The following is a 113,189-nucleotide window of genomic DNA, read 5'->3' on the forward strand; positions in this document are numbered from 1 at the left end:
ATCAGGAAGATACCCGCCTGCTGCACTTCGGCGATGAAGGCGACTTCGTCACCGTTCTTGACCGTCACCGACAGGGTCAGCACCACTTCGTGGAAGTCGCCTTCCAGGGCCTTTTGCTTGGTGTTCAGGTCAAGCCCAACGCTCGGCTCCCAGGTCTGACGGAAGATCTGCGGGCTTTTCGGGGCTTCGAACGACAAGTCACGCACGTAGATGCGCTGCATCGAGAACTGAGGGCTGTTGTCTTCTGCAGCAGCGCCGGTGGTCTGTTGGTCAGTCATGGCAGATCCTTATCCTAATGTTTGGGAATGCAGTGCAAAAATCAGTCGGCAAGCAGTGCGTCGAGCTTACCGGCGCGCTCCAGGGCATGCAGTTCATCGCAGCCACCGACGTGGGTGCTGCCGATCCAGATTTGCGGCACGGAGGTGCGACCGGCCTTCTGGGTCATTTCAGCGCGAACCTGCGGCTTGCCATCGACCTTGATTTCCTCGAATGCCACACCCTTGCTTTCGAGCAGGTACTTGGCACGCATGCAGTAGGGGCAGTAGTCGCTGGAATAGACGATGACAGGTTTCATATCACTTCACCAAAGGCAGGTTGTCGGCTTTCCAGCTGGAAACGCCACCGCTGAGCTTGGCAGCGTTGTAACCAGCCTTGAGCAGGTCGCGGCACACGGTGCCGGCATGCTGACCCATCGCGTCCACCACGATCAGGGTCTTGTCCTTGTGCTTTTCAAGCTCGGTCATGCGGGTGGCCAGCTTGTCCTGGGGGATGCTGAGCGCACCGACGATGTGACCGGCAGCATATTCCTTGGCCGGGCGAATATCGATTACCAGGCCTTTGTCGGCGTTGACCAGGGCGGTGAGTTGCCCATTGCTCAGGCTCTGCCCGCCACGGCGGATTTCGTTGACCAGCAATGCCGCCAGCAGAACGACGAAGATCGCCACCAGGAGGTAGTGGTTTGTCGCGAATTGAATCAGGTTAGCAACCATCTGGGGTGTTCCACGCGATTGAAAATGCCGGCCAGTATACACACCAGCCCGGTGCCACCAAAGCCTGACCGGGCCGCGAAGCAAGTGCCGTTACACAATGCCGTGAGGGTGCGCCGGTCGGGCTTGAGGACGATTATTCGCCCACACCGGCGCATTTGCCCTAAAATGCGTGTCTTTATCATCTTTGAACAACCGTGAGTTTGATTGATGACGAGCACGCCCAAACCCCTGGTCCTGATCATCCTGGACGGCTTCGGTTACAGCGAAAGCCCTGAGTACAACGCCATCCACGCCGCCAACACGCCGGTGTACGACCGCTTGCAGGCTACCCAGCCGCACGGCCTGATTTCCGGTTCGGGCATGGATGTCGGCCTGCCGGATGGCCAGATGGGCAACTCCGAGGTCGGCCACATGAACCTGGGCGCCGGGCGCGTTGTTTACCAGGACTTCACCCGCGTCACCAAGGCCATCCGTGACGGCGAGTTCTTCACCAACCCGGTGCTCACCGGTGCGGTCGATGCGGCGGCGGGCGCTGGCAAGGCCGTGCACATTCTCGGCCTGCTGTCCGACGGTGGCGTTCACAGCCACCAGGACCACCTCGTTGCCATGGCTGAGCTGGCTGCGCAGCGTGGGGCCGAAAAAATCTACCTGCACGCCTTCCTCGATGGCCGCGACACCCCGCCGCGCAGCGCCCAGTCCTCCATCGAACTGCTCGATGCCACGTTCGCCCGGTTGGGCAAAGGCCGCATCGCCAGTCTCATCGGCCGCTATTTTGCCATGGACCGCGACAACCGCTGGGACCGGGTGAGCGCCGCTTACAACCTGATCGTAGACAGTGACGCGCAATACACCGCCGACACTGCCCTGGCCGGTCTCGAAGCAGCCTACGCCCGCGATGAGAGTGATGAGTTCGTCAAGGCCACGCGCATCGGCGAGCCCGTCAAGGTCGAAGACGGCGATGCAGTGATTTTCATGAACTTCCGCGCCGACCGCGCCCGCGAGCTGTCGCGCGTGTTCGTCGAGCCGGACTTCAACGAATTCCCGCGCGCGCGTCTGCCGAAAGTGGCGGCGTTCATCGGCCTGACCCAGTATTCGGCCAAGATCCCGGCGCCGGCCGCCTTCGCGCCGGCCAGCCTGCACAACGTGCTGGGCGAATACCTGGCGAACAATGGCAAGACCCAGCTGCGCATCGCCGAGACCGAAAAGTACGCACATGTCACCTTCTTCTTCTCGGGCGGGCGCGAAGAACCATTCGAAGGCGAAGAGCGCATCCTCATTCCATCGCCCAAGGTCGCTACTTATGACCTGCAGCCGGAAATGAGCGCGCCCGAAGTCACCGACCGCATCGTCGAAGCCATCGAGCAGCAGCGTCATGACGTGATCGTGGTGAACTACGCGAACGGCGACATGGTTGGCCATACCGGTGTGTTCGATGCCGCAGTCAAGGCCGTCGAGGCCCTGGATGGCTGCATGGGCCGCATCGTCGCGGCGCTGGACAAGGTCGGTGGCGAAGCACTGATCACGGCTGACCATGGCAACGTCGAGCAAATGGAAGACGAATCCACCGGCCAGGCGCACACCGCACACACCACCGAGCCGGTGCCGTTCATCTATGTAGGCAAGCGCAACCTCAAGGTCCGCGAAGGCGGAGTGCTGGCAGACGTGGCACCGACCATGCTCAAGCTGCTGGGGCTGGAGAAGCCTGCCGAGATGACAGGCACGTCCATCCTGATCGACGCCTGACAGTCATGCCACACGCCACAAGAAGCACGGGCCAGTTCGCGGCCCTTTCCTGTGGCGTGTAGCGTGCAGCCTGCCGCTCATTCATACTAGGCCAGTCTCCATCCCCGGTATGCCAAACCCATGCTTCGCGCCCTGATCCTTCTCGCCTTGTCTTGCCTGCTCACCCCGGCGTTCGCCGACGAGCGCGCACAGACCCAGCAGCAACTGGACGCCACCCGCCAGGACATCGCCGAGCTCAAGAAAACCTTGGGCAAGCTCCAGGAAGAAAAGGCCGGCGTGCAGAAAGACCTGAAGGCCACCGAAACCGACATCGGCAACCTGGAGAAGCAGGTGGAGGCCCTGCAGCAGCAACTAAAAAAGACCGAGGGCGAGCTGGAGCGCCTTGATACCGAGAAAAAAAAACTCCAGAGCGCCCGCGTTGAACAACAGCGGCTGATTGCCATCCAGGCCCGTTCGGCCTATCAGAACGGCCGTGAGGAATACCTCAAGCTGCTGCTCAACCAGCAGAACCCCGAAAAATTCGCGCGAACGCTCACCTACTACGATTACCTCAGCAAGGCGCGCCTGGAGCAACTGCGCGCCTTCAATGACACCCTGCGCCAATTGGCCGGTGTCGAACGTGACATCGGCAGCCAGCAAGCGCAGTTGCTGGCCCAGCGCGCCGACCTCGACACCCGCCGCCAGGCATTGGAAGTCGAACGGGGTAAGCGCCGCGAGGTGCTGGCCAAGCTCAACGGCGATGTGAAGGACCGCGACCAGAAGCTGCGCGCCCGCGAGCAGGACCAGGCCGATCTTTCCAAGGTACTCAAGACCATCGAGGAAACCCTGGCCCGCCAGGCGCGTGAAGCCGAGCAGGCACGCCAACGCGCACTGCTGGCTCAGCAGGAGGCGGAAAAACGCCGCCAGCAAGAGGCACTCGCCGCCGCAGCCCGTGACAAGGCGCCCGAGCCAGCCGAGCCACCGCGCAAGGCCCGTGCGACCCTCGGGCCCATGGTTTCGAGCGACGGTGCCAGTTATGGCGGCGCATTTTCTGCTTCCCGTGGAAAACTTCCATGGCCCGTCAATGGTCGATTGCTGGCACGCTTCGGGGATGCCCGTGGCGGTGATTCACGCGCCAAGTGGGACGGGGTGATGATCAGTGCCAACCCCGGTACTCAGGTGCGGGCTGTCCATGGAGGCCGTGTGGTGTTCGCCGACTGGTTGCGTGGCGCCGGTCTTCTGGTCATTCTCGACCACGGCAATGGTTACCTGAGCCTGTATGGCCACAACCAGAGCCTGCTCAAGAGCGCCGGTGACGTCGTCAAGGCGGGCGAAGCCATTTCGACAGTCGGCGATAGCGGTGGCCAGGAGGCTGCCGGTCTGTATTTCGCCATCCGCCAGCAGGGCCGGCCTTCCGACCCCTCCCAGTGGTGCCGCGGCTAGTCAAACTTATGTGGCGCAGCGTGTGCTGTGCCCATGCTCCGAAGGGAGCGTCTACAGGATCAGGAGTTCGTTCGACATGCTGCACTCGCCCCGTCTTACCCAGCTGGCCCTGTCCATCGCCCTGGCGGTCGGCGCACCCCTGGCCATTGCTGCAGAGCCTGCCAAGGCGGCTGCCGTGCCCGTCACCGAGGTCACTGCCAAAGCGCCGCTGCCGCTTGAAGAGCTGCGCACCTTCGCCGAGGTCATGGACCGTATCAAGGCAGCTTACGTCGAGCCTGTCGATGACAAGACCCTGCTGGAAAACGCCATCAAAGGCATGCTCAGCAACCTCGATCCTCACTCGGCCTACCTGGGCCCTGAAGACTTTCAAGAGCTTCAGGAAAGTACCAGCGGTGAGTTTGGCGGCCTGGGCATCGAAGTCGGCCAGGAAGACGGTTTCATCAAGGTGGTCTCGCCCATTGATGACACCCCAGCGTCCAAGGCCGGCGTGCAGGCGGGCGACTTGATCGTGAAGATCAACGGCGCACCGACCCGCGGCCAGACCATGACCGAGGCCGTGGACAAGATGCGCGGCAAAGTGGGCGACAAGATCACCCTGACGTTGGTGCGCGATGGGGGTACGCCGTTCGATGTGACCCTTGCTCGTGCAGTCATTCAGGTTAAAAGCGTCAAGAGCCAACTGCTCGAGAACGATTACGGCTATATCCGCATCACCCAGTTCCAGGTCAAGACCGGCGACGAAGTGGGCAAGGCCTTGGCCAAGCTGCGCAAGGACAACGGCAAGAAGCTGCGTGGCGTGATCCTGGACCTGCGCAACAACCCGGGGGGCGTGTTGCAGTCGGCGGTGGAAGTGGCTGACCACTTCTTGACCAAGGGCCTGATCGTGTACACCAAAGGGCGGATCGCCAATTCCGAGCTGCGCTTCTCGGCTGACCCTGCCGATGCCAGCGAAGGTGTGCCACTGGTGGTGCTGATCAACGGCGGCAGCGCCTCGGCCTCGGAAATCGTCGCGGGCGCCTTGCAAGACCAGAAGCGCGGCGTGCTGATGGGCACCGACAGTTTTGGCAAGGGCTCGGTCCAGACCGTGCTGCCCCTGGCCAACGACCGTGCCCTGAAGCTGACCACTGCCCTGTACTTCACCCCCAACGGTCGCTCCATCCAGGCCCAGGGTATCGTGCCGGACATCGAGGTCCGCCAGGCCAAGCTTACGGCCGAAGCGGACAACGACAACTTCAAGGAAGCCGACCTGCAGGGGCACCTGGGCAACGGCAATGGGGGCGCCGACCGTCCCACCGGCAGCAGCAAGCGCAAGGAGCGGCCGCAGGACAACGACTTCCAGCTGAGCCAGGCCCTGAGCCTGCTCAAGGGCCTGAACATCACCAAAGGCAGCTGAGCCACCCATGCGTTATTTGCTGTATCTGCTGATCGGGCTGATGGCGGGCGTGGCGCACGCGGCGCCCACCAGCCAGGCCTACATGAGCATCATCATCGATGACCTCGGCCAAAGCCCCGAACGCGACAGTCGAACCTTGGCGCTGCCGGGGCCGGTGACCATGGCCATCATGCCCGACACCCCGCATGCCACCGATTTCGCCCGCCAGGCGCATAAGGCGGGTAAAACCGTCATCCTGCACATGCCCATGGACCCGGCCACCGGGCCCTATGCCTGGCACCCCGGCGTGCCGCAAGACGAGCTTGCCAGGCGTCTTGATGCGGCCCTGGCCAAGGTGCCTTATGCCGCTGGCGTGAACAACCACATGGGCAGCCGCATGACGGCACAACGCGACGCCATGACCTGGTTGATGGGTGAGCTACAGCGCCGCGACCTGTTCTTCGTCGACAGCCGCACCAGCGCTGCGACCGTGGCCGCGGCACAAGCCCAGGCACAGGGCACGGCGAATGTCTCCAGGGATGTATTTCTGGATGATGACCGCACGCCGGAGGCAATTACGCACCAACTGCACCAAGGCATCGCCCTGGCACGCAAGCAGGGCTCGGCAGTGCTGATTGGCCACCCGTATCCACAGACCCTCGAAGTGCTGGAGCGCGAGCTGCCAAACCTCACGCGACAGGGTGTGAAGCTGATCAACCTACAGCAGATGATTGCCGAACGAAGCAACCTGGCCATGCCCGCCCATGGCAAGCAAGGCCGCTACAGCAACCGTTGAGCGGGCATCGCGCAGGGTGCCCGCGAAGTAGGTTGCCCACGTGCCCTCATGCCAGTGCAGGTACGTCGGTGAGTCTAGACCCTGCCACCTGGCAGCGAGCAGAGCACCGGCTACAGCAGCATCGTTACCCGAATGGAATGATGCCCTCCACATCGCCCTTACGTAGCTGGCCACGGTAGATGGAGAGCACTTGCTGTTTCTTTGCGGCCCGCAACACAGCTTGATGCCCAAGCCTGCGCTGCTCCCACAATTTCAGATGCCCACGAGAAAAGTCCTGATCTGCCGTGTCCACGGCAGGATAATGAAAGTGAGCCTCCCAGATAGGCCTGCCTGATACCCGTTTGATCTCGTAGGTATCCAAATAGTCATTTGTTCCCAACGGCACTCTGCGATCTGCTCGGCTAACGGTAATCTCACCCAGTTCGTAAAGGAATTTGAGCGCGTTCATGGCAGGGGTTTTACAGGTCAAATAATAGGTCTTGAGCAGCTTCTGACGATGGTCGTCAAGCTCAGTGATTGCATGCTCGATTCGCCCTCTCAACGCACTTTCAGCATCAGTTCGAGGCAACAACGCCAGGTTGGCTTTGAGGTCTTTGACGTGTTCGTCGACAATCGTGGCCAATCCCAATGGCTCATTCTTGGCGAAGAATTTCCTTGCCATCGCAACCGTGGCATCAACGTTATTGATCAGCTTTTGCGCTTGTCGACGCAACTCGCTTACCTTGATGGCAGAGCTTGGCGGCTGTTCAGCAGTGCCTGGCGGTTCGACCTCTTGCCACTGGCTATCCTGCCGGCGGAAGGTTCTCAACACCTTCGCATGACTGTCCACTTGCTGCAGTACAGGGAGACCTGCGTCGTCGACGGTCTCGACACCGACTACGTTACGTCCCTGCTTGGTTCTGACCATTCGACGCACACCGCCGCGTGGAGCATAGACGGGCGTGCGTGGTGCAAAGGCCTCGGTCTGCTCGACCTCACGAATATTGGCCTGCATTTCCTCGCTGGCCAACAGCTTCAACCGGCGTAGCTCGTCGAGGTACTGTTGGAGCTTGTCGAGTCGGATAGCTTCAGGCTGGGAGCTGGCTAGATTTGCGCCTTGCCAATGGTCTCCTCGTACGCATCAATCACGTCATTGAGCACAGCGACTCGCTCCTCGACAGACAAGCTGCTGCCAGCCAAGTCACCGTGGGCGCTGCCCGCACTCTTGAGTGCCTTTCCAACCAGCATTTCGTTGTACTCGTTGATCTGCTCTTCGGAGGCACCCCGAAGACGATCAATTGACAATTCGCCGAGGTCTTCAAGCAGTCGAAACTCAAGATCAACGGCGTTCAATTGGCGCTGTTGAATAATTCTGGTCAGTTCAAGATGCTCGTTTTCGATCTTGCCATCAGCATCCTGGAACACAATGTCATTGTCAGCTCGGGTGCTCTCAAGTAGAGGATCAAGTTTTGCGGCCAAGGCCAGCATATCTTTGGCCCACTGCGTCACGCGCTCGAGCGAGGCAGTCAATCGCTTGTAGCGTTGCTGCTCCTCCTCAGTGGTAGGTAGGACTAAGATTTCATCAAGCTGTGCGTCTATGGACTCTTCATTGATCATGACCGCCAGCAAGTTGTAATACGTCTCGCAGGTCGCCAGTAGGCCACGTCGGATGGTACTGCGCTGATAAGTTACCGTGGTCGAGACGAGCTCACTGGAAGGTCTTACCGAGCCGCCCGACATGAGCAGAGCGTCGTGCTCGCTGTCGTGTTTTATGAGCGCGTCGAGGTCTTTGCACACATACTGGCGCTGCCCCCCTTCTGACTTGGCGCAGTAAACTGATCATTTCCAGTTGCTGTGTATCAGGCGTTTCGACTCGCTCAAGTTCCTCAAGTTTTTCGGTGGTCTTATCTACTTTAGAAGCATGTCGTTCATAGGCTGCGGCCAATGCTTCGCGCGCACGCGTCAAACGCTCACCTCTTCACGCATGCTCTCTTCGCGGCGCATGTTCTCTTCGCGTATGAGCTGAAGACGACTCTTGGGCATCCCGCCTCGCAAGCGTTGGCCCGAGTGGATACGCCATGCCCCGCCCACACGCTTCAACCATGGGCCAGGCTTGCCCTGCGCATCGATGATGCGCACGCCTTCGGCATCGACCGATACAGCAAAGGTGCCCATCAGCATCTTTGCGTAGCGTTGCCCATCGACCGTGTATAAACCTGCGGCCTCCCCGCTGGAAGCCGGCGAGTGCTGTTCCAGATCGATCTGCACGCGCAAACCCAAGACCTTGCTGCGCATTTCGGCCGGCAAGGCATTGAACCCTTCCCCACCTGAGAAGGAGAAATCCATGATCGCCTGCGCCTTGGTGACTGGCCCAGGAAGGTAGACTTTGCCTTGCCTTGCCTTGCCTTGCCTCGGCACATCGGCATCGGCTAGCACTGGGAGGGTCGACCCGGGAGCCATCGTTGAAGGGCGTATGGCATCAGGCAGTTCTACCGGCTTGGGGGCCATTTTCGGCCCGAGCACGTGCCCCAGCGCCATCACCAGGTTGAGCACGATGTCCACCACGGCAGCCGAGCGCTCGAACGCCGTACCCTCACGGATGGCTCTTTCGTCAGCTGCCGCGGCATTGAGCGCTTGGACCATCCAGGCTACAGCACCGATGGGGCCACTCACCAATATGGAAGCTACGTCGAACAGCAACCAGGCACCTTGAGTGAGAACCGCCCACTGGCTTTCTGCGTTGGCGACCGAGCTGCGTTCGGCCAGATCGACCAGCAAATCGCGGTTGGCTCTGTACAACTGAAGGTCGACATCATTTAGCCAGGGTTTGGCCCAGAACTGAGCAGGCGCAACACGCCCGGGCAAGATCGAGGTATCGATAATCGAGTGCCCCAGATGGGGCTCGCTGAATCCGCCGTGGTCGTAAACCGGGCGAGCTTCAGGCGTTAGCCAGTCAAGAATGCTGGCCTGCAGCTCAACGTTGTTGCGCACCTCATCCATCAAGGCGTCTGTGCTTGTGAACTCCAGCACGGCCCTACTACCTTAAAGGGGCCTGTACAGCACAACTGTTCCAGGCGTCTGATTGACCAGAACATACATGCCATGTACCTGATCGTATTGCTCACTGTCCGGTGCACGTCGCAATGCGAACGGCATCAGTGTGCTGGCCGGTTGCATTGCGTCCACCCTGCCGCCGCAATAATCGGAAATAGCCTGAAGACCGATTTCGCTTAACTGTCCCCTCAATTTTGCCTGCAAGGCGCTGTGCAGTAATGCGCTTCGCCATTCTCCTGCGAAGCGTCTGACCCGCTCAGGCTGACGCTGCGCGTCGTCGAGATGGGTGACCACATATGCCGGGTAAGTGGCGCCGATATCCAATCGCCAGACAAGCTGCTTGGGGTAGTCGACCGTCAACCAATCCATGATCAGCTGATCTTCACGGTGGCTGATGGCGGTGCGCAAAAGGTTCTCCTCCAAGCTCATGCCGATGCCATACCATCCCTTGCTCGTCCACAAGGGCGGGATACTCCTGCTGTAGGGCCTGCGCAAATTCATCCAGCGTGTCGAACGTCCACACCACGCCGGACGGCTTGCACCACAGCACTGCCTCACCCTCGTCCCACTGTCCCTGTACGATGAGATCTGGCAGGAAACGGCTAACGCTGCTGTTCTGATAGGGACGTACCATCTCCACCATGAACACAGTCGGCCGCTCACTGGGGCTGCCCAAGAGTCCACGCAGACAAGCCTGCTACCGAGCGCTCAAGCCGTGAAGCGACAGGTTGTGCAGCAGCGCCGTTATCATGACCAGCTGCAGCCAGCGATCGCGGCTGACGCCCATACTGCCGACAGCACGCCAGTACTTGACCTGTGCCGCGTTGAAATAGTCGTCCAGTAAAAGCAGCAGGTCTTCGAAGGCAGGTTGCAGAGCCACGAGATCGATTTGATCGCCCTCGGCAGTCTCGAACGGGTCGGGGATGGCAAAGAAGTGTTTGCCGCTGAGCAGCAGATACTGATTGATGTTGGCCACTGGCGTGAAGTCCAGCACCCGGTTGTGCAGCTTGGCCTTGAGTATCTCGTCTACGAGTGGAAGGGTCGTTGGTGCCCATCGGGGTTCGCCCTGACCAGGCTCAGCTGGTTGGCATCCTTGAGCGTGGGCGATGAACGGCAATCAGGGGGTAGTGCTCGATCAGCAAGCCCATGATTTGCAGGCTGGCTACCTGCCGTAAGGTAGGCCGACCAGAAAACTGCGCGTTGACCTGGGCTTTGAAGTCGTATGAAGCGGCTCGAGCGGTGGGCATGGTGGGCCTCCTTGAATCGGGAGACCCACCGTAGCCACGCACGTGTGGTCATTGGCCGTACATATTGCTAGGCCAGGTCGTGCGTCAGCTGTAGACCCGCCCCAACACCTGGCGGTGGCTCTCGAACTGATCCAGCACATCGCGCACGATTTGTTCAGGCGCAAAGCCCATCAGGTCATACTCTTGGCTACCGTCGTGCAAATACACTTCGGCGCGGTAGAAGCGTTGCCGTACCTCGGGCTCACCCTCGGCCGGGGCTTCTGTCGGTGCAGCCATGTAACCATCGAGGCTGACTTCATAGACGAAGGGGTTGCCTTCTTCCATCATCACTCGCAGGCCCATCATGTTGCGCGACTGGCCGACCCGGGTCTCGACGTCGAAGCCCTGGGTTTGCAACTGGGCCGCTGCATCCTTCAGCGCAGGGCTTACCTGCTTGTCCATGAAGCGCTGCACCACCGCCTGGGTCGGTTGCAGTTCGAGTTGAGTCAGGCGCTCACTGAAGCCTCGACGGCCACGTGCGGCCAGTTCGGCCCGCTCCTGCTCCATGGCCACGTCCTGCCGCATGGCCTTGTACAAGCCGAACATGAACAGCACCAGCACCACCGAGAACGGCAGGCCTGCCAGCACCACCATGGTCTGCATGGCTTCGAAGTTGCCGGCGAATAACAAGCCGATGGTGACCAGCGTGATGATCACCGACCAGAACACCACCATCCAGTGCGGGGCGTCCTCGTCGACCTTGCCACCTTTGCACGACAGGTTGGCCATCATGACTGCGCCGGAGTCCGCTGGGGTCAGGAACAGCACAAAGCCAACAAACACGGCCACACCGATCACGATCTTAGCTGCCGGGAAGTATTCCAGCAGTTGGTAGATCGACATGGACGGCTGCTCGAGGGCGGTCTTGCCCAGTTCCACGGCGCCATGGTTGATCACCAGGTCCAGGGCGGTATTGCCGAAGATCGACAGCCACGCCAGGGTGAAGCCCAGCGGGATCAACAGCACACCGCTGACCAACTGGCGCACGGTACGGCCCTTGGAGATCCGGGCAATGAACATGCCTACGAACGGGCCCCAGGAAATCCACCAGGCCCAATAGAACACCGTCCACAGGCCCAACCAGCGTTCGGACTTGCCCGCCTCACCCTCATACACATACAGGTCAAAGGTTTTCAGCACGATGCCGTTGAGGTAGTCGCCCACGTTCTGCACGAAGCCGTTGAGCAGGTGCAGGGTTTCGCCGCCCAGCAGGACAAAGATCAGCAGGCCACTGAACAGCGCGATGTTCAGGTTGGACAGGCGGCGGATGCCGTTTTCCACGCCCGAGACCGCTGCCACTGTGGCAACACCAGCCATTACCAGAATCACCACCAGCAGGTTGGTCTTGCTGTGGTCCATGCCGAACAGGTATTCAAGCCCCGACGCGACCTGCATCGAGCCGATCCCAAGGTTGGTGACCAGGCCCAGCAGGGTCACGAACATGCCGAAGATATCCACAGCGTTGCCGGCAGCGCCCTTGACCCAGCGCTCGCCCACCAGTGGATAAAGTGCCGAGCGCAGTGCCAGCGGCTGGTTGTGACGGTAGGCGAAATAACCCACGGCCAGGCCCACCAGGGCGTAGATCGCCCAGCCGTGCAGGCCCCAGTGCAGGAACGTGAGCTGCAGGCCCTGACGCGCCGCTTCCAGGCTGGCCGGCGTGCCTTCGGGCGGATTGAAGTAGTGATCCAGCGGCTCGGATGCGCCGAAGTACAACAGCGAGATACCGATGCCCGACGAGAACAGCATGCCGGCCCAGGCGCCATAGCTGAAGTCAGGCTGGTCTTCCTTGCCGCCCAGCTTGAGCTTGCCGTAGTCGGAAAACGCCAGGTAGATGACGAACAGCAAGTAGCCGCAGATCACCAGCATGTAGTACCAGCCGAAACTGCGCGTCAGCCACTGCTGGGCGACGCCCAATACGCGGCCGGCAGTTTCAGGAACAGCGATAAGCAAGGCAGTCAGAACGAGGATCATCAGCGCCGAGGTGTAGAACACCACGCGGTTGACCCGTACCCTCTCGGCGGGGGGTTTGGTTAGTGAGGCAGAACTCATTGCAAGAAGGCTCCGGGCAGAACGGCAGTGGAGGCTAATCGGTCTTCCTGAGCATTTGGTGGAATACCCCCACTGCATCAGGTGTTATAAAAGCACCCTGGAAATCGCGGTTTCGAACCGATCCGCTGCAACACATACGCCGTTACCACCGCTTCAAAACGCTGCGCACGGTTGAAAGTGCGCGCATTGGTCACAGGGATATCGCCCGATCCTGAGGCATGTCGCAGGTCTTCCACGCTGCGACGGCGTCTGCGTCCTTTATCGATCGCCCCCGTTACAAGCCTTGCCGGCCCTGGGTTTGCGCGATTTCCTAAGGTTTCAATCGATGCCGCTGGAGCCGTCACATGGGCTGTCAATGGCACAAATTGTCGCAGAGCTTATTCTTTATTGATTGAACGTTCAATCAAAACAAAATAGACTGGTCTTCGCCGAGTCAGACGCTGGTCGTCTGCTCGCAGACCTGAGGAGAAAGCAAGATGCCCAAGGTCGGTATGCAACCCATCCGCCGTCAGCAGTTGATCGAAGCCACGTTACAAGCGGTCGATCAGGTCGGTCTGGGGGACGCCAGCATTGCGCTCATTGCCCGTTTGGCCGGCGTGTCGAACGGCATCATCAGTCACTACTTTCGGGACAAGAACGGCCTGATCGCAGCGACGATGGGCTACATCATGAGCATGCTCAACGAAGGCGTGCGAGCACGCCGCCAGGCGTTGACGGACGATGCGCCGCGCGCCCACCTGAAAGTGATAATCGAGGGCAACTTCGATGCCAGCCAGGTGAATGGCCCGGCGATGAAAACCTGGTTGGCCTTTTGGGCCTCCAGCATGCACCAGCCCGATCTGCACAGGTTGCAACGGATCAATGACCACCGTTTGTACTCTAACCTGTGTTGCCAGTTTCGCCGCGTGCTGCCGCTTTACCATGCACGCAAGGCAGCCCGCGGGCTGGCGGCTCTGATCGACGGCCTGTGGCTGCGTGGAGCCTTGTCGGGGGATGCCTTCGACACCGACCAGGCGATACGGATCGCTTACGAATACATGGATCTACAACTGGCCAAGCAGCACACACTGGGCACTGACCCTGCTGCTGAAAAACGGCACACGGCCTCTGCCAGCACGGCAGGAGCGTGACGCCCGGCCTACTCACACATTGCACTTGCGAGGACACTATGGCCCGTTTCGGAACGCAAAAACTCTACATCGATGGCGGTTACGTCGACGCTGGTACCGATGCCACCTTCGAAGCCATCAACCCGGCTACCGGCGAAGTGCTTGCCCACGTGCAACGCGCCACCGAGGCTGACGTCGAGAAGGCTGTCGAAAGCGCCGAGCGCGGCCAGAAAGTGTGGGCGGCCATGACTGCCATGCAGCGCTCGCGCATCCTGCGCCGCGCCGTGGACATCCTGCGCGAACGCAACGACGAGCTGGCCTTGCTGGAAACCCTGGACACCGGCAAGTCCTACTCCGAAACCCGCTACGTCGACATTGTCACCGGCGCTGACGTGCTGGAATATTACGCAGGCCTGGTACCCGCCATCGAAGGCGAGCAGATTCCGCTGCGCGAATCGTCCTTCGTCTACACCCGTCGCGAACCGCTGGGCGTGACTGCCGGTATCGGCGCCTGGAACTACCCGATCCAGATCGCCCTGTGGAAATCCGCACCGGCCCTGGCTGCCGGCAACGCGATGATCTTCAAGCCGTCGGAAGTCACCTCGCTGACCACCCTCAAGCTGGCCGAGATCTACACCGAAGCCGGCCTGCCGGACGGCGTGTTCAACGTACTGACCGGCAGCGGCCGCGAAGTGGGCAGCTGGCTGACCGAGCACCCGCGCATCGAGAAGATCTCCTTCACCGGCGGCACCACCACCGGCAAGAAGGTCATGGCCAGCGCCTCGAGCTCCTCGCTCAAGGAAGTAACCATGGAGCTGGGCGGCAAGTCGCCGCTGATCATCTGCGCCGACGCCGACCTGGACAAGGCCGCCGACATCGCCATGATGGCCAACTTCTACAGCTCGGGCCAGGTGTGCACCAACGGTACCCGCGTGTTCATCCCAGCCGAGCACAAGGCCGCCTTCGAAGCCAAGATTCTCGAGCGCGTAGCGCGTATCCGTGCCGGCAACCCCGAAGATGAAAACACCAACTTCGGCCCGCTGGTCAGCTTCCAGCACATGGAAAGCGTGCTGGGCTACATCGCCAAGGGCAAGGAAGAAGGTGCCCGCGTACTGTGTGGCGGCGAGCGCCTGACCGAAGGCGACTTCGGCAAGGGTGCCTTCGTGGCCCCGACCGTGTTCACCGACTGCCGCGACGACATGACCATCGTCAAGGAAGAGATCTTCGGCCCGGTCATGAGCATCCTCAGCTACGAGACCGAGGAAGAAGTGATCCGCCGCGCCAACGACACCGAATACGGCCTGGCTGCCGGTGTGTGCACCAACGACCTGAACCGTGCCCACCGCATCATCCACCAGCTCGAAGCGGGCATTTGCTGGATCAACGCCTGGGGCGAGTCGGCAGCCGAAATGCCGGTGGGCGGCTACAAGCAATCGGGCGTTGGCCGCGAGAACGGCATCAGCTCGCTGGCCCAATACACCCGCATCAAGTCGGTACAGGTCGAGCTGGGCGACTACGCCTCGGTCTTCTGACCGGCCGTAGCACGCCAGCCCATGCTGCAGGACAGCGCTGGTCGTTGACCGACCGGCCCTTGCAGCACTCATCCATTTGCGCGTCAGGCCAGGCTGCACCAGGTGCAGCACCAGACGCGCAACTGCTTCCGGAGGAAGCTTCCCCATGGAATACGATTACATCATCGTTGGTGCCGGCTCTGCCGGTAACACCCTGGCTACTCGCCTTACCGAAGACGCAGGCACCACCGTGCTGCTGCTCGAAGCCGGCGGCCCTGACTATCGCTTCGACTTCCGTACCCAGATGCCAGCTGCCCTGGCCTTCCCGCTGCAAGGCCGCCGCTACAACTGGGCCTACGAGACCGACCCGGAGCCGCACATGAACGGCCGCCGCATGGAATGTGGCCGTGGCAAGGGCCTGGGTGGCTCCTCACTGATCAACGGCATGTGCTACATCCGCGGCAACGCCCTGGACTTCGATGGCTGGGCTGAGCTGCCAGGCCTGGAAGACTGGACCTACCTGGACTGCCTGCCGTACTTCCGCAAGGCCGAAACCCGCGACATCGGCCCTAACGACTACCACGGTGGTGACGGCCCGTTGAGCGTGGCCACGCCCAAGGCTGGCAACAACCCGCTGTTCAACGCCATGGTCGAGGCTGGCGTACAGGCCGGCTACCCACGCACCGAAGACCTCAACGGCTACCAGCAGGAAGGCTTCGGCCCGATGGACCGTTCGGTGACCAAGAATGGCCGCCGCTCCAGCACTGCCCGCGGTTACCTGGACCAGGCCAAGAAACGCCCCAACCTGACCATCGTGACCCACGCCCTGAGCGACCGCGTACTGTTCGACGGTAAGCGCGCCATCGGTGTGAGCTACCTGGTGGGCGACAGCGAAGAGCGCGTCGAAGCACGTGCCCGCAAGGAAGTGATCGTCAGCTCCGGCGCCATCGCCACGCCGCAACTGCTGCAGCGCTCCGGCGTGGGCCCGCGCGCCCTGCTCGAAAGCCTGGACATCCCGGTCGTTCACGACCTGCCAGGCGTTGGCGAAAACCTGCAGGATCACCTGGAACTGTACCTTCAGTACGCGTGCACCCAGCCCGTCTCGCTGTACCCGTCGCTGCTGTGGTGGAACCAGCCGGCCATCGGCGCCGAGTGGCTGTTCAACGGTACCGGCATCGGGGCCAGCAACCAGTTCGAGGCCGGCGGTTTCATTCGCTCGCGCCCTGAATTCAAATGGCCGAACATCCAGTACCACTTCCTGCCGGTGGCCATCAACTACAACGGCTCCAAGGGCGTCAAGGAACATGGCTTCCAGGCGCACATGGGCTCGATGCGCTCGCCTAGCCGCGGCCGCGTCCAGGTCAAGTCCAAGGACCCACGCCAGCACCCAAGCATCCTGTTCAACTACATGGCCACCGAGCAGGATTGGGAAGAATTCCGTGACGGTATTCGCCTGACCCGCGAAATCATGGCCCAGCCAGCGCTGGACCCGTACCGTGGTCGCGAAATCAGCCCAGGTGCGCACGTGCAAACCGATGAAGAGCTGGACAAATTCATCCGTGAGCACGCCGAAACCGCCTACCACCCATCGTGCTCGTGCAAGATGGGCACCGACGACATGGCGGTGGTCGATGGCGAAGGCCGCGTGCATGGCATGCAGGGCCTGCGTGTAGTGGATGCGTCGATCATGCCGATCATCATCACCGGCAACCTCAACGCCACCACCATCATGATTGCCGAGAAAATCTCGGACAAGATCCGTGGTCGCAAGCCGTTGCCGCGCAGCACCGCCAAGTACTACGTGGCCAACGACGCGCCGGTCAAAGGCAAGCCCATGCGTGAAGTGAAGCAGGGCTGATCACCAAAGGGGCTGCCTGGCAGCCCCTTTTTTTCGGGTCAGCGAACGACTATTCCGCGCGCTGCCATATAGGCCTTGGCCTCAGGCACCGTGTACTCCCCAAAATGGAAAATGCTGGCAGCCAACACGGCACTGGCATGCCCTTGCAAGATGCCATCGGCCAGGTGCTGAAGGTTACCCACCCCGCCCGAGGCGATCACCGGGATGCTCAACGCATCGCTGATGGCACGGGTCACGCCCAGGTCGAACCCATTCTTCATGCCATCCTGGTCCATGCTGGTCAGCAGGATTTCGCCCGCACCCAGGTCTTGCATCTTCTTCGCCCACTCCACCGCGTCCAGGCCGGTCGGCTTGCGCCCGCCATGGGTGAAGATTTCCCAGCGCGGGGTTTCGCCCGGGCCTGATACCTGCTTGGCATCGATGGCCACGACGATGCACTGGGAACCGAAGCGGTCTGCGGCCTCGCCCACGAAGTCCGGGTTGAACACGGCGGCAGTGTTGATCGATACCTTGTCGGCACCGGCATTGAGCAGGTTGCGGATGTCCTGCACGGTGCGCACCCCACCCCCCACGGTCAGCGGGATGAACACCTGGCTGGCCATGCGCTCGACGGTGTGCAGGGTGGTATCGCGACCATCGACGCTGGCCGTGATGTCGAGGAAGGTGATCTCGTCCGCACCCTGCTCGTTGTAGCGCCGGGCAATCTCCACCGGATCGCCGGCATCGCGGATGTTCTCGAATTTGACGCCCTTGACCACACGGCCGTTGTCCACGTCCAGGCAAGGGATGATGCGTTTAGCTAAAGCCATGAGAGGGCTCCTGGGAAGCAACTGCAAGCGGCAAGCGTGGGGCAACACAGGAGACGCCACAGGCGCCCCCTTGTCGCGCTCGCTTAGCGCTGGCCAATGCTCGGGTAGTTGTCACAGAAGGCCTGGGCCTCGGCTACGTCGAGGGTGCCCTCGTAGATGGCGCGGCCGGTGATGGCGCCAATGATGCCAGGCGCCTTGGCTTCGAGCAGCGCCTTGATGTCGCCCAGGTTGTGGATGCCACCCGAAGCGATCACCGGAATCGACGTGGCTTCTGCCAGGGCCTTGGTGAACGGTACGTTGCAGCCCTGCATCATGCCGTCCTTGGCGATGTCGGTGTAGACGATCGCCGAGACGCCATCGGCCTCGAAGCGCCTGGCCAGGTCGATGACCTGCACGGTGCTCACTTCGGCCCAGCCATCGGTGGCGACGAAGCCGTCCTTGGCGTCCAGGCCGACGATGACCTTGCCAGGGAAGACCTTGCAGGCCTCGGCCACGAATTCAGGCTGCTTCACCGCCTTGGTGCCGATGATGACATAGCTGACGCCAGCCTTGACGTAGTGCTCGATGGTTTCCAGCGAGCGGATGCCGCCACCGATCTGGATCGGCAGGGTCGGGTAGCGCTTGGCGATGGCGGTGACCACTTCACCGTTGACCGGCTGGCCTTCGAAGGCACCGTTGAGGTCGACCAGGTGCAGGCGACGGCAGCCGCCCTCAACCCACTTGGCGGCCATGCTCACCGGGTCATCGGAAAATACCGTGGAATCTTCCATGCGGCCCTGGCGCAGACGCACGCAGGCACCGTCCTTCAGATCGATAGCGGGGATAATCAGCATCTTGGGAACCTGTCCGTTCTTGGGGTTTCAGGGCTTCTCGAGCGCCCACAGATCGCTTTCGATGCTCTCGAACCGCTCCTTGAGGTGCAGCTGAACATCGGCGATCGCCCTGTTGTAGTAATGGGGTGCAATGTGATGGGTGAACAGTTCGAGCACCTCGGCGACTTCGAATGACCCCAGTTCCAGCTCGAAACGGTCTTCGAGAAAGCGCTTGAGCGTATCGAGCGCTTCACGCTCCTGCTCGGGGGCCAGCGTGAGGATCGGCGCCTTGGTCTTCGAACGGCTCATTTACCAGCGCCCGTCCCAGGCCACGAAGTTCTGCAGCAGTTGCAGGCCATGGGTATGGCTTTTCTCCGGGTGGAACTGGACCGCGAAACGCGAACCATCGGCCAGCGCCGCGGCGAAATCGACGCCGTAATGGCCACGGCCAACCACTTGGGTGGGCTTGCCGGCGGCAATGTAGTAGCTGTGCACGAAATAGAAACGCGCCCGGTCGCTGATGTCGTGCCACAGAGGGTGGTCGACGCTCTGGCTGACTTCGTTCCACCCCATGTGCGGCACTTTCAGATGCTCGCCGTCTTCTTGCAGGTCTTTGCCGAACAAGCGCACCTGGCCCGGGAACAGGCCAATGCAGTCGACGCCGTCGTTTTCTTCACTGTGCTCAAGCAGCGCCTGCATGCCTACGCAGATGCCCAGGAATGGGCGATCCTGGCTCACTTCACGCACCAGGCTGTCAAAGCCCAGGCGGCGAATCTCGGCCATGCAGTCGCGAATGGCACCAACGCCTGGGAACACCACCCGGTCCGCTTCGCGGATCACCGCTGCATCACTGGTGACCAGTACCTTGCCGGCGCCGACGTGCTCAAGCGCCTTGGCCACCGAGTGCAGGTTGCCCATGCCATAGTCGATTACCGCTACCGTCTGCATTTACAGGCACCCTTTGGTAGACGGCATCTGCCCGGCCATGCGCTCGTCGAGGGTAACAGCCATGCGCAGTGCGCGGCCGAAGGCCTTGAACACGGTCTCGATCTGGTGGTGGGTGTTGTGCCCCCGCAGGTTGTCGATGTGCAACGTGACCAGGGCGTGGTTGACGAAGCCCTGGAAGAATTCCTGGAACAGGTCGACGTCGAAACCGCCGACGCTGGCACGGGTGTAAGGCACATGCATCTGCAGGCCGGGGCGGCCGGAGAAGTCGATGACCACGCGCGACAATGCTTCGTCCAGCGGCACATAGGCGTGGCCGTAGCGGAAGATGCCTTTCTTGTCGCCGATGGCCTGGGCGAACGCCATGCCCAGGGTGATACCGACGTCCTCGACGGTATGGTGATCGTCGATATGCAGGTCGCCCTTGCACTCGATATCCAGATCGATCAGCCCATGGCGGGCGATCTGGTCCAGCATGTGTTCAAGGAAAGGCACGCCGATATCGAATCGGGCCTTGCCACTGCCATCGAGGTTGATCGAGCACTTGACCTGGGTTTCCAGGGTATTGCGCTCGACGGAAGCCTTACGTTCGACCATCACCAGCTCCGCAAAATCATTAGGCGAAAAGGGCTGCATTATAGGCGCAGATGGCCGCTGCTTGGAACGCGCAAGACATATGGCAAGCCCAGTGATGACGGGGTCGGATACCGCTACAGGTCTATACAACCGGGAGGAAATGACCGCTTTTGCGATAACTCTAGGGCCGCCACTGAACGCGGCCCTGTTGCACTTGCCGACAGCATCGATGCCACGGGGCCCGGCGCGAATGCCCCATGACAACGCTTCGACCGGCCTAGGTCAGTGGAACAATACGGCGGTCTTCTGCAAGGTCACCCAGACGCCCCAGGCCAACGGCACCACCACCACGGCCCAGGCCAACAGCACCAGCGGCAGGCTGCCAGGTGCGGCCTTCCATTCGAGGGATCGCGCGCCGTCAGCGCCCTTGTCGTGGCTCAACGCCCGTTCGGCGGCCAGTTGCGCATCGGTCATGAAGTGCTTGTCGGCCACCGGGCGGATCAGCATGTTGCAGATGAAGCCCAGCACCAGCAGGCCAGCGAGGATGTACAGGGTCATGTCGTACGCTGCCGCACGCTCGACGCCAGCCGCCAACTGATACTCGCGCAGGTAGGTGATCAAGACAGGCCCCAGCACCCCGGCGGCGGCCCAGGCTGTCAACAGGCGCCCATGGATGGCGCCGACCATTTGCGTACCGAACAGGTCGGCCAAGTAGGCCGGTACCGTGGAGAAGCCACCGCCATACATCGACAGGATGATGCAGAACGCCGCCACGAACAGCGCCACGTTGCCCAAGTGGCCCATGTTCGGGATCAGGCTGTACAGGCCAACGCCCAAGGCAAAGAAGGCGAAGTAGGTATTCTTGCGCCCGATATAGTCGGAGAACGACGCCCAGAAGAACCGCCCGCCGATGTTGAAAAGGCTCAACAAGCCGGTAAAGCCCGCCGCAATGGCGGCAATCTGCGCCAATTGCGCGGCATTGAGCTGGCTGAAAGTGAGTTCATTGCCCAGCAGCTTGCCAGCGAACACTTCCTGCAACAGCGGTGAGGCCATGCCAAGAATGCCGATACCGGCCGACACGTTCAGGCACAACACCAGCCAGACCAAAACGAACTGCGGGGTTTTCCAGGCTACGCTGACGTGCACGTGGCGATCGGTGACCATGCCGTTGCCCGCCTTCTTGGCCGGTGCATTCCAGCCTTCGGGCTTCCAGCCGGTGGGCGGGATGCGATACGCCAGGGCCCCGGCTGTCATGAACACGAAGTAGATCGCGGCCATGACCACGAAGCTCTGCCATACGCCCACCTCGTGCGCGTTGCCAAAATGGCCCATCAGCGCCGTGGCCAACGGTGCACCCACCATGGCTCCGCCGCCGAAGCCCATGATAGCCATGCCGGTGGCCATGCCGCGCTTGTCCGGGAACCACTTGATCAGGGTGGAAACGGGCGAAATGTACCCCAGGCCCAAGCCAATGCCGCCGATCACACCGGAACCCAGCCACATCAGCCACAGCTGATGGGTCTTCACCCCGATGGCGGAAATCAGCATGCCGCCACACCAGCACAGCGCCGAGACCAACCCGGCCTTGCGCGGGCCGGCGTGCTCCAGCCAACCGCCCAGCACGGCGGCCGAACAGCCGAGGAAGACGAAGAATAGGGTGTAGATCCAGCTGAGCATCGAAATGGGCCAGTCGCACTCGGCGCTGAACAACCGGGCAATGAAGCTCATGTCTGGCGCGCATGCCACCGGCGCCGTAATGCCCAAGGCTTGCGACAACGGCAGCCAGAACACCGAGAAGCCATAGGCCATGCCGATGCACAGGTGAATGGCCAGAGCAGCCGGGGGCACCAGCCAGCGGTTGAAGCCCGGCCGGGCGATGATGCGTTCCTTGGAGAGGAAGCCTGGCGCACTGGCCAGGGCATCCGCCGTCACGGTACGGCTCATGGAGATGATCCTTTTTATAAGTTGTGGAGGCAGACAAAGCGGCGCAAGGGTGCAGTATCCGATCACATGAAAGCAATCTGATATCGCCCATTTTAGTTCGGCTGAAACGGTCAGGCGCTGTAGCCGATCTTTCTGAACTGCCATGATCACCGCTGTCGAAAGCCGTAGCATCTGCTTGGCATGTAGGAAATGGCCGGTATATCCAGGCGAATAAACAGGGACGGCCGCTGCGGCGCTATACTCTCGCGCTTGAATTCACATTCCGATAGTTAAGGACTCGCCCATGAAAGCGTTCGGCAAAATCCTGGGCCTAGGGCTTCTCGGGTTGTTGCTGATCATCGTGGCGCTGGGCTTTGCCCTGACCCACCTGTTCGATCCCAACGACTACAAAGACGAGATTCGCCAGTTGGCGCGCGACAAGGCTCATGTGGAGCTGACCCTCAACGGCGACATTGGCTGGAGCCTGTTCCCATGGCTGGGGCTGGAGCTGCATGACGCCAGCATCGCCACCTTGAATGCGCCCAAGTCGCCCTTTGCCGACTTGCAGATGCTGGGCCTGTCGGTGCGGGTACTGCCGCTGCTGCGCCGCGAGGTGCAGATGAGCGATGTGCGCGTCGAAGGGCTGAACCTGATCCTGACCCGTGACGAACAGGGGCATGGCAACTGGGAGGACTTCGGCAAGCCATTGCCCGCGTCGGCCGAAGGCAAGACCCCTGCGCCAGGGGATACGCAGGGCACCGAAAACAGCGATCAGCGCTCCGGCACCGCCAGCGCAGACCGACCGGTCAAGCTCGATATCGACAGCTTGACCGTGAACAATGCACGCGTGCAGTACACCGACGCACGCAGCGGCGTCAGCTACAACGCCGAAAGCATTCAGCTCAGCACTGGCGCGGTGCACGAAGGCGCCAGTATTCCACTCAAGGCCAGCGCATTCATCAGCGCCAGCCAGCCCAACATCAAGGCGCGCACCGAACTGGCCGGCGAGCTGCGCCTGGACCGTGCGCTCAAGCGCTACAGCTTCGAAGACATGCGCCTGTCGGGTGAAACCTCCGGCGAGCCTACCGGCGGCAAGACCGTGACCTTCGCCGCCCAGGGCCAGTTGCTGCTCGACCAGGCCGCCAACGTGGCGTCATGGAACGGCCTGAAACTGTCGGCCAACCAGCTGCGCGCCCTGGGCGAACTCAACCTGCGTGAGCTGGACAAGACGCCGCAGCTAAGTGGTGGCCTGTCCATTGCGCAGTTCGACCTGCGCACGTTCCTGGACGGTATCGGCCATCCGCTGCCTGCTACCCAGGACCCGGCCGCCTTCGGCAAACTCGAACTGGTCACGCGCCTGCAGGGCACGCCTGCCAGCATCGCCCTGGAAGATTTGTCGGTGAAACTGGACAGCAGCACCTTCACCGGGCGCGTGGCGATCGAAGATTTCGCCAGGCAAGCCCTGCGCCTGCAACTTAAGGGCGACAGCTTCGATACCGACCGGTACCTGCCGGCCAAAAGCGAAGAGGCCAAGGGCGCCACTGCTGCGCGCAAGGCCCAGGTACAGCAGCAAGAAGCCAGTGCCGTGGCCGGTGCAGGCAGCACACCGCTGCCCGACGCCCCCACCCAGGGCGCCTGGAGCACCGACAAACTGCTGCCGGTGGACCGTCTGCGCGTCCTCGACCTGCAGGCAGACCTGAGCTTCGGTTCGCTGACGCTGGACAAGCTGCCCATCGGCAACGCCCGCCTGACAGCCAATGGCCAGGGTGGGCTACTGACCCTGCAAACCTTGCGCGGTGACCTGTACAACGGCACCTTCGAGGCCAAGGGCACGGTCGATGTGCGCCCCGCCGTGCCACAACTGGGGGTCAATACCCGCATCCAGCGAGTACCGGTCGAGCACTTCATCAAGACCGACGACAAAGACAAGACGCCGCCGGTCAAGGGCCTGCTGACCCTGTCCAGCGACCTGACCGCCACCGGTAACAGCCAGAAAGCGCTGGTGGACACGCTCAACGGCACGGCCAACTTCACCATCAATGACGGTGTGCTGGTCAATGCCAACCTCGAACAGCAACTGTGCCAGGCCATCGCCACGCTCAACCGCAAGTCGCTCAGCGGCGAGCCGCGCGGCAAGGACACCCCGTTCCAGGAGCTGCGTGGCAGCGTGGTGATTCGCAATGGCGTGGCCAGCAACCCTGACCTTAAGGTGCGAATCCCAGGCCTGACCGTCAACGGCCATGGTGACGTGGACCTGCGGGTATTGGGCATGGACTACAACGTGGGTGTGATCGTCGAGGGCGACCAGCGGGCCATGCCCGACCCGGCCTGCCAGGTCAACGAGCGCTATGTGGGTGTGGAAGTACCGCTGCGCTGCCGTGGCCCGTTGGAGCTGGGCGCCAAGGCTTGCCGTCTGGACAAGGACGGCATGGGCAAGGTCGCTGCCAAACTCGCAGGCAATCGCCTCAAAGACAAGATCGACGAAAAGCTCGATGAAAAACTCGGAGACAAAGTGAGCCCGGAACTCAAAGACGCGCTCAAGGGGCTGTTCAAGCGATGACACCCGAGCAGTTTTCCAGCGCTGTGCTGGAGTGGTACGACGCACACGGTCGGCACGATCTGCCCTGGCAACAGGGCATCAACCCGTATCGTGTATGGGTGTCTGAGATCATGCTGCAACAGACCCAGGTCAGCACGGTGCTGAACTATTTCGACCGCTTCATGCACGCGCTACCGACCGTGCAGGCGCTGGCCGAGGCGCCCGAGGACGAGGTGCTGCATTTGTGGACGGGCCTGGGCTACTACACCCGCGCCCGCAACCTGCAGAAGGCTGCAAGAATCGTGGTCGAGCAGCATGGCGGGGTGTTCCCGCGCAGCGTCGAGCAGCTTACCGAGCTGCCGGGTATCGGCCGCTCCACAGCCGGCGCCATCGCCAGCATCAGTATGGGCATTCGTGCGCCGATCCTGGATGGTAACGTCAAGCGGGTGCTGGCCCGGTTCACCGCCCAGGCCGGTTACCCCGGTGAGCCGAAGGTGGCCAACCAACTGTGGGCCACCGCCGAGCGCTTCACGCCCAAGCTTCGTGCCAACCACTACACCCAGGCAATGATGGACCTGGGCGCGACGCTGTGCACCCGCAGCAAACCCACCTGCCTGCTCTGCCCGGTACGGCGCGGCTGCGAGGCGCACCTGCATGGCGAAGAAACCCGCTACCCCGAGCCCAAACCGCGCAAGGCGCTACCGCAGCGGCGCACGCTGATGCCGCTGCTGGCCAACGACGACGGCGCCATCCTGCTGTACCGTCGCCCGTCCAGTGGCCTGTGGGGCGGGCTGTGGAGCTTGCCGGAGCTCGACGACATCGGCCAGCTCGACGACCTGGCCGACCAGCACGGCCTGCGCCTGGGCCGCAGCCGCGCCCTGGACAACCTGACCCACACCTTCAGCCACTTCCAGCTGGCCATCGAGCCTTGGCTGGTGCACGTCGACCCGGTCGAAGGGCACATGGTCGAGGCCGACTGGCTCTGGTATAACCTGGCCACCCCACCGCGCCTGGGCCTGGCCGCCCCGGTGAAGAAGCTGCTCAAACGCGCAGCCGACGAACTGATTGCAGGAGATGCCTGATGACCCGCACCGTGATGTGCCGCAAGTACAACGAAGAACTGCCCGGCCTGGACCGCCCACCCTATCCGGGGGCCAAGGGCCAGGACATCTTCGATCACATCTCGCAGAAGGCCTGGACCGACTGGCAGAAGCACCAGACCATGCTGATCAACGAAAAGCGCCTGAACATGATGAATGGCGAGGACCGCAAATTCCTCCAGGCCGAGATGGACAAGTTTTTCGCCGGCGAAGAATACGCCCAGGCAGAAGGCTACGTACCGCCCTCGCAGTGACCTCGGGGAACGTAAGCGACGGAATTAATTTAATATTTTTTTCAAAAAGTCGTTGACGAGCAGTCTGAAAGTCTATTTAATTCACCTCGTCGCCCAGATAGCTCAGTCGGTAGAGCAGAGGATTGAAAATCCTCGTGTCGGCGGTTCGACTCCGTCTCTGGGCACCACCTTCAGCTTCTGGTGGTTGCAAAGTTACCCGAAGCGACACAAGAAACCCGCCCAGTGCGGGTTTTTTGTTGCCTGTCGAAAAGTGCTGGTGGACCGCCCTTCGTCATGGGTAGCCTTCGAGCAGCAGCACTCATCCCGGCCAAGTTGACCAACATCAAAAAGCCAGCCCCCTGTCGTCCTTAGCATTCAAGGTGAACATTCGAACCACCTTGCAAGGACCTCCATGAGCGAAGACGCCCCTCTCCAGACTTCCCCACCCCTCGAGAACGCTACCCCCAAGGCCAAGCCGCGCACTCGCCGCCCCCGCCCGCGCAAACCCGAACCTGCCATTACCGCGATCAGCCAGGCGCCCGCCGCATTGGAAGTCGCCACCGCCCCCAAGGGCAGCAGCGAAGACAGCACATCGGCGCGCTTGCCATTAGGCTACCCCTACCCGCAGCGCTTGCGTCGACAGGAGTACGAAAGGGCCAAGCACGCCCTGCAGATCGAGTTGCTCAAGGTGCAAAGCTGGGTGAAAGAAACCGGCCAGCGGGTGGTGATTCTGTTCGAGGGGCGGGACGCTGCAGGCAAGGGCGGGACCATCAAGCGGTTCATGGAGCACCTGAACCCCCGGGGCGCTCGCATCGTTGCGCTGGAAAAGCCGTCGGAGCAGGAGAAAGGCCAGTGGTACTTCCAGCGCTATGTGCAGCACCTGCCTACGGCGGGAGAAATGGTGTTCTTCGACCGCTCCTGGTACAACCGCGCCGGCGTCGAGAAGGTGATGGATTTCTGCTCGCCCCTTCAGTACCTGGAGTTCATGCGCCAGGCGCCGGACCTTGAGCGGATGCTGTGCAACAGCGGCATCCTGCTGTTCAAGTACTGGTTTTCGGTGAACCGCGAGGAACAACTGCGCCGTTTCATCTCGCGCCGTGACGACCCCCTCAAGCACTGGAAACTGTCGCCCATCGACATCAAGTCCCTGGACAAGTGGGACGACTACACCGCCGCCAAGGAGGCCATGTTCTTCCATACCGACACCGCCGACGCGCCGTGGACGGTGATCAAGTCCGATGACAAGAAGCGTGCGCGCATCAACTGCATCCGCCACTTCCTGCATTCGCTGGACTACCCGGACAAGGACTTGAGCGTGGCCTACGCGCCGGACCCCTTGCTGGTCGGCCGGGCATCGCGCGGGTTCGAGGAGGACGACGCGATCGCCAGTTGACGGCCACCGGTGCGTGCATGGCACTTGGGTTTCGCGGGCAACTGCGCTTCAATACGCGCACTTTCAAGCCCCACCCAAGGATTGCCCATGGCCACCTCTACCAAGCAACAAAAACGCGCCAAGCGCGCCGCCACCAAGGCCAAGCAGAACCGCATGGTACGCAGCGGCCAGGCCGTGAAGGCCAGCGCAGGCGATAGCGCCAGCGTCGAGCAGGTGTTCGACAAGGCCATGGCGTCGGCCAGTTACGACCCTTTGTTCAAGAAGATGAAAGAAGCGCAGGAAGGCGGCCTGGTGCCAATGATCTCGGTATTCCTGGTGGACCCGCTGCTGGCCTTGGTGCTCAAGGGCCACAAGGAAGAACACGCGACCGACTATATCGTGATGGTATTCAACGCCTACCGTGCATGGCTCGATGGCGCGGACGAAGACACGACCATGGCGTGGCTGGAAAGCGATGAGTTCCAACAGGCTTACCTGGCTGCGTCCGAGCTGGTGGCCAAGCAGCAGCAACAGCAGAAGCAGTTTGGTTGATTGCTGTCAGGGGCGGTTCGTTGCAGGGCGAACCGGTTTGGCAGGTGGCTGGGGGCTGAAGCTTTTTTGAAAGACTTCCCCGGCACACAGCTGGAAATTATCCCATCTGTGGGCCTTGCCGGGGCGCCTGATCGGCCGTGATGGGCTGCTCAGCAGCCCGAGATTTCAGCTTCTGAGCTGATATCGTTGGGGCCGCCTTGCGGCCCATCGCGGCACAAGGGCCGCTCCCACAAGAGCGGGTTATCCTGCAGGTGCAGTTGAGCCTGCAGGTGCAGTGATCCTGCGAGGCAGAACGGCAAGCTGGTGAGCTGCCGGTGATCTCGATGCTGCAGAGTCAGCAGCGGTTTGCATTGCCGACCTACCGCTGAGTCAAAAGCCTTGAAAGGTTGTGGCGCTCTGCTTGAAGGAAGTGCCATGCATGGCGATGGCAGTTGCATGGGAAATGCCGCGTATGCCGATGGCTACTGCCTGAAGCAGATGACCTTGCTGACGCCATCTCGTGGGAGCGGCCTTGTGCCGCGATGGGCTGCGCAGCAGCCCCAGGTTTTCAGCTTCTGAGCAGATATGTCGCGGCCGGCCCGGCCCCCGGCAAGGACCGCTACATGGCATTGTGCAAGCTTGCAGATTTCGCGTAGAGCCGCTGCTTGCACCAGAGGGCAAGCGAGCGGTCGCCGCTGCCTTACTTGACCACTGCCGCCTGGCCACCAGCTTCGCGCTTGCGGTGCACCAGCAGCCCCGCAGCCACCACGGCGATGCTCAGCAGTGCCGTCGCGATGATCTCGATGCGGTGGTCCTCACGCAGTGCCATTACCCCCAGTACCGCCACGATAAAGGCAATGGTCGCCCAGGTCAGCCCTGGGAACAGCCACATCTTGAACGCGATCTGCTCACCGCTGGCCTCGCGCTTGGCACGCATGCGCAGTTGCGAAACGGCAATCACCAGGTACACCAGCAACGCGATGGCGCCAGAGCTTGCCAGCAGGAACTCGAAGACTTGGGCCGGCGCGAGGAAGTTGGCGAAGACGCACAGGAACGCCGCCGCAGTGGACAGCAACACCGCCACGTAAGGCGTAGCCGCCTTGGTGGTGCGCTGGGCCATCGCCGGGGCATCGCCACGCTTGCTCAGCGAGAACAGCATGCGCGAGGAGGTGTACAGCGCCGAGTTCAGGCAGCTGGTCACGGCGATCAGTACCACGATATCGACGATCAGCTTGGCATTGGGCACACCGATGCGGCTGAGTACGGTCTGGTACGAGCCGACTTCGGCCAGCGCCGGGTCATTCCATGGCACCAACGCCACGACCAGGAAGATCGACACCAGGTAGAACAGGCAGATCCGCCAGATCACCGAGTTGGTGGCGCGGCTGATCTGCTTGCCCGGGTCCTTGGACTCGGCAGCGGCGATGGTGACGATCTCGGTGCCCATGAACGAGAACATGGTCGTCAGCATGGCAGCCAGCACGGCGCCAAGGCCGTTGGGCATGAAGCCCTGGGTGTCGAACAGGTGGCTGGCACCGCTGACCTGGCTGCTGGGCATCAGGCCGAACATGGCCACGCAACCGACCACGATGAACGCGATGATGGCCAGCACCTTGAGCAGGGCGAACCAGAACTCGAACTCACCGTAATTCTTCACGCTGAACAGGTTGGTCACGGTCAGCGCCAAGGTGATCAGCAGGGAGAACGCCCACAGGTCCACGGCCGGGAACCAGGCATGCAGGATGGCTGCAGCGGCGTTGGCTTCCAGCGGAATGACCAACACCCAGAACCACCAGTACAACCAACCGATCGTGAACCCTGCCCAGCGCCCGATGGCGCGGTCGGCGTAGGTGGAGAACGAACCGGTGTCGGGTGAGGCCACTGCCATTTCACCGAGCATACGCATGACCAGCACCACCAGCGTACCGGCAGCTGCATAGGCCAGCAGCACCGCCGGGCCCGCCGCTGCAATGGCGTGGCCGGAACCGACGAACAGGCCTGCGCCGATGACGCCAGCGATGGACAGCATGGTCACATGCCGTTGTTTAAGCCCCTGAGCGAGGTCATTGGAATTGTTGCCGCTCATAAAACTACCTTTGCAAGGAGTAGATCACGTCGGTTGCAGATGCGCGGCTCGCGTCTGGAGCATGCACAGAGGCAACCCTTGATTGGAGACTGGCAATAACCGCGCCATGTGCTACGCGCGCTCGACCAGACCACTCTCAAGACCAACAACGGCGGGGGCTAGGGCAAAAAACGCCACCGCGTGGCCGATTAGCCATGAAAAGCGCTCATTACCGAAATACTCACTTACAAATGCACCAAAGGTGCCCCTCGGTAACACCTGCGCACCATCACAATGCAAACAGGGCGCAACCCTTCGGTACAACCCTAGGCCAAGGCGGCGGTCAAAAAGGCTGCACCAGGGTGGCTGGACAGGCTGCCCGGACAGTCAGGTTTCACGGGCACATGGTCCGAAAGCGCTTCCCTGGAACCGTCAAAACTGGCACCATCGCGCCTTTTTTCATCATGGCTCTGGTGCCGGGCAACCTCCCTTGTGGACATCTGCGCGACGTTGCGCTGCAACGATGCGACAAACTGCCCCACCAATGCCCAGAGTGCCCGGCGACCCTGTTGGCCGTCATAATGCCGCTATGCTAGCTTGGCGCACGCCAGGAAGGCCGCCAACAGCTGGGAACGCACCCGAACACATGAGGACCGCACATGGCTCAGGCCACGCCCGCGCTGGAAATCCGCAACCTGCATAAACGCTATGGCGAGCAGGAAATTCTCAAGGGCATTTCGCTGACCGCACGCGACGGTGACGTGATCTCCATCCTGGGGTCGTCCGGCTCCGGCAAGTCCACCCTGCTGCGCTGCATCAACCTGCTGGAAAACCCGCACCAGGGCGAAATCCTCGTGGCCGGGGAAGCCCTCAAGCTCAAGGCGGCGAAGAACGGCGACCTGATGGCTGCCGACAACCGCCAGATCAACCGCCTGCGCAGCGAAATCGGCTTCGTCTTCCAGAACTTCAACCTGTGGCCGCACATGTCGATCCTCGACAACATCATCGAGGCCCCACGCCGCGTACTTGGCCAAAGCAAGGCCGAGGCCGTCGAGGCAGCCGAAGCGCTGCTCAACAAGGTGGGGATCTACGACAAGCGCCACAGCTACCCCGCCCAGCTTTCCGGTGGCCAGCAGCAGCGCGCCGCCATTGCCCGTACCCTGGCCATGAAGCCCAAGGTCATCCTGTTCGACGAGCCCACCTCGGCCCTCGATCCGGAAATGGTCCAGGAAGTGCTTAACGTTATCCGCGCATTGGCCGACGAAGGCCGTACCATGCTGCTGGTGACGCACGAGATGAACTTTGCCCGCCAGGTGTCCAGTGAAGTGGTCTTCCTGCACCAGGGCCTGGTCGAAGAGCAGGGATCGCCGCAGCAGGTCTTCGAGAACCCGACCTCGGCGCGTTGCAAGCAATTCATGTCCAGCCACCGCTAACGGAGCAATACATGCACACCTACAAGAAGTTTCTCCTGGCAGCCGCTGCCACCCTAGTGATGTCGGCCAATGCCATGGCCGCGGAAAAACTGCGCATGGGTATCGAAGCCGCCTACCCACCGTTCAACAACAAGGACGCCAGCGGCAACGTCGTCGGTTTCGACAAGGACATCGGTGATGCCCTGTGCGCCAAGATGAAGGTCGAGTGCTCGGTCGTCACCTCCGACTGGGACGGCATCATCCCGGCCTTGAACGCCAAGAAGTTCGACTTCCTGATCTCGTCGCTGTCGATCACCGACGAGCGCAAGCAGGCGGTGGACTTCACCGACCCGTACTACTCCAACAAGCTGCAGTTCATCGCGCCGAAGAACGTCGACTTCAAGACTGACAAGGACTCGCTCAAGGGCAAGGTCATCGGCACCCAGCGCGCCACCCTGGCCGGCACCTACCTGGAAGACAACTACAGCGGTGTGGACATCAAGCTGTACGACACCCAGGAAAACGCCTACCTGGACCTGGTCTCCGGCCGTATCGACGGCATCCTGGCCGACAAGTACGTGCAATACGAGTGGCTCAAGAGCAAGGATGGCATGAACTACGAGTTCAAGGGCGAGCCGGTGATGGACAGCGACAAGATCGGCATCGCCGTGCGCAAGGGTGACACCAAGCTGCGCGACGACCTGAACAAGGCCCTGGCCGAAATCAAGGCCGACGGTACGTACAAGAAGATCAACGACAAGTACTTCCCGTTCAGCATCGAATGATCCGCCCCGATTGGCGCGCCCCGGTGGCGCGCCACTCCCTAGAATGACCTGCCCATGAATATCGACTTGCACGGATTCGGTCCGGCCATGATGGCCGGCACCCTGATGACCGTAAAACTGGCGCTGTGCGCCTTGCTGTTAGGGCTGGTGCTGGGCCTGCTCGGCGCCCTGGCCAAGACTTCCCCGATCAAGCCGTTGCAGTGGCTTGGCGGTTTCTACTCGACCCTGGTACGGGGCATTCCCGAACTGCTGTGGGTGCTGCTGATCTACTTCGGCACCGTGGGCCTGATGAACGCCCTGGGTGAAGCCCTGCACATGCCCGGCCTTGAGCTCAGCGCCTTTGCCGCTGGCGTCATTGCCCTTGGCCTGTGTTTTGGCGCCTACGCCACCGAAGTGTTCCGGGGCGCCATCTTGGCCATCCCCAAAGGCCACCGCGAAGCCGGGCTGGCGCTGGGCATGTCCAAGGGCCGCATCCTGTCGCGGATCATCCTGCCGCAGATGTGGCGCATCGCCCTGCCTGGCCTTGGCAACCTGTTCATGATCCTGATGAAGGACACCGCGCTGGTGTCGGTGATCGGCCTGGAAGAAATCATGCGCCACGCCCAGATCGGCGTGACCGTGACCAAGGAGCCGTTCACCTTCTACATGGTGGCGGCCTGCATCTACCTCAGCCTGACCGTCATCGCCATGACCGGCATGCATTTCCTGGAACAACGCGCCGCTCGCGGCTTCGCGAGGGCCGAACAATGAACTGGGAAGTGATCATCAAGTGGCTGCCACGCCTGGCCCAGGGCGCTACCCTGACCCTGGAGCTGGTGGCCATCGCGGTCGTGGCCGGCCTGATCCTGGCCATTCCGCTGGGCATCGCCCGTTCATCGCGGCACTGGTACGTGCGCGCCGTGCCGTTCAGCTACATCTTCTTCTTCCGCGGCACCCCGCTGCTGGTGCAGTTGTTTCTGGTGTACTACGGCCTGGCCCAGTTCGACGCCGTGCGCGCCAGCGCGCTGTGGCCGTACCTGCGCGACCCGTTCTGGTGCACCGTGCTGACCATGACCCTGCACACCGCCGCCTACATCGCCGAAATCCTGCGCGGCGCCTTGCAGTCCATTCCCAAAGGCGAGATCGAGGCTGCGCGGGCGCTGGGCATGTCCCGGGCCAAGACACTGATCTACATCATGCTGCCCCGGGCTGCCCGCATCGGCCTACCGGCCTACAGCAACGAAGTGATCCTGATGCTCAAGGCCAGCGCACTGGCCAGTACGGTTACCCTGCTGGAACTGACCGGCATGGCGCGGACCATCATTGCCCGCACGTACTTGCCGGTGGAGATCTTCTTCGCCGCTGGCCTGTTCTACCTGCTGATCTCGTTCATGCTGGTGCAGGGCTTCAAGCTGCTGGAGCGCTGGTTGCGCGTGGACGCCTGCCAGGGGCGCTGATCCTTTACCGGCCGCAGCCGGCTGGCCCGTGTTTGCCTAGCATGTGGATGCAAGGGTGAAAGCGGGTTCAGCCGACAGCACGGCCTGAACACCTTCTATCGACAGCGCTCCCAATGCCTACCTCCCTCCACAGCCACCTTCTGCTCGAACGCTTTCAGGCGCTTGATCGGTTTTTGATCGAGCATCAGGCGCTGTGGAAACCCAGGCCGTTCACCCGCCTGCACCTGGATTGGGAAGGCACCTACCCGGATCTGGCGCGACATCTGCGCCAAAGCACCCTGGCCGATGCCGAGGGTGACGTCGACCCACACGCACTGCCCGCACCTTATCCACAGCTGGCTGATGCCGCCCAGATGCTCAGCGCTCTGGGTAACCTGCCAGCCATTGCGCTCCCCGCTGCCGCGCACCGGCTTGACGTCAATGTGCCCGGCCGCAAATGGCAGCAGATCGAAGCCTTCGCCAGTCACCTCGCCTTCCGAGCACCCTCGCGTCACTGGCTGGACTGGTGTTCGGGCAAAGGCCATTTGGGCCGGCGTTTGCTGCAACCCGGCCAGCGGCTGACCTGCCTGGAGTACGACCCCGAGCTGGTGGCTGCCGGCCAGGCCCTCAGTGCCCATCACCACTTGCCCGTGCAACACCTCCACCAGGACGTGATGGCCCCTGGCAGCGCCGAGCATCTGGATGCCGACACCAGCGTGGTCGCCCTGCACGCTTGCGGCGACCTGCATGTTCAGCTGCTGCGCCTGGCCAGCCAGCAAAACTACCCACAACTGGCCGTGGCCCCGTGCTGCTACAACCGCATTGCCACCGCCCAGTACCAAGCGTTATCCACAGCTGCCCGTGCCTCGGCCTTGCAGCTGTCGCTGGATGACCTTGGCCTGCCCTTGAGCGAAACCGTCACCGCCGGCGCCCGCGTTCGCCGCCAGCGCGACACGTCCATGGCCCGCCGCCTGGGCTTCGACCTGCTGCAACGCCAGCAGCGCCAGACCGACCAATACCTACCCACGCCATCGCTGCCGGTGGCCTGGCTGGCCAAGCCCTTCGAGCAGTATTGCCGTGACCTGGCGGCGCTCAAGCAATTGGAGCTGCACGGGGATATCGACTGGGCGGCCTTGGAGTCGGCGGGGTGGGAGCGATTGGCGCAGGTCCGTAACCTCGAACGTCTGCGCAACCTGTTCCGACGCCCGCTCGAACTCTGGCTGGCATTGGATCGTGCCCTTTTTCTGACCGAACAGGGCTATGACGTGCATTTGGGCGTGTTTTGCGACTATGCCCTTACCCCACGCAACCTGATGATCCTTGCCGAGCGCGACAGATAGCCGCAGAACAACCTGTGGATAAGTCTGTGAACAAGCTTGGGGTTACCTGTTGGTGTACGCGGCCATCCAGATGGATTTGCTTATTCCAAAATCACGTTCAAGACCAGCAAAAACAGGCATTTGCGCAAATTCGGCTGGTTGAGGCCTGAGTTATGCCATTGGCACAAGTATTCGATGCCGCTTGTGCATAAGCAATTTTCCGGGGGCGATTTTTTGTTGATTTCAGAGAGGTTTGATGCGTAGGGGGTGGGGTTGCCATGCCGGAATTGGGAATGGCTTCAGTGCATGCCATCGCCTTGAAATTTTGAAGTCTGTTTTCTGCGAGCCGTTATCGAAGAACTGGGCGGGTGCCTGAAAACGGGTTGCCTATCCGCTTGGCACCCTGCCCTACCGTCATCCCTGCAGCCGAGGTTCGGGTGGGCCTTCGCTAGTGGCGCTTGCCTTTGGCGATTTCGATGTCGTTCAGCAAGGCGTTGGCCATGTCGCAGAGGTAATCCGCAGCACCGAGCAGCTTATGGTCATCCTCCATGTCCCCCTCACGCACCAGGTGCCTGATGTAACCCATCAGGATCGAGACGTGCTCGTACGCAGCATCCACCGGGATGCCGGGTTGAACGCGAAGGAGGTTTACGGGTGGGGTGCCGGCTTGGAGGAAGGTTTCTACGCCTGCGGTGGTGACAGCGCTCTCAACGGGTGGGTCAGGAACAATCGTTTTCATATGAACCCCCTATGTTCAAAGGAGTTGCCACATTCATGCTTCTCACGGGACAAAGGCGGCAACCGTGCACAGGGTGAGAAACCGAGTGAACATAGGAAGCCCGGCCAGACCGAAGTCTGCCCGTGCACGGTCGCCATTGAGCAGCCGCTAGGTTCAAAGTCGGGTTCTCACACCCGGTCGCCAGAGCGACGGGGCAAAGGTATCCGTGAGGTATTTCCCAGACAACGGCGATACTTCGGCAGAGCGCGTAGGATACGTCCGATGACTAAACTTACAGAAGTCTCCAGCTGGAGAGTCCAGACATTTCCTACAAAACCAAGGCTCGCAAGCTACAACACTCCAGCCCAACTCATCCACATGTGGGAGCGGCCTCGCGCCGCGATGGGCCGCAGAGCGGCCCCAAAACTCCCACCCCAAACCACATATCCCCCCCTACACACACACCGCAACATCCCACCCCTAATCCCCGCCCCCACAACCGTGTATCATGCGCCCCCCAAATCATTAAAAAGTGACGTCGCGCGCTGCCTGCCAGCCCTGCGGCCATCTGGCGTTGCGCCAGATTCGACAACGGACCTGACTCTCGTGACCCAAGCCAAGCCCCTCGCCCTGCTCGCTTTCGCCCTGGCCCTCACCGCCTGCGCCAGCGCCCCCTCGCACCCCGCCCCCGGCAACCTCGGCTGGAACCACCCCGGCATGCAGCTGGGCGGCGACCGAGGCCTGCCCCTGCGCGCCGACAACACCTGCCGCAAGCGCGGCTGCGACAACGACAAGCTGTTCTTCAACCCCGGCAAGACCGAGCCAAGCGTCACCACCATCCACCGCGGCTGGTAAGAAAATTCCCCTTTTGGGTCGGTGACTTAGGTCATTTTCAAACAATCGCAAGGAAGTGGTTTACACACGCCAAACGATCGTTATAATGACGCCCCATTGCCGGTATAGCTCAGCTGGTAGAGCAACTGACTTGTAATCAGTAGGTCCCGGGTTCGATTCCTGGTGCCGGCACCATATAGATCAATGACTTAGGCTCGCCTCACGGTGGGCCTTTTTCGTTTATGGGCTTTGAGCCACCCATTTTTCCCCGTTCATTCCCCGTTTCCGCTTACCTCTATTCCTTGGCTGCTCACTGCCCGCGCACCGGGCCATCGTGACATTCCGTTAGCAAAAGCTCTCCAGCCGGACGGCGCACTCACAGTCCCCGCCGGTCCGGGAGTCACGCCAGGTTCACAACCCAGGCTCGGCATTGACCTGTGCAGGAGCGTCTATGGCACCTCAGTCGCGAGCGCTTGGCTAAAGTTAGAGAAGAGGCCGTCCGGGCCGTCAGGAAGCCTTCCTGGTATTCGACGACCTCAATTCGCTGTCTACGACGGAGGAGCACATGGTCTCTGCCGAGAATGATCGCTTCATGCGTATAGCTGAAGTCGTGCGAGTTACCGCGCTCAGCCGAAACACCATTTACAAGCGAATGAGGGAAGGGACATTTCCGAAGCAGGTGAAGCTCGGGCCAAACTCAGTCGCCTGGTTGCAGTCCGATATTTCCGCCTGGATGACCTCGGTGATGCCAGACAAACCAGAGGCTTCGTGAAGCTCACACCCTTCATCTGAAACAGAATGGGCCTGGCGCCAGGACGTTAACATGGTGTAGCCGCCGCGGCACACAGACCGGCTATGCGCTCGCTGCACGAACGTAACGGGTCGCGGCGGCTCACCTCAAGCTTTTCATTGCCTCTGCCCGTCTGGCATCTATGTATTCGGCAAGGTCCCCAATATGCACACCACGCGCTGCCTTCTGGCTTTTCTCGATGGAAATTAGTGGTAGCCGGATCTCGCCGCGCGCGATCTTGCCCTTCAATTTCTCAACAGAGAGATGTGGGAAGTAGTCTGAACAGACCCGCTCTATGGGGATCACCACCATCCCGTCATATTGAGCGAGGAGCAGAAAGGTAGTTTTCAACGAACCTCCCCAGCTCTATTTCTTTCCCGTCACGAGCCGGAGAGCGTCCTCAAACGCCCTCCGAGACGCTTCAGCTGCTAGTCGCTCATGATCTCTGACAGCCTTCTTAGATAAGGCTGCCGGCGCCTTCTGGATGGCGTTAGCTGCAATGTAGGCATCGGCCCAGGCATCCAGTTCGTACCGGTCAAACCCAACGCCTTGGGCGCCAATCGGGAACTCTGCGACAAACGGCCTGACCGTTTTGTTGAACTCTTCTCTACACATACCCAAATAACCAGGCGCATCACGGTGCCTGAGGATTTTCGGCAGTATCTGATCGCGTCTCATGATCGGTGTGCTCGGCCGCCTGTGGTCTAGCTCAGGCTAACAGCCCCACCTCGGATGAATTCACCTAAGTGACAATCGGCTTTGGAGCACGAGGTAAAATCTGACTCTGGGTGGCAGGTAACCCTTCGCCGGCAGGTCCCCATAGATGGGTTACAACGTCGATGGGAGGGGGGTTGTGTAGCCATTGTTTAAGTGATCCGGAGGGGGTCGTGTATAGCCGGGAACCACTCCCCCGAAACGGTGGGGTGGCGTTTCAACACCCAATGACCGTAGCTGATCGCCGGAGGGTGTTGCGATGACAGCAACGCCTTGCCAGATGCCGGAAAGTTTACCGGTATCTACAGCCCCATCTGCCTGATGATCCTGCGCGGTTCCATCCCATCGCGAAGCGCCCGGCTGGCGTCCATGGTCATCTGATCGAGCGCCTTGCTCTCGAATGCCTCGGCCATGGCAGCGGCCTTCCTGACGATCAGTAGCGCCAGCTCTGGCGGGAACTGGACCGGCTCCGGTTGGGGTAGGTAGTCGCAGTCGATAACGGACATATCGCGGCTCTCGATGTGATGGTGCTCAACGTGGCGAGCTGGGCACCAGATTATCTGATAACTACCCAGCATCCGGGTAGTTTGTACCAGACCCGCTCGGCCACCTATTCCGGCCTGATGTCAGGGTGCCGCTCTACCACCTTGTCGGCCAACTCTGTCGGGCAGCAGATTTGATAGTCGAGGCGATCGAAATTGGTAGCTTCGCCGAGGCTGTCCGGCCGGCTCAGTAGGGCTATCGGACGCTCGCAGCCACCAGCTCTGCGATTCCCTGTCGCACGGCATTGATGTTGTCATCCATGGTCGACAATGCGCCATTGACGTTTCCCACCACGGCATCAGATCCCCGCTCGCCAACCCACTTGGCCAACTCCTCCACTGAGGCCCTCAGCGCGTCCTGGTTGTGACTGAGACGCTCGAGTACCTCGGCGACTGTGCGCAATTCTTTCATCCATGGCTCTCCACTGGGTTGTCGAGGAACCATGGTTGATCGGCAACGGCTGGCAAATGCACAGGGCATGTCCGTCTCGGAGATACCTTTGCCGCAAGGGCGTGGTGATCTCCACCATCCCTCAGCAGTGGTGGTGACTATGACCCCTTGCGCAGAGGGTGGATCGCTTTGGACACCCCCTTTGCAGGCCTGGTATGTCAAGTTCTGAACCGCCCGATTTCTCTTGACGAGCACACTTGGAAATTCTTGACGGCCTCCTCTCTCACAAGTCAATCGGATAAAGCGCCAGCCCTTTCACAGCAAGGCTTACAGCCGATCCTGCTCAAGCGCCAGCGGCTAAATCCGTCAAGGCCCTGTCAAGTATTCTGTCAAGGCCTGTCAAGAATTTCGCCGCCCCCGGCCATTCTGGACGAGTAGACGCCGGTCGATGGTGGCCAGCCTCCCGCGCATCAGGTAAATCACCGCTCCCGCGCCATTCCACCTGCTGGTGCTGGCGCTGATCCGTCCAGAGCCTGTCCAGAATTCGGGCTTCGGCATTAGACGAGACTGCCCGCGCCAGCCCATCACGCATAGGACCAGGCCAAGCCTGGCCAGTGATCCAGCGAACCGGGCTACCGACCATCGTCTATTGCCGTCTCGTGTCGGTCTAGTTCCCCCTGGCGATTCTGGACGAGCGTCTGGCCGGAGCAAGCCGCCACCAGATCGGCAGCCAGCCATCATGCGCCATGGCGCCATCGCCACCACGGGACACCAGCGCCGATCCGTCCAAAGCTGTCCAGAATCCGTCTTAGGTCTGTCAGGGGAATGAGACGACCAGAGGCCTCGACTTTGACGGCTTACAGCATAGGCCTGGCCTCAGACGCCCACCCGTTGCTAGTTCCGTCTCATGCCTGTCTCACATTCCGTCAAAGCGTGGTCAAAGTGGCAGCCGCTCGGCACCGGATTGATTCCTACACAGCGTGTCGCTTCCTACACGGTGGAACCTGAGAAAACCTGAGATTAGATCGGCCGGCGCTTGGTGTGGGATTCGTGGTTTTGATGTGGTCGCTCATGGTGGGCGCGGCGGTGCGGTTGCCACTGACAAGGCCGCAATACCGTGGAAACCCCACTGGAAACCCAGCCCTGGAAACCATAACTTTTGATAACAGGCAAGCCGCCCAGGTTCGCACGGAAAGTTCGCGCATAGGGGGTTGCGAACCTGTGTACGAACTGGCCCGGTACGCACGCCAGAATGCGTACCAGCGGTGCGTACCTGGCCGCGCACCACTACACGATCACGCACTGCGCTTGCGTGAAGATCGTGCGTGAAGCAGTGCGCGAACCATCCATGAGTCGGCCTGCTCCATCTCAGCCCGCATCCCGTGACACCCTCATCCTCAACCTTTCACCCTATCAGCCGTTAAATACTCACTGCGGCATTCAAAACAATGGGGACGTTTATGAAACGAGTCGAGCGGGATTTTATTACCTTGTTCAACTGTCTTTGGTACCGCGATTTCCCGGTTACTGAAGCAAACGATCTGGCGGGTCGCGCCGATTGGACCATCCACCTCGGATTGGTGGTGCGTCAGTGCTCTACGCTCCTTGGCGCGAGGGCACTGTTTGAGCAAGGTGGGCGCACCGACGCCGTACTGCGCTACCCCGAGGGTGACACGCTTTCGTTCGTCGAGTGGGAATGGAAGCGCGCGCATACTGACATCAATGAAATTTCCAAGCTGCTAGAGCGTGCCAGCCAGGCAGTGTTCCAGACCTTCATTGGCTACAGCAGGGTTGAAGACGTAGCGCTCACACTGGAGCGAATTCACTCGCAATGGCAGGACGCAGACAGGCCACTGATGGTTTTCCTCATCACTTACGAACTATCTGGTCGGAGCCGTCATTTCATGGAGCTGCATACCTACATGTTTGCCAAAGGGAAATACAAAAAGGTTCGTGCTCAACCGGCACTACCGTGGAAGGTGAATAGGGCTAAAGCCAACAAAGCTACTGATGATGCATGACCACTAGCCGCTTACCGCGAATGCCAGCTCAGCGACCTCGCTGACGTTGCCATCAGAGCATCCCGGCGCCGGCGCTTGAACTCCGCCCTGTTCGCAAATATTAGTGCCTGGCCTGGGTTGGCCAACCCGTCAGCCTGTTAAGAAATGTTGGTGTGCCGCCCTGGCGCCAGGCCAGTCCGGTTACCAAGCCTGGTTACCATCGCTGGTTGCCAGCTCCGCTCAGGTGGCATGGCTGCGTGCAGATCCCGAGGAAAGGTAGGTCGACTTGGCGGCTGTACCACCAAAAACACCCGCCCCGTAATAGACTCGGGACACTTTCAAGCTTGAAATGAAAACGTCCTGACCCCGGTACAAAAATAGTCCTGACCCTGGTACGGGCTCGGTTTACCTGAATGGTGGCGTAGCCGTGGCTTTGGCGCGGCACGGAATGGCATTCCTGTGGCACAACAATGGACTGAAAGTGCGAAGCTCATCTCGTCGGCATCAGCAATGTCCAATCCGCGCTAATTCCGTGGCACAAGAACGCCATTTCATCGCCACTTCATAGCGTCATGTTCAGCACTAGCGACCTGTCAAAACCTGTCATGAAATGCACCTCGACGACTTGACCGCGTGTTGACAAATGTTGATATCGGAGCGGGCGTTAGCGGGCCGGCCTGTTAGCAAAAGTTAGTATTTGCCCTGGTTGATCGGCCAAGTACCCTGTTAACAATCGTCAAGGTTCGACCGCCTGGCGAGAGAGGTGGTTGTGATGCTGCCGGGCAGGAGCGATACGATATCAGGCAGCAGTGTCGCGAATGCGCAGCACAGTAGTTGTCGAGCATTTCGCATGCCTGGCAGTGGCTCGGATACCTAGCCCGGCGCCGAGAAGCTCCTTCACGCGCTTGTGAAGCTCCTCGTCCACAGGCCGGCCTTGGTATTTGCCTTCGGCTTTTGCCTTCTGAATCCCCTGAGCCTGGCGCTCGCGGCGCTGCTCGTAATCCTTCCGGGCGATAGCGGCCATCATTTCGACCAGCATCGAGTTGATCGCGGACAGCATGCGGTCGGTGAACTCATCGCCCTTCGTGTCGCGCATACCCTGGTGGCTGGTGGGCAGGTCCAACGCCACGATGCGCAGGCCCTGGGCGTCGATCGCACTCTTGAGCTTCGCCCAGTCGTCGGCCGGCAGACGGGACAGGCGATCAATAGATTCGACAAGCAGCACATCACCCTTCCGAGCATCCTTTAGCAGGCGCAGCAGTTCAGGCCGATCTGCGGCGGCACCGCTAGCGTTCTCCAGGTACTCGCAGGCGATGACCTTGTTGTGGTCGCTGGCGAACTTTTCCAAGGAGACCCGGGCGCGGCCGGCGTCTTGCTCGTCAGTGGATGCTCGAAGGTAGGCACGGATGAACATGATGCAACCTGTATCAGTTAGGGTGTTGTCCTAACACTGTTGCACTTTGGATGTTACTTATCAAGTAAAAAGGGCTGATTAGGTCAAATTAGACCGTATCAGCCCAGGCATACCTTGCGTAGCATACGAGCTAGAAGCTAAATTGCCATCACTCCTCGCCATACATGAATTTAGCCGTGGAGCATTCCCAGGGAGGGGTTCCGCACTGCGATCTACCTCGCCCTGAGTTCGAACGATCTGCGAGGATTAGTAAGTGACAAAGAGATATCTCCGATTTTATGACCTGCGAGTCAAAGCTGCTGCCCGATATCACGTAAACGGCAAGCCTATTTCAAATACCGTTACAGCCTTTACGTTGCTGACAATTTTGCGCCAAGCGAAAGCTTTATTTGACGCGAGCAAGCTGACCCATCGCGAAATCCCCGACAGCGTCAAGTATTACTTGGCTGACATTGAAATAGACGAAAATGCACAAAAGGCTACATTGCTGATAAATAAGAGCGACCCAACCGAGCCCGATCAAACCATATCTAATCCGGTTTCAGGTGAACGCCAAGAGCTCTTAAAGCCGGATGGATTTGGCAATGATTACTCTGCTCATCTCTGCGTGAGCTTAGTCGCGCATCAACCAAACCTTTATTCCATGGTATATGAATCGCCTCGTGGAGGGATACCAGGAACCCAAATTCACAGTTTTCTAAATCACCTGCTACGAGAGTGTCGAAGTGGAAATAAGGCAGAATATAAGGTACCCCATCCTGCCGGTGTAATGGAAGGCGGCGCTCCTCTAATGGTCAACGCGCTGCATAGCATAGAGTTAAACGGAAAAATTTCTGATGAGTTCTTGAATGATCTTGCAAACGGAACACTCGGACGTATCGAACTGGCTAATTATGAAAACCATGGACAGGTCTGGGACAATGGTGCAGGATTGAGCGAGGAGAAAAAAATAATCGTGTTGCGCCCGCAAATCGAAAATCTTCCACCCCAAGGTGTGATTGATGCTCTCAAACAGGCCTTTAACCGGGGCAACCAATTTGACTACAACGAAGCAGTCATACGGTTCAGAGACCCTTCGGATGAGGCGCACACAGTCAAGGTGAACACAGACGACTTCACGCTCACTGATAACGAGCGGTATGTAAAAAAGGCCTCAATCGATACCCCTGATACAAACTCGAATGGCTACGGAGAGATCGACGATGACATCAAAAGATCGCTTTACAACGCCTTATAAAGTTTTTCTCGGGCAACTATGCAGGCCATTTGCCTATTTAGCGATACGTCACGAACACAAAAAAATTATGGACTGGTTTTTCCCGGGAATTTTGGTTGGACTAAGCGCAATAATACTACTGACCTGGGGAGAAAAAATCAATCTTTATGGAAGCTCAGGAGTTTTATCAAAAATACTAAGTTTTATTCAGAACCTTCCTGGCTTTTATATTGCAGCACTGGCTGCGATCGCTACATTCGGCCGTTCTGATATCGACAGCATAATCCCGGCTCCCACACCACTGATAACAGAATTTCGCGGCGGGGAGGAACAGGAAGTCGCTTTAACTAGGAGGCGATTCCTAAGCATGATGTTCGCATTTTTAACTGCCGAATGCGTGATAATAATACTTGGATCAATCGGGCTACTAACACTAGCTGGAGATCTAGACAAATCATCAATACCCTACGCCTCAACTATTGGAGCAGCAGCATTTCTCCTAATCATGCTATTCTTCTTCCAGATGATACTTACAACCTTCTGGGGCCTATACTATCTAGGAGATAAAATCCATAAAGTTGATTGAATACTTGGGACCGCCCCTAAACATTTCACGGGGCGACCCAATAATTCTACAACTACGGAGAAGATCAAGCTGCATTGTTACTAGAGATACAGATAAGCGGTGTACCGCCCTACCCCGGCAAATCACTGAAATGTTTTCTCAATTTTCCGTTCGGCCCCCACAGGTTGCCAACGGAGCGCGCGCAACGAGCCCTGTAGTGTTCCTCGTATCGCCTGATTTTGAGCGCTATATCTGCGCCGATCGGACCTTCGTGATTAATTACGGCCAGTGTTTGCCCGATCATCGTTCCGACCAGCTCAAAGCGGACCCTGATCTCGTGCATGGGCGCATTCGCATCATCGACCCAGGCACCGAACACGGTTTTAAGGGTAGAGGTCCGTTTCGATATCGGAGACTATCCTTGTGGCCCGCAAAACTGCCCCGCCTACCGGTACCCCCTGTCGCACGGCAAATCCCAGAAAGCGCGAGTACAAGCTCTTCGATGGGGGCGGTCTTGACCTGCTTGTGCAACCCAACGGCCGCAAAGGCGGGCGGCTCAGGTACGTGAAACCGATGGCCGAGAAGGCCTGACTGCCCTAAGCAGTTATCCAGTGATCCGTCTGTTTCACTGGGAAGAGACGGGCGCTCTTGACAGTGCTGCAGCCCTTATCGCATTCGGTTTTGCGGCAACTTTACTCCTGACATAGGCGTGACAGACGCCAATGGCTCCAGCAGCAGCGCTGTAGGGGATGGCTCCGCAGACCAAGGGATGGAGTGCACCTGACTAACAGTCGGGCATGCCCTGGTCATCGCATTGCTGCATTTCATCCGACTCAGGATCTCGCAGCACTGGTCTCGTCAGCCAATGCAGCCTCTACCCGCCCACCTTCAACGGCTTCAACAGGCCAGATTATGAGATGCCCTCGTTCCAGGACGTCAGGAGCCGCCAGCCCCAGGCTAGAGGACATCCCCCACAATTCGCAGGGGCCATCCCTGATAACACTCAGCATTCTGGGCAGGATACGGGGGGTCGAGGATTAGCAAACGGAGGTGAAGCGTATGCAACTAGGGTCGATGCGAGCTCATCCCCTGCTGTGGGGAACAAGCGTTGGGTTATCGGATCTTAGACATTGTGTACTGGTGTGTACAATCCTCTGGATCGTTGTGTAGTATACACACATCCGCGGCAAGCTTTGAGGAGGTACCCGTGCACAGCCGAGACATCATCAAGCGGCTAAAGGATGACGGTTGGGTCAGAGTTAAAGGGACTGATGGGAGCCACCAGCAGTTCAAGCATCCAACCAAGAAGGGACGGGTTACGGTTCCTCATCCGAGTAAAGATGTGGCAATCGGGACGCTTCGAAACATCTGGAAGCAAGCCGGTCTCTGACCGGCTTTACACGTGCTGGTAGATCGTAAGCTTGCTGTTAGCAATAGTGAAATCGAATCGCCGAACTTTTTCGGAGGGATGTTTAAAATGAAATACCCAGTTGTTTTGCACAAAGATGAAGATTCCGATTACGGAGTGACAGTTCCAGACGTACCGGGCTGCTTCTCTGCTGGCGAAACGATCGATGAAGCATTGAGCGAAGTCCAACTTGCGTTAGAGATGCACTTTGAAGGTTTGGTAGAAGATGGAGAGCCTCTGCCGCAACCTCAAAACATCGAACTTCATAGGAAGGACCCGGCTTATGCCGATGGCATCTGGGCTTTCGTAGAATTCGACGTCACCCCCTACTATGGGAAGTCGGTTCGCTTTAACGCGTCTTTACCAGAAGGTCTCCTCAAACGCATAGATGATCGCGTGAAAGAAGACAGCTCTTATGCGTCCAGATCAGGATTTTTAGCCGCGGCGGCGCTGCACGAGCTGGCGAAAAACTTAAACGAAGGCATAGACGCTTTAAAAACCAGAAAGACAGTATGACTTGAAAACATTAAGGGCGCCCTACGGGCGCCCTAATAATGACTAGGTATACGAGCAAGAAACGCAACTGAAGCACTGAACCAACTTTGCGAGACTTGAGAGCTCACAGGGTATGCATCGAACTACTGAAATGCCTTGTTGAGGCTGCTGTGCAGCCCATCGCGGCGCGAGGCCGCTCTCACCTTGGGATTCGCTCGGTTCCGGATGCGGTATTGGGTGATTGCTCGTACGGGACGGTGCTTACGCAAGATAAGGGTTAGGATTCCCGGCTCATTGAACGCACCCGCCCAAGCCCCCTCACCCCAACCAAACCTCAAACCGTGTCCCCAACACCTCATCCGAGCACATGCTCACACTCCCCCCATGCGCCTCGGCAATCTTCTTCACGATAAACAACCCCAGCCCCACCGACCGCACCGTGTCCTGGCAATCGCTGCCTCGGGTCATCGGCTCGAACAACGTGGGCAGCAGCGCGTCATCGATCGCAGCACCATGGTTATGCACACTCACCACCGCCCCGTCATCCGAGAAGTCCGTTGTCAGGGTGATGGGGTAGCGAAGGTCGCCATAGGCCACGCCATTGGCCACCAGGTTGCCAATCAACTGCTGCAACCGATCCGGGTCGACCTGCACCACGCGTCGGCCGCGGGCGTAGTGCCGAATCTGTGCGTCAGGGAAGGCCACCTTCAGCTCACTTATCGAATAATCCACGGCACGTACCAGGTCCACTCGCTCGCGGCGGATGGTCATGCCGGGGCCGAGCCTGACCGAGGCGAAGTCGAGCAGGTCGACGATCATGCGCAGCGCGCGCTCAGTCGAGTTGTCGATGCCGGCCAGTAACCGCCGCGCACGGTCGTTGGGTAGGTCGCGCTTGAGCATGGACGCGGCCATCTGGATGGCGGTCAGGGGGTTCTTCAGGTCGTGGCTGGCGATGGCGACCATCTGTTCGGAGAAAACGGCGCGGCGCTGCACCTCCTGGTAGGCGGCGGCGAGTTCGGCCTGGGCGCGTTGCAGGGCGCTTTCGGCTTCTATCTTCTGCGCCAGCATTTCTTCGGCGCGTTGCATGGCTTCCAGGGCGGCCTTGCCGCTGCTGGTGCTTTCGAGGGCGCTGAACAGCGCCAGGTGGTAGCGAATGCCGTCATCGCTTTCGCGGCGTACGCCGCTGAGCAGCATGGGCAGCTTGCGGCCGTCGCTGTGGCCCAGGGCAATCTTCACTTCGGAGATGGACCCTTGCATGTTCAGCAGTGGGCCCCAGTGGGTCAGCAGGAACACGCGGCCATCGGCGGGCAGCAGTTGGTCGAAACTCATCGCGTGCAGGGTGGCGCTGTCGTATCCCAGCCAGTCGGCCAGGGTCTGGTTGCAGCGCACCAGGGTGCCGTCGGGCGCCATCACCACCAGGGCACAGGGCGCGTGCTCGAAGAAGGCCTGGGTAGACAACAACTCCTTGTTATCCATGGTCGAGGCCAAGGTGGGTGAAGAACGCGTCCATCGCGGCAGCACAAGCGCCTGACGCGCTCAGCTGGGGGTAATGGCCCATGTTCTCGATGATGCTCAGCTGGCTGCTCGGCATGACGGTATTGAGGTATTTGCCAACCGCCACAGGCACCACGGGGTCGCCCGTGCATTGCACGATCAGGGTAGGCAGTTGCAGGCCCGTCACGTCCTTGCGGTGGTCGGACAGGAAGATCACGCGGGCGAAATGCCGGGCGATCTGGGCGTCGGTGCGGCTGAAACTGCTGGCCAGTTCCTGTTCCAGGGCCGGCTGGCCGGGGGTGCCCATCAACACCGGGGCCATGGAGCTGGACCAGCCCAGGTAGTTTTCGTCGAGGGTGGTCAGCAGGTCGTGCACTTCATCGGGGGTGAAACCGCCGGTGTAGGCCTCGTCGTCCACGTAACAGGGCGAACCGCCCACCATGACCAGCCCCATCAGCCGGCCTGGCCGCTGGCGCTCGGCCAGGGCAGTGATGATGGCGCTGACCGAGTGGGCGACCACGATGACCGGGCCTTGGGCGTATTCGTCGATGATTTCGTTGAGGTCGCTGGCATAGCCCCACAGCGTGGCGTACTTGTCGTGCTTGTAGGCACTGAGGTCCGAGCGCCCTGCCCCGACCAAGTCGTAGGTAACGACCCGAAAGCGTTCGAGAAAGTGCGGCAGCACCAGCCGCCACATGGATTGGTCGCAGCCGAAGCCATGGGACAGAACGAGGGTCACGTCACCCGCTCCGGCTACCTGGACGTTGTTACGTTTTTGCAGGGTCATACCTCTCCCGAATACCGTTCAACGTCATGCTGAGTTGTCACGATCCGTTCAAGTCCTTGCTGAGAGTAGTTGAGGGAGAGCCTACGGGCAGGTGCCGTTGAGCAACGCGTCATCGCCCCGCTAAGTGCTTAGTGGGGTCTTGTGCAGGAACAGTTCACGGATCGGGACGCCCACCTTACGCTATATAGGCAAGCGACGTAGAAGTTTCTGTCTGTTTTCTGAGGCCAAAGGGTCTGGTGATGATCCGGATGCCCCTGGCTGGTGCTTGACTTCGGTCAACCCGAACAGAGCCAGGAGGGTTAGGCTCAGGTCATGTACTGCTTGCCGGAGGCCCCTCATGGCCAAGAAATTCCCAAAGCACCCCAGCCACCCCGAGCGCATTTGCTGGGGCTGCGATCTGTATTGCCCAGCCAAGGCGCTGGCCTGCGGTAATGGTGCCGACCGGACCATGCACCCGGTGGAGCTGTTCGGCGAGGACTGGGACAGTTTCGATGACCGGTTCGAGCCGCCCGCTGTGGATAACGCGAAGCCCCCCACCCTCTGAACGCCCCTTCAGCCCTGCATGAAGCACCTCACCCGCTCAGCGCGGGTGAGGTGTTCGTCCTTGCGACGTGGATCAGAAGGTGGTGTTGACGGTCAGCGACAAGCTGCGCGGGTCACCGTACACGGCCCCTGCATAGAACCCGTAGCGGGTGTAGTAGTGCTTGTCGAACAGGTTGTTGGCATTGAGGGTCACGCTGGTGTCGTCGGTCACCTGGTACTTGGCCATGACGTTCCAGATGGCGTAGCCGGACCAGTTCACGTCGGTGGCGCCGCTGCTCACGCCGTTGACAGGCTGGCCCGCCGGGCTGGATATGGCGCGGATATTGGACTGTGCGGTAACGCCGGCGCCTACGGTCAGGCGGTCGAGTGGGCCGCTGAGGTGGTAGGTGGTGGAGGCCTTGAACAGGTGCGAAGGGTCGCTGCGCCCGTCGCTGTCAACGCGGCGGAAGTGCAGGTAGGTGTAGCCGGCGTATACGTTCCAGTCCGGGGTCAGGGCGCCGGCGATTTCCAGGTCGATGCCGTCGGTTTCCTGGCCTGAGCCTGCTTTGTAGGCATCGCCACCGGTCGGGGTGGACAGGCCGCCGTCCAATACCGCCTTGTTTTCCTGTTTGGTGCGGAAGTACGCCGCAGAGGCGTTCAGGCGACCGTCGAACCAGGCGCCTTTGATGCCCGTCTCGTAGCTTTGCCCCCGGATCGGCTCGACCCGGCTGCCAGCGCTGGTTTCCTGGGTTTGCGGGTTGAAGATGTCGGTGTAGCTGGCGTACAGCGAGTAGGTGTCGTTCAGGTCGTACACTGCGCCCAGGTAGGGGGTCACGACGCCGTTTTCTTCCTGGCTGGTGCGCACGGCATTCACGCTGCGGGTGATGGCCGAGTAGTCGGTGGTGCGCACGCCCAGGATCACCGACAACGGGTCGGTGATGCTCAGGCGGGTCGCGGCGTACATGCCCTGCAGGCGAGTGGTGGTCTTGCTGTGCTTGCCGGTCTGCGAAGCCAGCAGGTCATAGTCCCCGTCCACGCCATTGCGCCAATCGCTGATGGGCAGACCATTGTTGGCGCGGAACTGGCAGCCGACTACCGGATCGGTGATCTTGCCGCCGCCAACCATGCTGCAGCGGTACTCCGGCGACCACTGCACGCTACGGCTGTCGTTGTAGCCGACCATGGCCTGGTGAGTACGGCCGAACAATTGGAACGGACCGGACAGGTCGATCTGCGCTGACTGCTGGGTGGTGTCGCTCGAGCTGTGCAGGCCGTTGAGCACCGCGCCGCTGCCGTCCTGATTCCAGTAGCCGCCGAACCGGCCGCGCCCTGCCGAGTTGACCTTGCCCAGGCCTCGGTGGTTGAGGGCATCGGTGGTGCTCTGGGACGCCTTCAGGTCCAGCGACCAGTCGTTGTCGAAGCGGTGCACCAGCGAGCCGAAGGCGGTGCGGGTGGTGTATTCGCCAAAGCTCCAGCTCGGAACCAGGTTGGCGCTGCGTGGCAGGTCGGTCTTGCTGCCGTCGCGGTACCAGATGGGAATGTTCGCGCCCCAACCGCCGCCCACCACCTTGTTGTATTCGTACTGGTAGCCGGCGCCCAGGGTGGTGGCATCGTCCAGGTCGAACTCGAAGTTGGCCAGGGCCGCGCGTGAACGGTCGGACTGGTAGTCACGGAACGAGTTGGCGTCCTGCTGGGTCACCACGAAACGCGAGCGCAGGCGGCCGTCTTCGGACAGCGGCAGGTTCAGGTCGGCGCCCAGACGGCGTTTGTCCCAGCTGCCGTAGGTGGCGTACGCGCTGCCGCCGAAGGTGCGGGTGGGCGCCTTGCGAATCAGGTCGATGGTGGCGGACGGGTCGCCGGTTCCGCCGAGCAGGCCGTTGGCACCGCGCACGATGTCGATGCGCTCGTAGAGGTCCATGTTCAGGGCATTGCCGCTACCGCTGAAGTCCGACGCGCCGGGTGCCTGCAGGCCGTCGATTTTCCAGTTGGTGATGGAGTAGCCACGGGCACGGTAATCGGTGCGTCCGCCCACTTCGGATTTGCTGGCGGTCACCCCTGGGGTGGTCTCCAGCGCCTGCTCGATGCTGTGGATGGCGCGGTCATCCATCTGCTGACGGGTGATGGTGGTGACCGACTGTGGCGTTTGCCGTGGGGTCAGCGCCAGGCCAGTGGAGCTGCGCGTGCGTTCGACGGTGTAGCCCAGCTGGCCGGCATCGTCCTGGGGCAGCAGGGCGCTGTCTTCGATTTGCGTGGCATCGAGTACCAAGGGTGCGCTGTCGGCGGCCATGACGCCACTGCTGATGGCAAGGCCGACGAAGAAGGCAATTGGCTTGAGGCGGGTGCCGCCACAGATGATTGTAGTGAAGGTATTGGTGATGCTTGGGGGGGTCATTTGGGAAGGCTTCGTATTTGCAGATGATTTTTTGTTAGGATTCTAGGGATCAGTCCTCTGGGCTCTACACCCGACATGTACGGGGATGTAATGCAACGTAATGGGCGCTAACGACGCCCGCCTCACAGGTGTTTTTTCAGATGAGCACAACCCTGCTGGTTGTTGATGACGACGACGAGATTCGCGAGCTGCTGTGCGATTACCTAAGCGACGCAGGCTATGCCGTACTGGCGGCTACCGACGGCAAGCAGATGCACGAGCACTTGGCGCGGCAAAAGGTGGACCTCGTGGTGCTGGACCTGATGCTGCCCGGTGAAGATGGCCTGAGCCTGTGCCGTCAGTTGCAGGCCCTGCCGGGGCTGGCGGTGATCATGCTGTCGGCAAAGGGCAGTGCACTGGACCGCATCATCGGCCTGGAAGTGGGGGCCGACGATTACCTGGCCAAGCCTTTCGAACCCCGGGAACTCATTGCCCGGATCAAGGCCGTGCTGCGCAGGCCCCATCGGTTGGAGGCTGCCGTACAGGAGCCGACCCAGGTCGAAGCTCATGTCTTTGCAGGCTTTCGCCTGGAACACATCAAGCGCCTGCTGACGCGCCCCGATGGGCAAACCTTGACCCTGCCGCGCTCCGACTACCGGGTGCTGCGCGAATTGCTCGAAGCCAACAACCGTGTGGTGTCTCGCGACCAGTTGACGCGCAGTGCCTTCAGCCGCGACCACCTGCCAGACGACCGCTCGGTCGACATGTGCGTCAGCCGCCTGCGCCAGCACTTGCGCCATGCGCCCGGCGATGTGGCGCAGATCCTCACCATCCGCAATGAAGGTTATCTGCTGAGCATTGCTCAGAGCCAGGCCACGGCCTGACATGCGCTGGGCTCGCCGACTGTGGCCGCGCACGCTGTTCGGGCAGCTGATGCTGATCATGGTAGGCGGCACGTTGGCCATCCAGTTGATGTCCAGCAGCATCTGGTTCGATGTGCGCTTCGCCCAGGTGTTCGAAGCCCCCGTGCGCTTGATTGCGGCGCGCAGCGCCCCGCTCATCCAGCAGGCCAGCTGTCATGCCGGCGTGCTCAAGGTGCCGGCCCATTACCAACTACGCTGCGCCGAGCAGCTGCCCTCACCGCAGCAGGACGAACGGCGCGGGCGCAAACGGGTCGAGTTGCTGCTTCACCAGGCCCTGAAATACGAGCTTGGCCGTGAGCCGCAGGTGCATTTGATGAAGGTGCAGTTGACCGACGAACTGGGCCAGCCGATCGTCTGGCGCAGCCTGTTCGGCCTGCGCACGGCCCAGGCCCACCTTCAGTTTGCGGTGCCGTTGGCAGACGGGCATTGGTTGACCATCGACGGGCAGGAACTGCAAGGCTGGAGCGGCGAGTCCGCCTGGCTGCTGATCAGCGACTACCTGTTGCGGGTGTACGCGCTGCGCATTGTCGCCGTGCTGGTGGTGTGCCTGATCGCCGTGCGCCTGTGCCTGCGTCCGCTGCGCCGCCTGGCGGATGCAGCGCTGGCGCTGGGCAGCAACCTAGAACAACCGCCGCTGGCGCTCGACGGCCCCGACGAGGTTCGTCAGGCCGCGCAGGCCTTCAACGCCATGCAGCAGCGCCTGATCGCCATGGTCAACGACAAGGCTTACTTTCTCGCCGCCGTCTCCCATGACCTGCGCACCCCGTTGACGCGCATGCGCCTGCGCCTGGAGCGCATGCCCGATGACGAACACCGGAAGCGGTTGCGGCAGAACATTGCCCAGATGGACGACATGATCGGCCAGGTGCTGGACTACCTGCGTGCGGGCGAGCAGCAAAACCTGCAGCCGGTCGACATTGATCGCCTGGTTGTACGCCAGTGTGCGGAGCTGGCTACTGCCGATGAGCCCATCCCTGTGCTCGGTCATGGCGGGGTAGTGAGCGTCGATGCCCTGATGGTGCAGCGTTGTCTGCAAAACCTGCTGGTCAATGCATTGCGTTATGCCAGTCAGGTGAGTGTGTCGGTGGAGCGCGTAGGGCCACGGGTGCTGGTTCACGTCGAGGATCGAGGCCCAGGCATTGCGCCGCACCTGCTGGCGACCGTTACCGAACCGTTCGTACGTGGCGAGCGTTCGCGTAACCAGGCATCGGGCGGGTATGGGCTCGGGCTGAGTATCGTCGAGCGGATCATGACCAGTCATGGGGGGGCGTTGCGGATGCGCAACCGTGAGGGGGGCGGGTTGCGCGTGACCATCGAGCTGCCTGTCTAGACGTGGGCAGCCCGTGGGCTCAGGCCACCGGCGCACGCGGTGCGAAGGTGGCCTGCGTGGGTGACCGGATCAGAAGATGCTGATCGGGTACTCGACGAATACGCGGACTTCGTTGCCGTCGTCGTTGTAACCGTTCTGGCGCACGGCATTGTTGGTGCGCAGGAACGAGCTGCGCAGCTTGACCGACAGGTCCTTGGCCGGGCCTTCCTGGACCACGTAGCGGATCTGGTTGAAGATCTCGCGCTCCTTGCCTTCGCCGAAGCCCTGTGGGTTGGCGACGTTGCGGGTATTGATGTTGTCACCCACCACGTAGGCCAACTTATAGGTCAGGCCAGGAATGCCGTAGGCACCGAAGTCCAGGCCATAGCCCAGCTGCCAGGAACGCTCGTCCTCGGCATTGAAGTCGGACCAGTAAGAGTTGGCCAGGAAGATGGTCGAGCCACCGTCACCCACGCCGCCCTGGTTCTGGTACCAGCCGTAGTTGTAGCCGGTGCTACCGGTGCTGCGCTGGTGAGCGAGGGTGAACGAGTGGGCGCCGTAGGCGTAGGTAGCAGCCAGGCTCCAGATGGTGTTCGAGTCACCGTTCAGGCCCGCTTCACGCACGTACTTGTTGTCGATGCTCGACTTGTAGCCGTTGAAGTCCAGGGTCAGGGACTGATCGTCGGCGATGGCGTAGACGTAGTTCAGGCCCAGGTAGTGCTTCTTCATCACGTCTTCGGTGTCGGCGGTGTACAGCGACGCAGTGAAGTTGTCGTTGAACTTGTAGCTACCGCCCAACACGTTGATCGACTTCAGGCCACCGCCATCACGGCGTTCGGCGCTCTTGCGCGCTTCCTGGGTGAAGCGACCGGCGTTCAGCTCCAGGCCTTCGATTTCCTTGGAGGTGATCAGGGTGCCGGTGAAGCTTTCCGGCAGCAGGCGCGCATCGTCGTACTGGAGCACTGGCAGTGCAGGCATCTGGTCACCGTACTTGAGCACGGTGTTGGAAATGCGGAACTTCACGGCAGCACCGGCACGGGCCAGGTTGTGCGGCGAACGGGCATTGCCATCGGCATTGGTGGTGTCGTGCGGCTTGAAGAAGTCGACGCCGCCGCCACCGTTGTGGCCCTTGCCGCCGTCCAGGCGCAAGGCGTACAGGCCGAATGCATCGACGCCGACACCGACGGTGCCTTGGGTGAAGCCGGACGAGAAGTTGCCGATGAATGCCTGGCCCCACTCGATCTGGTCATCGGTGCCGTGCTTCTTGTCACGGTTGATGTAGGCGTTGCGCAGAAGGACGTTGGCGTGGCTGTCCTCGATGAAGCCGTTGCTGGCGGCCTGGTCATTGGCCTGGGCCTGGGTCGCGGCGATCATCGCCAGGGCGACCAGGCTGATCCTGGTATTCAACATGTTATTTTCCTTATTTCTTGATCGAAAACGCGCTGCGTAATGACGCCATGAACCAACGCCCCTTCGTAGGTTCGACGCTATGCAGGTTCTGCCAGAAGGCCCTTTGCCGGTAAACGCGGCCGGCCCTGGCAACAGCATGGCCAAACGGATTGGCCAGCAGGCGTGGCCGAATCCTAGCGGCGTGCGATTACAAATGTCAAAAAAACGTGAAATTCAGGTTGATATAACTAAAAACCGAGCGTTCATGAGGCGTTTCCTTTAGAACTAAAGCTGTAGGAGGATATTCCTTCTCGGTATTGAAAACTCATCTTGATCAAGGCGACAAGTTCACTTAGGTCCCCATTCTGACTAGTCACAAAGTGATAGAAACGTAAAAATCCAGAAACCATAATAGGCGAGCGTTAGCAAATAGCACCCATTATCATTCGCGCCTTCATTACTGTCCGGTCAAACGCGCGTCATGCCTGCCCCTTCTCGCCTCGCTCCTATCACGCTCTCCATTTCATGCCTGCTGGCTGCCAGCCCCACAAGCGCCGCTACTACCACACTGCCTGAGCTATCCGTCACCGCCGACAGCGAGCGGGACAAAGACAGCCCGCGGGTGCGTGAAGTCAGTACTGCGACCCGAACCGCCACCGCCGTACGCGCCGTGCCGCAGGCGGTGGATACGGTCAAGACCTCGCAGGTGCTGGACTACGGCAGCAACACGTTGGGCAAGGCGCTCGAAGGTATCCCCAACGTCAGCAGTGGTGCCGACACGCGCTTCGATAGCGTGCGCATTCGCGGCTTCGAAGCCGGCAATGACTTCTACCTGGACGGCGTGCGTGATGACAGCCAGTACATCCGCGACCTGCACAGCATCGAACGGGTCGATGTGCTCAAAGGCCCTGCGGCCGTGCTGTATGGGCGGGGCGGCCAGGGGGGGTATCGTCAACCGCATCAGCAAGGCGCCCGAGGCAGGCCGTCGTTCTACCCTGGAGGCACAGGCAGGCAGCGAGGACCTGCGCAGCCTGTATGCCGACCTCAGCGCAGACCCCAGCGACACGGTCAGCCTGCGCCTGAACATGGGCAACCAGGACAACAACAGTTTCCGTGACGGTGTCGACGGTAGCCGCCAGCTGTTCGCACCCTCGGTCAGCTGGCAGGTCACGCCGGCTGAACTGGCTGGTGCAATACGAGTACAGCCGCTTCAACCGCACGCCGGACCGCGGTATCCCCGGCGTCGATGGTCGCCCCGCGAATGTCAGCCGCAGCACGACCTACGGCGATACACAGCGTGACTTCATCGATGACCGGGCGCAGTCCTTGCGGTCACGCCTGAACTACGAGCTCAACGATGCGTGGCAACTGCGTCATACCCTGAGCCTGTTCAAGCTCGACAGCGAATTCGACAACACCTACCCCACCGCCTACAACCCCAGCAATGGCACAGTGACGCGCCAGCGCTGGCAGCAGGACCTGAACACCCGCAACCTGTTCAATACCCTGGAAGCCGAAGGCACCTTCGACACACTGGGCCTAGGGCACACGCTACTGCTGGGCCTGGAATTCGGCAGCCAACGCCGCGACCCCACTTTGTACACCGCGGCTGCGGCAAACGCCGGCGGCAGGCCCGTGCCGCCCGTGGACCTGTACGACCCTGACCGGAGCAGGCAGCACAACGGTCGCATGGTGATGTCGAGCAATAACCACACCGTGGTGCAAAGCCGAGGCCTGTACCTGCAAGACCAGCTTCGCCTGAACGATCAATGGCAGTTGCTGGCAGGCGTGCGTTTCGATGAATTCGACGTTCAGACCACCAACAAGGTGCGCAGCCTGTCCGAAAAACAGAGCAGCCGAACCACCAGCCCTCGCATCGGGGTGGTGTATACCCCGTGGCAGGACCACTCGTTCTATGCGTCATGGAGCAAGACCTTCTCGCCAGTAGGCGGTGGCCTGATCGGTATAACGCCGGGCGCACCGGGCAACAGCAACGAGACAGCACCCGAGCTGACGCGGCAAAAGGAGGTTGGCGTGAAGAGCGACTGGTTCGACCAACGCCTGACCACCACCCTGGCGGTCTATGAGCTCGAGCTGTACAACCGTCGTACCCGCGACCCGCTTGACCCGGAAGTCACCTTGCTCAGTGGCCTGCAGCGCTCGCGCGGCATCGAGTTGACCGCCATGGGCAATGTGGTTGGCAACTGGTACGTGCGTGGCGGGGTTGGTCTGCAAGATGCCACGATCGTCAAGGACAGCAATGGCCAGCAGGGTAACCGGATCAATGACGTGGCCAAGCGTAACGCCAGCCTGTTCGTCACCTGGAAGCCAGAACTGGGCTGGTACGCAGAAACAGGCCTGACGCTGGTCGGTCAGCGGTATGCCGACAACCAGAACACCACGGTCCTGCCAGGTTATGGCCGCTGGGATGCGCTGGCCGGGTACCGCACCCAGGAGTGGGACGTGCGGGCGGCGCTGAGCAACATTGCCGACCGGACTTACTACAGTTCGGCGACCAGTGCAGCGCAGATCCAGGTCGGCGACCCGCGCAGCCTGGTCGTCACAGGCACCTACAGCTTCTGAACGTCAACAGGGGCAGCCTTTGCGAGGCTGCCCCTGCCGGTGTGCTACAGGGTTTGAGGAACGTTGGATCGCGGCTAACGCCACACCGCCATCAACGCATGAAGCTCAGCCTCGCTGATCAGCCCTTCGGGGTAACGCCCGGCAAGTAGCCGTCGTGGGTCGGTCGTCCTGACCCTGCTGCTTCCATGGTGCTTCAACCACTTCGCCAAACGCTCGAGCGATGCATGGTCTAGTGCCAATGGGCGCAATGCCGACTCACTTGCTGCATTCATTTCTACACGTACTCCTGGCCCGTGAGCAGCTAACCTACGCAAGTAGTGTTACAAGCAGACAACCCGATGACACCGGGCTATCTGTTTGAAAAACAATACAAAAGCTATGCCACTACACGTGCCAGGCGTCGCCGGGCTGGGAAGCGAGCGTACACCCTCGCCGCGCCCCACGGGCCATCAACGGTGCACAGGCGCCGGCTGCTGCTGGGTCAGGCAATGAATGTTACCGCCGCCCAACAGCAATTCCCGCCCAGGGATCATCACCACCTCATGGTCAGGAAAGATGCTCGACAGTATGGCCTTGGCCTCGGCATCGGCCGGGTCGTCGAAGCTCGGCGCGATGATGCCGCCGTTGACGATCAGGAAGTTGACGTACGAGCCTGCCAGACGCACCGAAGGGTCACGCTCCTGGCTGCCCGACACCTGGTCGACGCCGGCACATTCCTCTTCGGTGGCGTACAGCGGCCCGGGTATTGGCATCTTGTGCACGACGAAGGCCCGTCCCCTGGCGTCGCGGGTGGTCTGCAGCACTTCCATGGCCGCGTGGCAACGCGCGTAGTTGGGGTCGTTCGCGTCATCTGTCCAGGCCAGTAACACTTCACCTGGGCGCACGTAACAGCAGAAGTTGTCGACATGTCCATCGGTTTCGTCGTTGTACAGGCCGTCCGGCAGCCAGACCACGGTATCGACCGCGAGGTTGTCGCGCAGCACAGCTTCGATCTGCTCGCGGTTCAGGTGTGGATTACGGTTGTGGTTCAGCAGGCACTCTTCGGTGGTGATCACCGTGCCTTCGCCGTCCACATGGATCGAGCCGCCTTCGAGCACGAACCCTTCGGTGCGATAACGCTGGCAGCGCTCCATCTCCAGCACCTTGCCAGCCAACGCCTCGTCTTTGTTCCACGGTGCGTACAGGCCACCCTCGAAGCCGCCCCAGGCGTTGAAGTCCCAGTCTACGCCGCGCACTTCGCCGTTGTCGTTGACCACGAACGTGGGGCCGGTATCACGCACCCAGGCATCGTCGCTGCTGAGTTCGACAACCCGGATATTGGGCTGGTCCAGCAGGCGACGCGCGTTTTCATACTGGCCGGCAGAGACGCCCACGGTGACCGGTTCGAAGCGCGCGATCGCCTTGGCCAGGGTGACATGGGCCGCCTGTGCCGGCTTGCCGCCCAGGCGCCAGTTATCCGGCCGCTCGGGCCAGACCATCCAGACCTGGGTTTGCGGGGCCCATTCGGCGGGCATGTGGAAACCATCGGCACGGGGCGTGGAAGTGAGGGTTTTCATCGTTGACCTCTGTCATGGCCCTGCCCGGAAGGGTATGGGCGTAAAAGGCGTTTATAACCGATATAAATCCGCGTTGAAACAGAATAATGCCGCATGACCCTGATAATCCCGACACAATATTTCGATAATAATCGGCAAATACGTGACGCCGGTCGGGCGCAACCTTCACCCTAGCATTGACCAGAGCAGTGCCGCGCGCCTTGCTCGACAGGACAAGCACGCTTCTGCCAGCTAGGGTCATAACGCACAGCATGCAGAGTGTTTCCCGATGAACGTGATACCCACTACCCTTCCCGAAGTGCTGATCATCGAACCCAAGGTCTTCGGCGACAGCCGAGGTTTTTTCTTCGAGTCCTTCAACGCCCGCGAGTTTGCCCGGCTGACCGGCGCCAAGGTCGAGTTCGTCCAGGACAACCACTCGCGCTCTGGCCGGGGCGTGCTGCGTGGGCTGCATTATCAGGTGGCCAATACCCAAGGCAAACTGGTGCGCGTGGTACAGGGCGAGATCCGCGATGTGGCCGTGGATGTGCGCAGGCACTCGCCCACGTTCGGCCAGTGGGTGGCAGTGCACCTGTCGGCGGAAAACCATCGTCAGCTGTGGATCCCGGCAGGCTTTGCCCATGGCTTTGCGGTGATGGGCGATTCGGCGGAGTTTCTGTACAAGACCACCGACTACTACAACCCACAGGCCGACCGCTGCATCCGCTGGGACGACCCGACACTGGCCATCGACTGGGGTCTGCAACAGCCGCCTGTGCTCTCAGACAAGGACAAGCTGGGCGTGTCGTGGGCAGAAGCACAAGTGCTGCCTTAACTAGCGCATAATTGCTTCAGACCCTTCTGACGCAATGATGTGATGATCGCCAAGAACACCCCTCCTCGCCGCCCTCGCTGGCGCAGCCTGGCTTTACTGGCGCTGTGCCTGGTGCCGCTGCTATGGCCGCTGCATCACCTGGCTGAGCGCTATTACCGGCAAGAGTTGGCCTCGCAGAACCGGCAGACCCTCGACCTGTATGTCGCCAACCTGCTGGGCACGCTGCACCGCTATGAAACCTTGCCGCAGATCCTTGGCGATTTGCCAGCCCTGCGCGGGGTGCTGGCCGACCCGTTTCGCCTGGAAGCGGTCACCAATGCCAACCGCCTGCTGAAAAACATCGTGCAGCAGACCGGCGCCGAGGTGATGTACCTCATGGACGTCAGCGGCAATACCCTGGCGGCCTCAAACTGGGACAAACACGACAGCTTCGTAGGGCGCAACTTCGCGTTTCGCCCCTACTTCAACGAAGCCATGGCCGGGCACCTCGGTCGTTTCTTCGGCCAGGGCACAACGTCCGCGAAGCGGGGTTATTTCTTCGCCGCCGCCGTGCGCGACGGCGAACGCACCGTCGGTGTGCTGGTGGTCAAGGTTGACCTCGATCATACCGAGACCTTATGGGGCCGCACACCCGAGCAACTGTTGCTGACCGATCACAACGGCGTGGTCATCCTCACGTCACGCCCGGAGTGGCGTTTTCGCGCTACCCGGCCGCTGACCGCAGCCGAGCGCCAGGCCATCATCGCCATCCAGCCGTACCCAACCCAGGCCCCCCAGCCGCTGGTGATCAGTGACGATGCCTGGATCACCCAGACCCGGGCCATTCCAGAAACCGGCTGGCAGGTCAGCATACTTGCGCCGCGCATCCTGGTGGACCGCTCCGCGCAGACGGTCACGGCCATCGGTGCCGGCGCTCTGCTGGTCATCGTGCTGCTGACCGGCCTGGTGATGCAGCGGCGCCGTCATTATATGGACCGCATCGATTTCGAGGCCCGCGGGCGCCAGCAACTCGAACAGCGGGTGGCCGAGCGTACCGCCGACCTCGAAGGGCTCAATGCGCGCCTCAAAAGCGCCGTGCTCGAACGCGAGAATGCCCAGCAGGAGGCCGTGAGGGCCCAGGACGAACTGGTGCAGGCAGGCAAGCTGTCGGTGCTGGGCACCATGTCGGCGAGTATCAGCCATGAGCTCAACCAGCCCCTGGCAGCCATTCGCAGCTATGCCGAAAACGCCGAGATCCTGTTGGACCACCAACGTACCGAAGACGCGCGCGGCAACCTGAAACTGATCGGCGAGCTGACCGGACGCATGGCCTCGATCATTGCCCACCTGCGTGCCTTTGCCCGCCGCGACCGCCACGCTCCAGAAAGCGTAGCCCTGCAACCGGCCCTGGACGACGCCCTGGCCCTGCTTGCCAAACGTCGCCGGGCAATGGCGGTTGAGCTGGTGCGCGACCTGCCGGAAGCCACGCTGTGGGTACAGGCGGGCGAAACCCGCCTGCGCCAGGTACTGGGCAACTTGCTGGCCAATGCCCTGGACGCGTTGACCGAGAAGGCCAACCCGCGCCGGCTGTGGATAAGTGCCGAACAGCAGGACGATTGCGTTTATCTCTCCATTCGCGACAACGGCCCCGGCTTCAGCCGTCAGGCACTGGAGCATGCCATGGAGCCCTTTTTCACCACCAAGACCCGCACCCAGGGGCTGGGCTTGGGCCTGGCCATATGTGACAGCCTGATGCGCACCCTAGGGGGTGAGCTGCTGCTGGCCAACCACCCCGAGGGCGGTGCGTTGCTGACCTTGAAAATGCGCGTAGCCCCACCGGGTGCCACCTTGCCCAATTCAGAGGATTCTTCGGCATGAGCCCCGAAACACTGATCGACAGTCGCGCCCAGGTGATCCTGGTCGACGACGACGCACACCTGCGCCAGGCCCTGAGCCAGACGCTGGACCTGGCCGGGCTCAAGGTCGTGGCATTGGCCGATGCCCATGGTCTGGCCGAGCGTATCCCGGCAGACTGGCCAGGCGTTGTAGTCAGCGATATCCGCATGCCGGGTATCGATGGCCTGCAGCTGCTTGAGCAATTGCATGGCCTGGACAGCGAGCTACCGGTGCTGTTGATCACCGGGCACGGCGATGTCCCGTTGGCGGTACAAGCCATGCGCGCCGGTGCCTACGACTTCCTGGAAAAGCCCTTCGCCAGCGACGCCCTGCTAGACAGCGTGCGCCGCGCCCTGGCACTGCGCCAATTAGTGCTGGAGAACCGCAGCCTGCGCATGGCATTGAGCGACCGCCAGCAACTGGCCACACGTTTGGTGGGCCAGTCTGCGGCCATGCAGCGTCTGCGCGAGCAGATCGGCGCACTCGCCGGCACGCGAGCCGACGTATTGATCCTTGGTGAGACCGGGGCTGGCAAAGAAGTGGTCGCCCGCGCCCTGCACGACCTGTCGAGCCGCCGGGACGGGCCCTTCGTGGCCATCAACGCTGGCGCTTTGGCCGAATCGGTGGTCGAGAGCGAGCTGTTTGGCCATGAGCCCGGCGCCTTCACGGGCGCGCAAAAACGCCGCATCGGCAAATTCGAATTTGCCAATGGCGGTACGTTGTTCCTCGATGAAATCGAAAGCATGAGCCTGGATGTGCAGGTAAAGCTGTTGCGCATGCTGCAGGAGCGCGTCGTCGAGCGGTTGGGTGGCAATCAGCTGATACCGCTGGACATCCGCATCATCGCCGCCACCAAGGAAGACTTGCGCCAGGCCGCCGACCAGGGGCGTTTTCGCGCCGATCTGTATTACCGCCTGAACGTCGCGCCCTTGCGCATTCCGCCGCTGCGCGAACGTGGCGACGACATCCTGATGCTCTTCCAGCATTTCGCCGATGCCGCCAGTCAGCGCCATGGCCTGGGGCCGCACGCCCTGCAACCCGCGCAACGGGCTTTGCTGCTGCGTCATGACTGGCCGGGCAACGTGCGCGAACTGCAAAACGCGGCCGAACGCTTCGCCCTCGGGCTGGAACTGGCGCTCGATGGCCAGGCGCCGCCTGCAACCCACGCTCCCGCCCCCGTCACCGGCAACCTGAGCGAGCAGGTCGAGCACTTCGAACGCTCGTTGATCACGGCCGAACTGGCTCAGCCGCACGGCTCGCTGCGTAGCCTGGCCGAAGCGCTGGGTGTTCCACGCAAGACGCTGCACGACAAGTTGCGCAAGCATGGCCTGAGCTTCGAAGGCGGCGGCGGTGGCCATGACGACCATGAGGAAACCCGTTGATGAGCAAACCGATTCACCCTCTGCAGACAGTGCTTCACTCCGATATTCCATTGACCCGGGACATGGGCCTGGAGGTACTGGACTGGCAACAGCATACCCTGCGCCTGCAACTGCCCTTGGCCGCCAACGTCAACCACAAGAACACCATGTTCGGCGGCAGCCTCTACTGCGCAGCGGTACTGGCCGGCTGGGGCTGGTTGCACCTGCGGCTAAAGGAACTGGGCATCGATGATGGGCACATCGTCATTCAGGAAGGGCAGATCAGCTACCCGCTGCCGGTTACCGGCGCTGCCGTGGCCAGTTGCGCTGCTCCGGACGAGAAGGCCTGGTCGCGATTCCTGGCAATGTATCAGCGGCGTGGGCGGGCACGGCTGACGCTGGAAACAACGGTGAGCAATGTGGGCAGTGATGAAGTGGCGGTGATGTTCAGCGGGCAGTATGTGTTGCACAGGTGAGCGGCGGGCGGCCAATTGGCGGTCTTGATTGAAACCGGGAACTGGGGCCGCTTCGCGGCCCATCGCGGCACGAGGCCGCTCCCACAAAGACCGCATTTGCCTGCGGGTCCGTGCATTAAAAAAGGCTATCGATTTCTCGGATGGAAGCGGCTTTGCCGGGGCGCCGGACCGGCCGCGATGGGCCGCAAAGCGGCCCCTTCGGTCCTCTACCCATGAACAATTTCAATCCCTAAAGCCACACTTATCCTCGCCAGTCAAACAAGCCCAAGCAAAGCCTCTCGCCAACGGGCCCCCGCCGGCAGGGCAAGGAAGTAGGGATTGAGCAGCGATTCGCGCGCTGGATAGCGGAAGGGTTGGCCGTCGACCTCAATCACCTCGCCCCCGGCACCCTCGACCACACCCTGGGCGGCCGCCGTGTCCCACTGGGAGGTCGGCGCCAAGCGTGGGTAGCAGTCGGCGCTGCCTTCGGCCAACAGGCAGAACTTCAGTGAACTGCCCACCGAAACCAGCTCAAGCGGCCCCACCGCAGTACTCAACCCGTTCAGCAAAGCCTCTTGCCGAGGGCTGGAGTGCCGGCGGCTGGCAACCACGGTGAACGGCGACCCGGCAGGCGGGGTGGCGCGCACCTGGATGGCCTGCGCGGTTTCACTCCGCTCCGCTCGCCAGGCACCCAGTGCCCGCCCTCCAAAGTAGCAACGCCCCGAAGTGGGCATCGATACTACCCCAAACACCACCTCGCCCTGATCGATCAAGGCAATGTTGACCGTGAACTCCTCGCTGCCGGCAATGAACTCCTTGGTGCCGTCGAGCGGGTCGACCAACCACCAACGGCGCCACGTCTGGCGCTCCGCCAACGGGATATCGCAGTCTTCTTCGGACAGGACGGGAATGTGCGGGGCCAGGGTCTGCAAGCCCTCTGTAATTACCTGGTGTGCTGCCAGGTCGGCAGCCGTGACGGGCGAGTCGTCGGCCTTGTTGACGACGGCCACATCAGCGCGCCAGAACGGCAGGATCGCCTCGCCCGCCGACAGCGCCAACGCCACCACGTCCTGCATCAATTGCTGATCGTTCATGGTGCCAGTACCCCGCGCTGGATCAGCAGGTCACGCGCCAGGTACAAGGCAGCCAGCGCACGCCCTTCGCTGAACTGCGGGTGCATGGCCAAGGCCGACAGCTCCCGCAGGTTGACCTTGTCCACGCCCATCGGCTCCGGCTCATCGCCCTCCAGCCGTTCCTCATACAGGTCGGTGGCCAGTACCACCTGGATCTTCTGGCTCATGTAGCCCGGGGACAGGGACAGCTCGGTCAGGTGCTCCAGTTGCCGTGCACCAAAGCCGGCTTCTTCCTTGAGCTCCCGGTCAGCTGCCGCCAGCACGTCCTCGCCCGGTTCGATCAAGCCCTTGGGTAGCGACAGTTCATATTCGTCAGTCCCGCCGCAGTACTCTTCCACCAGCACTGCGTGCTCGGCATCGAGCATGGCCACGATCATCACCGCACCATAGCCATTGCCCCGGCCCACCAGCCGCTCGTAGGTGCGTTCCACGCCGTTGCTGAAGCGCAACTCGACGGCCTCAACTCGGAACAGGCGGCTGCTGGCGACGATCTCGCGGCTGAGGACGGTAGGTTTCTGGCGCATGGGGGGCTCCTTGGCGTGAACGGGTTACTATACCGTGGCTTGCCGACCGAACGAGAGTTTCCCATGCCTGTTCTTCCCTGGTCCGCCATCGATACCGTCCTGCTGGACATGGATGGCACACTGCTCGACCTGCACTACGACAACCGCTTCTGGCTGGAGCACCTGCCGCAGCGCTATGCAGAGCTGCACGGCGTGAGCCGGGCGATGGCGCAGCTGGAACTCGAGCCGCTGTTCGAGCGCAACGCCGGTACCTTGAACTGGTATTGCCTGGACTTCTGGAGCCGTGAGCTGCGCCTGCCGATCCGCGAGCTCAAGCGCGAAATCGCCGACCTGATCGCCTTGCGGCCCGATGCCGATACCTTTCTGGCCGCGATCGGCCAGGCAGGCAAGCGGGTGATCATGATCACCAATGCACACCGCGATTCACTCTCGCTCAAGCTCGAACGCATCGAACTGGCACCCTACTTCGACCGCATGATCAGCTCCCATGACTACGGGTTTCCCAAGGAGAGCCCGCAGTTCTGGGATGCCTTGCAGGCCGATATCGGCTTTGAACCTGCCCGCAGCCTGTTCATCGACGACACGCTGCCCATTTTGCGCAGTGCCCGGCAATTCGGCGTGGGCCACTTGCTGGCGGTGCGCCAGCCGGACAGCCAGGCGCAGCCTCGAGACACCGCAGAGTTCGCAGCTGTCGAAGACTATCGGGAATTGCTGAACGGTCTTTGAACGCAAACCCGCGCCATGGGCGCGAGTTGCGGTGACAAGCCTCTGGATGGGCCTATCGGTTACTCGGGAATACGCAGCACCTGGCCCGGATAGATCTTGTTCGGATCCGACAGCATGGGCTTGTTGGCCTCGAAGATCTTCTGGTACTTGTTGGCATCGCCGTAGACCTTCTTGGAGATGGCGCTGAGGGTATCGCCCTTCTCCACGGTCACGAAGCGCGCCGCCTGGGCTACGGGGCCGGTGACGGTGATCTGGTCGTCGACGCTGGCCACGCCTTCAATGTTGCCGGCTGCCAGAATGATCTTCTCTTTCTCTTCCTGGCTGGCCACCTCGCCCTTGAGGGTGACCTTGTCGCCTTCCACGGTGGCAGTGATGTTGGGGTTACCCAACCCGACGTTTTCGACGTGCTTCTTCAACTGCTCCTCGGCCTTGGCATTGCCGGGGGTCAGCAGATCGATCAACTTCTCGCCTGCTTCCTTCACAAAGCTGAATAGACTCATGACGCTCTCCTTGTTGATGTGAAACCGTTGGACAATGAAGTCTGGGCCAAGACTCAATCGGTCATCGCACTGCGACCTATCGACGCGGTCTATCACGGCATAGACCCTAGCAATTAGACGTCGCCGGCAGGCAAGCCTAGGCTTGTAGCCTCAGTAAGCCGGCGCCCGTCGCCGATCAAGAGCACGCCTGGATGAACAGCAAGCCACCGCTGTGTGCGGCCTCGTTACCGTTAGCCATGCCCGCCGCCAGCACTACCTATGATTACGTCCAGCTCGGCGATGGCCAGCCCGGCAGCACGCCACTGGCCGAAGAAGTCGCCCTGGCGATCGTGTACAACGGCCTGAACCAGGCCGTCATGCTCGTCAGCCCGACCGACCTGGAAGATTTTGCCGTTGGCTTCAGTGTGGGCAGCGGCATCGTTGAAAGCACTGCCGAAATCTACGACGTCAAACTGTCGGGAAGCGGCGCTTCGATGTATGCAGACCTGGAAATCTCCAGCCGCGCCTTCTGGAACCTGAAGAACCAACGCCGCCAACTGGCCGGCACCAGCGGCTGTGGCCTGTGCGGCGTCGAAGCCCTGGAGCAGGCGCTGCCGGACCTGGCCAAATTGCCGGGCGCACCGTTGCCCCCTGCCCAGTGGCTGGTCGGCCTGCGCCAGCGGATCGACGCCTTTCAGCCGCTGGGCCAGCACTGCGGCGCCGTGCATGCGGCCTTGTTCATGGACCGCCATGGCGAACTGCTGCTGGGCCGCGAAGACATTGGCCGGCACAACGCCCTCGACAAGCTCATTGGCGCACTATTGCGTCAGGGTATCGACAGCGACGGCGGCCTGGCCATCGTCACCAGCCGTTGCAGCCTGGAATTGATCCAGAAGGTGCTGCGTGCCGGCATCCAGACCCTGGTCAGCCTGTCGGCGCCTACGGGCCTGGCCCTGCAATGGGCACGCAGGCACAACCTCAACCTCATTCATTTGCCCAAACACAGCGCACCGCGGGTCTACAGCCCGGCGGCGGAGTCGTAACAGCCGTGACCTCGTACCAGCCTATTCCGAAAAACGCCCCAGCCTCCTCTCCTCGCTACAAGCCCTACCACGGCCCTGCCGGCGGCTGGGGTGCATTGCGCAGCGTGGCCAAAGCCTGGGTTGGCAGCGACAACCCGCTGAAGAACATCCGTGCCCTGCTCAAGACCAACCAGAACGGCGGCTTTGACTGCCCAGGTTGCGCCTGGGGCGACTCGCCTGAAAGCGGCATGGTCAAGTTCTGCGAAAACGGCGCCAAGGCGGTCAACTGGGAAGCCACCAAACGCCGCGTGGACGCTGCATTCTTCGCCCGCTACAGCGTCACCTCGTTGCTGCAGCAAAGCGATTACTGGCTGGAGTACCAAGGCCGACTGACCGAGCCGATGGTGTACGACGCCGCCACTGATCGCTACCAGCCCATCAGCTGGGACGCCGCGTTCGCCCTCATCGGCCGAGAGCTGAACAAGCTCGCAAGCCCTGACCAGGCCGAGTTCTACACCTCCGGGCGCGCCAGCAACGAAGCGGCGTACCTCTACCAGCTCTTCGTGCGCGCCTACGGCACCAACAACTTCCCGGACTGCTCGAACATGTGCCACGAGGCCAGCGGTGTGGCGCTGGGGCAGAGCGTGGGGGTAGGCAAGGGTACCGTCACGTTCGAGGATTTCGAGCACGCCGACGCGATCTTCGTCTGGGGCCAGAACCCGGGCACCAACCACCCGCGCATGCTGGACCCGCTGCGCGATGCCGTGAAACGCGGTGCGCAGGTGGTGTGCATCAACCCGCTCAAGGAGCGCGGCCTGGAACGCTTCCAGCACCCGCAAAACCCGCTGGAGATGCTGACCAACAGCGACCGCCCCACTAACACCGCGTTCTTCCGCCCGGCCCTGGGTGGCGACATGGCCATGCTGCGGGGCATGGCCAAGTTCGCCCTGCAATGGGAGCGTGAGGCGCAGGCCAAGGGTGAGCCGGCGGTCTTCGACCACGCCTTCATCGCCGAGCACGGGCATGGCCTGGACGACTACCTGGCGGTGGTCGATACCACGCCTTGGGCGCATATCCAGCAGCAGGCGGGCTTGGCACTCGAAGACATCGAACTGGCCGCCCGCATGTACTGCCGGAGCCAGCGCGTGATCATGTGTTGGGCCATGGGCATCACCCAGCACCGTCACTCGGTGCCGACCATCCAGGAACTGGTCAACCTGCAAATGCTGCGCGGCAACATCGGCGCGCCAGGGGCCGGGCTGTGCCCGGTTCGCGGTCACAGCAACGTGCAGGGCGACCGCACCATGGGTATCAACGAGCGTCCGCCGGCCGCCCTGCTCGACGCCATCGAAGCGCGCTTCGGCTTCCCGGTGCCGCGCAAGAACGGGCACAACACCGTCGAGGCCATCCATGCCATGCTCCAGGGGCACGCCAAGGTGTTCATCGGACTAGGCGGCAACTTCGCCCAGGCCACGCCTGACACCGAGCGCACCGCGCGAGCGCTGCGCAACTGCGAACTGACCGTGCACATCAGCACCAAGCTCAACCGCAGCCACCTGGTTCACGGCAAGCAGGCGCTTATCCTGCCTTGCCTGGGCCGTACCGACATCGACATGCAAGCGGACGGGCCTCAAGCGGTCACCGTCGAAGACTCGTTCAGCATGGTCCACGGCTCCAACGGCCAGCTCAAGCCACTGTCCCGGCAGATGCGGTCTGAGCCCGCGGTCATCGCTGGCATCGCTGCTGCCACCCTGGGCAAACACCCTGTGGACTGGCAATGGCTGGTGGCCGACTACGACCGTATTCGGGCTCTGATCGCCGACACCATTGCAGGCTTCTCTGATTTCAATCAGCGCATGCGGCAGCCTGGGGGATTCTACCTGGGCAATAGCGCCGGCCGGCGTGAGTGGGCCACGGCCAATGGCCGCGCCAACTTCAAAGCCAACCTGCTGCCAGATTCGCTGCTCGACGAGCGCGTGCGTGCCAGCGGCCAGGTGCCGGACTTGGTATTGCAATCGATGCGCTCGCACGATCAGTACAACACCACCATCTATGGCCTGGACGACCGTTACCGAGGCGTGCGCGGCCAGCGCGACGTGTTGTTCGCCAACGAAGCCGACATCGTTCGGCTGGGCTTCAAGCCTGGTCAGAAGGTCGACATCGTTTCACTGTGGGGGGATGAGCATGTTCGCCGAGTGCGCGGCTTTACCCTCCTGGCGTTCGACATACCTGCCGGGCAGGCAGCGGCCTATTATCCAGAAGTGAATCCGCTGGTACCGCTGGAGAGCATTGGCGAGGGTAGCCACACGCCAACGTCCAAGTTCATTGCCATCAAGCTGGAACGCGCCGAGGACGACGGACGAATTCTCTGAATGAAAAAGCCCTGGTCCAATGCAGGATCAGGGCTCTGTCACAAGAGCATAAGACCGCAGGAAAAAGATAAAGTTTCACTTATAAATCAATGAGTTGACGAATTGTGTACAACCCGTGCAATTCGTCGGATATTCGTTGCCACTGGACGCAGATAGAAGCACATTCGCCTCGTCATCCTTCTGAGGCTCTCTTGAATGAAGAAGTACTCCTCGATTCTGTTGTTGTCTTTTGGCTTGCTCAGCGGCGTTGCCATGGCAGGCGGCTCCACCGAGGCCGGCATTGGCGGCGCATTGGGTGGGGTACTGGGCTCAGTCGTAGGCCAGTCCATTGGTGGTAGCACTGGCGGCGCCATTGGCGCAGGCCTGGGCGGCGCCGCCGGCAGTGCGGTCGGCGCCGACAAGCGTCAGCGCGGCGAAGCGGCCATCGGCGGTGCGCTCGGCGCAGCAGGCGGCAACGTAGTAGGCCGTAGCGTTGGTGGCACCACCGGCAGTTACATCGGTGCAGCCGCTGGCGGTGGCGCAGGCGGTGCCCTGGGCAACTACATGGGCAACAAGGCCGATCAGGATGATCGCCGCGACCATCGCCGCTACCGCCGCGACTACGACGACCGTCGTCACTGGGACCGTGGTCACCATTATGGCCACCGCAAGCACGGCCGCCATCGCCACCCTTGATGAGTCAGGGTAGCCGCTGCGCATAGAACCCCGCCTTGATGGCGGGGTTTTTATTGAGCCCGCTCTGCAAGCGCCGCTAACCTCGCCGCCAATTGCGCCGGTAGCACTACCGGCTGGCCACTGGCACGGTCAATGAACACCTGCACCACCGTCCCCGCCGCACAAGCCTGGGCCTCACCATGGCGATAGAGCGCCAGCCGGTACTCCACGGTGCTCCCAGCCAGACGCGTCACCCCCAGCGCCACCTCCAGTACGTCCGGAAAGCCCGGCAGGGCGTAGAAGTCTGCCGCCGAGCTGACAACGAACGCCGCCAGTTCGCCGTCGCGCAGGTCCAGTTCCGCGTGTTCGATCAGAAAAGCATGGATGGCCGTTTCAAAGTACGCATGCACGGTCGAGCCGGCGATATGGCCGTTGGCGTCGTTGTCTTGCGCGCGGGTCAGGATCGGATGCACGTGGGAAAAGGCAGTGCGCTGGGGAGGCTGGATCATCGGGCGGGCTCACGGCTTCACATTGGGTGTACACAGTGAACCAGAAAATGAGCCGTTTGATCGAATTAACCCTTTTGAAGCCCCCAGCAAAAAGCCGCCCCGAAGGGCGGCTCTTTTACTACAACCTGCTTCAGCTTACAGCTGAGGACCCGCAGCCTTGATGGCGTCGGATACATCGAACTTCTTGAAGTTTTCGATGAACAGGTTGGCCAGGCCTTTGGCGGCTTCGTCGTAGGCAGCCTTGTCAGCCCAGTTGGTGCGCGGGTTGAGCAGGTCAGTCTCGACGCCTGGTACCGACTTCGGCACGTCCAGGTTGATGATGTCCAGGTGCTCGGTTTCAGCACCGACCAACGCGCCGCTCTGGATGGCAGCGATCACGGCACGGGTGGTCGGAATGCTGAAGCGCTTGCCCACACCGTAGCCACCGCCCGTCCAGCCGGTGTTGACCAGGTAGACCTTGGAGTTGAAGCCGTTGATGCGCTTGATCAGCAGCTCGGCGTACTCACCAGCAGGGCGCGGGAAGAACGGCGCGCCGAAGCAGGTGGAGAAGGTCGACTTGATGCCGCCGCCCGAGCCCATTTCGGTGGAACCGACCAGCGCGGTGTAGCCGGACAGGAAGTGGTAGGCCGCCTGCTCGTTGTTCAGGATCGATACGGGCGGCAGTACGCCAGTCAGGTCGCAGGTCAGGAAGATGACCGCGTTCGGCTCACCACCCAGGTTAGCCTCGGAGCGCTTGGCCACGTGTTCCAGCGGGTAGGCGGCGCGGCTGTTCTGGGTCAGGCTGACGTCGCTGTAATCGGCGTGCTTGTTGGCATCGAGCACGACGTTTTCCAGGACGGCGCCATGCTTGATGGCTTTCCAGATGACCGGCTCGTTCTTCTCGGACAGGTCGATGCACTTGGCGTAGCAGCCACCTTCCATGTTGAAGACGACACCTTCACCCCAACCGTGCTCGTCGTCACCGATCAGGTAGCGGCTCTCGTCGGCCGACAGCGTGGTCTTGCCGGTGCCGGACAGACCGAAGAACAGGGTGACATCACCCTCTTCGCCGATGTTGGCCGCGCAGTGCATTGGCAGTACGTCGGCAGCCGGCAGCAGGAAGTTCTGCACTGAGAACATGGCTTTCTTCATTTCGCCAGCGTAACGCATGCCAGCGATCAGCACTTTCTTCTGGGCGAAGTTGATGATCACGCAACCATCGGAGTTGGTGCCATCACGCTCAGGCGCGCAGACGAAGTTGGCGACGTTGAGGATCTGCCACTCGCCACGACCAGCCGGGTTGAACTGCTCCGGGTTGATGAACAGGCAACGCCCGAACAGGTTCTGCCAGGCCGTCTGGGTGGTCATCTTGACTGGCAGGTAGTGCTCGGCCGCCGCCCCTACGTGGACGTAGGAAACGAAGTGATCCTGGGCGTTGTTGAACGCCTCGACGCGGTCCCACAGGGCATCGAACTTGTCGGCCGGGAACTTGCGGTTGATCGGGCCCCAGGCAATGGCGTCCTGGGTGGAAGGTTCTTCGACGATGAAACGGTCAGCCGGGGAACGGCCGGTACGGTGGCCGGTCTCCACGACCAGTGCACCCGTGTCGGCTAGTACACCTTCACCGCGTTGCAGCGCTTCTTTTACCAGCTCATCGACGCTCAGGTCGGTGTACACGGTGTTGTTGGCTTGCGTCATGAGATACCCCATCCGGCCCGAGGCCGAGTGCTCCAAACGTTTTGTAGTCGTTTCAGAAAAACTACTACAGCGAAAAAAGTGGCCGGATTATGCCAGAAACGCCCAAAAAAAGTAGGCCCCTCCTGTCAGAACCGAGCTTTTGCGCAATTCGACAGGAGAATCTCCTGTAGTGAAACGTTTCAGTGAAGAGTTTCTGAGGCAGAGTCCGTGCCGCCGCCCGCAAAGAGCTGTGCGACATCGCTGGCATCGAAGAAATACCGCTCATTGCAGAACTGGCAGTCGATCTCCACCGTACCCCCGCATTCCTCTACCAACGCCTTGGCATCGGCTTCACCCAGGCTTACCAGCGCATTGCCGGAACGCTCGCGCGAGCAGCTGCAGTTGAAGCGCAGAGGCTGGACGTCGAACAGGCGCACGGCATCTTCGTGGTACAGGCGGTGCAGCAGGGTTTCGTTGGCTTCGGCCCACTCTTGCGGCTTGAGGGTCTTGGCCAGGGCCACTACATGCTGCCAGCTGTCTTCACGTTCCTCGTCGTCGGGCTGACGGTCGCGCGGCAGCTGCTGCAGCAGCAGGCCACGGGCCTTGCCCGCCTCGGCGTGCAGCCAGAACCGAGTGTTCAGCTGCTGGGATTGCACGAAGTAATTGGTGAAGCATTCCGAGAGGTCGGCACCGTCGAGCTCGACAGTGCCCTGGTAGCGCTGGCCCCTGACCGGATCGATGGTCAGCGTCAGGTGCCCGCCTGGCATCAGATTGGACAGGGTGGCATCGGCTGCAATCTGGTCGGCCTCGTAGCGGGCCATGCCGCGGATGTCTCGGTCCCCGGAGCACTCGACCATCAGCAATGGAATAGGCCCTTCCGAGCGCGCCTGCAGGATCAGCAGGCCGTCGAACTTGAGGGCACCGACCAGCAGCGCGGTGGCGGCCATCAGCTCGCCGAGCAAGGTCTTGACCGGCGCCGGGTACTCGTGACGCGCCAACACCGCGGCGTAGCTGTCATCGAGAGACACCCACTCGCCGCGCACATCGCGCTCGTCGAAGATGAAACGTTGGGTGAAATCTGTATCTGGCAAATCGCTCATGGTTGTCTGGCTATCTGAAAATAATGACAAGATAATTGCCGGGATTTGCAATCCCGTCGTCGAGCGTTTCGGGCGCTCATTCCCGTTAGGAGATCGAGGTATCTTATGGACAATCGACCACTGTTCCAAGCGAGGTGGTCCTGGGGGCCATTGGTAGCCTGTACGCTACTGCCCATCGCACTACTGTGTTTCTGGTTATGGCCTGTTGGCCAGATGCTGTGCCTGACATTCGACGAATGGCTGTTCCACAGCCTCAACGCACCGCTGGCTGAAAGCACCGCCTGGCGCTACATCTGGACCATTGGCAGCCTGCGCCCGTTCGACATCGTCGTCGGCCTGATCCTGCTGGCCACGCTGATCCGGGGCGACTGGGTATTCAAGGCCGCCCAGGTTCGCCAGGCATTTTTCGGCTTTCTGGTCACGCTACTGCTCTTAGTGGTGATTCGAGCACTGTTTTCCAAGTGGGTCGACGCTGCCGGTTGGCAACACAACAGCCCATCGATGATGCTCGATGGCGCCGTGCACCTGAGTGACTACTACCCACACCTGGAGGCAACCTGGGAGCTCAAGGACCGTTCCAGCAAGAGCTTCCCGGGCGATCATGCTTCAGTACTGCTCATCTGGGCGCTGTTCATGAGCGTCTTCAGTCGCCGCGTCGGGCAGTACCTGGTGATCTGGGGGCTGGCGGTGCTGTTCATGCTGCCACGCCTGGTCGCTGGCGCACACTGGGGCCAGGATGATTACATCGGCGGCCTGTTGATGGCGGTGCTGGCACTGGGCTGGAGCCTGTATACGCCCCTGGCGGCCAGAAGCAGTGCTGCGCTGGTGCGCTGGACCGCCCCGCTGTTCAGGCTGCTGGGCAGGTTGCCGTTGGTCGGTCGGATGGCCGTGCTGCGCTAAGCCTGGGCCGCCTCGCGGCCCCGGCTACTCGAAGCTTCCGTGCAATTGATGTATCTGGCGGCGCTGCTTCTTGGTCGGCCGCCCATCGGTGGTGACACCGGTGGCACCGGCCTTGCGCAGCGCCGCAGCCTGCTCGCGCCGGCGCACGCTTTCTTCGGTTTCTTCATACAAAGCCTGCGCTTCAGGCGCACCGCGGCGCACCGCCGACAGCGCCTTTACCACCACCGTGCGCTCGTCGAAGCCCGTACGCAGGACGAATTCATCGCCCACCCGCGGCTCCTTGCCCGGTTTGCATCGCTCGCCACGGCAATGCACCTTGCCACTTTCGATGGCCGCCTTGGCCAGCGCACGCGTCTTGTAGAAACGCGCCGCCCACAGCCATTTGTCCAGGCGAACCTTGTCGTCATCTTCGACTTTCTGTGCCATCCCGATACCTCGAATTCCGTGATTGGGGGAACTGTACTACCGTAAGCATCGGATGCAAAAATTCCCCGCCATGCTTACAGTTCACTCTCTCATCCGCTGGGTGCGTTTCGTGAAGACATTTGATCATCTGACTGTAATTGGCCTGCGGGAATGGGTAGCCTTGCCCGAGCTGGGCGTGGCAGGGCTACGCGCCAAGATCGACACCGGCGCCAGCACCTCCAGCCTGCATGCCACCGAGATAGAACCTTTCGAACGCAATGGCCAGCCGTGGGTCCGATTCACTGCGCACCTGGGTTCGATCGTGCAATTGCGTCACCGCCGCTGCGAGGCGCCGCTGGTGAGCATGAAAACCATTCGAAGCTCCAATGGCCACGCCCAAACCCGTTATGTCATTCGCACCACGCTCGCGTTGGGTGACAGGGTATGGGCCGTCGAATTTACCCTGGCTTGCCGCAAGAGCATGCGTTACCGCCTGTTGCTGGGTTCCAAGGCCCTGATTCATGGCCAGTTGGTCGTCAATCCGGGCCTGAAGTACGTACAAGACAAACCTGCCTTTCCGGCCACCCACACTACCTTGACAGGTGCTGCATGAAGATCGCTGTGCTTTCGCGTAATCCGCGTCTGTATTCCACCCGCCGCCTGGTCGAAGCCGGTACCCAGCGTGGTCACGAGATGGTGGTGATCGATACCCTGCGGGCCTATATGAACATCGCCAGCCACAAGCCGCAAATTCACTACCGCGGCAAGCCACTGGAGGGGTTCGATGCAGTCATCCCGCGCATTGGTGCCTCTGTCACTTTCTATGGCTGCGCTGTGCTGCGCCAGTTCGAAATGATGGGGGTGTACCCGCTCAACGAGTCGGTCGCCATCGCACGTTCGCGCGACAAGCTGCGCTCGTTGCAATTGCTGTCACGCCGCGGCATTGGCTTGCCGGTAACTGGCTTCGCCCATTCGCCTGATGACATTCCGGACCTGATCCAGATGGTCCACGGCGCCCCGCTGGTGATCAAGGTCCTCGAGGGCACCCAAGGCATTGGCGTGGTGCTGTGCGAAACCACCAAGGCAGCCGAATCTGTGATCGAAGCCTTCATGGGGCTCAAGCAGAACATCATGGTCCAGGAGTACATCAAGGAAGCCGGTGGCGCTGATATCCGCTGCTTCGTGGTGGGTGACAAGGTGATCGCGTCGATGAAACGCCAGGCCAAACCCGGCGAGTTTCGCTCCAACCTGCACCGTGGTGGGGTTGCCAGCCTGATCAAGATCACCCCGGAAGAGCGCATGACGGCCATTCGCGCAGCCAAGGTAATGGGCTTGAGCGTGGCCGGCGTCGACATTCTGCGCTCCAACCACGGCCCACTGGTGATGGAGGTCAACTCGTCACCGGGGCTGGAGGGCATCGAGGTGACTACCGGCAAGGACGTAGCCGGCATGATTTTCGAACACCTGGAGAAGAACGGCGGGCCCAACCAGACCCGAACCAAGGGCAAGGGCTGATCGCCCCGCTGGCTGCCTACCAGGCCAGCCTGCTTCCTCGGTGGCTGATCGGCCCCTGGAAGCACGCCAGTGCCAGACTTGCGATCAGACAGCGTTGCGCGGCAATAGCAGCCCCAAGGGTAACCGTACCCGCGCTTCGATACCGCCCCCAGAACGATTGCGCAGCTCGACGTTGCCGCCATGCTGGGCGGCGATTCGCTTGACGATGGCCAGGCCCAGCCCGGTGCCTTTGCCGCCTCGGGCACGGTCACCCCGAATGAACGGGTTGAAGATGGTCTCGAGCTCGGATTCGTCGATTCCTGCCCCTCGGTCAAGCACGCTCAGCACCACATACGGGGCGCTTTCGTCCCCCGAGACATAGGCTGCAACCTCGACGCCCTTGCCCGCATGGTGCAGGGCATTGCCAATCAGGTTGCCCAACATGCGCTTGAGCGACACCCGGCGCAATGGAAACGGCGGTATGGGCTCCAGGCACAAGCGAACACGTTCCTCGGGCTGGTTGTAGGGTGCGACCACTTCACGCACCAACGCGCCAAGATCGACTTCTTCGATGGGCTCGTCCCGCCCGTCGCGAATGAACGCCAGGAACTGGTCGAGAATGGCGTCCATGTCTTCGATATCGCGCACCATGTCGTCGCTCAGCTCACTGTCGCTGCCGAGCAAGGACAGTGAAAGTCTCAGCCGGGTCAGCGGGGTGCGCAAGTCGTGGGAGACGCCAGCCAGCATCAACTCGCGCTCGCGCCCGGCTTGCTCGACATCCTCGGCCATCTGGTTGAAGGCTTTGTACACCTCGGTCATTTCGCTGGGCGTGTCGCTGACCGGCAGGCGCACACTGCGCCCCTGGCCAAGCTGGCGCGCGGCGAACACCAGGCGTTTGAGCGGCTGGTTCAACTGACGCACGAATATCCAGGCTGAGGCAGTGGACAGCAAGCCAATGGCCAGGAACCAGCCCAGCACGTTCCAGATTTTCTGCCCGCGCAACGGGTGGGGATACAACGGCACTTTCAGCCAGCCCGGGCCCAGGCTGGGCGCGTTGACCCATAAGGCAGGCGGTGCATGGATGCGCAGCCGTACCTCGGTGTCCTCGCCAAGCTCGGCCTGCATCTGCCGTTGGTAGATTTCGCTGTAGGGCCAGTGCTGCTCGCCCTCCGGTACGCCAGCACCGGTTACCCGGATCAGGCCTGCCGCCTCGGCGATCTGGTCACGGTTCTCTTCATCGGCCGCCCAATAGGCGCGCAAGGTCAATGCCACGCCGTGGCTGTACTGCCGATCGACCAAAACGTCCTCGTTCATCAGCAGGTAGACCAGGGTCAACGCCTTGGAGAACAGGACGACGATCAGCACCAGCCACAAGGTGCGCGCGAAGAAACTCTGCGGAAACCACAGCGGCGTCTTCATCTAGGCAGCAGCGTCATTTGCCGGCGTTTCCATCCGGTACGAACACATAGCCCACACCCCATACCGTCTGGATGTAGCGCGGTTTGGACGGGTCTGGCTCGATCATGCGGCGCAGGCGCGAGATCTGTACGTCGATGGAGCGCTCCAGCGCATCCCATTCACGCCCGCGTGCCAGGTTCATGAGTTTGTCGCGGGTCAACGGTTCGCGAGCATGCATCACCAGGGCCTTGAGCACGGCGAATTCGCCCGTGGTGAGCATGTGCACCTCGTCGCCACGCTTGAGTTCGCGAGTGGCCAGGGACAGCTCGTAGTCGCCGAAGGTGACCGACTCGTCCTCGCTGCCCGGCGCACCGGGTACCGAAGGTGCCTGGCGGCGCAGCACGGCCTTGACCCGGGCCATCAGCTCGTCGGGGTTGAACGGCTTGCCGAGGTAGTCGTCGGCGCCCAGTTCCAGGCCCTTGATGCGGCTGAGCTCGTCACCTTTGGCCGTGAGCATGATGATGGGGATCTGATTGTTCTGTTGGCGCAGGCGCTTGCAGGCGGACAAGCCGTCTTCGCCCGGCAGCATCAGGTCGAGCACCACCAGGTTGAACACTTCACGCTGGAGCAGGCGGTCCATCTGCTCGGTGTTGGGGACCGCGCGGGCACGATAACCCTTGCTGGTGAAGAAACGTTCAAGCAGGCTGCTGAGCCCTGGATCGTCGTCGACGATCAGAATTTTTTCACCTTCAGCGGTAGTTGGCGTGCCGGTCATGAATTACTCCTCTGGTATCGCTGCGCATTATGGCGTAGCCGCTGCAACGCGTGCCGTGAGCATTGTTAGCAGATTTTTCCCGGGACGCCACTTCCAACTGGCGCCAGGCCATCACCGCAAGCCGTTTGCGATGGGTATAATGCGCCGCTTTCATCCAGCGCCGCCGGGCGAAAGGCCCACCGGCGACTCCGTATTCAAGAACGTCAGGTGGTTTACATGGACAGCATCAACAGCCGTATCGCCGAGGAACTGGGCGTACGCCCACAACAGGTCGAGGCGGCCGTGGGCCTGTTGGACGAAGGCTCTACCGTGCCTTTCATCGCCCGTTACCGCAAAGAGGTGACCGGCAGCCTGGACGACACCCAGCTGCGCCACCTGGAAGAGCGCCTGCGCTACTTGCGCGAACTCGACGAGCGCCGCATCAGCATCCTTGCCAGCATCGAGGAGCAAGGCAAGCTGACGCCGGAACTGGCGCGCGAGATCAAGCTGGCCGACACCAAGACGCGCCTCGAAGACCTCTACCTGCCCTACAAGCAAAAGCGCCGCACCAAGGGCCAGATCGCCCTGGAAGCTGGCTTGGGCGAGCTGGCCGACAGCCTGTTCGCCGACCCGTCCCTGGCCCCGGAAAGCGAAGCGGCGCGCTTTGTCAGCGCCGACAAGGGCGTGGCAGACGTCAAGGCTGCGCTGGAGGGAGCCAAATACATCCTCATGGAGCGTTTCGCCGAAGATGCAGCCCTGCTCGACAAACTGCGCAGCTTCCTCAAGCAGGAGGCGGTGCTCAGCGCGCGCGTGGTGCCCGGCAAGGAAGAAGAAGGCGCCAAGTTCCGCGACTACTTCGCCCATGACGAGCTGCTGCGCAGCGCGCCGTCGCACCGCGCGCTGGCGATCTTCCGCGGGCGCAACGAAGGCGTGCTCAGCGCCTCGCTGAAAGTGGGCGAAGAGCTGCCGGGTACCCTGCACCCGTGCGAATTGATGATCGGTGAGCACGTCGGCATCGAGAACCGCGGCCGCGTGGCCGATAAATGGCTAGGCGAAGTGGTGCGCTGGACCTGGAAGGTCAAGCTCTACACCCACCTGGAGACCGACCTGTTCGGGGAACTGCGCGACAATGCCGAGGGTGAGGCAATCAACGTCTTCGCCCACAACCTGCATGATCTGCTGCTGGCAGCGCCTGCTGGTCCGCGCGCCACACTGGGCTTCGACCCTGGCCTGCGCACAGGCTGCAAGATCGCCGTGGTCGATGCCACTGGCAAGCTGCTCGACTACACCACTGTGTATCCCCATGCACCCAGAAACGAATGGGACCGCACGCTTTCGGTGATGGCTGCGCTGTGCGCCAAGCATTCGGTCGAGCTCATCGCTATCGGCAATGGCACCGCCAGCCGCGAGAGCGACAAGCTGGTGGCTGACCTGGTCAAGCAGTACCCTGCCCTGAAGATCACCAAGGTCATGGTCTCCGAAGCCGGCGCCTCGGTGTACTCGGCATCGGAGCTGGCGGCTCGGGAATTCCCCGACCTGGATGTATCGATCCGTGGCGCGGTCTCAATTGCACGTCGCCTACAGGATCCACTGGCCGAGCTGGTCAAGATCGATCCCAAGTCCATCGGCGTGGGCCAGTACCAGCACGATGTCTCGCAAGTGAAGCTCGCACGCGGCCTCGACGCCGTCGTCGAGGATTGCGTGAACGCCGTCGGCGTGGACGTGAACACCGCGTCGGTCGCCCTGCTCACGCGTATTTCGGGCTTGAACACGACCCTGGCACAGAACATCGTGGCCCACCGTGATGCCAACGGCCCGTTTGCCACCCGTGCGGCCTTGAAGAAGGTCAGCCGGCTGGGTGAGAAGACCTTCGAGCAGGCCGCAGGCTTCTTGCGCGTGATGAACGGCGACAACCCGCTGGACGCCTCTGCCGTGCACCCCGAGGCTTACCCGCTGGTGCAGCGCATCGCTGCCAATACCGACCGGGACATCCGCTCGCTGATCGGGGACAGCAGTTTCCTCAAGCGCCTGGACCCGAAGAAGTTCACCGACGAAACCTTTGGCCTGCCCACGGTGACCGACATCCTGCAGGAACTGGACAAGCCTGGCCGCGACCCGCGCCCGGAGTTCAAGACGGCCACCTTCCAGGACGGGGTCGAGGACCTCAAGGACCTGGAGCCTGGGATGATCCTGGAAGGCGTAGTGACCAACGTCACCAATTTCGGCGCGTTCGTGGATATCGGCGTGCATCAGGATGGGCTGGTGCACATCTCGGCGCTGTCGGAAAAGTTCGTCAAGGACCCACGCGAAGCGGTCAAGGCTGGCGATGTGGTCAAGGTCAAGGTCATGGAAGTGGACATTCCGCGCAAGCGTGTTGGCCTGTCCATGCGCATGAGCGACACGCCGGGCGAAAAGGTCGAAGGCAACCGGGGTGGCGGACGTGGCCAGGGGGGTGGCCGTCAGCAACCGGCGCCCCGTCAGCGCGAGACCGCCACTGCAGCGCCGGCCAACAACGCCATGGCTGCCCTGTTCGCCAACGCCAAGCAGTTGAAGAAGAAGTGATGGACGTGGCGCCGGAGTACGTACAAAGCGCCTTCAGCCAACTGCTGGGCTGCAGCCTGCAACGCCTGGAAGCGGGCGTTGCCGAGGTAAGCCTGGCGGTGGCGCCGCACCTGCGCAACCGGGGCCAGAAGCTTCATGGCGGGGCAATCTTCAGCCTGGTGGACATCGCCATGGGGCTGGCCTGCTCGTCCAGCCACGGCTTCGAGCAGCAGAGCGTCACCCTCGAATGCAAGATCAACTACCTGCGCGCCGTCAGCGATGGCGAGGTGCTATGCACCGCTCGGGTATTGCACGCAGGGAAGCGCACGCTGGTGGTCGACGCTGACGTAGTTCAGGGCGACAAGCTGGTGGCCAAGGCGCAAGGAACCTTCGTCGCTCTCTAGCTCACAAAGCACTATCTGCGGTAATTTCGGCAGTGCGCGCGCACTGCTGGGGCCGCGGTAAACCAGGCGACAACGCCCGTTCCCTTCCACCTACCCTTGTAGACCGTCCTCTCTACCCCCATATTGGGGCGACTGACGCGTGAAGGAATACATCTTGAGCACACTCCTCAACCGCCGCCTGAGCTTGCTCGGCGCCAATCTCCCCTTGCTCAAGCAGTGTCTGCACGGCATTGAGCGCGAATGCCTGCGCGTGACAGACAGTGGCCGTCTGGCCCAGACACCGCACCCTGAAGCACTAGGCGCGGCGCTGACCAACGAACAGATCACCACCGATTATTCCGAATCACTGCTTGAATTCATCACCCCCGCGCTGCCTGACGCCGCTGCGGTGCTGGAAAACCTCGAGCAGATTCACAGGTTCGTCTATACCAAGCTTAGCGATGAGTACCTGTGGAGCCCGTCGATGCCGTGTTCGCTGCCGGCTGAAGAAGATATCCCCATCGCCGAGTACGGCACCTCCAACATCGGCAAGCTCAAGCATGTCTATCGCAAGGGCCTGGCCCTGCGCTACGGCCGCACCATGCAGTGCATCGCCGGCATCCATTACAACTTCTCGCTGCCCGAGGCCCTGTGGCCATTGCTGCGCGAAGCCGAAGGCAGCACTGAGAACGAACGGGATTACCAATCGGCCGCCTACATTGCCTTGATCCGCAATTTCCGTCGCTACAGCTGGCTGCTCATGTACCTGTTCGGCGCCTCGCCCGCCTTGGACAAGGGCTTTCTGCGGGGTCGCGCCCATCAGCTCGAAGAGCTCGATGGCGAAACCCTCTACCTGCCCTACGCCACTAGCCTGCGCATGAGCGACCTGGGCTACCAGAGCAATGCCCAGGCGGGCCTGACGCCCTGCTACAACAACCTGGCCAGCTATACCGACAGCCTGCGCAAGGCGGTGGGCACGCCGTACCCACCCTATGTGGAGGTTGGCACCCATGTCGATGGCGAGTGGGTACAGCTGAACACCAACATTCTGCAAATCGAGAACGAGTACTACTCCAACATCCGTCCCAAGCGGGTGACCTACTCAGGCGAGCGCCCAATCCAGGCGCTTACCTCGCGCGGGGTGCAGTACGTGGAGGTGCGCTGCCTGGACATCAACCCGCTCCTGCCGGTGGGCATCGACCTCACCGAGGCACGCTTTCTCGATGCGTTTCTGCTGTTCTGCGCGCTGGACGACAGCCCGCAGCTCAACAACAACGAATGCAGCCAGTGCACCAGCAATTTCCTGAGCGTGGTCAAAGAAGGCCGGCGTCCAGGCCTGAAGTTGCAGCGTGATGGGCAGCCTGTACCTCTCAAAGACTGGGCCAGCGAGTTGATTGCTCAGATCGGTCAATTGGCCAACCTGCTCGACCAGGCCCAGGGCGGAGATGATCACGTGCAGGCCCTGCAAGCCCAGCAGGCGAAAGTCGACGACCCTGAGCTGACCCCATCGGCCCAGGTGTTGGCGCGCATGACCGAGCATGACGAGAGTTTCATCGCGTTCTCGCTGCGGCAAAGTCGTCTCCACGCCCAGACACTGCGCGAGCAGCCCCTGAGCCCCGACCAGCAGCAGGCCTTCGAAACACAGGCGCGCGAGTCCCTGGCCAAGCAATCCCAGATGGAACAGGAAGAAGTGGGCGAGTTCGACACCTTCGTGGGCGCCTACCAGGCCAGTATCCTGGCAATCAGCAACTGATGACCCGCAACACCTCAGCGCGCAAGCCACGCGCCAGCAGCCAGGCCCGGATCGAAGCGATCCTGGCAGCTGCCCGCGAGCTCCTGGCAGAGGGCGGGGTGGCTGGCCTGTCGATCTACAGCGTGGCCGAGCGCGCGCAAATCCCGCCGTCGTCGGTCTACCACTTCTTCGCCAGCGTGCCTGCGCTGCTCGAAGCCCTGACTGCTGACGTTCACCAGGCATTTCGCGAAGCCCTCAGCGCGCCCATCGATAGCAGCGCGCTCACCACTTGGCACCAGCTGTCCCGGCTGATCGAACAGCGCATGCTGGACATCTATCATCAGGACGCCGCGGCCAGGCAGCTGATTCTGGCCCAGCATGGGCTCAGTGAAGTGGTGCAGGCCGACCGCCGGCACGATATGGAACTGGGCGAACTGATGCACCGCCTGTTCGACCGGCACTTCCAGTTGCCGAGCCTGCCAGACGATGTACACGTGTTCGCCCTGGCCATGGAGCTGAGCGACCGGGTCTATGCCCGGTCGATGCAGTTGTTCGACCAGATCACCCCACGCATGGCCGAAGAAGGCATGCGTGTGTTCGAAGCCTATATGTCCCTCTATCTGCCGCCCTTCCTGCCACCGCGCAAGGCGAGCTGAACCTATACATCTACCACCGGCTGAACCATCGCGATGCTTTCAATGGGGGCACCACATGCCGACCCATTGGGACATCACCATGCCCACCACTCCCGCCCAGTCGGAACTTATCAAGACGTTCTCCGCCTCGTCCCTGACCGCCGTACCCGAACGTCTGGCCGGCAAAGGTAATTTGCTGGTCGCCGCACAGCCGGCCTTGACAGCCTGCACCACGCAGCTCAGAGCACTGTTCGGTCAGGCGCCCAGCCTGCGTCAGACATTGCTCGATACGCTGCAGGCTCAGTTACGGATAGACCCAACCCATTGCGGGCTGCGTGATGAGACCAGGCAGATCACCTTGCTTTCATTCGCAGCCCGCCTGCTGACGAACCCAGCGTTCACCCGCCCGTTTGCCAGCTGGACAACGTGGGGCTTTGCACAGGGCAGTGCTCAGGCTCAGCTGAACGCCGCTGACTGGATACGTTACCTTGGGCCGCTGGCAAGCACCGCTAGGCTGCGGGCTACCAATGGTTACTGGGCTGCCCGCATGCCGGGTACTGCCGTATCACGCCAAAGCCACGCAAGCACCCTGCTGCGCGAGCATTTCGAGCGCAGCCTGGACATTGCTTACGGACTGGGAAAGCTGGAAATCACTGCCTGGCTGACTGCAAGGCGAGCCACACCAAGCTTTGCTCAACTGCAATGGCAGCCCACCGGCGCGCCAACGCTTAATAGTGTTGCGGCGATAGTTGTAGAGCCCGAACCAGAAGCCACCGGCTGGTTGCTGTACATCCCAGGACTCACGACCTGCACTGTGCCTTTCAATGACCTGCAGCACCTGCGCACTTGGGTATTCGAGAACCGTCATATCTTTTGGTCGGACCCGCGATGGCCCATCACCCTGGGCAGCAGCGACAATGTACTCATCACGCCGCTACACGGCGATGGATTCAGCGCTCTAATGGCAGAAACGCTGGCGCAGCAAGAGGGCCTCATCGACCACCACCTGCTGCAGGCGTGCCAAACCCACGCCATTGACCCACTGGACTGGACAGACCTGCAGGCATGGGAGAATAAGCGAAACGCCATCGTGGCAGGGGCTCTGCCTGAGAACCTGGCGGCACAAATCGCTCAGGTATGTGCCGACGACGCCGCCATGGCTGCGCAGGAGGTGCACTTCGCCTGCCTGGAGCAGCACCTGCCCATCGCTTGGCGCCAGCAGCGTGTCGAACAGCAGGAAGCCCTGCTGGAGGGTTACCTGAAAGGCGACATTGCACCGACTTCGGCCAAAGTGACACTGCTGCGCGAACAACAGGTGGCGCAGGACCTGTTGAAGAGCACGCTGGACACCTACCTACTCGCCCTGCCAGAGCCCGTGAGTAGCGTCATGCTGCAACAGCCGGCGGGCGACATCCCCAGGCGCACACAGATTGCAGAGTGGCTATGCAAGGCATTGCTGGCCGAAGCACGGCTGCAACACACGCTGGGCGAGTTGACAGCTACCCATCTTGGCTGGGTGGAACACCTTGTGGACAGGCCTGAGCCAAGCCTGCAAAGGCCTGTACAGGTTCGCGCCTTGGCAGTGACCAGCGCCGGTCAGCGCTGGGTATTGAGCGGTTACATAACAGTGCGTGAGCTGCCGGCTGAGACAGGCCAAGCGCATGACCCAAGCCTGCTGCTGTACCGCCCAGGCCAACGTGGCGGGCTGCTGATGTTCGCGGACGAACCGGCACTTGAACGCAGCCTGCTGGCTACACTCGACGGTGCATGGCCTGATGCACTGCTGGAGGCGGCCCACGCCAGCGATGGCGTGCCGCTGCACGCTAGGCTGAGCAACACGCCCACCTTTGCATTCGAGCATCCGCCCGTCGATGGGCACTTTATGTTGCACTGCGTTGACGCCATCGCTGCGGCTCTGCCAGCCGACACGTCATGCGAACAAGCGCGTCAGCGGCTGTGCATCAGTGAACATCTCGCCAGGTTGACAGCCTTTGCGCGATTCGCCGAGAAAAACCGCAGCAGCCATTTTCAACAAAACCTGCCCCGATTGAGCCATCTCGATGCACAACAGATCGCCGCAGTGGCTGCCCAGATCGAAACACTGCAAGCGTCACTGCACACCTCTGCAAGCCTTCTCGCTTCAAGTCTGCAGCCGCGCGACCAATTTGCCCGCCAACTGCTCAAGGACTACTTGCAAACCGAATTCGGTGTGCAGGATGCCGGGCAGATCACCCTCGACATCGCTGACAGTGTCACCATCAGCAAAGTGGTCACGGGCCAATCGGCCGCCGGTGGTGCCGGAGCGCGGGATGTGCCCATATTCAGCACGGCCCGCAGCGATGTGCCCCTTGAAACATTCATCATGGTGGCGCTCGATGAACATCGCCGCTTGCGCCTGGGCAATGCCACCGTCAAGTTCGAACCTGCCAACCCTTACCTGGCCGCGCGGCTTACGCCGGCGCGCATTGCCGCACTGGTCACCGAACTGGATGCCGCGGGCCGCTTCGAGACACACATCGTTCAAGCCTACCTGGGCTTGGAGCACGAAACGCCCTGGCAGGTCGCTTGGCGTCAGGAAACCCTGCGTGCGCCTTACGAACATCGCTTGAAGCTTCTGCTGCTAAGCCGCCCTGCCAGCCTGGATGCCAGCGGCCAACGCATGCTTGAAACGTTTTACAACGAACAGGTGGCTGCAGGCGCAGCCAGGACCCTTGCCTACCACTCGCTGGAGTTGAAGCCAGGAGTAGCAGCAGATGGTTCGAGCGACAGCGTCGCTTTGTCCGGCATCGCGCTGGTGCAGGGCCAGACAAGCCCTGTGTTGCTCTATATGCCGGATGCGCCCAATGGCAAGGTCGTCAGCCAGTACTCAGACAGCGATGCGGCATGCCAAGCGCTGCAAAGCATGGCCTTGGACAAAGCCATGGCCCGCTACCTGGCTGAGCAAACCTTGAGCGGTGATCCGGATGAGCATGAGCGATACATCGACGCCGCACTGAAGTCAGGATTTCACGGGTTTATCGGCATAGGCATTGCGCGTCCCGAATCCTTGCCTACCTATGAAGCTCGTCAAGGCATGGGGGCGCTCATTCGCACCCATCGTAACACCTCTCGCAGCCAGGCCGATGTGGCCCTCGCTGCGCCACAGGTATTTGACCATTACTTCTTCATGGGGCTGCGAATGGTACTGGGGGTATTGCCAGGCGTGGGTACCGGCCTTGCACTTTTCGATGGCTGGCAGGCGGCTACTGCTGCGGTCACTGCTTTCGAACAACGCAACCTGGAAGAAGGCCTGATGCACCTCGTCAGCCTATTGCAGTCGCTCAGCGATGCTGTACTGACCATGGCCCCAACGGGTGCAGCTATTGGCAAGCCTGCTATCACAGCGCGGCTATTGGCCCAGCAACGCCAGCGCCTGCAACCCCTGCGGCAGGTGAGCGGAACACCCCAACCGTCCACAGTGCCTTCGGCGGCTATGAAACGGACCTGCCCATCGGCCCGATGAAGCGCTCCAGCCTTCCCCAGGGCGCTGGCGTGTTCGAGCATACGGCAACGCGGCAAACATACATCACGCGCAATGCCGCCTGGTACGCGGTTGAATGGGACGCCGCTTACCTGACCTGGAGGCTGAAACCCCACGGTATGCGCAGCTATCGTCAACCTGTACGCCTCAGCGAGCACGGTGTTTGGGAAACGCCTGGCCGCCTCAGTGGCCTGCTGGTGGACAGCGCCCTGCGCGGAGGCGGCGGTGCACTCACCACACTGCTCAATCACGGTGTTGCCTATTGGCGCAGAGCAATGCGCGCCCAGCCCAGGCGCCTTACAGGGCTGGAATTGGCACACGACATCAACGACGAACTCGTACGCTGCCGGTCCCGTTTGGCGCAGAAGCAGGCGGCCTACCGCGCGGCAGTGGAGGCTGTGGCCGAAGGTACGCAGCCCACTGACGGGCAAAGAGCTGCCTACATCAATGCACGCACGCAACTGGCTGAAGAAGTTCAGGGCAACATCGCGTTCAATGAGCAGGCCGTGGCGCGCCTGCGGGAGCAACGTGCCACGCTGGCTCGGGCAGATTACGTACGCTTCAAGACCCTGTGCGAGGAAAACATTGTTGAAATGGCGGTGCTGGACATGCACCTGGTTTCAGCACGCTTTACCTTCGCCACCGACCAGATCAAGCTGGCGTACAGCGCCGTTCAGGCATTAGCTGAATCTACCGTACCCACGTCGGTGGCCAAGCGCCTGACCCAGAATACGTTGGCGGCAAATAGAGAGATGGTGCTGACGCTGATGGAGGCCGAGCGCCTGGCAACCAGCCATCAGGTACGGCGCAGGGCCTTGCAAGGCAATACCCTGAGCACATACATGGCCCGTGCCCAGCAGACCGGCCTGGTGCTGGACCTGAGCAACATCCGCGTGGTCAGGGCGTCGATTCTGTCGGTCACCCTTTTCGAGGCAAGCGCGGTAGAACACCCGCATATGGGGGCCTTCATGACCCACTTCCATGAACAGGGGGTTGCTCTGCGCAGCACGCTGTACAGCCAGGTTCAGCTGCCGCAAGCGCGCCTCAGCCGGGCCCAGGAACGCACGTTCCTCAGCCACGCCAGAAGCCGCTATGTGCGCTACCTGAACCACCTGACGGCATGGGAAGACAACTTCACGGACTTGCTGGCACCAGCAGAAACCTTGTCGTTTCGTCAACTCATGCGGGAGTTGATCGACGAAATCGATGCCAACCTCGCCAAGGCCAGCTCAGCCCGCCCTTCTACCGACCACCCCCCGCGGGGCGCGAGCCGCCCACGCTTGTTCGAGACGGTGGAGGGGCCGTTGATCGGTAACGAGTTCGTCGAGCGCGGCCAGGCGCGCATGCGTATCAACCAGCCCAATTCCGAACAGCCGCACACCGTTTACGCCAAAAGCGAAAACGGCAAATGGCAACAGGTAGCAAACGAGCCCCAGATGCCGACGCCCCCCCTCTCCTCGCTGCTTGAAACCGCCAGTGCCCGTCTGGCCGCCATCGATCAGCAACGGGCCAAGCTGCACCAGTATCGGAAACCACAAACTCTCCCGGTAGACCTGGAAGACATCGCCGAAGGCCACGCCCAGCAGCTGCGTTTTCTGGGCGAGAGCATCCGGCGCAAGGCGGGTACTTCGTTAAACGCCAGCCACCTGGCGCTGATCCAGCAACTGGACACCGCTGCAGCAGAGATGCATGCCCTGGGCCGGCAACTGCGCATAGCCCAGAGCAAAGCAAGCAGTAAACCGACGGTGGCTTACCTGGAATACCTGGTGGAGCAGCAGGAGGTAGAGCTTGGCTGGTCGCGCACGCTGAACCCGAAACGGGACCGCAAAGGCAACCCGATGGAGTACCTTGAGGAATACCGCATAGTGGATCGGGCCAGCGGGCAGCCGCTGTGGTATGCGCACTTCCACTTCCGGCACAAACCCTCAAGCGGCTTCACTCGACTTGAAGCAGGCCACCTGAAACTGGCCAGCGAACGGGACCTGGGGGAAGGGGCGTGGCGCGCGGCCATGACCGAGGCTCAGGCCAACAAACTGTTCGGCAGCCTGCGCCCGGCTGACTGACAAATGCTCCATCACCCGGGCTGCCTGACAGCCCGGGTGCCACTTGCCTTACAGCTTGGCGATGGACACTTCGGTGGATTTAACGAAGGCGATCACTTCGCTGCCAACCTGCAGCTCCAGTTCACGCACCGAGCGGGTAGTGATCACCGAGGTGACGATACCGGAAGCAGTCTGCACGTCGATTTCCGACAATACCGGGCCTTCCAGAATTTCTTTCACAGTGCCTTTGAACTGGTTACGAACGTTGATGGCTTTGATGGTCATGGGGTAATTCCTTCTAAGGGCTTCAGTGGGTTCAGAGCGCCCAGCGCAGTTGCGTGGGCAAAGGGGCTACAGGGTCAGGTTCGGGGGCTGTGCCCGGCGCCGACAGAACACGTTGCAGGACCTCGCTTTCCAGCGCGGCCAGGCGATGGGAGCCACGTGCACGGGGCCGAGGCAGGTCGACGGCAAGGTCCAGGCCCACCTCGCCTTCTTCGATCAGAATCACCCGGTCGGCCACGGCGACCGCCTCGCTCACATCATGCGTCACCAGCAACACGGTGAAGCCATGCTGGCGCCACAGGCGCTCGATCAGTTGCTGCATTTCGATGCGGGTCAGGGCATCCAGCGCGCCGAGCGGCTCATCAAGCAACAGCAGGCGCGGCTGGTGGATAAGCGCACGGGCCAGGGCCACGCGCTGCTTCTGCCCACCGGACAACGCTGCAGGCCATTCATGGGCGCGATCGGCCAGGCCTACTGCTTCCAGTGCCTGCAAGGCACGGGGCTGCCAGTCTCCTTTGAGACCCAGGCCAACGTTATCGATGACCCTTTTCCACGGTAACAGGCGGGCGTCTTGGAACATCAAGCGGGTTTCTTCTCGAGCCTCTTCCAGCGGCGCCGCACCGGCCAGCAGCTGCCCGGCAGTGGGCTGGTCGAGCCCGGCCAGCAAGCGCAGCAGCGTGCTTTTGCCGCAGCCGCTGCGCCCTACGATGGCGACGAACTGGCCAGCCGGGATGTTCAGGTCGAGGCCCTTCAATACTTCGCGCGGGCCAAACGCCTTGCGCAGGCTGCTGGAAGCCAGCGGGATACCGCGCAGCAGGCGTTGTGGCGAGTCGTTCAGAATGGTCATACGGCCTCCTTCCTTGCCACCTGATAGGCCGGGTGCCAGCGCAGCCATATACGTTCAAGGCCGCGGGCGGCCAGGTCTGCAAGCTTGCCCAGCACGGCGTAGAGGACGATGGCCAGCACCACCACATCGGTTTGCAGGAACTCACGGGCGTTCATGGCCAGGTAACCGATGCCGGCATTGGCCGAGATGGTTTCGGCAACGATCAGGGTCAGCCACATGAAGCCCAGGGCAAAGCGCACACCCACCAGAATCGAAGGCAGCGCACCCGGCAGAATCACCTGACGGAACAGGCTGAAACCAGACAAGCCGTAGCTACGGGCCATTTCGACCAGTGCTGGGTCGACGTTGCGGATGCCGTGGTAGGTGTTCAGGTAGATAGGGAACAGCGTGCCCAGCGCGACCAGAAAGATCTTCGCCGACTCATCAATACCGAACCACAGGATCACCAGCGGAATCAGTGCCAGGTGCGGCACGTTACGGATCATCTGCACTGAACTGTCGAGCAGGCGCTCGCCCCAGTTGGACAGCCCCGTGATGAAGCCCAGCACCAGGCCGATGCTGCCACCGATCAGAAAGCCCAGCCCGGCACGCCAGCCGCTGATGGCCAGGTGCGTCCAGATTTCTCCGCTGCGTACCAGGTCGACGCCGGCTGTCAGCACGGCGCTGGGCGCTGGCAGAATGCGGGTCGACAGCCAGCCCGCGCTGACCGCCAGTTGCCACGCGGCTAGCAGCAGTACCGGCAGCGCCCAGGGCGCCAAGCGCTCTATCACGGTATTCGAGGTTTTCCGACTCATACAATGCCCCTCATCGCTGGGCCACGGACTTGGGCAGGATGTCGTTGGCAACCATCTCGCCGAACGGGCTCACGTAGCCGCCGCTGGTCGCAGGCTGAGGCCGTTGTACGTCCAGATGCGGGAACAACAGTTCGGCCACCCGGTATGACTCTTCAAGGTGCGGGTAGCCAGAGAAGATGAAGGTGTCGATGCCCAGGGCGGCATATTCCTTGACCCGCGCGGCGACGGTCGGGCCATCGCCCACCAGCGCAGTGCCTGCACCTCCGCGAACCAGACCTACCCCCGCCCACAGGTTAGGGCTGACTTCAAGCTTGTCGCGGCGGCCATTGTGCAGCGCGGCCATGCGCTGCTGCCCTACCGAGTCGAAACGGGCGAGCGACGCCTGGGCGCGAGCGATGGTGTCGTCGTCCAAATGGGATATGAGTTTTTCAGCCGCTTCCCATGCTTGCGCATTGGTCTCACGCACGATCACATGAAGGCGAATGCCAAACCGCACTTCGCGGCCCTGGGCAGCTGCCTTATCACGCACCTGGGCGATCTTTTCAGCCACCGCGCTGGGCGGCTCGCCCCAGGTCAGGTACAGCTCGACCTGCTCTGCAGCCAGGTCTTGGGCGGCTTCGGAGGAACCACCGAAATACAACGGTGGACGAGGCTGCTGGATGGGTGGGTACAGCAGCTTGGCGCCTTTGACCTGGATGTGTTTACCGTCGTAATCGACTTCTTCGCCTTCAAGCACCTTGCGCCAGATGCGGGTGAATTCGACAGACGCTTCGTAGCGCTCCTGATGATTGAGGTGCAGGCCGTCACCGGCCAGCTCGTCCGGATCGCCACCGGTTACCAGGTTGAACAGCGCCCGGCCATTGGACAGGCGATCGAGCGTGGCGGCCTGCCGCGCGGCGACCGTCGGCGAGATGATTCCAGGGCGCAGGGCCACCAGGAACTTCAGGCGTTCGGTAACAGGGATCAGGGACGCGGCCACCAGCCAGGAATCCTCGCAGGAACGCCCGGTGGGTATCAGCACGCCGCCGAACCCGAGGCGGTCCGCCGCCTGGGCAATCTGCTGCAGGTAGCCATGGTCCACCGCCCGGGCGCCTTGCGCGGTGCCCAGGTATTTGCCATCACCGTGCGTGGGGAGGAACCAGAAGATGTTGAGGCTCATTGGAGTTGTCTCCTAAGGGGTAGCTGAGCCGGGGAACGCCCGGCACGGACAGATCAATCAAGGCGCACTGGCAACCTTGGCCGGGGGTGTCCAGATCACGTCCTTGATGCGCAGCGGCTTGGGTATCAGCTTGAGCGTCTGAAAGGTGTCTGCGATTTTCTGCTGGGCCACCACGACGTCCGACGTCAAGGGCGCTGCGCCGTAGCCTTGGCGCTTGACGGACGTCAGGGTGATGTCCGGCGCGAGCCCGAGCAGCGGGGCGACCTGGTCGGTGACTTCCTGCGGGTTGGCCTGCGACCACTCACCGACCGCACGTACCTGATCGATGACGGTATTGATGACGGCCGGGTGCTGATTCGCATAACTGCGCGTGGCCAGGTAGAACTGATGGTTGTCGACCAGGCCCTGGCCGTCACGCAGGGTGCGGGCTTGCAGCTGCTGCTCGGCGGCGGCCTGGTACGGGTCCCAGATGACCCAGGCATCGACACTGCCACGCTCGAACGCTGCGCGCGCATCGGCCGGGGGCAGGTAGACCGGTTGAATATCGGTGTACTTCAGGCCTGCATCTTCGAGCGCCCGCACAAGCAGGTAATGGACGTTGGAGCCTTTGTTGAGGGCGACCTTCTTGCCCTTGAGTGCCTGCACCGACTGGATCGGCGAGTCCTTGGGCACCAGGATGGCCTCACTGTGGGGCGCGGGTGGCTCGTAGGCCACGTACAGCAAGTCGGCCCCGGCGGCCTGTGCGAATACCGGAGGCGTTTCGCCGGTCACACCGAAATCGACAGACCCGACGTTCAGCCCTTCAAGCAGCTGGGGACCACCGGGAAACTCGGTCCACTGCACCTGCACGCCTTGCTCGGCCAGACGCTTTTCCAACGTGCCCTTGGCCTTGAGCAGCACCAGGGTGCCGTATTTCTGATAACCGATGCGCAGGGTTTCAGCCTGTGCCTGGGTAATGGCGCCGAGGGACACAGCCGCCGCAAACAGGGCGACCAGACCACGACGCAAGAAGATTGTGCGCATGGCGCTCTCCTGTGCGATGGGGTTCGGGTTGCACCTGCTTGCCTCGTTGACGGGCGAGTAAGGTGATACAGCGGGTTTGCCGGGTCAGATGCTCCAGCGAGCACTGATCAGGCGATCATTGAGCACGCCGGGTGCGACCGGGCGCGGGCGCCTGGCCAGGGCCAGGTGGAAGGTTTCCAGCGAGTCGTGCAGCCGTTCTTCGAGGGCAGGCGCCAGCTGGGCCGGCTTACTGCCTTCGGCATAGGCGATCTGGCTGTCATCGGCAAAGATCCCTTGCAGGGTCTCCTGGGCCTTGAGAGCCGACAGTACGGGCTTGAGGGCGTAATCCACGGCCAGCATGTGGGCGATGCTGCCCCCAGTGGCGATGGGCAGCACGACCCGGTTGGCCAGTGCGCGCTCGGGCAGCAGGTCAAGCAGGGTTTTCAGCGCGCCGGCGAACGACGCCTTGTACACCGGTGTGGCAACGATCAGGCCATCGGCCTGGGCCACCAACTGTTGGAAGTGCTGCACGTGTGGGCTTTCGAAGCGGGCATGCAACAGGTCTTCGGCAGGAAAGTCGCGCACCTGCAAGGTGACGACTTCAACGCCACGGTGCTCGAGCCACTGCCGCGAACGTTCGAGCAGCACGCCTGAGCGTGAACGAGGACTTGGGCTACCACCGATTGATACGACCAGCATTGCTGCGCTTCCTTGGGTTACGGTGGAATGACATTAGCAGTTTCCTTATATATCTATAAATCATATTTAATTCTTTGTTTATTCGATTTAGATATTTTCAAGCTAATTTAGGTCAAAAAAAAGGGCCGTCGAAACGGCCCGAAAATCCCTGCTTGGCTAAGCGTTATGCAACACAGTACTTACGCTCGGTTCGGTTGAGGCGTCAGACGCAAATAGGGTTTGACCGCCGTGTAGCCTTTTGGAAATCGTTGCCGGATCTCTTCTTCGTCCTTGAGCGAAGGAACGATCACCACATCGTCACCGTCCTGCCAGTTGCCTGGGGTGGCTACCTTGTGCGAATCGGTCAGTTGCAGCGAGTCGATTACCCGCAAAATCTCGTTGAAGTTTCGCCCGGTACTGGCGGGGTAGGTAATCGTCAGGCGAACCTTCTTGTTCGGGTCGATGACGAACAGTGAGCGTACGGTCAGGGTATCGCTGGCGTTTGGGTGGATCAGGTCGTACAGGTCCGACACCTTGCGGTCGGCATCGGCGAGGATCGGGAAATTGACCACGGTCTGCTGGGTTTCGTTGATGTCTTCGATCCAACGGTGATGCGAGTCCACCGGGTCGACCGACAGTGCAATGGCCTTGACCCCGCGCTTGGCAAATTCATCCTTGAGCTTGGCCGTGAGCCCCAATTCGGTGGTGCACACCGGGGTGAAGTCGGCAGGGTGCGAGAACAGCACGCCCCAGCTGTCGCCCAGCCATTGGTGAAAATGGATTTTGCCTTCGCTGGAATCCTGTTCGAAATCCGGGGCGATATCGCCGAGTTTGAGGCTCATGGGATGCAGCTCCTGTGCTGGGGTGCCTGTGGAATGAATGTGCCTGAATTTCATCAACCTTAAAAAGAATAAATAAAGCTTTGTTAATGCTTTTTATGCATAACAATTTTCGCTCACAAAAAAGCCTCGCATCAAGCGAGGCTCTTCATGTGGCTACGGCTTACAGGAAGTTGTAAGTGTAGTTCACGATGAAACGGGTCTGGTCCAGATCGGCCACCGAGCTTTCACCGGTGCCGCGGTAAACACCGTGGCGCAGGCTCGCACCCAGGCCTTTGAACGTGCCTTCCTGGATGACGTAGTCGATCCGGGCGTCACGCTCCCACTCGCTGAAGTGGCCATTGCCGCTGGCGTTCTTGCCGTCTTCACCCTTGAGGTAGGAAACCGAGGCCTTCAGGCCCGGTACGCCGAGGCGCGCGAAGTCGTAGGCGTATTGACCGAAGGTAGTGTTCTCACCGGCCTTGGCGAACTGGTTGATCATGCTGTCGGTGAACAGGTAGAAGCTGGCGCCGCCGGCGCCTTCGAGCGAGGAACGCGAACCGTCCTTGCGCACGCTACCCTGGTTCAACCAGACGAAACCGCCGTCGTCGTTGACGCGCTGGTGACCGAGCATGAGCGAGTGACCACCCAGGGTGTAGGTGAACATCGCCGACCAGGTCTTGTTGTCGACCTCGCCAGGTGTCTTGGCAAAGCCGCCGTTGTTGTTGAAGGTGTAGCCCGAGTCGCCGTTGCGGCCGTCGCTGCTGCTGTTGAAGTAGCGCAGGTCAGTCTTGAACGACTGGTCGTCGGCGATCTTGAAAACGTGGGTAGCGCCCAGGAAGTGCTGCTTGTAGAAGTCTTCCAGGTTCGAGTAGTAGTACTGCAGGGTCAGGTCTGGGGTGAGCTTGTAGTCCAGGCCGCCATAGCGGAACTTGTTGCTGTCACGGAAAGCGCCGTTGACCGACAGGCCGGTGCGGTTGCTCGAGGCGCGGCCCATGGCGTGGGTCAGCTGACCGGCGTTGATGGTCAGGTTGTCGATTTCCTTCGACTGGATGGTGCCACCTTCGAAGGTCTGCGGCAGCAGACGGCCATCATTGGAGACCAGGATCGGCAGGTTCGGCGCCAGGGCGCTACCGTAGTGGACTTCAGTCTTGGAGAACTTGGCCTTGGCGTTGGCGCCCAGGCGAGCCCACTGGCTCACGGCAGAGCCGTCGGAGTCGCTCGGGAAGAAGTTGCTGTTGTCAGGGTGTTTGCCACGGCCGCCGTCGAGGTGGATACCCCACAGGGCCTGGGCGTCTACACCGAAACCAACGGTGCCCTGGGTGAAACCGGACAGGTAGTCCAGTTTGAAGCCCTGGCCCGATTCACGGTTGTCGGCGCCACCGTCACGGTTGTCGCCATTGAAGTACATGGTGCGCGAGCTGACCGACAGCTTGCTGTCTTCCACGAAACCGGCAGCACCTGCTTGTTGGGCGAGAACACCCAGTGCCACGGCCATGGCCAGGCTGGACTTGTACATGCTTTGCTCCTCTACGTTCTAATTTTTGTGTATCTCAGGCGGCCGGGTCTATTGCCCCGCTCACCATGGATGGGCGATTTAGTCCTAAAGCGTGACCCTTTAGTCAATCATTTCTAAACGTTTCGCGACTTTGGTCTAAGGCGCCAACCTGGGCTACAGGATAATGACAATCCTATAAATCCAAAATGACTGTTTTGTGAATCGGTAAGACTTTTAAGGAATATGTAAGGAACCATTACTGCATTTTGTTGTAGCAAATGGGTTTCTCATAACCCCCGGCTATTTGCAATCGTTTGCTCATAACCTCATTCCAATTGGATCTATAGGGAGGCTCAGCCTAGCAGCGTCGGCTGACTTTGCCATTGCGCGTGATCAATCATCGACCAAGGGTGCCAAATGAGCGCTAAGCTAATTCTTAAAAGTTATTTATTTTTAATTTTTTAGATCAATTAGCCTTATCTCATGCATCCCTTGCCCGATGAGAGCTCACCATGAACCCGCACCGCACCCTGCGAATTCTCAGTACCCTGGCGTTTGCTGGCGCCAGCTGGATAGCCCACGCGTCAGACTTGACGGTGGCGTATCAAACAACGGTCGATCCTGCCAAGGTGGCGCAAGTCGATGGCGACTATGAGGCGGCGACCAAAGCCAGCATCGACTGGCGCAAGTTCGACAACGGGGCCGATGTAATCACCGCCGTTGCCAGTGGGGATGTGCAGATCGGCTACCTGGGCTCCAGCCCATTGGCAGCCGCCGCAACCCGCAAGCTGCCGATCGAGACGTTTCTGATCGCCACGCAGATCGGGGCTGGCGAAGCCCTGGTGGTGCGCGACGCGATCAAGACCCCTCAGGATCTGGTGGGCAAGAAAGTCGCCGTACCCTTCTTGTCGACCGGGCACTACAGCCTGCTGGCAGCGCTCAAGCACTGGAACATCGATCCTGCCAAGGTGCAGATCCTGAACCTGGCACCGCCAGCGATCATCGCGGCATGGAAACGTGGCGACATCGACGCGACCTACGTGTGGGACCCTGCGCTGGGCGTGGCGAAGGAAAGCGGCAAGGTGCTGATCACCTCGGGCGAGTTGGCCAAGGTAGGGGCCCCCACCTTCGACGCCTGGATCGTGCGCAAAGACTTCGCCTCCAAGCACCCCGACGTGGTCAGGGCTTTCGCGCAGGTCACGCTAGAGGCGTATGCAGATTACCGAAAGGATCCGCAAGCCTGGCTGGCGAACCAGGACAACGTCGCCAAGTTGGCCAAGCTGTCCGGCGCCAAGCCTTCGGACATCCCGGTGTTGCTGCAAGGCAACGTCTACCCGCTGGCCGCAGACCAGGCCAGCGCCCTGGGCACGCCTACTACCCAGGCCCTGACCGACACGGCCACGTTCCTCAAGCAACAAGGCAAGGTCGAGGCCGTACTGCCGGACTACAGCCCTTATGTCAGTGCCCAGTACCTCCCCCACTGAATTTGCAGACAACCACAGGAGCCTGACATGGCCTTGCTTGAACTGGAGCGCATCAGCGCACAGTACCCGGGTGCCGCGAGCCCGGTGCTGGCCAACATCACTCTGAGCCTAGGGCCGCGGCAATTGCTGGTGGCGCTCGGGCCCTCAGGCAGTGGCAAGACCTCGCTGCTGAACCTGGTCGCAGGATTCGTCAGTCCCAGCGCGGGACGCATCACGCTCGACGGCGTTCCTGTGCAGGGGCCAGGTGCCGAGCGTGGCGTGGTCTTTCAGGACGATGCCCTGCTGCCCTGGCAGAACGTGCTGGGCAATGTCGCCTTTGGCCTGGAACTGGCCGGTGTGCCACGCGCGGCACGTGAAGCCAAGGCACGCGAGATGCTTGCCCTGGTCGACCTTGCGGATTTCGCCGAGCGGCGCATATGGCAGCTTTCAGGCGGCCAAAAGCAGCGCGTGGGCCTGGCCCGTGCATTGGCAGCCGACCCTGGCGTACTGCTGATGGATGAACCGTTCGGTGCCCTGGATGCGTTCACCCGCGAGCACATGCAGACGCTGCTGCTGGATATCTGGCAGCGCACCGACAAACCCGTATTGCTGATCACTCATGACATTGAGGAGGCCGTGTTTCTCGCCACTGAACTGGTGTTGCTCGCACCCAACCCAGGGCGCATCGTCGAGCGGCTTGAGTTGGACTTCGGCCAGCGTTACGCCAACGGCGAGTCGGCGCGGGCGATCAAGTCCGACCCACGCTTCATCGAGGCTCGCGAGCATGTGCTGGCCCGGGTCTTTTCCCACCGTCAATCCCCGGAGCGCGCATGAGCAGCCTTGATATGCCAGCGGCCAGTGAGCCCACTGTTCAATCAGCACCTGCCGCCCGCGGGGCTCGTCTGCTGCCCACCCGCTGGATCAGCGCATTGACCCTGGCCAGCCTGGTGTTGACCTGGTGGCTGGTCACGGCCGCCGGGTGGGTCGAGCCCCTGTTTCTGCCCTCACCTGCTGACATCATGGCCAAAGCCTGGGTCTTGCTTACCCAGGGCTACATGGACGCCAGCCTGTGGCAGCACCTTGGCGCCAGCCTCGGGCGTATCGGCACGGCATTGCTGGCTGCGGTGTTCACGGCCATTCCGGTGGGGATCGCGATTGGGTATAGCCGGGTGGCACGGGGCATTTTCGACCCGTTGATCGAGTTCTACCGGCCCATCCCCCCGCTCGCCTACTTGCCGCTGATCGTCATCTGGTGCGGGATCGGCGAGTTGTCGAAGGTGCTGCTCATCTACCTGGCGATCTTCGCGCCCATCGCCATCGCCACTGCCACGGGTGTGCGCACCACCGACCCTGCCAAGCTGCGGGCCGCGCAATCGCTGGGCGCGACCAGGGTCCAGCTGATTCGCCACGTGATTTTGCCAAGCGCGCTGCCCGACATTCTGACGGGCATTCGGATTGGCCTGGGCGTCGGTTGGTCGACGCTGGTGGCGGCCGAACTGATCGCCGCCACCAGCGGCCTTGGCTTCATGGTGCAGTCGGCCGCGCAGTTTCTGGTCACCGATGTGGTGGTGCTGGGCATCCTGCTGATCGCGCTGATCGCTTTCGCGCTGGAGATGAGCCTGCGCGCGCTGCAACGCCGACTGGTGCCCTGGCACGGGCAAAGCCACTGACCCCTACCGCTCGTGCGCCCGTCAGGGCGCCTGCCTGAAGAGACCGACATGAGCCTGACCATTACCCCACTCAGCCCGGCGCTGGGCGCACAGATCAGCGGCGTGGACCTTGCCCGCGACATCAGCGACGAGGTGCGCGATGCCATCGAGCACGCGTTGCTTCGCCACCAGGTGCTGTTCTTCCGCGACCAGCCCATCGCCCCCGTCCAGCAGGCGCGTTTTGCCGCCCGCTTTGGCGACCTGCATATCCACCCCATCTACCCCAACGTACCCGGCACGCCCCAGGTGCTGGTGCTCGATACTGCGGTCACCGACGTCCGTGACAACGCCGTCTGGCACACCGACGTGACCTTCCTACCGACACCGGCCCTGGGCGCAGTGCTCAGTGCCAAGCAGTTGCCGGCCTATGGCGGCGATACCCTGTGGGCCAGTGGCATTGCAGCCTTCGAGGGATTGTCAGCGCCCCTGCAGGCGATGCTGGTCGGGCTGACGGCGACCCACGACTTCACCAAGTCATTTCCGCTGGAGCGCTTTGGCACCACGCCACAGGAGCTGGCGCGCTGGGAGCAGACCCGGCGCGAGAACCCGCCGCTGTCGCATCCGGTGGTGCGCACGCACCCGGTGAGTGGGCGCCAGGCACTGTTCGTCAACGAGGGGTTTACCACGCGCATCAATGAGCTGAGCGAGCTGGAAAGCGAAGCGCTGCTCAAGCTGCTCTTCGCCCATGCCACCCGGCCGGAGTTCACGATCCGCTGGCGCTGGCAGGAAAACGACGTGGCGTTCTGGGACAACCGCGTCACCCAGCACTACGCGGTGGATGACTACCGGCCAAGCCGGCGGGTGATGCACAGGGCAACGATCCTGGGCGATGCGCCCTATTAACGAGAGGGATGGCCGATGCCCCAGCCCTGAAAGGTCAAACCTGGTGGTTCGCCTTTTCAGGGCTGGTCTGGCGCGGAGGGTCAGCGCACCAGGTGCAGGAACTGCATGTGCCGTTCGTACTGGTCGAGGATGTCGTTGATGATCTGCTCCTTGCTGTAGCCCACCAGGTCGTAATTCTGGCTGCCTTCGCTGAGGTAGACCTCCGCCCGGTAATAGCGGCGGTTCTTCAACTCATGGGCACCCAGGCCACCACGGGCGAACGAGGGCGTGAAGTAACCGCGCATCTGCACCTGGTAGATGAACGGCTGCTCATCGCCATGGCCGACTTTCAAGCTGACGTTGTCATGGCTCGGGTCGTCCTGGGTGATCAGCACCAGCCCTTTCTGCTCGAACACCTCACGCACATCGGCGATGGCCGGGCGCACCACATCGTCCATGAACCGGTACACCTCGTCCCGCGAAGGGAAATGCACGGCCTGGCTCAGGCGCTGGCGCCAACCCCCACGGCCTCGGCGCGACTGGGCGAAGGGAGCCAGCGAATGCATCTGCGCGATCTGGCGCTGCGACTCCAGGTAGAAGGCCTTGTGCAGCCCCCACATCATGCACAACAGGATCAGCGAGAAAGGCAACGAGGTGAGCACCACCGCCGACTTCAGCGAATCGATGCTGCCGGCGAACAGCAAGGCACTGGTCACCAGCGCCGTCATGGCACCCCAGAAGATGCGCAGCCAGTTCGGGCCGTCCTCGTCGGCATCGCCGCCGGTGGCCGACAGCGTGGACAGCACCACGGTACCGGAGTCTGCCGATGTCACGAAGAACACGAAGCTGACGAACACCGTCATGGCGATCACCGCCTTGCTCCACGGATAGGTCTCCAGCAGCAGGTACAGGCTCATCGACGGGTTGTCCAACGCGGCCTGGCCCAATGCGGTCATGCCGTGATTGATGACCTGGTCCAGTGCGCTGTTGCCGAAGATCGACATCCACGCCAGGGTGAAGCCAAGCGGAATCAGCAGCACACCGAAGACGAACTCGCGAATGGTCCGCCCACGGGAGATGCGCGCGATGAACAAGCCCACGAAGGGCGCCCACGCGATCCACCAGGCCCAGTAGAACACCGTCCAGCCGCCCAGCCACTCACGGTTATCGCCATAGGCATAGACATCGAAGCTCTTGCGCGGCAAGGCGCCCAAATAGTCGCCCAGGTTCTGGATAAGGGTGTTGAACAGGTGCTGGGTGGGGCCTGCGAACAGCACGAAGAGCAAAAGCGCACAGGCCAGGAACAGGTTGATGTCGCTCATCACCCGTACGCCTTTTTCCACACCGGCTACTGCCACGGCCACCGCCGCGCCCATCATCAGCGTGATCAGCACCACCTGCACCCACTGGCTGTGGCTGATGCCGAACAGGTAATCCAGGCCGGCATTGAGGTGCAGCACGCCAAAGCCCATGTCGGCCCCCAGGCCGAACACCGTGGCGATGATGCCGAAGCCGTCGACCGCATAGCCGATAGGCCCGTTGATGCGCTTGCCGATTAACGGATAGAGCGCAGAGCGCAAGGCCAGCGGCAGATTGTGCCGGTAGGCGAAATAGGCCAGCGCCATGCCGACGAAGGCAAAGACGCCCCAACCATGCAGGCCCCAATGCAGGAACAGGATCTGCATTGCCTGCCGGCCCGCCTCAACCGTGCCCCCTTCACCCTGGGGTGGTTGCAACATGTGGGTAAGCGGTTCGGAGACGCAGAAGAAGAACAGCGTGATGCTTATCCCCGCAGCAAACAGCATGCCCGCCCACGACAGGTAGCTGAATTCGGGTTCGTCGTGGTCGGCACCGAGCTTGATCTTGCCGTAGCCCGATACGGCGGTGACCACCACGAAGACCAGGTACAGCGTCATTGCCAGCATGTAGTACCAGCCTACCGTGTTGGCAGCCCAGTTCTGCGCCGCCAGCAACCACTGGCCCGCACTTTGCGGATTGGTAATGACCACAAGGCCGAAGATAAGAATGAAACTTGCCGCGAAATAGAACACCGGAGGGTTCATGCGGATCTTGCCAGGGGCAAGCGAAGGGGTCGGTGCACTCATCGCGTGTGCACCTCGTCAAAGGACGAAAGACGCATAATTAACGGGTTCAGCAAAGGAATCCTCCTGATGAACACCGGCAGCGGACCAGCGTTTTTTTAATTGAACAAGCGTTCAAGTTAAACATGGTTTGAGCCTCATTGCGAATTGAAGCGCCGATTGGTAATGCCTTGGAAGCACCCTTCGGCCAGCCTGACTTGCCCCTGCGAAGGGGCATTTAACGGTCTGGTGCCTGCCCAAGGCACGCCTAGGATCACTGTTTATCCTGGCAATCGAGCTGTAGGTTGGCCTGGGTGATGTTGCTGTGCGGCGGTACGCTACGCGTCAACCACACGTTGCCACCGATGGTGGAACCCTGCCCGATGGTGATACGCCCCAACACGGTGGCGCCGGCATAGATCACCACGTCGTCCTCGACGATCGGGTGACGGGCCAAGCCCTTGTGCAACGTGCCGGACTCATCGCTCGGGAAGCGCTTGGCGCCAAGGGTCACCGCCTGATAAATCCGCACGCGCTCGCCGATGATCGCAGTTTCGCCGATGACCACGCCGGTACCGTGGTCGATGAAGAAGCTTGGGCCGATCTGAGCCCCGGGATGAATATCGATACCCGTCGCCGAATGCGCCAGCTCCGAACTGATCCGTGCCAACAATGGCAGCCCGGCCGTGTACAGGTGATGGGCCAGACGGTGGTGGATGATCGCCAGGATGCCGGGATAGCACAGCAACACCTCATCGACACTGCGCGCCGCCGGATCGCCGTGATAGGCCGCCAGCACGTCGGTATCGAGCAGCACACGCATGCCTGGCAGCGCCGCGGCAAAGCCCTGGATCAGCTTCAGGGCATGGGCATCGACACCCGCCAGGTCCTCCTTGCCTTGCCGGGCGGCGTAGCGCAGTTCCAGGCGTGCCTGCACCAACAACGCATTGAGCGCGGCGTCCAGGGTATGGCCGACATAAAAATCCTCGCTCTCCTCGCGCAGGTCCACCGGACCGAGACGCATGGGGAACAACGCGCCGCAGAGCTGTTCGAGGATCTGTCGTACCGCTTCGCGCGAGGGCAGCTCCCGGCCACCTTGCTCGCCGCTGCTGCGGCCATTGCGGGTGCGCCATTGCTCACGGGCACCGCGCAAGCCGGCCACGATCCCTTGCAGTTGCCAGTGCCCGGAGGCGGGTTGTTCGCTCACGGTGTGTTCTCCTGCCTTTTAGGCTATCTGTTCTGTTGTCGATGCCGTCATTCTACGGGCAAGCCCGTGGACCAGGCCCTCATCTCTACCTCTTTGCACTGCATCGCAAGGCAAGGGCGATGACAGCCATGCCGGCCTCGCCTACCCTCAAGATCAATGGACAATTTCCAAACGCATAAATAAGCAAGGTGCGATAATTTTTGACTATTTCCTGCGTTGCGCATCCAACCCTATAGTCGCCATCACTTCATTCACAACACGCTCGGGGCTCAGACATGTCGAAGTTCGCCAAACCGCTACTCAATGCCAGCCTGGCCCTGTTGCTGGGCACGGGCCTGCTTGGCCAGGCCTTTGCCGGCGAAGAGTTGAAGACCATCCAGGAAAAAGGCGTGATCAGCGTCGGCCTCGAAGGCACCTACCCGCCGTTCAGCTTCCAGGATGAAAACGGCAAGCTGACCGGCTTCGAAGTCGAGCTGTCCGAATTGCTGGCCAAGGAACTGGGCGTGAAGGCCAAGATCCAGCCGACCAAATGGGACGGTATCCTGGCTGCGCTGGAGTCCAAGCGGCTGGACATCGTCGTCAACCAGGTCACCATCTCCGAAGAGCGCAAGAAGAAATACGATTTCTCCGAACCCTACACCGTCTCGGGTATCCAGGCGCTGGTGCTGAAGAAGAAGGCTGACCAGCTCGGCATCAAGGGCGCTCAGGACCTGGCAGGCAAGAAAGTCGGTGTAGGCCTGGGTACCAACTACGAGCAATGGGTCAAGCAGGATGTGCCCAAGGCCGAAGTGCGGACCTATGAGGACGACCCCAGCAAGTTTGCAGACCTGCGCAATGGCCGCATCGATGCCATCCTGATCGACCGCCTGGCTGCGCTTGAATACGCCCAGAAAGCCAAGGACACACAACTGGCGGGCGATGCCTTCTCGCGACTGGAGAGCGGGGTTGCCATGCGCAAGGGCGAACCTGAACTGCTGGCCGCCATCAACACGGCCATCGACAAGCTCAAGGCGGACGGGACCCTGGCCAAGCTGTCCGAAAAGTACTTCGGTGCTGACGTCACCCGATGATCGCTGAAAGCCTGCAACTGGTCGCCGACTCCGCACCCTTCCTGCTCAAGGGTGCGGGTTACACCGTGCTGCTCAGCGTAGGGGGCATGTTTTTCGGATTGGTGCTGGGCTTTGCCCTGGCGTTGATGCGTTTGTCCAAAGTGCTGCCGCTCAACTGGCTGGCACGGATATACGTATCGTTCTTCCGAGGCACGCCCCTGCTGGTGCAGCTGTTCGTCATCTACTTCGGCATGCCCCAGATCGGCATCGAGCTCGACCCGATCCCCGCCTCGCTGATCGGGCTGTCATTGAACATGGCCGCCTACATCTGCGAGATCCTGCGCGCCGCGATCTCTTCGATCGACCGTGGGCAGTGGGAAGCAGCGGCCAGCATCGGCATGACCCGCGTACAAGCCATGCGCCGGGCGATACTGCCCCAGGCGCTGCGCACCGCGTTGCCGCCGTTGGGCAACAGCTTCATCTCGCTGGTCAAGGACACCGCACTGGCCGCCACCATTCAGGTGCCGGAGCTGTTCCGTCAGGCCCAGCTGATCACAGCACGTACGTTCGAGGTGTTCACCATGTACGTGGCAGTGGCCGTGGTCTACTGGGTGCTGTGCAGCATCCTGGCCTACTTCCAGAACCGCATGGAAGCGCGGGTCAACCAACATGACCAGGAGCACTGAGCATGATCGAAGTCAAAGGCCTGACCAAACGCTTCAAGGGCCAGACCGTGCTCGATGGCATCGATGTGACGGTGCAGCCGGGTGAAGTGGTAGCGATAATCGGCCCCAGCGGGTCGGGCAAGACCACCTTCCTGCGGTGCTTGAACCTGCTGGAAACGCCCGATGCCGGGCAAATCAAGATCGGCGCCATCAGCATCGACGCCAACCGCCCCCTCGGCCCGCAACACAGCGCCATACGTCGCCTGCGCCAACAAGCTGGGTTTGTGTTCCAGAACTTCAACCTGTTTCCCCACCGCACGGCCTTGGAGAACGTCATCGAAGGGCCGGTGATCGTCAAGAAAACACCGCGCGACCAAGCGGTGGACCTTGGCCGGCGTCTATTGGCCAAGGTGGGCCTGGCAGGCAAGGAAGACGCCTATCCACGTCGCCTGTCCGGGGGCCAGCAGCAACGGGTGGCCATTGCCCGTGCCCTGGCCATGGAGCCGGAGGTGATTCTGTTCGATGAACCCACCTCGGCGCTGGACCCGGAACTGGTAGGCGAAGTCCTGGCGACCATTCGCAGCCTGGCGGAAGAAAAACGCACCATGATCATCGTTACCCATGAAATGAGCTTCGCTCGCGACGTGGCTAACCGGGTCATCTTCTTCGACAAGGGTGTGGTAGTGGAGCAAGGTGAGGCCAAGGCGTTGTTCGCGGCCCCGCAACAGGAGCGAACGCGGCAATTCCTGCGCAAGTTTCTGGGCACGGCTGCTTCTGAGTAAGCCTGCAAAGCCAGCCAGCGCTGTAGTAGCCCGTACGTCACTCAGCTCACGCCTGAATGCATGTCGCCTGGGGGCAGGCGACGCGCTTCTATATATATTCCAAAGCGTTAGTTCATAAATATTTTATAAACCCTTACGGTATATACACCGGACCACCGGACCAGCATACGTCTGTCGCGATCAGCTGTAGCGGCATAACCCACATGTGAGGTCAGCAATGGTCAGGATCACCATCACCCCAGTGCATAACGCCAGGGCATTGAGTGCAGCCAAGGAGCGGCACTGATGTCCAGCCAAGCCCTTATTGCCTCCCGCAGCGTGCTCGACAGTGCACCGCCCTTGCTGCCAGCCAAGGTTCTGCACAGCGATGCCCAAGCGCTGCAAGCTGCACGTGAAGTCGCCGCTGTCGCGCGCGAACAGGCTGCCCGTCGGGATCAGCAACGCGAACTGCCCTGGGCCGAAATCGAATTGTTTACCCGCAGTGGCCTGGGGAGCATCAGCGTTCCGAAGGCCTACGGCGGCCCTGATGTGTCGTTCGAAACCGTGGCCGAAGTGTTCCGCCTGATCAGCGCTGCCGATCCTGCGCTGGGGCAGATCCCACAGAACCAATTCGGCATGCTGCAACTGCTGCGCCTGACAGCCACGCCGGCGCAACAGGCAGTGCTGTTTCGCAGCGTGCTGGACGGCTGGCGAATCGGCAATGCAGGCCCTGAGCGCGGAACCAAGGACACCCTCACCCTCAAGGCACGGATCAACCGCGCAGGTGATGGCTATCGCATCAGTGGCGAGAAGTTCTACTCCACCGGCGCGTTGTTCGCCCACTGGGTGGCGGTCAAGGCGCTGGACGAGGAAGGTCGCCAGCGCCTGGCCTTCGTGCGCCGCGGCACCCCCGGGTTACGCATCGTCGACGATTGGTCGGGGTTTGGTCAGCGCACCACGGCCAGCGGAACGGTACTGCTCGATGACGTTCCGGTAGAGGCAGACCTGGTTATCGACAACTGGCGCCAGCGGGAGGTACCCAATACCCAGGGCGCCGCCTCGCAGCTCATCCAGGCGGCCATCGACGCAGGCATTGCCGAGGCCGCCATCGATGACGCCATTGCTTTCGTGCGCACAAAGTCGCGCCCATGGGTCGAAGCCCAGGTAGAGCGCGCCAGCGACGACCTCTATGTCATCGCCGACATCGGCCGCCTGAAGCTTGAACTGCATGCCGCCGAGGCGCTGCTGCGCCGGGCCGGGCAGGTGCTGGACGAGGTCAACGCAGCACCGGTGGATGCCGAGTCGGCTGCCCGTGCGTCGATTGCGGTGGCCGAAGCCAAGGTACTGACCACCGAGATTGCCCTGCAGGCCAGCGAGAAACTGTTCGAACTGGCTGGCAGCCGCGCCACCCTGGCCGAGTTCAACCTCGACCGCCACTGGCGTAACGCCCGCGTGCACACCCTGCACGACCCGGTGCGCTGGAAATACCACGCAGTTGGCGCGTACCACCTCAACGGCACTCTGCCCGCGCGGCATTCCTGGATCTGATGGGTAGCCTGCAGGACCGCTGCGCGGTCCGGGGCACCGGAGACACACCATGACCACACGCATCATTACCAGCGACGGCGAAGCCTTGGCCGTTGCCTTGGACATCGCCCGCCAGCTACGCCCCGACAGCGCGGTGCGCGACCGTGAACGGCGTCTGCCACACCCTGAGCTGGCGCTGTTCACACGCTCGGGCCTATGGGGTATCAGCGTACCCAAGGCCTACGGCGGGGCGGGCGTATCCAACGTCACCCTGGCCAAGGTCATCGCCATCATCGCGCAGGCCGACGGCTCGCTCGGGCAGATTCCGCAAAACCATTTTTATGCCTTGGAAGTGCTGCGGGTAAACGGCACGCCCGAACAGCAGCAGCGTCTGTACGCCGAAGTGCTGGCAGGCCGGCGGTTCGGCAATGCCCTGGCAGAACTGGGCACCAAGACAGCCAATGAGCGCACCACACGCCTGAGCCGCGAAGGCGATGGCTTTCGCATCAATGGTCGCAAGTTCTACGCCACTGGCGCGCTATACGCCCAGCGCATACCCACCTCGGTGATCGATGACCATGGCGTCCAGCACTTGGCATTCGTGCCTGCCGACAGCCCCGGCCTGCAGGTGATCGACGACTGGAGTGGCTTCGGCCAGCGCACCACCGGCAGCGGTTCGGTGGTGTTCGATAACGTCCCCGTCAGCGCACAGGACGTCGTGCCGTTCCAGAGCGTGTTCGATCGCCCCACCCCGGTAGGCCCGCTGGCGCAGATTCTTCATGCCGCCATCGATACCGGCATCGCCCGGGCAGCCTATGAGGACGCCTTGCATTTCGTGCGGACCCGCAGCCGGCCATGGGTGGACTCAGGCGTGGACCAGGCGAGCGACGATCCGTTGACCGTCAAGAGCTTCGGGCAGCTGGCTATCCGCCTGCACGCTGCCGAAGCCTTGCTCGAACGCGCAGGCCACTACCTGGACAGCGCGCGTGACGACAGCACGGCCGAAACCGTAGCCGCGGCCTCCATTGCCGTAGCAGAGGCACGGGCCATCAGCACGGAAATAGCCCTGTCCGCCGGCACCACGTTGTTCGAGCTCAGTGGCAGTCAGGCCACGCTGGCCGAGCACAATCTCGACCGCCACTGGCGCAACGCCCGGGTACACACATTGCACGACCCGGTGCGCTGGAAATACCACGCCATCGGCAACTACTACCTCAACGAGCAAAACCCACCGCGCCGGGGGACCATCTGATGGCCCGGCAGATCCTGCTCAATGCCTTCAACATGAACTGCGTGGGGCATATCAACCATGGCCTGTGGACGCACCCGCGCGATACGTCGACCCAGTACAAGACCCTCAAATACTGGACCGATTTGGCGCGTCTGCTGGAACGGGGCCTGTTCGACGGTTTGTTCATCGCCGACATCGTCGGCACCTACGATGTCTACGGCCAGTCGCTGGACGTAACGTTAAAGGAATCCATCCAGTTGCCGGTCAACGACCCTCTGCTGCTGGTGTCTGCCATGGCCGCCGTCACCCGCAATCTCGGTTTCGGCCTCACGGCCAACCTCACGTATGAAGCACCTTATCTGTTTGCACGCCGTCTCTCGACCCTGGATCACCTGAGCAATGGCCGAGTCGGCTGGAACATCGTCACTGGCTATCTGGACAGCGCTGCGCGCGCCATGGGCCTGACCCAGCAGCCTGAGCATGACCGTCGCTACGACCAGGCCGATGAATACCTCAAGGTGCTGTACCAACTGCTTGAGGGAAGCTGGGCCGACGATGCCGTGCTGGCTGACCGCGGACAACGCATCTACGCGCGCCCCGACAAAGTGCGCAAGGTCCATCACCACGGGGAGTTCTACGATGTCGAAGGCTATCATCTGTGCGAGCCGTCGCCACAACGTACGCCGGTACTGTTCCAGGCTGGCAGCTCGCCGCGCGGCCTGACGTTTGCGGGCAATCATGCCGAGTGCGTGTTCATCAGCGGCCAGGACAAGGCTTCAACCCGCGCCCAGGTGGACAAGGTGCGCGCCGCTGCCAGGGCTGCGGGTCGCGACCCAATGGCAGTCAAGGTTTTCATGGGCATTACGGTGATCGTGGCGCCCACCGAGCGACAAGCCCTGGCCAAGCACGCCGAATACCTGCGCCATGCCAGCCCCGAAGCCGGCGTCGCGCATTTTGCCGCCTCCACCGGCATCGACTTTGCGGCCTTCGATCTGGACGAGCCGATTGCCTTTACCCAAGGCAACGCCATCCAGTCGGCCACCCGCCAACTGCAGGAAAACGCCTGGACCCGACGCCGCCTGCTGCAACAGCACGCCTTGGGCGGTCGCTACGTCACCTTGGTCGGCGACCCCGAGCAGGTGGCTGATGAGCTGATCGCATGGGCAGACGAAACCGGCCTGGACGGCTTCAACCTGACCCGCACCGTCACACCGGAAAGCTTTGAGGACTTCATCGACCTGGTGATTCCGCCGCTACAGGCGCGCGGCCGCTACAAGACCGCCTACGCCGGCGGCACGCTGCGCGAGAAGCTGTTCGCAACCGACCATCCCTACTTGCCAGCCGATCACCCTGGCTCGACCTACCGCTTTGCGCCTGCCCCCGCCTCGACTGGAGCCTTGCACCATGCTTGAAAAACTATTTCGTCCCGTTGCGGCCGTCGCGATTGCCTTGGGCTTCTCCAGCGCAGCCCTGGCCGATGAGCCGCTTAAGGTCGGCACCACCTCAGCCTTCGCCATCCCGCTGGAAGCCGCCGTCGAAGAGGCGCACAAGCAAGGGCTCGAGGTGAAGCTGATCGAATTCAGCGACTGGATAGCCCCCAATGTCAGCCTCAACAGTGGCGACATCGACGTGAACTACTTCCAGCACATTCCCTTTCTGGAAAACGCCAAGGCTGCTGCCGGTTTCGATCTGGTGCCCTACGCCCCAGGCATCATCAACAACGTGGGCCTGTATTCCAAGCGTTATAAAAGCTTCGTCGACCTGCCCGAAGGTACCAGCGTCGCCATCGCCAACGACCCGATCAACAGCGGACGCGGCCTGCAATTGCTGGCCAAGGCTGGCTTGATCACGCTCAAACCGGGTGTGGGCTACAAGGCCACCGAACAGGACATCACGGCCAACCCGAAAAAGCTCAGGATCATTCAGGTCGAAGCGGTCCAGCTGGTACGGGCGTATGACGACGCGGACCTGGTGCAGGGCTACCCCGCCTACATTCGGCTAGCCAACAGTTTTGACGCCACCTCGGCCCTGCTTTTCGATGGCCTGGAGAACAAGGAATACGTGATTCAGTTCGTCATTCGCCCACAAAGCAAGGATGACCCTCGCCTGGCCAAGTTCGTCGACATCTACCAGCACTCGCCAGTTGTACGTGCGGCCCTGGACAAGGCTCATGGCACGCTCTACCAGGCCGGTTGGGAGTGACAGCGATGAGCCAGTCCACTGCACGGCGAGCACTCGAGTCCCCTGCACCACCCCGTCAGGCTGAACACTTGTACCTTCGCCCTGACGTCAACCACGCCCATGTGCGGTTCATCGGGCTGGGCAAGACGTATCCAGGCCAGAGCCAGCCAGCCCTGCAAGGCATCGACCTGAACATCCAGCGCGGTGAAATCTTCGGCATCATCGGCCGCAGCGGGGCGGGTAAGTCGTCGCTACTGCGCGCCATCAACCGGTTGGAACAGCCTACGCAAGGCCGAGTGCTGATCGAGCAGGCGGACATTGCCAGCTACGACGAGGACGCACTGGTGGGGTTGCGCCGAAGCATCGGCATGATTTTCCAGCACTTCAACCTGATGTCAGCCAAGACCGTATGGCAGAACGTCGAGCTACCCCTGAAGGTGGCCGGCGTCGCCAAAGCGCAGCGCCAGCACAAGGTGCGCGAGCTGCTGCAACTGGTTGGCCTCGAGGACAAGCATCACGTTTACCCTGCGCAGTTGTCGGGCGGCCAGAAGCAGCGCGTGGGCATTGCCCGCGCTCTGGTACATGACCCAAGTATCCTGCTGTGCGACGAAGCGACCTCGGCGCTGGACCCGGAGACTACCGCCTCAATCCTGCAACTGCTACGCGACATCAACCAACGCCTGGGCCTGACCATCGTGCTGATCACCCATGAAATGGCCGTGGTGCGCGACACCTGCCATCGGGTTGCGGTACTGGAGCGTGGCCAATTGGTCGAGCAGGGCGAGGTCTGGCAGGTGTTCGGCGCGGCGCGGCACGCCACCACGCGCACGTTGCTGGCGCCCCTGCAACCGACCTTGCCAGAGGCCTTGACCGCGAACATCAAGGCTGCGCCATCGAGCCCCGACAGCGCCATCGTGCTGAAGCTGACAGCCTTCGGCGAGCCCGATCTGTCGGCATTGTTCGCCGAGTTGGGCGGACGCGTGCGGTTGCTGCAGGGGGGTGTGCAATCCATCGGCGCGCATATCCTGGCGCAACTGATCGTGTCGGTGCAGCACTCGCCTCATGACGCCAACCGCCTCCTGGAACGCAGTCGGCGCTGGGCCGAAGATGTGGAGGTGCTGGGCCATGTGGGTTGATCGTCTGCTGGAGGGTTTGCTCGACACGCTGCTGATGGTGGGCGTTTCTTCGCTGATCGCCTTGCTGGTGGGCGTACCGATGGCCGTCATGCTGGTGACCAGCGACAAGGGCGGCATCTATGCGGCGCCGCTGCTCAACCGGGTGCTGGGCGCGTTCGTCAACCTGTTTCGCTCGGTGCCGTTTCTGATCCTGATGGTTGCCCTGATCCCCTTTACGCGGTGGGTAGTCGGCACAACCTATGGCGTCTGGGCGGCCATCGTGCCCCTTACCATCGCGGCCACGCCCTTTTTCGCCCGCATCGCCGAAGTCAGCCTGCGAGAGGTCGACCACGGCCTGGTGGAGGCGGCGCAGGCCATGGGGTGCCGACGCTGGCACATCGTCTGGCACGTGCTGCTGCCAGAAGCCCTGCCAGGCATCGTCGGCGGCTTCACCATCACCTTGGTGACGCTGATCAATTCATCCGCCATGGCGGGCGCCATCGGTGCCGGAGGGTTGGGGGACATCGCCTACCGCTATGGATACCAGCGCTTCGACAGCCAGATCATGTTGACGGTGATCGCCATGCTGGTGGCTCTGGTGGCACTGATCCAGCTGGGTGGCGATCGGCTGGCCCGAGGGTTGAACAAGCGATGAGCGAAGGCGAAGGGCTGGCGCCAAGCCAGCCCCTGGCCTCATTCCCAGCGCAGGTCCTTTGCGGCGACCGGCCGGCCGAACCAGTAGCCCTGCCCCAGCTGGCACTGCTCCTGCAACAGAAAGCTGGCCTGCTCCT

106 protein-coding genes, 2 tRNA genes and 2 pseudogenes (2 of these 110 cut by a window edge) are annotated in these 113,189 nt (G+C 61.6%); 61 read left to right on the forward strand and 49 right to left on the reverse strand.

The genetic code is table 11. The features are described from left to right. The 3 genes in view from secB to ACF8E5_RS08770 are tightly spaced (at most 41 nt apart) and all read right to left on the reverse strand, a layout consistent with a single transcriptional unit that may run on beyond the window. A protein-coding gene (secB, locus tag ACF8E5_RS08760) for a protein-export chaperone SecB (RefSeq protein ID WP_023532907.1) crosses the window boundary here: on the reverse strand, positions 1–278 show its 5' portion. It extends 208 nt beyond the left edge of the window; the window shows 278 of its 486 coding nt (coding positions 1–278); it begins with the start codon at positions 276–278; the stop codon falls past the left edge of the window. Positions 279–319: 41 nt separating this feature from the next. After that, positions 320–574: a glutaredoxin 3 gene (grxC, locus tag ACF8E5_RS08765; protein ID WP_023532936.1), complete on the reverse strand. Its 255-nt coding sequence runs from the start codon at positions 572–574 to the stop codon at positions 320–322. 1 nt (position 575) lies between these two features. Further along, positions 576–989, reverse strand: coding sequence for a rhodanese-like domain-containing protein (locus ACF8E5_RS08770; RefSeq protein ID WP_023532978.1), 414 nt, complete (start codon positions 987–989; stop codon positions 576–578). Positions 990–1,196: 207 nt separating this feature from the next. On the opposite strand from ACF8E5_RS08770, the gene gpmI reads away from it, so the two are divergent. The 4 genes from gpmI to ACF8E5_RS08790 all read left to right on the forward strand — a co-directional run bounded on the left by gpmI (position 1,197) and on the right by ACF8E5_RS08790 (position 6,322). Continuing rightward, the gene (gpmI, locus tag ACF8E5_RS08775) at positions 1,197–2,732 is read left to right on the forward strand and encodes a 2,3-bisphosphoglycerate-independent phosphoglycerate mutase (RefSeq protein ID WP_058604253.1); all 1,536 of its coding nucleotides are present in this window, start codon (positions 1,197–1,199) and stop codon (positions 2,730–2,732) included. Between the two features lie 120 nt (positions 2,733–2,852). Further along, positions 2,853–4,154, forward strand: coding sequence for a murein hydrolase activator EnvC (locus tag ACF8E5_RS08780; RefSeq protein WP_196186515.1), 1,302 nt, complete (start codon positions 2,853–2,855; stop codon positions 4,152–4,154). 76 nt (positions 4,155–4,230) lie between these two features. Continuing rightward, positions 4,231–5,547, forward strand: coding sequence for a S41 family peptidase (locus ACF8E5_RS08785; RefSeq protein WP_058604251.1), 1,317 nt, complete (start codon positions 4,231–4,233; stop codon positions 5,545–5,547). Positions 5,548–5,554: 7 nt separating this feature from the next. After that, positions 5,555–6,322: a divergent polysaccharide deacetylase family protein gene (locus tag ACF8E5_RS08790; protein ID WP_058639160.1), complete on the forward strand. Its 768-nt coding sequence runs from the start codon at positions 5,555–5,557 to the stop codon at positions 6,320–6,322. A gap of 124 nt (positions 6,323–6,446) precedes the next feature. Here the strand turns inward: ACF8E5_RS08790 and ACF8E5_RS08795 are convergent, their stop codons facing one another. The 8 genes from ACF8E5_RS08795 to ACF8E5_RS08830 form a co-directional block, all read right to left on the reverse strand. Beyond that, positions 6,447–7,340: a hypothetical protein gene (locus ACF8E5_RS08795; RefSeq protein ID WP_392475155.1), complete on the reverse strand. Its 894-nt coding sequence runs from the start codon at positions 7,338–7,340 to the stop codon at positions 6,447–6,449. 65 nt (positions 7,341–7,405) lie between these two features. Continuing rightward, complete coding sequence (locus tag ACF8E5_RS08800) at positions 7,406–8,098, reverse strand: hypothetical protein (RefSeq protein WP_392475156.1); 693 nt, start codon at positions 8,096–8,098, stop codon at positions 7,406–7,408. A gap of 165 nt (positions 8,099–8,263) precedes the next feature. Continuing rightward, on the reverse strand, positions 8,264–9,331 hold the full coding sequence (locus ACF8E5_RS08805) for a hypothetical protein (protein WP_392475157.1): 1,068 nt from the start codon (positions 9,329–9,331) through the stop codon (positions 8,264–8,266). 12 nt (positions 9,332–9,343) lie between these two features. After that, a complete protein-coding gene (locus ACF8E5_RS08810) occupies positions 9,344–9,763 on the reverse strand; it encodes a dermonecrotic toxin domain-containing protein (RefSeq protein ID WP_392475158.1) in 420 nt (139 codons plus the stop codon). Continuing rightward, positions 9,738–9,998, reverse strand: a complete 261-nt coding sequence (locus ACF8E5_RS08815; protein WP_392475159.1) for a hypothetical protein — start codon at positions 9,996–9,998, stop codon at positions 9,738–9,740. The genes ACF8E5_RS08810 and ACF8E5_RS08815 overlap by 26 nt, the downstream gene beginning before the upstream one ends. Before the next feature lie 54 nt (positions 9,999–10,052). Next, positions 10,053–10,331 (reverse strand): hypothetical protein, encoded by a 279-nt coding sequence (locus tag ACF8E5_RS08820; RefSeq protein ID WP_196124520.1) that lies wholly within the window; start codon positions 10,329–10,331, stop codon positions 10,053–10,055. Positions 10,332–10,431: 100 nt separating this feature from the next. Then, on the reverse strand, positions 10,432–10,602 hold the full coding sequence (locus ACF8E5_RS08825; RefSeq protein ID WP_196124522.1) for a hypothetical protein: 171 nt from the start codon (positions 10,600–10,602) through the stop codon (positions 10,432–10,434). Between the two features lie 84 nt (positions 10,603–10,686). After that, positions 10,687–12,690: a BCCT family transporter gene (locus ACF8E5_RS08830; protein ID WP_058639166.1), complete on the reverse strand. Its 2,004-nt coding sequence runs from the start codon at positions 12,688–12,690 to the stop codon at positions 10,687–10,689. 476 nt (positions 12,691–13,166) lie between these two features. Between ACF8E5_RS08830 and betI the strand changes: the two genes are divergently transcribed. From betI to betA, 3 genes are all read left to right on the forward strand, one after another. After that, positions 13,167–13,820, forward strand: a complete 654-nt coding sequence (betI, locus tag ACF8E5_RS08835) for a transcriptional regulator BetI (RefSeq protein ID WP_392475160.1) — start codon at positions 13,167–13,169, stop codon at positions 13,818–13,820. 38 nt (positions 13,821–13,858) lie between these two features. Further along, complete coding sequence (gene betB, locus ACF8E5_RS08840) at positions 13,859–15,331, forward strand: betaine-aldehyde dehydrogenase (protein ID WP_196142476.1); 1,473 nt, start codon at positions 13,859–13,861, stop codon at positions 15,329–15,331. Positions 15,332–15,476: 145 nt separating this feature from the next. Then, positions 15,477–17,168 carry a choline dehydrogenase gene (gene betA / locus ACF8E5_RS08845; protein ID WP_058639168.1) on the forward strand — a complete coding sequence of 564 codons (1,692 nt, stop codon included), beginning with the start codon at positions 15,477–15,479 and terminating at the stop codon, positions 17,166–17,168. Positions 17,169–17,206: 38 nt separating this feature from the next. On the opposite strand, the gene hisF is transcribed toward betA, so the two are convergent. The 6 genes from hisF to ACF8E5_RS08875 form a co-directional block, all read right to left on the reverse strand. Continuing rightward, complete coding sequence (hisF, locus tag ACF8E5_RS08850) at positions 17,207–17,977, reverse strand: imidazole glycerol phosphate synthase subunit HisF (RefSeq protein ID WP_058604246.1); 771 nt, start codon at positions 17,975–17,977, stop codon at positions 17,207–17,209. 83 nt (positions 17,978–18,060) lie between these two features. Beyond that, positions 18,061–18,810: a 1-(5-phosphoribosyl)-5-[(5-phosphoribosylamino)methylideneamino]imidazole-4-carboxamide isomerase gene (gene hisA / locus ACF8E5_RS08855; RefSeq protein ID WP_392475161.1), complete on the reverse strand. Its 750-nt coding sequence runs from the start codon at positions 18,808–18,810 to the stop codon at positions 18,061–18,063. 27 nt (positions 18,811–18,837) lie between these two features. Continuing rightward, entirely contained in the window at positions 18,838–19,098 is a 261-nt protein-coding gene (locus tag ACF8E5_RS08860) for a DUF2164 domain-containing protein (RefSeq protein ID WP_027914086.1), read from the reverse strand. Then, a complete protein-coding gene (gene hisH, locus ACF8E5_RS08865; protein ID WP_058604243.1) occupies positions 19,099–19,737 on the reverse strand; it encodes an imidazole glycerol phosphate synthase subunit HisH in 639 nt (212 codons plus the stop codon). Then, positions 19,738–20,331 (reverse strand): imidazoleglycerol-phosphate dehydratase HisB, encoded by a 594-nt coding sequence (gene hisB / locus ACF8E5_RS08870; protein WP_023532883.1) that lies wholly within the window; start codon positions 20,329–20,331, stop codon positions 19,738–19,740. 261 nt (positions 20,332–20,592) lie between these two features. Then, positions 20,593–22,254: an OFA family MFS transporter gene (locus ACF8E5_RS08875; RefSeq protein WP_392475162.1), complete on the reverse strand. Its 1,662-nt coding sequence runs from the start codon at positions 22,252–22,254 to the stop codon at positions 20,593–20,595. 283 nt (positions 22,255–22,537) lie between these two features. Between ACF8E5_RS08875 and ACF8E5_RS08880 the strand changes: the two genes are divergently transcribed. From ACF8E5_RS08880 to ACF8E5_RS08905, 6 genes are all read left to right on the forward strand, one after another. Then, positions 22,538–24,793 (forward strand): AsmA family protein, encoded by a 2,256-nt coding sequence (locus ACF8E5_RS08880; RefSeq protein ID WP_197844363.1) that lies wholly within the window; start codon positions 22,538–22,540, stop codon positions 24,791–24,793. Continuing rightward, the gene (mutY, locus tag ACF8E5_RS08885) at positions 24,790–25,854 is read left to right on the forward strand and encodes an A/G-specific adenine glycosylase (protein ID WP_058639171.1); all 1,065 of its coding nucleotides are present in this window, start codon (positions 24,790–24,792) and stop codon (positions 25,852–25,854) included. The genes ACF8E5_RS08880 and mutY overlap by 4 nt, the downstream gene beginning before the upstream one ends. Continuing rightward, on the forward strand, positions 25,854–26,126 hold the full coding sequence (locus ACF8E5_RS08890; RefSeq protein ID WP_058639172.1) for an oxidative damage protection protein: 273 nt from the start codon (positions 25,854–25,856) through the stop codon (positions 26,124–26,126). Before mutY ends, ACF8E5_RS08890 begins: the two co-directional genes overlap by 1 nt. Before the next feature lie 91 nt (positions 26,127–26,217). Further along, positions 26,218–26,293, forward strand: a tRNA-Phe gene (locus ACF8E5_RS08895). Positions 26,294–26,517: 224 nt separating this feature from the next. Then, positions 26,518–27,498 (forward strand): polyphosphate kinase 2, encoded by a 981-nt coding sequence (gene ppk2, locus ACF8E5_RS08900; protein WP_392475163.1) that lies wholly within the window; start codon positions 26,518–26,520, stop codon positions 27,496–27,498. A gap of 87 nt (positions 27,499–27,585) precedes the next feature. Beyond that, on the forward strand, positions 27,586–28,029 hold the full coding sequence (locus ACF8E5_RS08905) for a hypothetical protein (RefSeq protein ID WP_058639911.1): 444 nt from the start codon (positions 27,586–27,588) through the stop codon (positions 28,027–28,029). A gap of 679 nt (positions 28,030–28,708) precedes the next feature. On the opposite strand, the gene gabP is transcribed toward ACF8E5_RS08905, so the two are convergent. Beyond that, complete coding sequence (gabP, locus tag ACF8E5_RS08910) at positions 28,709–30,094, reverse strand: GABA permease (RefSeq protein ID WP_392475164.1); 1,386 nt, start codon at positions 30,092–30,094, stop codon at positions 28,709–28,711. A gap of 638 nt (positions 30,095–30,732) precedes the next feature. Here gabP and ACF8E5_RS08915 point away from each other — a divergent pair. The 5 genes from ACF8E5_RS08915 (at position 30,733) to ACF8E5_RS08935 (ending at position 35,025) form a co-directional block, all read left to right on the forward strand. After that, the gene (locus ACF8E5_RS08915; protein ID WP_058606102.1) at positions 30,733–31,506 is read left to right on the forward strand and encodes an ABC transporter ATP-binding protein; all 774 of its coding nucleotides are present in this window, start codon (positions 30,733–30,735) and stop codon (positions 31,504–31,506) included. An 11-nt stretch (positions 31,507–31,517) separates the two neighbouring features. Beyond that, entirely contained in the window at positions 31,518–32,270 is a 753-nt protein-coding gene (locus ACF8E5_RS08920) for an ABC transporter substrate-binding protein (RefSeq protein WP_058639938.1), read from the forward strand. Positions 32,271–32,324: 54 nt separating this feature from the next. Beyond that, the gene (locus ACF8E5_RS08925; protein WP_058606101.1) at positions 32,325–33,020 is read left to right on the forward strand and encodes an ABC transporter permease; all 696 of its coding nucleotides are present in this window, start codon (positions 32,325–32,327) and stop codon (positions 33,018–33,020) included. Then, positions 33,017–33,706, forward strand: a complete 690-nt coding sequence (locus ACF8E5_RS08930; protein ID WP_078477838.1) for an ABC transporter permease — start codon at positions 33,017–33,019, stop codon at positions 33,704–33,706. The genes ACF8E5_RS08925 and ACF8E5_RS08930 overlap by 4 nt, the downstream gene beginning before the upstream one ends. Positions 33,707–33,819: 113 nt before the next feature. Further along, positions 33,820–35,025, forward strand: coding sequence for a methyltransferase (locus ACF8E5_RS08935; protein ID WP_392475165.1), 1,206 nt, complete (start codon positions 33,820–33,822; stop codon positions 35,023–35,025). Positions 35,026–35,452: 427 nt separating this feature from the next. On the opposite strand, the gene ACF8E5_RS08940 is transcribed toward ACF8E5_RS08935, so the two are convergent. Further along, positions 35,453–35,743 (reverse strand): DUF3077 domain-containing protein, encoded by a 291-nt coding sequence (locus ACF8E5_RS08940; protein ID WP_058639967.1) that lies wholly within the window; start codon positions 35,741–35,743, stop codon positions 35,453–35,455. Positions 35,744–36,328: 585 nt separating this feature from the next. On the opposite strand from ACF8E5_RS08940, the gene ACF8E5_RS08945 reads away from it, so the two are divergent. The 3 genes from ACF8E5_RS08945 to ACF8E5_RS08955 all read left to right on the forward strand — a co-directional run bounded on the left by ACF8E5_RS08945 (position 36,329) and on the right by ACF8E5_RS08955 (position 37,328). After that, a complete protein-coding gene (locus tag ACF8E5_RS08945; RefSeq protein WP_078477836.1) occupies positions 36,329–36,577 on the forward strand; it encodes a hypothetical protein in 249 nt (82 codons plus the stop codon). Positions 36,578–36,675: 98 nt separating this feature from the next. Beyond that, positions 36,676–36,751: transfer RNA gene (locus ACF8E5_RS08950), tRNA-Thr, on the forward strand. A 370-nt stretch (positions 36,752–37,121) separates the two neighbouring features. After that, positions 37,122–37,328 (forward strand): helix-turn-helix transcriptional regulator, encoded by a 207-nt coding sequence (locus ACF8E5_RS08955; protein WP_392475166.1) that lies wholly within the window; start codon positions 37,122–37,124, stop codon positions 37,326–37,328. A gap of 120 nt (positions 37,329–37,448) precedes the next feature. On the opposite strand, the gene ACF8E5_RS08960 is transcribed toward ACF8E5_RS08955, so the two are convergent. The 3 genes from ACF8E5_RS08960 to ACF8E5_RS08970 all read right to left on the reverse strand — a co-directional run bounded on the left by ACF8E5_RS08960 (position 37,449) and on the right by ACF8E5_RS08970 (position 39,014). Next, complete coding sequence (locus tag ACF8E5_RS08960) at positions 37,449–37,697, reverse strand: pyocin activator PrtN family protein (RefSeq protein ID WP_027610145.1); 249 nt, start codon at positions 37,695–37,697, stop codon at positions 37,449–37,451. A 665-nt stretch (positions 37,698–38,362) separates the two neighbouring features. Next, the gene (locus tag ACF8E5_RS08965; RefSeq protein WP_027610146.1) at positions 38,363–38,566 is read right to left on the reverse strand and encodes a hypothetical protein; all 204 of its coding nucleotides are present in this window, start codon (positions 38,564–38,566) and stop codon (positions 38,363–38,365) included. A gap of 232 nt (positions 38,567–38,798) precedes the next feature. Then, positions 38,799–39,014, reverse strand: coding sequence for a hypothetical protein (locus ACF8E5_RS08970; protein ID WP_392475167.1), 216 nt, complete (start codon positions 39,012–39,014; stop codon positions 38,799–38,801). Between the two features lie 1,439 nt (positions 39,015–40,453). Between ACF8E5_RS08970 and ACF8E5_RS08975 the strand changes: the two genes are divergently transcribed. Next, a complete protein-coding gene (locus tag ACF8E5_RS08975) occupies positions 40,454–41,014 on the forward strand; it encodes a hypothetical protein (RefSeq protein WP_392475168.1) in 561 nt (186 codons plus the stop codon). Positions 41,015–41,792: 778 nt separating this feature from the next. Here the strand turns inward: ACF8E5_RS08975 and ACF8E5_RS08980 are convergent. Further along, positions 41,793–42,407: a recombinase family protein gene (locus tag ACF8E5_RS08980; protein ID WP_392475169.1), complete on the reverse strand. Its 615-nt coding sequence runs from the start codon at positions 42,405–42,407 to the stop codon at positions 41,793–41,795. Between the two features lie 253 nt (positions 42,408–42,660). Here ACF8E5_RS08980 and ACF8E5_RS08985 point away from each other — a divergent pair, with 253 nt between their 5' ends. From ACF8E5_RS08985 to ACF8E5_RS09005, 5 genes and pseudogenes are all read left to right on the forward strand, one after another. Continuing rightward, a complete protein-coding gene (locus ACF8E5_RS08985) occupies positions 42,661–43,644 on the forward strand; it encodes a hypothetical protein (RefSeq protein WP_125474416.1) in 984 nt (327 codons plus the stop codon). Continuing rightward, entirely contained in the window at positions 43,610–44,209 is a 600-nt protein-coding gene (locus ACF8E5_RS08990) for a hypothetical protein (RefSeq protein WP_392475170.1), read from the forward strand. The genes ACF8E5_RS08985 and ACF8E5_RS08990 overlap by 35 nt, the downstream gene beginning before the upstream one ends. Positions 44,210–44,611: 402 nt before the next feature. Beyond that, positions 44,612–44,811 (forward strand): annotated as a pseudogene (locus ACF8E5_RS08995) (integrase); the annotation flags it as partial. 584 nt (positions 44,812–45,395) lie between these two features. Beyond that, positions 45,396–45,578, forward strand: a complete 183-nt coding sequence (locus tag ACF8E5_RS09000; RefSeq protein ID WP_196121395.1) for a type II toxin-antitoxin system HicA family toxin — start codon at positions 45,396–45,398, stop codon at positions 45,576–45,578. A gap of 87 nt (positions 45,579–45,665) precedes the next feature. Continuing rightward, complete coding sequence (locus tag ACF8E5_RS09005) at positions 45,666–46,112, forward strand: type II toxin-antitoxin system HicB family antitoxin (protein ID WP_058638931.1); 447 nt, start codon at positions 45,666–45,668, stop codon at positions 46,110–46,112. Positions 46,113–46,409: 297 nt separating this feature from the next. Here ACF8E5_RS09005 and ACF8E5_RS09010 read toward each other — a convergent pair whose 3' ends face one another. Together ACF8E5_RS09010 and ACF8E5_RS09015 are read right to left on the reverse strand one after the other, a co-directional pair. Next, positions 46,410–47,567, reverse strand: coding sequence for an ATP-binding protein (locus tag ACF8E5_RS09010; RefSeq protein WP_392475171.1), 1,158 nt, complete (start codon positions 47,565–47,567; stop codon positions 46,410–46,412). Next, on the reverse strand, positions 47,560–48,372 hold the full coding sequence (locus ACF8E5_RS09015) for an alpha/beta fold hydrolase (protein WP_392475172.1): 813 nt from the start codon (positions 48,370–48,372) through the stop codon (positions 47,560–47,562). Before ACF8E5_RS09015 ends, ACF8E5_RS09010 begins: the two co-directional genes overlap by 8 nt. Positions 48,373–48,709: 337 nt before the next feature. On the opposite strand from ACF8E5_RS09015, the gene ACF8E5_RS09020 reads away from it, so the two are divergent. Continuing rightward, entirely contained in the window at positions 48,710–48,916 is a 207-nt protein-coding gene (locus ACF8E5_RS09020) for a DUF3079 domain-containing protein (protein WP_392475173.1), read from the forward strand. A 72-nt stretch (positions 48,917–48,988) separates the two neighbouring features. Here ACF8E5_RS09020 and ACF8E5_RS09025 read toward each other — a convergent pair whose 3' ends face one another. Continuing rightward, positions 48,989–51,286: a TonB-dependent siderophore receptor gene (locus tag ACF8E5_RS09025; protein ID WP_392475174.1), complete on the reverse strand. Its 2,298-nt coding sequence runs from the start codon at positions 51,284–51,286 to the stop codon at positions 48,989–48,991. 140 nt (positions 51,287–51,426) lie between these two features. On the opposite strand from ACF8E5_RS09025, the gene ACF8E5_RS09030 reads away from it, so the two are divergent. Beyond that, on the forward strand, positions 51,427–52,149 hold the full coding sequence (locus ACF8E5_RS09030; RefSeq protein WP_196186318.1) for a response regulator: 723 nt from the start codon (positions 51,427–51,429) through the stop codon (positions 52,147–52,149). Between the two features lies 1 nt (position 52,150). Beyond that, positions 52,151–53,518 carry an ATP-binding protein gene (locus ACF8E5_RS09035; RefSeq protein ID WP_392475175.1) on the forward strand — a complete coding sequence of 456 codons (1,368 nt, stop codon included), beginning with the start codon at positions 52,151–52,153 and terminating at the stop codon, positions 53,516–53,518. Positions 53,519–53,587: 69 nt separating this feature from the next. On the opposite strand, the gene ACF8E5_RS09040 is transcribed toward ACF8E5_RS09035, so the two are convergent. Then, on the reverse strand, positions 53,588–54,907 hold the full coding sequence (locus ACF8E5_RS09040) for an OprD family porin (RefSeq protein ID WP_078477829.1): 1,320 nt from the start codon (positions 54,905–54,907) through the stop codon (positions 53,588–53,590). 460 nt (positions 54,908–55,367) lie between these two features. Here ACF8E5_RS09040 and ACF8E5_RS09045 point away from each other — a divergent pair. After that, a pseudogene (locus tag ACF8E5_RS09045) lies at positions 55,368–57,469 on the forward strand (TonB-dependent receptor). 74 nt (positions 57,470–57,543) lie between these two features. Here ACF8E5_RS09045 and ACF8E5_RS09050 read toward each other — a convergent pair. After that, complete coding sequence (locus tag ACF8E5_RS09050; protein ID WP_078477827.1) at positions 57,544–57,741, reverse strand: hypothetical protein; 198 nt, start codon at positions 57,739–57,741, stop codon at positions 57,544–57,546. 177 nt (positions 57,742–57,918) lie between these two features. Further along, positions 57,919–59,025, reverse strand: coding sequence for an agmatine deiminase (gene aguA, locus ACF8E5_RS09055; protein ID WP_058605942.1), 1,107 nt, complete (start codon positions 59,023–59,025; stop codon positions 57,919–57,921). Positions 59,026–59,293: 268 nt separating this feature from the next. On the opposite strand from aguA, the gene rfbC reads away from it, so the two are divergent. Genes rfbC through ACF8E5_RS09075 form a run of 4 tightly spaced genes read left to right on the forward strand, consistent with a single transcriptional unit; the run spans position 59,294 to position 63,551 of the window. Then, positions 59,294–59,839 (forward strand): dTDP-4-dehydrorhamnose 3,5-epimerase, encoded by a 546-nt coding sequence (gene rfbC / locus ACF8E5_RS09060; protein WP_058638940.1) that lies wholly within the window; start codon positions 59,294–59,296, stop codon positions 59,837–59,839. Between the two features lie 42 nt (positions 59,840–59,881). Then, positions 59,882–61,696, forward strand: a complete 1,815-nt coding sequence (locus tag ACF8E5_RS09065; RefSeq protein WP_058605940.1) for an ATP-binding protein — start codon at positions 59,882–59,884, stop codon at positions 61,694–61,696. After that, a complete protein-coding gene (locus ACF8E5_RS09070; protein ID WP_182139392.1) occupies positions 61,693–63,096 on the forward strand; it encodes a sigma-54 dependent transcriptional regulator in 1,404 nt (467 codons plus the stop codon). The genes ACF8E5_RS09065 and ACF8E5_RS09070 overlap by 4 nt, the downstream gene beginning before the upstream one ends. Further along, entirely contained in the window at positions 63,096–63,551 is a 456-nt protein-coding gene (locus ACF8E5_RS09075) for a YiiD C-terminal domain-containing protein (RefSeq protein ID WP_182139393.1), read from the forward strand. Before ACF8E5_RS09070 ends, ACF8E5_RS09075 begins: the two co-directional genes overlap by 1 nt. Positions 63,552–63,805: 254 nt before the next feature. On the opposite strand, the gene cysQ is transcribed toward ACF8E5_RS09075, so the two are convergent. Both cysQ and nudE read right to left on the reverse strand, forming a co-directional pair. Beyond that, entirely contained in the window at positions 63,806–64,624 is an 819-nt protein-coding gene (gene cysQ, locus ACF8E5_RS09080; protein ID WP_058637088.1) for a 3'(2'),5'-bisphosphate nucleotidase CysQ, read from the reverse strand. Next, the gene (nudE, locus tag ACF8E5_RS09085; protein WP_058605999.1) at positions 64,621–65,187 is read right to left on the reverse strand and encodes an ADP compounds hydrolase NudE; all 567 of its coding nucleotides are present in this window, start codon (positions 65,185–65,187) and stop codon (positions 64,621–64,623) included. The genes cysQ and nudE overlap by 4 nt, the downstream gene beginning before the upstream one ends. Positions 65,188–65,250: 63 nt before the next feature. Here nudE and yrfG point away from each other — a divergent pair, with 63 nt between their 5' ends. Further along, entirely contained in the window at positions 65,251–65,913 is a 663-nt protein-coding gene (gene yrfG / locus ACF8E5_RS09090; protein WP_058605998.1) for a GMP/IMP nucleotidase, read from the forward strand. A 59-nt stretch (positions 65,914–65,972) separates the two neighbouring features. On the opposite strand, the gene lysM is transcribed toward yrfG, so the two are convergent. After that, on the reverse strand, positions 65,973–66,413 hold the full coding sequence (lysM, locus tag ACF8E5_RS09095; protein WP_058605997.1) for a peptidoglycan-binding protein LysM: 441 nt from the start codon (positions 66,411–66,413) through the stop codon (positions 65,973–65,975). Positions 66,414–66,604: 191 nt separating this feature from the next. Here lysM and fdhD point away from each other — a divergent pair, with 191 nt between their 5' ends. The 3 genes from fdhD to ACF8E5_RS09110 all read left to right on the forward strand — a co-directional run bounded on the left by fdhD (position 66,605) and on the right by ACF8E5_RS09110 (position 70,461). Then, positions 66,605–67,435: a formate dehydrogenase accessory sulfurtransferase FdhD gene (fdhD, locus tag ACF8E5_RS09100; protein ID WP_058637086.1), complete on the forward strand. Its 831-nt coding sequence runs from the start codon at positions 66,605–66,607 to the stop codon at positions 67,433–67,435. Between the two features lie 5 nt (positions 67,436–67,440). Then, a complete protein-coding gene (locus ACF8E5_RS09105; protein WP_392475176.1) occupies positions 67,441–69,786 on the forward strand; it encodes an FdhF/YdeP family oxidoreductase in 2,346 nt (781 codons plus the stop codon). A gap of 195 nt (positions 69,787–69,981) precedes the next feature. After that, positions 69,982–70,461, forward strand: a complete 480-nt coding sequence (locus ACF8E5_RS09110) for a glycine zipper domain-containing protein (protein ID WP_058605994.1) — start codon at positions 69,982–69,984, stop codon at positions 70,459–70,461. Positions 70,462–70,511: 50 nt separating this feature from the next. On the opposite strand, the gene ACF8E5_RS09115 is transcribed toward ACF8E5_RS09110, so the two are convergent. The 3 genes from ACF8E5_RS09115 to hslO form a co-directional block, all read right to left on the reverse strand. Next, positions 70,512–70,949 carry a thioesterase family protein gene (locus ACF8E5_RS09115; RefSeq protein WP_196185997.1) on the reverse strand — a complete coding sequence of 146 codons (438 nt, stop codon included), beginning with the start codon at positions 70,947–70,949 and terminating at the stop codon, positions 70,512–70,514. Positions 70,950–71,084: 135 nt separating this feature from the next. Then, the gene (locus ACF8E5_RS09120; RefSeq protein ID WP_196185996.1) at positions 71,085–72,626 is read right to left on the reverse strand and encodes a phosphoenolpyruvate carboxykinase; all 1,542 of its coding nucleotides are present in this window, start codon (positions 72,624–72,626) and stop codon (positions 71,085–71,087) included. Between the two features lie 179 nt (positions 72,627–72,805). After that, positions 72,806–73,705 carry an Hsp33 family molecular chaperone HslO gene (gene hslO / locus ACF8E5_RS09125; RefSeq protein WP_058604728.1) on the reverse strand — a complete coding sequence of 300 codons (900 nt, stop codon included), beginning with the start codon at positions 73,703–73,705 and terminating at the stop codon, positions 72,806–72,808. A 105-nt stretch (positions 73,706–73,810) separates the two neighbouring features. On the opposite strand from hslO, the gene ACF8E5_RS09130 reads away from it, so the two are divergent. Further along, positions 73,811–74,605, forward strand: coding sequence for a phosphatase PAP2 family protein (locus tag ACF8E5_RS09130; protein WP_197844585.1), 795 nt, complete (start codon positions 73,811–73,813; stop codon positions 74,603–74,605). 24 nt (positions 74,606–74,629) lie between these two features. Here ACF8E5_RS09130 and ACF8E5_RS09135 read toward each other — a convergent pair whose 3' ends face one another. Beyond that, the gene (locus tag ACF8E5_RS09135) at positions 74,630–75,031 is read right to left on the reverse strand and encodes an RNA-binding S4 domain-containing protein (protein WP_027914118.1); all 402 of its coding nucleotides are present in this window, start codon (positions 75,029–75,031) and stop codon (positions 74,630–74,632) included. A 109-nt stretch (positions 75,032–75,140) separates the two neighbouring features. Here ACF8E5_RS09135 and ACF8E5_RS09140 point away from each other — a divergent pair, with 109 nt between their 5' ends. Together ACF8E5_RS09140 and rimK are read left to right on the forward strand one after the other, a co-directional pair. Further along, complete coding sequence (locus ACF8E5_RS09140; protein ID WP_023535750.1) at positions 75,141–75,623, forward strand: ATP-dependent zinc protease; 483 nt, start codon at positions 75,141–75,143, stop codon at positions 75,621–75,623. Then, positions 75,620–76,525: a 30S ribosomal protein S6--L-glutamate ligase gene (gene rimK / locus ACF8E5_RS09145; protein ID WP_027914119.1), complete on the forward strand. Its 906-nt coding sequence runs from the start codon at positions 75,620–75,622 to the stop codon at positions 76,523–76,525. Before ACF8E5_RS09140 ends, rimK begins: the two co-directional genes overlap by 4 nt. Positions 76,526–76,609: 84 nt before the next feature. Here the strand turns inward: rimK and ACF8E5_RS09150 are convergent, their stop codons facing one another. Together ACF8E5_RS09150 and ompR are read right to left on the reverse strand one after the other, a co-directional pair. Further along, entirely contained in the window at positions 76,610–77,923 is a 1,314-nt protein-coding gene (locus ACF8E5_RS09150) for an ATP-binding protein (protein ID WP_392475177.1), read from the reverse strand. 13 nt (positions 77,924–77,936) lie between these two features. Further along, on the reverse strand, positions 77,937–78,677 hold the full coding sequence (gene ompR / locus ACF8E5_RS09155) for a two-component system response regulator OmpR (RefSeq protein WP_058637080.1): 741 nt from the start codon (positions 78,675–78,677) through the stop codon (positions 77,937–77,939). A gap of 216 nt (positions 78,678–78,893) precedes the next feature. On the opposite strand from ompR, the gene ACF8E5_RS09160 reads away from it, so the two are divergent. From ACF8E5_RS09160 to ACF8E5_RS09185, 6 genes are all read left to right on the forward strand, one after another. After that, entirely contained in the window at positions 78,894–81,218 is a 2,325-nt protein-coding gene (locus ACF8E5_RS09160; protein ID WP_058637079.1) for a Tex family protein, read from the forward strand. Next, positions 81,218–81,601: a PaaI family thioesterase gene (locus ACF8E5_RS09165; protein ID WP_058637078.1), complete on the forward strand. Its 384-nt coding sequence runs from the start codon at positions 81,218–81,220 to the stop codon at positions 81,599–81,601. The genes ACF8E5_RS09160 and ACF8E5_RS09165 overlap by 1 nt, the downstream gene beginning before the upstream one ends. A gap of 139 nt (positions 81,602–81,740) precedes the next feature. Next, positions 81,741–83,333 carry a glutamate--cysteine ligase gene (gene gshA / locus ACF8E5_RS09170; RefSeq protein ID WP_058637077.1) on the forward strand — a complete coding sequence of 531 codons (1,593 nt, stop codon included), beginning with the start codon at positions 81,741–81,743 and terminating at the stop codon, positions 83,331–83,333. After that, entirely contained in the window at positions 83,333–83,968 is a 636-nt protein-coding gene (locus ACF8E5_RS09175) for a TetR/AcrR family transcriptional regulator (protein WP_196185993.1), read from the forward strand. The genes gshA and ACF8E5_RS09175 overlap by 1 nt, the downstream gene beginning before the upstream one ends. Positions 83,969–84,023: 55 nt before the next feature. After that, positions 84,024–87,449 (forward strand): dermonecrotic toxin domain-containing protein, encoded by a 3,426-nt coding sequence (locus ACF8E5_RS09180; protein ID WP_392475178.1) that lies wholly within the window; start codon positions 84,024–84,026, stop codon positions 87,447–87,449. Next, the gene (locus ACF8E5_RS09185; protein WP_392475180.1) at positions 87,446–89,530 is read left to right on the forward strand and encodes a hypothetical protein; all 2,085 of its coding nucleotides are present in this window, start codon (positions 87,446–87,448) and stop codon (positions 89,528–89,530) included. The genes ACF8E5_RS09180 and ACF8E5_RS09185 overlap by 4 nt, the downstream gene beginning before the upstream one ends. Positions 89,531–89,578: 48 nt before the next feature. Here the strand turns inward: ACF8E5_RS09185 and ACF8E5_RS09190 are convergent, their stop codons facing one another. The 8 genes from ACF8E5_RS09190 to ACF8E5_RS09225 form a co-directional block, all read right to left on the reverse strand. Next, positions 89,579–89,794, reverse strand: coding sequence for a molybdopterin-binding protein (locus tag ACF8E5_RS09190; protein WP_003255829.1), 216 nt, complete (start codon positions 89,792–89,794; stop codon positions 89,579–89,581). A gap of 31 nt (positions 89,795–89,825) precedes the next feature. Next, complete coding sequence (gene ssuB / locus ACF8E5_RS09195) at positions 89,826–90,638, reverse strand: aliphatic sulfonates ABC transporter ATP-binding protein (protein WP_078477821.1); 813 nt, start codon at positions 90,636–90,638, stop codon at positions 89,826–89,828. Beyond that, on the reverse strand, positions 90,635–91,432 hold the full coding sequence (ssuC, locus tag ACF8E5_RS09200) for an aliphatic sulfonate ABC transporter permease SsuC (RefSeq protein ID WP_196126456.1): 798 nt from the start codon (positions 91,430–91,432) through the stop codon (positions 90,635–90,637). The genes ssuB and ssuC overlap by 4 nt, the downstream gene beginning before the upstream one ends. Positions 91,433–91,442: 10 nt before the next feature. Next, a complete protein-coding gene (gene ssuD / locus ACF8E5_RS09205) occupies positions 91,443–92,591 on the reverse strand; it encodes an FMNH2-dependent alkanesulfonate monooxygenase (RefSeq protein ID WP_058637072.1) in 1,149 nt (382 codons plus the stop codon). Between the two features lie 57 nt (positions 92,592–92,648). After that, entirely contained in the window at positions 92,649–93,614 is a 966-nt protein-coding gene (locus tag ACF8E5_RS09210; RefSeq protein ID WP_058637071.1) for a sulfonate ABC transporter substrate-binding protein, read from the reverse strand. Between the two features lie 84 nt (positions 93,615–93,698). Further along, a complete protein-coding gene (gene ssuE / locus ACF8E5_RS09215) occupies positions 93,699–94,292 on the reverse strand; it encodes an NADPH-dependent FMN reductase (protein WP_058637070.1) in 594 nt (197 codons plus the stop codon). Between the two features lie 179 nt (positions 94,293–94,471). Continuing rightward, positions 94,472–95,113 (reverse strand): peroxiredoxin, encoded by a 642-nt coding sequence (locus tag ACF8E5_RS09220; RefSeq protein WP_100850592.1) that lies wholly within the window; start codon positions 95,111–95,113, stop codon positions 94,472–94,474. Between the two features lie 160 nt (positions 95,114–95,273). After that, positions 95,274–96,608 carry an OprD family porin gene (locus ACF8E5_RS09225; protein WP_392475182.1) on the reverse strand — a complete coding sequence of 445 codons (1,335 nt, stop codon included), beginning with the start codon at positions 96,606–96,608 and terminating at the stop codon, positions 95,274–95,276. A gap of 491 nt (positions 96,609–97,099) precedes the next feature. Between ACF8E5_RS09225 and tauA the strand changes: the two genes are divergently transcribed. The 4 genes from tauA to tauD are packed head-to-tail and all read left to right on the forward strand — an operon-like array spanning position 97,100 to position 100,602. After that, positions 97,100–98,071 carry a taurine ABC transporter substrate-binding protein gene (gene tauA, locus ACF8E5_RS09230; protein ID WP_392475183.1) on the forward strand — a complete coding sequence of 324 codons (972 nt, stop codon included), beginning with the start codon at positions 97,100–97,102 and terminating at the stop codon, positions 98,069–98,071. Positions 98,072–98,098: 27 nt separating this feature from the next. Then, positions 98,099–98,884, forward strand: a complete 786-nt coding sequence (gene tauB / locus ACF8E5_RS09235; protein ID WP_078477817.1) for a taurine ABC transporter ATP-binding subunit — start codon at positions 98,099–98,101, stop codon at positions 98,882–98,884. Next, entirely contained in the window at positions 98,881–99,720 is an 840-nt protein-coding gene (gene tauC / locus ACF8E5_RS09240; RefSeq protein ID WP_145253845.1) for a taurine ABC transporter permease TauC, read from the forward strand. Before tauB ends, tauC begins: the two co-directional genes overlap by 4 nt. 48 nt (positions 99,721–99,768) lie before the next feature. Then, on the forward strand, positions 99,769–100,602 hold the full coding sequence (gene tauD / locus ACF8E5_RS09245) for a taurine dioxygenase (RefSeq protein WP_326383686.1): 834 nt from the start codon (positions 99,769–99,771) through the stop codon (positions 100,600–100,602). 80 nt (positions 100,603–100,682) lie between these two features. Here tauD and betT read toward each other — a convergent pair whose 3' ends face one another. Together betT and epsC are read right to left on the reverse strand one after the other, a co-directional pair. Beyond that, entirely contained in the window at positions 100,683–102,644 is a 1,962-nt protein-coding gene (gene betT / locus ACF8E5_RS09250) for a choline transporter BetT (protein ID WP_178091243.1), read from the reverse strand. A gap of 292 nt (positions 102,645–102,936) precedes the next feature. Beyond that, entirely contained in the window at positions 102,937–103,869 is a 933-nt protein-coding gene (gene epsC, locus ACF8E5_RS09255) for a serine O-acetyltransferase EpsC (protein WP_027914137.1), read from the reverse strand. A gap of 275 nt (positions 103,870–104,144) precedes the next feature. On the opposite strand from epsC, the gene tcyJ reads away from it, so the two are divergent. The 9 genes from tcyJ to ACF8E5_RS09300 all read left to right on the forward strand — a co-directional run bounded on the left by tcyJ (position 104,145) and on the right by ACF8E5_RS09300 (position 113,053). Next, positions 104,145–104,939 carry a cystine ABC transporter substrate-binding protein gene (tcyJ, locus tag ACF8E5_RS09260; protein WP_058604706.1) on the forward strand — a complete coding sequence of 265 codons (795 nt, stop codon included), beginning with the start codon at positions 104,145–104,147 and terminating at the stop codon, positions 104,937–104,939. Beyond that, complete coding sequence (gene tcyL / locus ACF8E5_RS09265; protein ID WP_023535780.1) at positions 104,936–105,604, forward strand: cystine ABC transporter permease; 669 nt, start codon at positions 104,936–104,938, stop codon at positions 105,602–105,604. Before tcyJ ends, tcyL begins: the two co-directional genes overlap by 4 nt. A gap of 2 nt (positions 105,605–105,606) precedes the next feature. Then, positions 105,607–106,365: an L-cystine ABC transporter ATP-binding protein TcyN gene (gene tcyN, locus ACF8E5_RS09270; RefSeq protein WP_058637062.1), complete on the forward strand. Its 759-nt coding sequence runs from the start codon at positions 105,607–105,609 to the stop codon at positions 106,363–106,365. 285 nt (positions 106,366–106,650) lie between these two features. After that, on the forward strand, positions 106,651–107,892 hold the full coding sequence (locus ACF8E5_RS09275; RefSeq protein ID WP_058637061.1) for an SfnB family sulfur acquisition oxidoreductase: 1,242 nt from the start codon (positions 106,651–106,653) through the stop codon (positions 107,890–107,892). Positions 107,893–107,941: 49 nt separating this feature from the next. Next, the gene (locus ACF8E5_RS09280) at positions 107,942–109,123 is read left to right on the forward strand and encodes an SfnB family sulfur acquisition oxidoreductase (protein ID WP_196121386.1); all 1,182 of its coding nucleotides are present in this window, start codon (positions 107,942–107,944) and stop codon (positions 109,121–109,123) included. After that, positions 109,123–110,514, forward strand: coding sequence for an LLM class flavin-dependent oxidoreductase (locus ACF8E5_RS09285; protein WP_078477814.1), 1,392 nt, complete (start codon positions 109,123–109,125; stop codon positions 110,512–110,514). Before ACF8E5_RS09280 ends, ACF8E5_RS09285 begins: the two co-directional genes overlap by 1 nt. Continuing rightward, entirely contained in the window at positions 110,507–111,304 is a 798-nt protein-coding gene (locus ACF8E5_RS09290) for a MetQ/NlpA family ABC transporter substrate-binding protein (RefSeq protein WP_392475184.1), read from the forward strand. Before ACF8E5_RS09285 ends, ACF8E5_RS09290 begins: the two co-directional genes overlap by 8 nt. A gap of 5 nt (positions 111,305–111,309) precedes the next feature. Next, positions 111,310–112,419 (forward strand): methionine ABC transporter ATP-binding protein, encoded by a 1,110-nt coding sequence (locus ACF8E5_RS09295; protein WP_392475185.1) that lies wholly within the window; start codon positions 111,310–111,312, stop codon positions 112,417–112,419. Continuing rightward, positions 112,409–113,053: a methionine ABC transporter permease gene (locus tag ACF8E5_RS09300; protein ID WP_058604699.1), complete on the forward strand. Its 645-nt coding sequence runs from the start codon at positions 112,409–112,411 to the stop codon at positions 113,051–113,053. The genes ACF8E5_RS09295 and ACF8E5_RS09300 overlap by 11 nt, the downstream gene beginning before the upstream one ends. Before the next feature lie 38 nt (positions 113,054–113,091). On the opposite strand, the gene dibA is transcribed toward ACF8E5_RS09300, so the two are convergent. Next, a protein-coding gene (gene dibA / locus ACF8E5_RS09305) for a phosphodiesterase DibA (RefSeq protein ID WP_196127041.1) crosses the window boundary here: on the reverse strand, positions 113,092–113,189 show its final stretch. 1,798 nt of this gene lie beyond the right edge of the window; only the last 98 of its 1,896 coding nucleotides appear in the window; its start codon lies off the right edge, out of view; its stop codon occupies positions 113,092–113,094.

Origin of the sequence: Pseudomonas sp. WSY_20 (assembly GCF_043104335.1) — a bacterium.
Taxonomy (GTDB): domain Bacteria; phylum Pseudomonadota; class Gammaproteobacteria; order Pseudomonadales; family Pseudomonadaceae; genus Aquipseudomonas; species Aquipseudomonas parafulva_B.

Excerpts from the sequence above, each read along its gene's own strand:
- ACF8E5_RS08860 (WP_027914086.1), bottom strand. The coding sequence starts at position 19,098 with ATGAGCCGTTCGAAGACCAAGGCGCCGATCCTCACGCTGGCCCCCGAG.
- ACF8E5_RS09120 (WP_196185996.1), bottom strand. The coding sequence starts at position 72,626 with ATGACGCAAGCCAACAACACCGTGTACACCGACCTGAGCGTCGATGAG.
- ACF8E5_RS09115 (WP_196185997.1), bottom strand. The coding sequence starts at position 70,949 with ATGATCCAGCCTCCCCAGCGCACTGCCTTTTCCCACGTGCATCCGATC.
- cysQ (WP_058637088.1), bottom strand. The coding sequence starts at position 64,624 with ATGAACGATCAGCAATTGATGCAGGACGTGGTGGCGTTGGCGCTGTCG.
- ACF8E5_RS09280 (WP_196121386.1), top strand. The coding sequence starts at position 107,942 with ATGACCACACGCATCATTACCAGCGACGGCGAAGCCTTGGCCGTTGCC.
- ACF8E5_RS09295 (WP_392475185.1), top strand. The coding sequence starts at position 111,310 with ATGAGCCAGTCCACTGCACGGCGAGCACTCGAGTCCCCTGCACCACCC.
- ACF8E5_RS09185 (WP_392475180.1), top strand. The coding sequence starts at position 87,446 with ATGAAGCGCTCCAGCCTTCCCCAGGGCGCTGGCGTGTTCGAGCATACG.
- ACF8E5_RS09285 (WP_078477814.1), top strand. The coding sequence starts at position 109,123 with ATGGCCCGGCAGATCCTGCTCAATGCCTTCAACATGAACTGCGTGGGG.
- ACF8E5_RS09175 (WP_196185993.1), top strand. The coding sequence starts at position 83,333 with ATGACCCGCAACACCTCAGCGCGCAAGCCACGCGCCAGCAGCCAGGCC.
- ompR (WP_058637080.1), bottom strand. The coding sequence starts at position 78,677 with ATGACCGGCACGCCAACTACCGCTGAAGGTGAAAAAATTCTGATCGTC.
- ACF8E5_RS09040 (WP_078477829.1), bottom strand. The coding sequence starts at position 54,907 with ATGTTGAATACCAGGATCAGCCTGGTCGCCCTGGCGATGATCGCCGCG.
- ACF8E5_RS08940 (WP_058639967.1), bottom strand. The coding sequence starts at position 35,743 with ATGAAAACGATTGTTCCTGACCCACCCGTTGAGAGCGCTGTCACCACC.
- ACF8E5_RS09030 (WP_196186318.1), top strand. The coding sequence starts at position 51,427 with ATGAGCACAACCCTGCTGGTTGTTGATGACGACGACGAGATTCGCGAG.
- ACF8E5_RS08920 (WP_058639938.1), top strand. The coding sequence starts at position 31,518 with ATGCACACCTACAAGAAGTTTCTCCTGGCAGCCGCTGCCACCCTAGTG.
- ACF8E5_RS09065 (WP_058605940.1), top strand. The coding sequence starts at position 59,882 with ATGATCGCCAAGAACACCCCTCCTCGCCGCCCTCGCTGGCGCAGCCTG.
- ACF8E5_RS08785 (WP_058604251.1), top strand. The coding sequence starts at position 4,231 with ATGCTGCACTCGCCCCGTCTTACCCAGCTGGCCCTGTCCATCGCCCTG.
- rimK (WP_027914119.1), top strand. The coding sequence starts at position 75,620 with ATGAAGATCGCTGTGCTTTCGCGTAATCCGCGTCTGTATTCCACCCGC.
- aguA (WP_058605942.1), bottom strand. The coding sequence starts at position 59,025 with ATGAAAACCCTCACTTCCACGCCCCGTGCCGATGGTTTCCACATGCCC.
- ACF8E5_RS09035 (WP_392475175.1), top strand. The coding sequence starts at position 52,151 with ATGCGCTGGGCTCGCCGACTGTGGCCGCGCACGCTGTTCGGGCAGCTG.
- ACF8E5_RS09165 (WP_058637078.1), top strand. The coding sequence starts at position 81,218 with ATGGACGTGGCGCCGGAGTACGTACAAAGCGCCTTCAGCCAACTGCTG.
- ACF8E5_RS09275 (WP_058637061.1), top strand. The coding sequence starts at position 106,651 with ATGTCCAGCCAAGCCCTTATTGCCTCCCGCAGCGTGCTCGACAGTGCA.
- ssuB (WP_078477821.1), bottom strand. The coding sequence starts at position 90,638 with ATGACCATTCTGAACGACTCGCCACAACGCCTGCTGCGCGGTATCCCG.
- tcyJ (WP_058604706.1), top strand. The coding sequence starts at position 104,145 with ATGTCGAAGTTCGCCAAACCGCTACTCAATGCCAGCCTGGCCCTGTTG.
- hisH (WP_058604243.1), bottom strand. The coding sequence starts at position 19,737 with ATGCAGACGGTAGCGGTAATCGACTATGGCATGGGCAACCTGCACTCG.
- ACF8E5_RS09025 (WP_392475174.1), bottom strand. The coding sequence starts at position 51,286 with ATGACCCCCCCAAGCATCACCAATACCTTCACTACAATCATCTGTGGC.
- ACF8E5_RS09075 (WP_182139393.1), top strand. The coding sequence starts at position 63,096 with ATGAGCAAACCGATTCACCCTCTGCAGACAGTGCTTCACTCCGATATT.
- ACF8E5_RS09190 (WP_003255829.1), bottom strand. The coding sequence starts at position 89,794 with ATGACCATCAAAGCCATCAACGTTCGTAACCAGTTCAAAGGCACTGTG.
- ACF8E5_RS08825 (WP_196124522.1), bottom strand. The coding sequence starts at position 10,602 with ATGCCCACCGCTCGAGCCGCTTCATACGACTTCAAAGCCCAGGTCAAC.
- gpmI (WP_058604253.1), top strand. The coding sequence starts at position 1,197 with ATGACGAGCACGCCCAAACCCCTGGTCCTGATCATCCTGGACGGCTTC.
- hisA (WP_392475161.1), bottom strand. The coding sequence starts at position 18,810 with ATGCTGATTATCCCCGCTATCGATCTGAAGGACGGTGCCTGCGTGCGT.
- tauD (WP_326383686.1), top strand. The coding sequence starts at position 99,769 with ATGAGCCTGACCATTACCCCACTCAGCCCGGCGCTGGGCGCACAGATC.
- ACF8E5_RS08890 (WP_058639172.1), top strand. The coding sequence starts at position 25,854 with ATGACCCGCACCGTGATGTGCCGCAAGTACAACGAAGAACTGCCCGGC.
- ACF8E5_RS08875 (WP_392475162.1), bottom strand. The coding sequence starts at position 22,254 with ATGAGCCGTACCGTGACGGCGGATGCCCTGGCCAGTGCGCCAGGCTTC.
- ACF8E5_RS09020 (WP_392475173.1), top strand. The coding sequence starts at position 48,710 with ATGGCCAAGAAATTCCCAAAGCACCCCAGCCACCCCGAGCGCATTTGC.
- hisF (WP_058604246.1), bottom strand. The coding sequence starts at position 17,977 with ATGGCTTTAGCTAAACGCATCATCCCTTGCCTGGACGTGGACAACGGC.
- ACF8E5_RS09160 (WP_058637079.1), top strand. The coding sequence starts at position 78,894 with ATGGACAGCATCAACAGCCGTATCGCCGAGGAACTGGGCGTACGCCCA.
- ACF8E5_RS08980 (WP_392475169.1), bottom strand. The coding sequence starts at position 42,407 with ATGTTCATCCGTGCCTACCTTCGAGCATCCACTGACGAGCAAGACGCC.
- ssuD (WP_058637072.1), bottom strand. The coding sequence starts at position 92,591 with ATGAGCCTCAACATCTTCTGGTTCCTCCCCACGCACGGTGATGGCAAA.
- ACF8E5_RS08990 (WP_392475170.1), top strand. The coding sequence starts at position 43,610 with ATGACATCAAAAGATCGCTTTACAACGCCTTATAAAGTTTTTCTCGGG.
- ACF8E5_RS09150 (WP_392475177.1), bottom strand. The coding sequence starts at position 77,923 with ATGAAGACGCCGCTGTGGTTTCCGCAGAGTTTCTTCGCGCGCACCTTG.
- rfbC (WP_058638940.1), top strand. The coding sequence starts at position 59,294 with ATGAACGTGATACCCACTACCCTTCCCGAAGTGCTGATCATCGAACCC.
- fdhD (WP_058637086.1), top strand. The coding sequence starts at position 66,605 with ATGAACAGCAAGCCACCGCTGTGTGCGGCCTCGTTACCGTTAGCCATG.
- ACF8E5_RS08935 (WP_392475165.1), top strand. The coding sequence starts at position 33,820 with ATGCCTACCTCCCTCCACAGCCACCTTCTGCTCGAACGCTTTCAGGCG.
- betI (WP_392475160.1), top strand. The coding sequence starts at position 13,167 with ATGCCCAAGGTCGGTATGCAACCCATCCGCCGTCAGCAGTTGATCGAA.
- ppk2 (WP_392475163.1), top strand. The coding sequence starts at position 26,518 with ATGAGCGAAGACGCCCCTCTCCAGACTTCCCCACCCCTCGAGAACGCT.
- ACF8E5_RS08965 (WP_027610146.1), bottom strand. The coding sequence starts at position 38,566 with ATGTCCGTTATCGACTGCGACTACCTACCCCAACCGGAGCCGGTCCAG.
- ACF8E5_RS08815 (WP_392475159.1), bottom strand. The coding sequence starts at position 9,998 with ATGGTGGAGATGGTACGTCCCTATCAGAACAGCAGCGTTAGCCGTTTC.
- ACF8E5_RS09130 (WP_197844585.1), top strand. The coding sequence starts at position 73,811 with ATGGACAATCGACCACTGTTCCAAGCGAGGTGGTCCTGGGGGCCATTG.
- ACF8E5_RS09010 (WP_392475171.1), bottom strand. The coding sequence starts at position 47,567 with ATGGATAACAAGGAGTTGTTGTCTACCCAGGCCTTCTTCGAGCACGCG.
- betA (WP_058639168.1), top strand. The coding sequence starts at position 15,477 with ATGGAATACGATTACATCATCGTTGGTGCCGGCTCTGCCGGTAACACC.
- ACF8E5_RS08930 (WP_078477838.1), top strand. The coding sequence starts at position 33,017 with ATGAACTGGGAAGTGATCATCAAGTGGCTGCCACGCCTGGCCCAGGGC.
- ACF8E5_RS08955 (WP_392475166.1), top strand. The coding sequence starts at position 37,122 with ATGGTCTCTGCCGAGAATGATCGCTTCATGCGTATAGCTGAAGTCGTG.
- ACF8E5_RS09050 (WP_078477827.1), bottom strand. The coding sequence starts at position 57,741 with ATGAATGCAGCAAGTGAGTCGGCATTGCGCCCATTGGCACTAGACCAT.
- ACF8E5_RS09220 (WP_100850592.1), bottom strand. The coding sequence starts at position 95,113 with ATGAGCCTCAAACTCGGCGATATCGCCCCGGATTTCGAACAGGATTCC.
- ACF8E5_RS08970 (WP_392475167.1), bottom strand. The coding sequence starts at position 39,014 with ATGAAAGAATTGCGCACAGTCGCCGAGGTACTCGAGCGTCTCAGTCAC.
- ACF8E5_RS09135 (WP_027914118.1), bottom strand. The coding sequence starts at position 75,031 with ATGGCACAGAAAGTCGAAGATGACGACAAGGTTCGCCTGGACAAATGG.
- tauA (WP_392475183.1), top strand. The coding sequence starts at position 97,100 with ATGAACCCGCACCGCACCCTGCGAATTCTCAGTACCCTGGCGTTTGCT.
- ACF8E5_RS08880 (WP_197844363.1), top strand. The coding sequence starts at position 22,538 with ATGAAAGCGTTCGGCAAAATCCTGGGCCTAGGGCTTCTCGGGTTGTTG.
- ACF8E5_RS08790 (WP_058639160.1), top strand. The coding sequence starts at position 5,555 with ATGCGTTATTTGCTGTATCTGCTGATCGGGCTGATGGCGGGCGTGGCG.
- hslO (WP_058604728.1), bottom strand. The coding sequence starts at position 73,705 with ATGAGCGATTTGCCAGATACAGATTTCACCCAACGTTTCATCTTCGAC.
- ACF8E5_RS09180 (WP_392475178.1), top strand. The coding sequence starts at position 84,024 with ATGCCGACCCATTGGGACATCACCATGCCCACCACTCCCGCCCAGTCG.
- ACF8E5_RS09070 (WP_182139392.1), top strand. The coding sequence starts at position 61,693 with ATGAGCCCCGAAACACTGATCGACAGTCGCGCCCAGGTGATCCTGGTC.
- ssuC (WP_196126456.1), bottom strand. The coding sequence starts at position 91,432 with ATGAGTCGGAAAACCTCGAATACCGTGATAGAGCGCTTGGCGCCCTGG.
- ssuE (WP_058637070.1), bottom strand. The coding sequence starts at position 94,292 with ATGCTGGTCGTATCAATCGGTGGTAGCCCAAGTCCTCGTTCACGCTCA.
- grxC (WP_023532936.1), bottom strand. The coding sequence starts at position 574 with ATGAAACCTGTCATCGTCTATTCCAGCGACTACTGCCCCTACTGCATG.
- ACF8E5_RS09300 (WP_058604699.1), top strand. The coding sequence starts at position 112,409 with ATGTGGGTTGATCGTCTGCTGGAGGGTTTGCTCGACACGCTGCTGATG.
- ACF8E5_RS08830 (WP_058639166.1), bottom strand. The coding sequence starts at position 12,690 with ATGAGTTCTGCCTCACTAACCAAACCCCCCGCCGAGAGGGTACGGGTC.
- tauB (WP_078477817.1), top strand. The coding sequence starts at position 98,099 with ATGGCCTTGCTTGAACTGGAGCGCATCAGCGCACAGTACCCGGGTGCC.
- betB (WP_196142476.1), top strand. The coding sequence starts at position 13,859 with ATGGCCCGTTTCGGAACGCAAAAACTCTACATCGATGGCGGTTACGTC.
- ACF8E5_RS08975 (WP_392475168.1), top strand. The coding sequence starts at position 40,454 with ATGAAACGAGTCGAGCGGGATTTTATTACCTTGTTCAACTGTCTTTGG.
- gabP (WP_392475164.1), bottom strand. The coding sequence starts at position 30,094 with ATGAGCGGCAACAATTCCAATGACCTCGCTCAGGGGCTTAAACAACGG.
- ACF8E5_RS08915 (WP_058606102.1), top strand. The coding sequence starts at position 30,733 with ATGGCTCAGGCCACGCCCGCGCTGGAAATCCGCAACCTGCATAAACGC.
- tcyL (WP_023535780.1), top strand. The coding sequence starts at position 104,936 with ATGATCGCTGAAAGCCTGCAACTGGTCGCCGACTCCGCACCCTTCCTG.
- ACF8E5_RS09225 (WP_392475182.1), bottom strand. The coding sequence starts at position 96,608 with ATGTACAAGTCCAGCCTGGCCATGGCCGTGGCACTGGGTGTTCTCGCC.
- ACF8E5_RS09015 (WP_392475172.1), bottom strand. The coding sequence starts at position 48,372 with ATGACCCTGCAAAAACGTAACAACGTCCAGGTAGCCGGAGCGGGTGAC.
- hisB (WP_023532883.1), bottom strand. The coding sequence starts at position 20,331 with ATGGTCGAACGTAAGGCTTCCGTCGAGCGCAATACCCTGGAAACCCAG.
- ACF8E5_RS09005 (WP_058638931.1), top strand. The coding sequence starts at position 45,666 with ATGAAATACCCAGTTGTTTTGCACAAAGATGAAGATTCCGATTACGGA.
- mutY (WP_058639171.1), top strand. The coding sequence starts at position 24,790 with ATGACACCCGAGCAGTTTTCCAGCGCTGTGCTGGAGTGGTACGACGCA.
- betT (WP_178091243.1), bottom strand. The coding sequence starts at position 102,644 with ATGAACCCTCCGGTGTTCTATTTCGCGGCAAGTTTCATTCTTATCTTC.
- lysM (WP_058605997.1), bottom strand. The coding sequence starts at position 66,413 with ATGAGTCTATTCAGCTTTGTGAAGGAAGCAGGCGAGAAGTTGATCGAT.
- tauC (WP_145253845.1), top strand. The coding sequence starts at position 98,881 with ATGAGCAGCCTTGATATGCCAGCGGCCAGTGAGCCCACTGTTCAATCA.
- yrfG (WP_058605998.1), top strand. The coding sequence starts at position 65,251 with ATGCCTGTTCTTCCCTGGTCCGCCATCGATACCGTCCTGCTGGACATG.
- ACF8E5_RS09110 (WP_058605994.1), top strand. The coding sequence starts at position 69,982 with ATGAAGAAGTACTCCTCGATTCTGTTGTTGTCTTTTGGCTTGCTCAGC.
- ACF8E5_RS08770 (WP_023532978.1), bottom strand. The coding sequence starts at position 989 with ATGGTTGCTAACCTGATTCAATTCGCGACAAACCACTACCTCCTGGTG.
- ACF8E5_RS09210 (WP_058637071.1), bottom strand. The coding sequence starts at position 93,614 with ATGCGCACAATCTTCTTGCGTCGTGGTCTGGTCGCCCTGTTTGCGGCG.
- ACF8E5_RS08780 (WP_196186515.1), top strand. The coding sequence starts at position 2,853 with ATGCTTCGCGCCCTGATCCTTCTCGCCTTGTCTTGCCTGCTCACCCCG.
- ACF8E5_RS09290 (WP_392475184.1), top strand. The coding sequence starts at position 110,507 with ATGCTTGAAAAACTATTTCGTCCCGTTGCGGCCGTCGCGATTGCCTTG.
- ACF8E5_RS08905 (WP_058639911.1), top strand. The coding sequence starts at position 27,586 with ATGGCCACCTCTACCAAGCAACAAAAACGCGCCAAGCGCGCCGCCACC.
- tcyN (WP_058637062.1), top strand. The coding sequence starts at position 105,607 with ATGATCGAAGTCAAAGGCCTGACCAAACGCTTCAAGGGCCAGACCGTG.
- ACF8E5_RS08925 (WP_058606101.1), top strand. The coding sequence starts at position 32,325 with ATGAATATCGACTTGCACGGATTCGGTCCGGCCATGATGGCCGGCACC.
- nudE (WP_058605999.1), bottom strand. The coding sequence starts at position 65,187 with ATGCGCCAGAAACCTACCGTCCTCAGCCGCGAGATCGTCGCCAGCAGC.